The sequence below is a fragment of the Variovorax sp. UMC13 genome (genome assembly GCF_014170375.1).
Lineage (GTDB): Bacteria > Pseudomonadota > Gammaproteobacteria > Burkholderiales > Burkholderiaceae_C > Variovorax.
This window is the reverse complement of sequence record NZ_LZZW01000030.1, coordinates 53,475-166,211: the sequence shown is the minus strand read 5'-3', so window position 1 is coordinate 166,211 and position 112,737 is coordinate 53,475. Positions and strand designations below refer to the sequence as shown.

General features: G+C 70.1%; 102 protein-coding genes, 2 pseudogenes and 1 riboswitch (2 of these 105 running past the window's edge). Of the genes and pseudogenes, 60 read left to right on the top strand and 44 right to left on the bottom strand.

From position 1 onward, the window contains the following. The 7 genes from A9977_RS24325 to A9977_RS24295 all read left to right on the top strand — a co-directional run. A protein-coding gene (locus A9977_RS24325) for a glutathione S-transferase family protein (RefSeq protein ID WP_183027422.1) crosses the window boundary here: on the top strand, positions 1–637 show its 3' portion. 35 nt of this gene lie to the left of the window's left edge; 637 of the gene's 672 nt are visible here — the last part of the coding sequence; its start codon lies off the left edge, out of view; its stop codon occupies positions 635–637. A gap of 90 nt (positions 638–727) precedes the next feature. Then, positions 728–2,335, top strand: coding sequence for an MFS transporter (locus A9977_RS24320; RefSeq protein WP_183027421.1), 1,608 nt, complete (start codon positions 728–730; stop codon positions 2,333–2,335). A 59-nt stretch (positions 2,336–2,394) separates the two neighbouring features. Continuing rightward, positions 2,395–2,943, top strand: a complete 549-nt coding sequence (locus A9977_RS24315) for a DUF3304 domain-containing protein (protein ID WP_183027420.1) — start codon at positions 2,395–2,397, stop codon at positions 2,941–2,943. Positions 2,944–3,031: 88 nt separating this feature from the next. Beyond that, complete coding sequence (locus tag A9977_RS24310) at positions 3,032–4,252, top strand: MFS transporter (RefSeq protein WP_183027419.1); 1,221 nt, start codon at positions 3,032–3,034, stop codon at positions 4,250–4,252. 33 nt (positions 4,253–4,285) lie between these two features. Continuing rightward, the gene (locus A9977_RS24305) at positions 4,286–5,131 is read left to right on the top strand and encodes a PA4780 family RIO1-like protein kinase (protein WP_183027418.1); all 846 of its coding nucleotides are present in this window, start codon (positions 4,286–4,288) and stop codon (positions 5,129–5,131) included. Between the two features lie 111 nt (positions 5,132–5,242). Beyond that, positions 5,243–5,536: a CopG family ribbon-helix-helix protein gene (locus A9977_RS24300; protein WP_183027417.1), complete on the top strand. Its 294-nt coding sequence runs from the start codon at positions 5,243–5,245 to the stop codon at positions 5,534–5,536. After that, positions 5,533–5,823, top strand: a complete 291-nt coding sequence (locus A9977_RS24295) for a type II toxin-antitoxin system RelE/ParE family toxin (protein ID WP_183027416.1) — start codon at positions 5,533–5,535, stop codon at positions 5,821–5,823. The genes A9977_RS24300 and A9977_RS24295 overlap by 4 nt, the downstream gene beginning before the upstream one ends. A 67-nt stretch (positions 5,824–5,890) precedes the next feature. Here A9977_RS24295 and A9977_RS24290 read toward each other — a convergent pair whose 3' ends face one another. Then, the gene (locus A9977_RS24290; protein WP_183027415.1) at positions 5,891–6,919 is read right to left on the bottom strand and encodes an AraC family transcriptional regulator; all 1,029 of its coding nucleotides are present in this window, start codon (positions 6,917–6,919) and stop codon (positions 5,891–5,893) included. Positions 6,920–7,061: 142 nt separating this feature from the next. Between A9977_RS24290 and A9977_RS24285 the strand changes: the two genes are divergently transcribed. The 12 genes from A9977_RS24285 (at position 7,062) to A9977_RS24230 (ending at position 21,517) form a co-directional block, all read left to right on the top strand. Continuing rightward, positions 7,062–8,243, top strand: coding sequence for an isovaleryl-CoA dehydrogenase (locus A9977_RS24285; protein WP_183027414.1), 1,182 nt, complete (start codon positions 7,062–7,064; stop codon positions 8,241–8,243). A gap of 150 nt (positions 8,244–8,393) precedes the next feature. Beyond that, positions 8,394–10,058 (top strand): AMP-binding protein, encoded by a 1,665-nt coding sequence (locus tag A9977_RS24280; protein ID WP_220812049.1) that lies wholly within the window; start codon positions 8,394–8,396, stop codon positions 10,056–10,058. Positions 10,059–10,207: 149 nt separating this feature from the next. Beyond that, entirely contained in the window at positions 10,208–11,830 is a 1,623-nt protein-coding gene (locus A9977_RS24275; protein WP_183027412.1) for a carboxyl transferase domain-containing protein, read from the top strand. Between the two features lie 10 nt (positions 11,831–11,840). Continuing rightward, complete coding sequence (locus A9977_RS24270; protein ID WP_183027411.1) at positions 11,841–12,629, top strand: enoyl-CoA hydratase/isomerase family protein; 789 nt, start codon at positions 11,841–11,843, stop codon at positions 12,627–12,629. Position 12,630: 1 nt separating this feature from the next. Continuing rightward, positions 12,631–13,293 carry a DUF4126 domain-containing protein gene (locus tag A9977_RS24265; protein ID WP_183027410.1) on the top strand — a complete coding sequence of 221 codons (663 nt, stop codon included), beginning with the start codon at positions 12,631–12,633 and terminating at the stop codon, positions 13,291–13,293. A gap of 11 nt (positions 13,294–13,304) precedes the next feature. Next, a complete protein-coding gene (gene bioA / locus A9977_RS24260) occupies positions 13,305–14,687 on the top strand; it encodes an adenosylmethionine--8-amino-7-oxononanoate transaminase (RefSeq protein ID WP_183027543.1) in 1,383 nt (460 codons plus the stop codon). After that, entirely contained in the window at positions 14,671–15,897 is a 1,227-nt protein-coding gene (bioF, locus tag A9977_RS24255) for an 8-amino-7-oxononanoate synthase (protein WP_183027409.1), read from the top strand. The genes bioA and bioF overlap by 17 nt, the downstream gene beginning before the upstream one ends. Next, positions 15,894–16,568: a dethiobiotin synthase gene (bioD, locus tag A9977_RS24250; protein WP_183027408.1), complete on the top strand. Its 675-nt coding sequence runs from the start codon at positions 15,894–15,896 to the stop codon at positions 16,566–16,568. The genes bioF and bioD overlap by 4 nt, the downstream gene beginning before the upstream one ends. A 32-nt stretch (positions 16,569–16,600) precedes the next feature. Further along, positions 16,601–18,601, top strand: coding sequence for an acetyl/propionyl/methylcrotonyl-CoA carboxylase subunit alpha (locus tag A9977_RS24245; RefSeq protein ID WP_183027407.1), 2,001 nt, complete (start codon positions 16,601–16,603; stop codon positions 18,599–18,601). A 58-nt stretch (positions 18,602–18,659) separates the two neighbouring features. Continuing rightward, a complete protein-coding gene (locus A9977_RS24240; RefSeq protein ID WP_183027406.1) occupies positions 18,660–19,574 on the top strand; it encodes a DUF4349 domain-containing protein in 915 nt (304 codons plus the stop codon). Positions 19,575–19,610: 36 nt separating this feature from the next. Continuing rightward, positions 19,611–20,549, top strand: a complete 939-nt coding sequence (locus A9977_RS24235; RefSeq protein WP_183027405.1) for a glyoxylate/hydroxypyruvate reductase A — start codon at positions 19,611–19,613, stop codon at positions 20,547–20,549. A 47-nt stretch (positions 20,550–20,596) separates the two neighbouring features. Further along, complete coding sequence (locus A9977_RS24230; protein WP_183027404.1) at positions 20,597–21,517, top strand: hydroxymethylglutaryl-CoA lyase; 921 nt, start codon at positions 20,597–20,599, stop codon at positions 21,515–21,517. Positions 21,518–21,520: 3 nt separating this feature from the next. On the opposite strand, the gene A9977_RS24225 is transcribed toward A9977_RS24230, so the two are convergent. From A9977_RS24225 to nirB, 4 genes are read right to left on the bottom strand one after another with little or no spacing between them, the layout of a single operon-like run. After that, positions 21,521–23,260: a bifunctional protein-serine/threonine kinase/phosphatase gene (locus A9977_RS24225; protein WP_183027403.1), complete on the bottom strand. Its 1,740-nt coding sequence runs from the start codon at positions 23,258–23,260 to the stop codon at positions 21,521–21,523. Positions 23,261–23,267: 7 nt separating this feature from the next. Further along, complete coding sequence (locus A9977_RS24220; protein ID WP_183027402.1) at positions 23,268–24,080, bottom strand: formate/nitrite transporter family protein; 813 nt, start codon at positions 24,078–24,080, stop codon at positions 23,268–23,270. A gap of 35 nt (positions 24,081–24,115) precedes the next feature. Beyond that, a complete protein-coding gene (gene nirD / locus A9977_RS24215) occupies positions 24,116–24,460 on the bottom strand; it encodes a nitrite reductase small subunit NirD (RefSeq protein WP_183027401.1) in 345 nt (114 codons plus the stop codon). Positions 24,461–24,467: 7 nt separating this feature from the next. Then, the gene (gene nirB, locus A9977_RS24210) at positions 24,468–26,984 is read right to left on the bottom strand and encodes a nitrite reductase large subunit NirB (protein WP_183027400.1); all 2,517 of its coding nucleotides are present in this window, start codon (positions 26,982–26,984) and stop codon (positions 24,468–24,470) included. A gap of 404 nt (positions 26,985–27,388) precedes the next feature. On the opposite strand from nirB, the gene A9977_RS24205 reads away from it, so the two are divergent. The 5 genes from A9977_RS24205 (at position 27,389) to A9977_RS24185 (ending at position 30,917) form a co-directional block, all read left to right on the top strand. Continuing rightward, positions 27,389–27,877, top strand: coding sequence for a YbaK/EbsC family protein (locus A9977_RS24205; protein ID WP_183027399.1), 489 nt, complete (start codon positions 27,389–27,391; stop codon positions 27,875–27,877). Beyond that, the gene (locus tag A9977_RS24200; RefSeq protein WP_183027398.1) at positions 27,874–28,155 is read left to right on the top strand and encodes a DUF1289 domain-containing protein; all 282 of its coding nucleotides are present in this window, start codon (positions 27,874–27,876) and stop codon (positions 28,153–28,155) included. Before A9977_RS24205 ends, A9977_RS24200 begins: the two co-directional genes overlap by 4 nt. Further along, positions 28,152–28,796, top strand: a complete 645-nt coding sequence (locus tag A9977_RS24195) for a 2-hydroxychromene-2-carboxylate isomerase (RefSeq protein ID WP_183027397.1) — start codon at positions 28,152–28,154, stop codon at positions 28,794–28,796. Before A9977_RS24200 ends, A9977_RS24195 begins: the two co-directional genes overlap by 4 nt. A 150-nt stretch (positions 28,797–28,946) precedes the next feature. Next, positions 28,947–30,641: an MFS transporter gene (locus tag A9977_RS24190; protein WP_183027396.1), complete on the top strand. Its 1,695-nt coding sequence runs from the start codon at positions 28,947–28,949 to the stop codon at positions 30,639–30,641. Between the two features lie 129 nt (positions 30,642–30,770). Then, on the top strand, positions 30,771–30,917 hold the full coding sequence (locus tag A9977_RS24185) for a hypothetical protein (protein WP_183027395.1): 147 nt from the start codon (positions 30,771–30,773) through the stop codon (positions 30,915–30,917). A 3-nt stretch (positions 30,918–30,920) separates the two neighbouring features. Here A9977_RS24185 and A9977_RS24180 read toward each other — a convergent pair whose 3' ends face one another. Next, a complete protein-coding gene (locus tag A9977_RS24180; protein WP_183027394.1) occupies positions 30,921–32,033 on the bottom strand; it encodes an ABC transporter substrate-binding protein in 1,113 nt (370 codons plus the stop codon). Positions 32,034–32,213: 180 nt separating this feature from the next. Between A9977_RS24180 and uvrA the strand changes: the two genes are divergently transcribed. After that, positions 32,214–37,937: an excinuclease ABC subunit UvrA gene (gene uvrA, locus A9977_RS24175; RefSeq protein WP_183027542.1), complete on the top strand. Its 5,724-nt coding sequence runs from the start codon at positions 32,214–32,216 to the stop codon at positions 37,935–37,937. Positions 37,938–37,953: 16 nt separating this feature from the next. Here the strand turns inward: uvrA and A9977_RS24170 are convergent, their stop codons facing one another. Continuing rightward, complete coding sequence (locus A9977_RS24170; RefSeq protein WP_183027393.1) at positions 37,954–38,853, bottom strand: SMP-30/gluconolactonase/LRE family protein; 900 nt, start codon at positions 38,851–38,853, stop codon at positions 37,954–37,956. A 238-nt stretch (positions 38,854–39,091) separates the two neighbouring features. On the opposite strand from A9977_RS24170, the gene A9977_RS24165 reads away from it, so the two are divergent. The 3 genes from A9977_RS24165 (at position 39,092) to A9977_RS24155 (ending at position 41,868) form a co-directional block, all read left to right on the top strand. After that, entirely contained in the window at positions 39,092–39,592 is a 501-nt protein-coding gene (locus A9977_RS24165) for a hypothetical protein (protein WP_183027392.1), read from the top strand. Between the two features lie 112 nt (positions 39,593–39,704). Further along, positions 39,705–40,676, top strand: a complete 972-nt coding sequence (locus A9977_RS24160) for a tripartite tricarboxylate transporter substrate binding protein (protein WP_183027391.1) — start codon at positions 39,705–39,707, stop codon at positions 40,674–40,676. Positions 40,677–40,788: 112 nt separating this feature from the next. Continuing rightward, positions 40,789–41,868, top strand: a complete 1,080-nt coding sequence (locus A9977_RS24155; RefSeq protein WP_183027390.1) for a Fic family protein — start codon at positions 40,789–40,791, stop codon at positions 41,866–41,868. A 296-nt stretch (positions 41,869–42,164) separates the two neighbouring features. Here A9977_RS24155 and A9977_RS24150 read toward each other — a convergent pair whose 3' ends face one another. Next, positions 42,165–43,607 (bottom strand): NAD-dependent succinate-semialdehyde dehydrogenase, encoded by a 1,443-nt coding sequence (locus A9977_RS24150; RefSeq protein WP_183027389.1) that lies wholly within the window; start codon positions 43,605–43,607, stop codon positions 42,165–42,167. 128 nt (positions 43,608–43,735) lie between these two features. Further along, positions 43,736–44,308: a TetR/AcrR family transcriptional regulator gene (locus A9977_RS24145; protein ID WP_183027388.1), complete on the bottom strand. Its 573-nt coding sequence runs from the start codon at positions 44,306–44,308 to the stop codon at positions 43,736–43,738. Positions 44,309–44,396: 88 nt separating this feature from the next. Between A9977_RS24145 and A9977_RS24140 the strand changes: the two genes are divergently transcribed. After that, a complete protein-coding gene (locus tag A9977_RS24140) occupies positions 44,397–45,641 on the top strand; it encodes an MFS transporter (protein ID WP_183027387.1) in 1,245 nt (414 codons plus the stop codon). A gap of 10 nt (positions 45,642–45,651) precedes the next feature. On the opposite strand, the gene A9977_RS24135 is transcribed toward A9977_RS24140, so the two are convergent. Beyond that, positions 45,652–46,479 carry an HAD-IIB family hydrolase gene (locus A9977_RS24135; protein WP_183027386.1) on the bottom strand — a complete coding sequence of 276 codons (828 nt, stop codon included), beginning with the start codon at positions 46,477–46,479 and terminating at the stop codon, positions 45,652–45,654. Between the two features lie 103 nt (positions 46,480–46,582). Between A9977_RS24135 and A9977_RS24130 the strand changes: the two genes are divergently transcribed. From A9977_RS24130 to A9977_RS24120, 3 genes are read left to right on the top strand one after another with little or no spacing between them, the layout of a single operon-like run. After that, positions 46,583–47,578 carry an ATP-binding cassette domain-containing protein gene (locus tag A9977_RS24130; RefSeq protein WP_183027385.1) on the top strand — a complete coding sequence of 332 codons (996 nt, stop codon included), beginning with the start codon at positions 46,583–46,585 and terminating at the stop codon, positions 47,576–47,578. Beyond that, positions 47,575–48,423 (top strand): ABC-2 family transporter protein, encoded by an 849-nt coding sequence (locus tag A9977_RS24125; protein WP_183027384.1) that lies wholly within the window; start codon positions 47,575–47,577, stop codon positions 48,421–48,423. The genes A9977_RS24130 and A9977_RS24125 overlap by 4 nt, the downstream gene beginning before the upstream one ends. A gap of 1 nt (position 48,424) precedes the next feature. Continuing rightward, positions 48,425–49,228: an ABC transporter permease gene (locus tag A9977_RS24120; RefSeq protein WP_183027383.1), complete on the top strand. Its 804-nt coding sequence runs from the start codon at positions 48,425–48,427 to the stop codon at positions 49,226–49,228. 15 nt (positions 49,229–49,243) lie between these two features. On the opposite strand, the gene A9977_RS24115 is transcribed toward A9977_RS24120, so the two are convergent. Both A9977_RS24115 and A9977_RS24110 read right to left on the bottom strand, forming a co-directional pair. Then, positions 49,244–50,872 (bottom strand): peptide chain release factor 3, encoded by a 1,629-nt coding sequence (locus A9977_RS24115; RefSeq protein ID WP_183027382.1) that lies wholly within the window; start codon positions 50,870–50,872, stop codon positions 49,244–49,246. A gap of 115 nt (positions 50,873–50,987) precedes the next feature. Continuing rightward, a complete protein-coding gene (locus A9977_RS24110) occupies positions 50,988–51,653 on the bottom strand; it encodes a hypothetical protein (RefSeq protein WP_183027381.1) in 666 nt (221 codons plus the stop codon). A 141-nt stretch (positions 51,654–51,794) separates the two neighbouring features. Continuing rightward, positions 51,795–51,862, top strand: a riboswitch (S-adenosyl-L-homocysteine riboswitch). Positions 51,863–51,927: 65 nt separating this feature from the next. Between A9977_RS24110 and ahcY the strand changes: the two genes are divergently transcribed. Genes ahcY through A9977_RS24090 form a run of 4 tightly spaced genes read left to right on the top strand, consistent with a single transcriptional unit; the run spans position 51,928 to position 55,701 of the window. Further along, on the top strand, positions 51,928–53,367 hold the full coding sequence (gene ahcY / locus A9977_RS24105) for an adenosylhomocysteinase (protein WP_183027380.1): 1,440 nt from the start codon (positions 51,928–51,930) through the stop codon (positions 53,365–53,367). 15 nt (positions 53,368–53,382) lie between these two features. Then, positions 53,383–54,186 (top strand): TlyA family RNA methyltransferase, encoded by an 804-nt coding sequence (locus A9977_RS24100; RefSeq protein WP_183027379.1) that lies wholly within the window; start codon positions 53,383–53,385, stop codon positions 54,184–54,186. Next, positions 54,164–54,997 (top strand): methylenetetrahydrofolate reductase [NAD(P)H], encoded by an 834-nt coding sequence (gene metF, locus A9977_RS24095; RefSeq protein WP_183027378.1) that lies wholly within the window; start codon positions 54,164–54,166, stop codon positions 54,995–54,997. The genes A9977_RS24100 and metF overlap by 23 nt, the downstream gene beginning before the upstream one ends. Continuing rightward, positions 54,994–55,701, top strand: coding sequence for a septal ring lytic transglycosylase RlpA family protein (locus tag A9977_RS24090; RefSeq protein ID WP_259652123.1), 708 nt, complete (start codon positions 54,994–54,996; stop codon positions 55,699–55,701). The genes metF and A9977_RS24090 overlap by 4 nt, the downstream gene beginning before the upstream one ends. A 7-nt stretch (positions 55,702–55,708) precedes the next feature. Here A9977_RS24090 and A9977_RS24085 read toward each other — a convergent pair whose 3' ends face one another. Next, a complete protein-coding gene (locus A9977_RS24085) occupies positions 55,709–56,638 on the bottom strand; it encodes a 23S rRNA (adenine(2030)-N(6))-methyltransferase RlmJ (RefSeq protein WP_183027377.1) in 930 nt (309 codons plus the stop codon). Between the two features lie 212 nt (positions 56,639–56,850). Here A9977_RS24085 and rplM point away from each other — a divergent pair, with 212 nt between their 5' ends. The 4 genes from rplM to mdtD all read left to right on the top strand — a co-directional run bounded on the left by rplM (position 56,851) and on the right by mdtD (position 59,926). Beyond that, positions 56,851–57,282 (top strand): 50S ribosomal protein L13, encoded by a 432-nt coding sequence (gene rplM / locus A9977_RS24080; protein ID WP_062479213.1) that lies wholly within the window; start codon positions 56,851–56,853, stop codon positions 57,280–57,282. Positions 57,283–57,294: 12 nt separating this feature from the next. Next, positions 57,295–57,687, top strand: coding sequence for a 30S ribosomal protein S9 (gene rpsI / locus A9977_RS24075; RefSeq protein WP_183027376.1), 393 nt, complete (start codon positions 57,295–57,297; stop codon positions 57,685–57,687). A 342-nt stretch (positions 57,688–58,029) separates the two neighbouring features. Beyond that, the gene (gene erpA / locus A9977_RS24070; RefSeq protein ID WP_183027375.1) at positions 58,030–58,401 is read left to right on the top strand and encodes an iron-sulfur cluster insertion protein ErpA; all 372 of its coding nucleotides are present in this window, start codon (positions 58,030–58,032) and stop codon (positions 58,399–58,401) included. A 106-nt stretch (positions 58,402–58,507) separates the two neighbouring features. Then, positions 58,508–59,926 (top strand): multidrug transporter subunit MdtD, encoded by a 1,419-nt coding sequence (gene mdtD, locus A9977_RS24065; RefSeq protein ID WP_183027374.1) that lies wholly within the window; start codon positions 58,508–58,510, stop codon positions 59,924–59,926. Positions 59,927–59,930: 4 nt separating this feature from the next. Here the strand turns inward: mdtD and A9977_RS24060 are convergent, their stop codons facing one another. Together A9977_RS24060 and A9977_RS24055 are read right to left on the bottom strand one after the other, a co-directional pair. Next, positions 59,931–61,049 carry an anhydro-N-acetylmuramic acid kinase gene (locus A9977_RS24060; protein ID WP_183027373.1) on the bottom strand — a complete coding sequence of 373 codons (1,119 nt, stop codon included), beginning with the start codon at positions 61,047–61,049 and terminating at the stop codon, positions 59,931–59,933. A 21-nt stretch (positions 61,050–61,070) separates the two neighbouring features. Next, positions 61,071–62,420: a M23 family metallopeptidase gene (locus A9977_RS24055; protein WP_183027372.1), complete on the bottom strand. Its 1,350-nt coding sequence runs from the start codon at positions 62,418–62,420 to the stop codon at positions 61,071–61,073. Between the two features lie 159 nt (positions 62,421–62,579). Here A9977_RS24055 and tyrS point away from each other — a divergent pair, with 159 nt between their 5' ends. Next, positions 62,580–63,812, top strand: coding sequence for a tyrosine--tRNA ligase (gene tyrS, locus A9977_RS24050; protein ID WP_183027371.1), 1,233 nt, complete (start codon positions 62,580–62,582; stop codon positions 63,810–63,812). A 25-nt stretch (positions 63,813–63,837) separates the two neighbouring features. Here the strand turns inward: tyrS and A9977_RS24045 are convergent, their stop codons facing one another. Beyond that, positions 63,838–64,437: an OmpA family protein gene (locus A9977_RS24045; protein ID WP_183027370.1), complete on the bottom strand. Its 600-nt coding sequence runs from the start codon at positions 64,435–64,437 to the stop codon at positions 63,838–63,840. Continuing rightward, complete coding sequence (locus tag A9977_RS24040) at positions 64,437–64,904, bottom strand: FecR domain-containing protein (protein ID WP_183027369.1); 468 nt, start codon at positions 64,902–64,904, stop codon at positions 64,437–64,439. Before A9977_RS24040 ends, A9977_RS24045 begins: the two co-directional genes overlap by 1 nt. 100 nt (positions 64,905–65,004) lie before the next feature. Between A9977_RS24040 and A9977_RS24035 the strand changes: the two genes are divergently transcribed. Together A9977_RS24035 and dtd are read left to right on the top strand one after the other, a co-directional pair. Beyond that, complete coding sequence (locus A9977_RS24035) at positions 65,005–65,949, top strand: cation diffusion facilitator family transporter (RefSeq protein WP_310936186.1); 945 nt, start codon at positions 65,005–65,007, stop codon at positions 65,947–65,949. Continuing rightward, positions 65,946–66,386, top strand: a complete 441-nt coding sequence (gene dtd, locus A9977_RS24030; RefSeq protein ID WP_183027367.1) for a D-aminoacyl-tRNA deacylase — start codon at positions 65,946–65,948, stop codon at positions 66,384–66,386. Before A9977_RS24035 ends, dtd begins: the two co-directional genes overlap by 4 nt. Here dtd and ybeY read toward each other — a convergent pair. After that, the gene (gene ybeY, locus A9977_RS24025) at positions 66,383–66,835 is read right to left on the bottom strand and encodes an rRNA maturation RNase YbeY (protein ID WP_183027366.1); all 453 of its coding nucleotides are present in this window, start codon (positions 66,833–66,835) and stop codon (positions 66,383–66,385) included. The genes dtd and ybeY overlap by 4 nt on opposite strands. Position 66,836: 1 nt before the next feature. After that, positions 66,837–67,784 carry a PhoH family protein gene (locus A9977_RS24020; protein WP_183027365.1) on the bottom strand — a complete coding sequence of 316 codons (948 nt, stop codon included), beginning with the start codon at positions 67,782–67,784 and terminating at the stop codon, positions 66,837–66,839. 31 nt (positions 67,785–67,815) lie between these two features. Between A9977_RS24020 and ruvA the strand changes: the two genes are divergently transcribed. Further along, entirely contained in the window at positions 67,816–68,388 is a 573-nt protein-coding gene (ruvA, locus tag A9977_RS24015) for a Holliday junction branch migration protein RuvA (protein ID WP_183027364.1), read from the top strand. Beyond that, positions 68,385–69,374, top strand: coding sequence for a hypothetical protein (locus A9977_RS24010; RefSeq protein WP_183027363.1), 990 nt, complete (start codon positions 68,385–68,387; stop codon positions 69,372–69,374). Before ruvA ends, A9977_RS24010 begins: the two co-directional genes overlap by 4 nt. A gap of 12 nt (positions 69,375–69,386) precedes the next feature. Here the strand turns inward: A9977_RS24010 and A9977_RS24005 are convergent, their stop codons facing one another. From A9977_RS24005 to A9977_RS23970, 8 genes are all read right to left on the bottom strand, one after another. Further along, entirely contained in the window at positions 69,387–70,142 is a 756-nt protein-coding gene (locus A9977_RS24005) for a hypothetical protein (protein WP_259652122.1), read from the bottom strand. Positions 70,143–70,268: 126 nt separating this feature from the next. Next, positions 70,269–71,588: a ParB/Srx family N-terminal domain-containing protein gene (locus A9977_RS24000; protein WP_183027362.1), complete on the bottom strand. Its 1,320-nt coding sequence runs from the start codon at positions 71,586–71,588 to the stop codon at positions 70,269–70,271. A 136-nt stretch (positions 71,589–71,724) separates the two neighbouring features. Further along, a complete protein-coding gene (locus A9977_RS23995) occupies positions 71,725–72,678 on the bottom strand; it encodes a phosphatidate cytidylyltransferase (RefSeq protein ID WP_183027361.1) in 954 nt (317 codons plus the stop codon). Between the two features lie 4 nt (positions 72,679–72,682). Beyond that, entirely contained in the window at positions 72,683–73,357 is a 675-nt protein-coding gene (locus A9977_RS23990) for a lysophospholipid acyltransferase family protein (RefSeq protein ID WP_183027360.1), read from the bottom strand. A gap of 28 nt (positions 73,358–73,385) precedes the next feature. Next, positions 73,386–73,820: a hypothetical protein gene (locus A9977_RS23985; protein ID WP_183027359.1), complete on the bottom strand. Its 435-nt coding sequence runs from the start codon at positions 73,818–73,820 to the stop codon at positions 73,386–73,388. Continuing rightward, positions 73,817–75,136, bottom strand: coding sequence for a phosphatase PAP2/dual specificity phosphatase family protein (locus tag A9977_RS23980; protein WP_183027358.1), 1,320 nt, complete (start codon positions 75,134–75,136; stop codon positions 73,817–73,819). The genes A9977_RS23985 and A9977_RS23980 overlap by 4 nt, the downstream gene beginning before the upstream one ends. A gap of 129 nt (positions 75,137–75,265) precedes the next feature. Further along, on the bottom strand, positions 75,266–77,035 hold the full coding sequence (locus A9977_RS23975) for a bifunctional alpha/beta hydrolase/class I SAM-dependent methyltransferase (protein ID WP_183027357.1): 1,770 nt from the start codon (positions 77,033–77,035) through the stop codon (positions 75,266–75,268). 52 nt (positions 77,036–77,087) lie between these two features. After that, the gene (locus A9977_RS23970) at positions 77,088–77,699 is read right to left on the bottom strand and encodes a CDP-alcohol phosphatidyltransferase family protein (protein ID WP_183027356.1); all 612 of its coding nucleotides are present in this window, start codon (positions 77,697–77,699) and stop codon (positions 77,088–77,090) included. Between the two features lie 75 nt (positions 77,700–77,774). On the opposite strand from A9977_RS23970, the gene ruvB reads away from it, so the two are divergent. The 4 genes from ruvB to A9977_RS23950 all read left to right on the top strand — a co-directional run bounded on the left by ruvB (position 77,775) and on the right by A9977_RS23950 (position 82,066). Further along, the gene (ruvB, locus tag A9977_RS23965) at positions 77,775–78,830 is read left to right on the top strand and encodes a Holliday junction branch migration DNA helicase RuvB (protein ID WP_183027355.1); all 1,056 of its coding nucleotides are present in this window, start codon (positions 77,775–77,777) and stop codon (positions 78,828–78,830) included. Between the two features lie 162 nt (positions 78,831–78,992). Next, complete coding sequence (gene dmeF / locus A9977_RS23960; protein WP_183027354.1) at positions 78,993–79,964, top strand: CDF family Co(II)/Ni(II) efflux transporter DmeF; 972 nt, start codon at positions 78,993–78,995, stop codon at positions 79,962–79,964. Between the two features lie 54 nt (positions 79,965–80,018). Continuing rightward, positions 80,019–80,897, top strand: a complete 879-nt coding sequence (locus tag A9977_RS23955) for a UDP-2,3-diacylglucosamine diphosphatase (protein WP_183027353.1) — start codon at positions 80,019–80,021, stop codon at positions 80,895–80,897. Then, positions 80,894–82,066 carry a glycosyltransferase gene (locus A9977_RS23950; protein ID WP_183027352.1) on the top strand — a complete coding sequence of 391 codons (1,173 nt, stop codon included), beginning with the start codon at positions 80,894–80,896 and terminating at the stop codon, positions 82,064–82,066. The genes A9977_RS23955 and A9977_RS23950 overlap by 4 nt, the downstream gene beginning before the upstream one ends. Here the strand turns inward: A9977_RS23950 and A9977_RS23945 are convergent. From A9977_RS23945 to A9977_RS23925, 6 genes are all read right to left on the bottom strand, one after another. Beyond that, entirely contained in the window at positions 82,053–83,801 is a 1,749-nt protein-coding gene (locus A9977_RS23945) for a cytochrome c biogenesis protein DipZ (protein ID WP_183027351.1), read from the bottom strand. The two genes, A9977_RS23950 and A9977_RS23945, sit on opposite strands and share 14 nt — an antisense overlap. A gap of 94 nt (positions 83,802–83,895) precedes the next feature. After that, the gene (locus A9977_RS23940) at positions 83,896–85,251 is read right to left on the bottom strand and encodes an ATP-binding protein (RefSeq protein WP_183027350.1); all 1,356 of its coding nucleotides are present in this window, start codon (positions 85,249–85,251) and stop codon (positions 83,896–83,898) included. A 30-nt stretch (positions 85,252–85,281) separates the two neighbouring features. Beyond that, positions 85,282–85,704: an organic hydroperoxide resistance protein gene (locus tag A9977_RS23935; RefSeq protein ID WP_183027349.1), complete on the bottom strand. Its 423-nt coding sequence runs from the start codon at positions 85,702–85,704 to the stop codon at positions 85,282–85,284. A gap of 141 nt (positions 85,705–85,845) precedes the next feature. Next, complete coding sequence (locus A9977_RS34440; RefSeq protein ID WP_259652121.1) at positions 85,846–85,977, bottom strand: hypothetical protein; 132 nt, start codon at positions 85,975–85,977, stop codon at positions 85,846–85,848. 1 nt (position 85,978) lies between these two features. After that, entirely contained in the window at positions 85,979–86,542 is a 564-nt protein-coding gene (locus A9977_RS23930; protein ID WP_183027348.1) for a thioredoxin family protein, read from the bottom strand. A gap of 43 nt (positions 86,543–86,585) precedes the next feature. Beyond that, the gene (locus A9977_RS23925) at positions 86,586–86,948 is read right to left on the bottom strand and encodes a hypothetical protein (protein ID WP_183027347.1); all 363 of its coding nucleotides are present in this window, start codon (positions 86,946–86,948) and stop codon (positions 86,586–86,588) included. A gap of 269 nt (positions 86,949–87,217) precedes the next feature. On the opposite strand from A9977_RS23925, the gene A9977_RS23920 reads away from it, so the two are divergent. The 3 genes from A9977_RS23920 (at position 87,218) to A9977_RS23910 (ending at position 92,823) form a co-directional block, all read left to right on the top strand. Beyond that, a complete protein-coding gene (locus A9977_RS23920; RefSeq protein WP_183027346.1) occupies positions 87,218–87,958 on the top strand; it encodes a response regulator in 741 nt (246 codons plus the stop codon). Between the two features lie 134 nt (positions 87,959–88,092). Then, on the top strand, positions 88,093–89,346 hold the full coding sequence (locus A9977_RS23915) for a DNA repair exonuclease (protein ID WP_183027345.1): 1,254 nt from the start codon (positions 88,093–88,095) through the stop codon (positions 89,344–89,346). Between the two features lie 3 nt (positions 89,347–89,349). Beyond that, a complete protein-coding gene (locus A9977_RS23910) occupies positions 89,350–92,823 on the top strand; it encodes a YhaN family protein (RefSeq protein ID WP_183027344.1) in 3,474 nt (1,157 codons plus the stop codon). Here A9977_RS23910 and A9977_RS23905 read toward each other — a convergent pair. Then, positions 92,820–93,497 carry a helix-turn-helix domain-containing protein gene (locus A9977_RS23905; RefSeq protein WP_183027343.1) on the bottom strand — a complete coding sequence of 226 codons (678 nt, stop codon included), beginning with the start codon at positions 93,495–93,497 and terminating at the stop codon, positions 92,820–92,822. The genes A9977_RS23910 and A9977_RS23905 overlap by 4 nt on opposite strands. A gap of 98 nt (positions 93,498–93,595) precedes the next feature. Here A9977_RS23905 and A9977_RS23900 point away from each other — a divergent pair, with 98 nt between their 5' ends. After that, complete coding sequence (locus A9977_RS23900) at positions 93,596–94,750, top strand: FAD-binding oxidoreductase (protein ID WP_183027342.1); 1,155 nt, start codon at positions 93,596–93,598, stop codon at positions 94,748–94,750. Between the two features lie 33 nt (positions 94,751–94,783). Next, positions 94,784–96,229, top strand: a complete 1,446-nt coding sequence (locus A9977_RS23895) for a M81 family metallopeptidase (RefSeq protein ID WP_183027341.1) — start codon at positions 94,784–94,786, stop codon at positions 96,227–96,229. A 53-nt stretch (positions 96,230–96,282) separates the two neighbouring features. Here the strand turns inward: A9977_RS23895 and A9977_RS34670 are convergent, their stop codons facing one another. The 10 genes and pseudogenes from A9977_RS34670 to A9977_RS23850 form a co-directional block, all read right to left on the bottom strand. Further along, entirely contained in the window at positions 96,283–96,939 is a 657-nt protein-coding gene (locus A9977_RS34670) for an energy transducer TonB (protein ID WP_183027340.1), read from the bottom strand. Continuing rightward, a complete protein-coding gene (locus A9977_RS23885) occupies positions 96,936–97,370 on the bottom strand; it encodes a biopolymer transporter ExbD (RefSeq protein WP_183027339.1) in 435 nt (144 codons plus the stop codon). The genes A9977_RS34670 and A9977_RS23885 overlap by 4 nt, the downstream gene beginning before the upstream one ends. Before the next feature lie 12 nt (positions 97,371–97,382). Then, the gene (locus A9977_RS23880) at positions 97,383–97,811 is read right to left on the bottom strand and encodes a biopolymer transporter ExbD (protein ID WP_183027338.1); all 429 of its coding nucleotides are present in this window, start codon (positions 97,809–97,811) and stop codon (positions 97,383–97,385) included. 34 nt (positions 97,812–97,845) lie between these two features. After that, positions 97,846–98,724, bottom strand: coding sequence for a MotA/TolQ/ExbB proton channel family protein (locus A9977_RS23875; protein WP_183027337.1), 879 nt, complete (start codon positions 98,722–98,724; stop codon positions 97,846–97,848). Positions 98,725–98,758: 34 nt separating this feature from the next. After that, on the bottom strand, positions 98,759–99,940 hold the full coding sequence (locus A9977_RS23870; protein ID WP_220812047.1) for an alanine racemase: 1,182 nt from the start codon (positions 99,938–99,940) through the stop codon (positions 98,759–98,761). After that, positions 99,937–100,722 (bottom strand): annotated as a pseudogene (locus tag A9977_RS34430) (alpha/beta fold hydrolase); the annotation flags it as partial. The gene A9977_RS23870 and the pseudogene A9977_RS34430, both read right to left, overlap by 4 nt. Before the next feature lie 159 nt (positions 100,723–100,881). Then, a pseudogene (locus A9977_RS34425) lies at positions 100,882–102,321 on the bottom strand (M81 family metallopeptidase); the annotation flags it as partial. Further along, positions 102,318–103,988, bottom strand: coding sequence for a serine hydrolase (locus A9977_RS23860; protein ID WP_183027335.1), 1,671 nt, complete (start codon positions 103,986–103,988; stop codon positions 102,318–102,320). The pseudogene A9977_RS34425 and the gene A9977_RS23860, both read right to left, overlap by 4 nt. A gap of 34 nt (positions 103,989–104,022) precedes the next feature. Then, positions 104,023–105,417 carry an MFS transporter gene (locus A9977_RS23855; RefSeq protein WP_183027334.1) on the bottom strand — a complete coding sequence of 465 codons (1,395 nt, stop codon included), beginning with the start codon at positions 105,415–105,417 and terminating at the stop codon, positions 104,023–104,025. Positions 105,418–105,419: 2 nt separating this feature from the next. Then, positions 105,420–107,681: a TonB-dependent receptor gene (locus A9977_RS23850; protein ID WP_183027333.1), complete on the bottom strand. Its 2,262-nt coding sequence runs from the start codon at positions 107,679–107,681 to the stop codon at positions 105,420–105,422. Between the two features lie 186 nt (positions 107,682–107,867). Between A9977_RS23850 and A9977_RS23845 the strand changes: the two genes are divergently transcribed. The 6 genes from A9977_RS23845 to A9977_RS23820 all read left to right on the top strand — a co-directional run. Further along, on the top strand, positions 107,868–108,629 hold the full coding sequence (locus A9977_RS23845; protein ID WP_183027332.1) for a helix-turn-helix domain-containing protein: 762 nt from the start codon (positions 107,868–107,870) through the stop codon (positions 108,627–108,629). Positions 108,630–108,899: 270 nt separating this feature from the next. Then, complete coding sequence (locus tag A9977_RS23840) at positions 108,900–110,036, top strand: ABC transporter substrate-binding protein (RefSeq protein WP_183027331.1); 1,137 nt, start codon at positions 108,900–108,902, stop codon at positions 110,034–110,036. Positions 110,037–110,066: 30 nt separating this feature from the next. Beyond that, entirely contained in the window at positions 110,067–110,939 is an 873-nt protein-coding gene (locus A9977_RS23835; RefSeq protein WP_183027330.1) for a branched-chain amino acid ABC transporter permease, read from the top strand. Next, positions 110,936–111,925, top strand: a complete 990-nt coding sequence (locus A9977_RS23830; RefSeq protein ID WP_183027329.1) for a branched-chain amino acid ABC transporter permease — start codon at positions 110,936–110,938, stop codon at positions 111,923–111,925. Before A9977_RS23835 ends, A9977_RS23830 begins: the two co-directional genes overlap by 4 nt. Further along, entirely contained in the window at positions 111,922–112,719 is a 798-nt protein-coding gene (locus A9977_RS23825; protein ID WP_183027328.1) for an ABC transporter ATP-binding protein, read from the top strand. Before A9977_RS23830 ends, A9977_RS23825 begins: the two co-directional genes overlap by 4 nt. Next, positions 112,716–112,737: the beginning of an ABC transporter ATP-binding protein gene (locus A9977_RS23820; RefSeq protein WP_183027327.1), read on the top strand. Its footprint extends 740 nt past the window's final position; 22 of the gene's 762 nt are visible here — the first part of the coding sequence; its start codon is at positions 112,716–112,718; its stop codon lies beyond the right edge, outside the window. The genes A9977_RS23825 and A9977_RS23820 overlap by 4 nt, the downstream gene beginning before the upstream one ends.

Here is a 112,737-nt window from a genome sequence, read left to right as displayed (position 1 = left end):
CTTCCGTCCGCTCTGGATGCTCGAAGAGCTGGGCGCCGAGTACGAATTGCGCATGCTGCCCTTCCCGCCGCGCGCGCTGGCCCGTTCCTTTCTCGAACTCAATCCGCTGGGCACCGTGCCGCTGCTGGTCGATGGCGACACGCGCATGACCGAGTCGGCCGCCATGTGCCAGTACCTGGCCGAACGCTGCGATCCACAGGGCCGCACCGGCCTGGCGGTGCGGCGCGACGAACCGGCCTACGGCATGTGGCTCAACTGGCTGCACCACGGCGAGGCCACGCTGACCTTTCCCCAGACGCTGGTGCTGCGCTACGGTCGCTTCGAGCCGGCCGAACGCCGCCTGCCCCAGGCCGCGGAGGACTACACCAAGTGGTTCCTCGCGCGGCTGCGCGGCATCGATGCGGCACTGGCGGGCCACGACTGGCTCTGCGCCGATCGATTCACCGCGGCCGACGTGTCGGTGGGCTATGCGCTGATGCTGGCCAGCCATCTGGCACTGGAAGATCGCTTCCCGGCCAACGTCGCCGCCTACTGGCAGCGGCTGCAGCAACGCGAGGGCTTCGTGCGCGCACTGGCCGCACAGGTTCGGGCGGCTGAAGGGCAGGGCGTGCCGGCACGGGCGGCCACGGTCGGCTGACGCCCGGCCCCGCCCCCCGACGCCGATTGACGTCCGGGGCGCTTTCGCACCACAGTGCGCAGGCGCCATTCCCGGCGCGGCAGGAGCGCCATGACCCAGATCGGCAAACCCCCTTGTGACGACGCCGTCATCCACAGCGGCGTGGTCGCCGCGCCGTGCTCCGCGGCGGCCAAGCGCGGCATCCTGCTCGCCGCCATCCTTGGCTCCAGCATGGCCTTCATCGATGGCACGGTGGTCAACGTGGCGCTGCCCGCGATCCAGCGCGACCTGCACGCCGATGCCTTCCAGGCCCAATGGGTGGTCGAGTCTTATGCGCTGTTCCTCGCGGCGCTGCTGTTGGTGGGCGGCTCGCTGGGCGACCGCTTCGGCCGGCGCCGGATCTTCGCCATCGGCGTGGCGCTGTTCGCGCTCGCCTCGGCGGCCTGCGCGCTGTCGGCCACGGTGCAGCAACTGATCGCGGCGCGCGCGCTGCAGGGCATCGGCGCGGCCTTGCTGGTGCCGGGCAGCCTGGCGCTGATCAGCGCGTCCTTCCCCGAGGGCGAGCGCGGCAAGGCGATCGGCACCTGGTCGGGCGCGAGCGGCATCACCGCGGCCATCGGTCCGGTCATCGGCGGCTGGCTGGTCGACCAGTATTCGTGGACCTGGGCTTTTTTGATCAACGTGCCGCTGGCCGCGGTGGTGCTGTGGGTCGTGTGGCGCCGCGTGCCCGAGAGCCGCAACCCGGCAGCCGGCCGGCTCGACATCGCGGGTGCGGTGCTCGCGACGCTGGGCCTTGGCGGCATCGTCTACGCGTTCATCGAGGCGCCGGTGCAGCAATGGCGCGCGCCGGCCGTGATCGCCGCGTTGGTGCTGGGCCTCGCCGCCAGCGTGGCCTTCGTGGTGGTGGAGGCGCGCACGCGCGAACCGATGCTGCCGCTGGCGCTGTTCCGGCGCCGCAACTTCGGCGGCGCCAACCTGCTCACGCTGCTGCTCTACGCGGCGCTGGGCGGCAGCCTCTACTTCTTCCCGCTCAACCTGATCCAGGTGCAGGGCTACTCGGCCACGGTGGCGGGCGCGGCGCTGCTGCCCTTCATCCTGATCATGTTCGCCTTCTCGCGCCAGGCCGGGAAACTGGTCGACCGCTTCGGCCCGCGGCTGCCGCTGGTGGTCGGGCCGGTGATCGCGGGCCTGGGCTTCGCGCTGTTCACCGTGCCCGGCACGCAGGCGAACTACTGGACGGCTTTCTTCCCCGCGGTGGTGGTGCTGGGCATCGGCATGACGATCACCGTGGCGCCGCTCACCACCACCGTGATGAACGCGGTCGGGCCCGAGCAGGCGGGCATCGCCTCGGGCGTGAACAACGCGGTGTCGCGCACGGCCGCGGTGCTGGCGGTGGCGGTGTTCGGCCTGGTGATGGCCGGCGCCTTCGATGCCAGCCTGGCGGGCGCGCTGCGCGAGATGCACGCATCGCCCGAACTCGCGGCCCATCTGGCGGGCCAGCGCAGCCGGCTCGCCGCGGCCGCGCCGCCGCCGGGCCTCGATGCGGCCGCGGCGCAAGCCGTCACGGCGGCGGTGCAGCAGGCCTTCGTCGCGGGCTTCCGCTGGGTGATGGGCCTGGGCGCGGCGCTGGCCTGGCTGAGCGCGCTGAGCGCCTGGCTGTGGATCGGCGGCCGGGCCGACGGCGCCAGCGTCTCGGCCGGGGCTGTGCGGGCTCGTTAGACTGCCTGGACGACGCGCCGTGTCACCGGCAGCAGCGTCGCCAAAGGGAGAGAAGAATGATGAACGAAGGCAAGTGGAATGCCGTGGGGCATGGCTGTGCGCGGGGCGCCTGCGCGGCCGCGGCCGGCCTGCTGCTGTCGCTGATGGCGGCCTGTGGCGGCAGGACGGTGCAGCTGGGCGTGCGGGGCTACATGCACGACGAGGCCGACGATCCCGTGCGGTATTTCAAGGTCGACGGTGTCATGGGCGCGATGCCCGACGCCGACGGCGAGCCGGGCAGGATCGTCTGCTGCGTGAACCTCCCGATCGAATGGCGGCCCGGTCTCACGGCAACGGTCGAGTTCGGCCACGGCACGGCGAGCCCACCGGCGCGAAGGATCCTCACGGTGCCGGTGGAGGAATACCGGGGCCACGCGCGCGGCACCCTGCAGGCGCATTTCTATCCCGAGGGCCGGGTGCGCATCGTGGTCTCGCGCTTCGCGCCGGGCCATCCGCGCTACCCGCTGCTCGAGGGCGTGGCGCTCGACTGGGGCATGTACCGCAACTACTGTGCGCTGCGGCCCTCCGACGCGGTCTGCCAGGTGCTGCCCAGGGACGGGGCGCGCTGACCGGGCGGTTGCTCGCATGTCCGCAAACGGCCAGCGCCGCGGGGCGCCGTCGCCGATGCTCGGTGCCTCGCCATTTCCGCGCCCCGCCATGCACGCCCCGCTGCCCCGTTCCTTCGCCGCGCTGACCGGCGCCAACCTGGCGGCGCAATCGGCCGAGCAACTGAGCCTCGCGGCCGCGCCCCTGGTGGCGGTGCTGATGCTCGGCGCCGGCCCGGGCGAGATCGGGCTGCTCGCGGCGCTGCAGACCCTGCCCTTCCTGATCCTGTCGCTGCCCCTGGGCTGGATGGCCGACCGCCTGCCCCGGCGGCGGCTCATGGTGGCCGGCGAGGTGTTGCGCGCGCTGTCGCTGCTGGCCTTGCTCGCGGCCGTGCTGCGGGATCGGTTGTCGGTCGAAGGTCTGGCGCTGCTGGGTTTTCTGGGGGCGGTGGGCACGGTGGCCTTCAGCGTCGCGGCGCCCGCGCTGGTGCCGGCCCTGGTGCCGCGTGACGCATTGGCGCGTGCCAACGGACGGCTCGAGCTGGCGCGCAGCGCGGCCTTCGCGGGCGGGCCCGCACTGGGCGGCGCCCTGGTGGCCTGGGCCGGCGCACCGGCGGCGTTCGTACTGGCGGCGGTGCTGTCGCTGGCGGCGGTGGCGCTGTTGCTCCGGCTGGTCGAGCCGGCGCGTCCCGCGCGGCCACCGCGCCATCCGCTGCGCGAAGTGCAGGACGGCGCCTCCTTCGTCTGGCGCGACCCACTGCTGCGCCCGATGCTGCTGACCGGCGCGGCCTGGAACATCGCCTGGTTCGTGCTGCAGGCCGCGTACGTGCCCTATGCGGTCCGCGTGCTAGGCCTGGGCGCGGGCGCCGTCGGGGTCACGCTCGGCGCCTTCGGCGCCGGCATGGTGGTGGGCGCGCTGCTGGCGCCACGCGTGGTGGCGGCCCTGCCCTTCGGTCGCGCGATCCAGCTCGGCCCGCTGGTGTCGGTGCTGGCCGCCGCGGCCATGGTCGCCACGCTTTTTGTGCCCAGCGGCGTGCTTGCGGCATCGGCCTTCTTCCTGTTCGGCGCCGGTCCGATCGTCTGGACCATCACCTCGACCACGCTGCGCCAAAGCCTCACGCCGGCCGCAATGCTGGGGCGCGTGGGCGCGCTGTTCCTCACGGTCAACACCGGCGCCCGCCCGGTCGGCGCCGCGCTGGGCGGCCTGGTCGGCGCGGGCTGGGGCGAGGCCGCCTGCCTGTGGCTCGCGCTGGCGGGCTTCGGAGTGCAGGCGCTGCTGATCCTGGGCTCGCCGGTCGGCGGCTTGCGGCGGCTGCCAGCGGCGGCGGGATGAAGGGGCCGCCGCACGTCAGCGCAGAATGCCTGCATGAAAGCACCCCCCCGATTGCAGTCGCTGGTCGACGAAGGTCTGATCGACACCGTGGTGCGACAGCTGATGAGCGGCAAGGAAGCCATGGTCTACGTGGTGCGCTGCGGCGACGAGACGCGCTGCGCCAAGATCTACAAGGAAGCGACGAACCGCAGCTTCCGCCAGGCCGTCGACTACACCGAGAACCGCAAGGTCAAGAACACCCGGCTGCAGCGCGCGATGGCCAAGGGCACCAAGTTCGGTCGCCAGGCCACCGAGGCCGCCTGGCAGAGCGCCGAGGTCGACGCGCTCTACCGGCTGGCCGCGGCCGGCGTGCGCGTGCCCGAGCCCTACAACTTCTGCGACGGCGTGCTGCTGATGGAGCTGGTGACCGACGCCGAGGGCGATGCCGCCCCGCGCCTCAACGACGTGGTGTTCACGCCCGAGGACGCGCTGCGCCACCACGCGAGCCTGCTGGTCGAGGTGGTGCGCATGCTGTGCGCGGGCGTGGTGCACGGCGACCTGTCGGAATTCAACGTGCTGCTGGCGGCCGACGGGCCGGTCATCATCGACCTGCCGCAGGCCGTGGACGCGGCGGGCAACAACCACGCCAAGCGCATGCTGCTGCGCGACGTCGCCAACCTGAAGAACTTCTTCGGCCAGTTCGCGCCCGAGCTGCTGCAGACCCATTGCGGCGACGAGATCTGGGCGCTGTACGAAAGCGGCGAACTCGATCCGGGCACCCCGCTCACCGGCCGCTTCGCGCATGCGACCGGGCCGGTCGACCTGGGCAACGTGCTGCGCGAGGTCGACGATGCGCGCGCCGAAGAGGCGGCGCGGCTGGTGCGGATGGCGGCGCGTTAGCGGCCGGGGCATCGTGGACGGATCACAGTCGGCACCCCGCCGACGTGGTCGGCGTGGCGCCATGTGAAGTGCTACGATGCACTTTCCCTGTAACACAAGGAGCTTGGTGGCATGAGCGAATCCACTTTCACGTTCCGGGTCGAAGAGACTTTGAAGGCGGAGTTCTCCAGCGCCGCCAAGGCCAACGACCGCACCGGGGCGCAGCTTCTGCGCGACTTCATGCGGGACTTCGTCCAACGCCAGAACGATGCGACGGCGCATGACACCTGGCTTCGACAACAGGTGCAGGCCGGCCTGGACGCCGCCAATGCAGGTGATCTGGTGTCGGCAGAGGAGGTCGAAGCCGAGGCGGCCGCTTGGCGAGCCGAGACGCGGCGCGGGCTCGTTCGCGCTCCCAAGGCGTGAAACTGGTTTGGACACGGCTGGCACAGGAAGATCGACGCGCGATCCGTGAGCACATTGCAAGCGACGACCCCCGAGCGGCACTGGCCATCGACGAGCTTTTTTCGGCAAAGGCCGCGCGCCTGGTCCATGTCCCGGAGATGGGAAAACGAGGCCGTGTGCCGGAAACCCGAGAGCTGGTTGCGCACCGAAGCTATGTCCTGATCTACGCCATCAAGGCCGATCAGGTGCAGGTGCTGCGGGTGCTGCATACAGCGCGCCAGTGGCCGCCTGCAGGCGAAGGATATTAGGCAGGGTGCCGCGACGGCATCCGTCCCGTCCCTGCAGCAGGGATGGACGACGCGTGTTCATTGGCTGTCAAGACGCTCCCTGCCGGAACGCCCCCGGCGCCACCCCGGTCCAGCCGCGGAAGGCGCGCGAAAAACTCTTCTCGTTGCGAAAGCCCACGGCCAGCGCGATCTGCTTGATCGGCCGCGTGGTGCGCCGCAGCTGGTCGATGGCCTGCTCGCGCCGCACCTCGTCCTTGAGCGCCTGCAGCGAGGTGCCTTCCTCGCTGAGTTGGCGGTGCAGCGTGCGGCTCGACAGGTGCAGTTCCGCGGCCAGCGCCTCGCCGGTGCCCGGGCCGCCCGCGCGCGCGCTCAGCAGCTCGCGCACGCGCTGGCCCAGCAGCCGGTCGCGCCGGTACTGCAGCACGGTGAGCGGCAGCGCGCGCTTGAGCATGGTGCGCAGCGCCGGCTCGTCGCGCTGCATCGGCAGCGCGAGATAACGCTCGTCGAAGCTGTAGCTGGCGCGCGCCGCATCGAAATGCAGTTCACCGCTGAACATCAGCGGGTAGGCGTCGCGGTGCGGCGGGGGCGCAAAAGGAAAGCTGGCGGCGCGCAGCGAGATGCGCGAATCGATGGCCCAGCAGGCATAGCCGTGCAGGAAGCGCAAGGTCGAGACCAGGCAGAACTCGCGCAAGGCCGGATCGAGCGCGCGGTGCTCTGTGACCGCCACCGTCGCGATGCCGTCGGCCACCCGCAGGGCCAGCGTGATGTCTTCGGTCAGCAGCCGGTGGTGCCGGCACCAGCGCTTGATGGCCACGCCCAGGTCGGGCGAGCTCAGCGAGGCCCGGCACAGCATGCCGTGGCTGCCCCAGGGCAGCCGGCGCGAGAACCAGCCCAATGCCTCGTCGTCCAGTTCCTGCATCGCGTGGGCATTGAGCGCCTCGAACTGCGCGGCCGTGACGCGGGCGCCTTCGCGGGCCAGCTCTTGCGGCGCGATCTGTGCCTGCGCCAGGGCGGCCGCCGGGTCCACGCCGTAGTGCGTATAGCCCTGCACGATCGCTCGCACGAAGGCCATGGGCGTGGCCGCGCGGCCGGGTTTGAGGAAGGCGGGGGAGGGCATCGCGAAACCAAAAGGTGTGGCGTAATTTGCAACCATTGTGGCGGCAAATGCGAAGCCCGCGGGCGTAAGCTGCGGCTTTTGCGCGCGCAGCCGTCCTTGTGCCTGCGAGCGCACCGTGTGCACCCTAGAGGAGACAAGCCCCATGCCCGCCCCGACCCTTCCCGGCCTGAACTTCGACCTCGGCGACACCGTCGACGCGCTGCGCGACGCGATCGCCGATTTCGCGGACCACGAGATCACGCCCCGCGCCGCCCAGATCGACAGCGACAACCTGTTCCCGCACGACCTGTGGAAGAAGCTGGGTGACCTCGGCCTGCACGGCATGACGGTCAAGGAGGAATACGGCGGCACCGAGCTGGGCTACCTCGCCCACATGGTCGCGATGGAAGAAGTCTCGCGCGCCTCGGCCTCGGTGGGCCTGTCGTACGGCGCGCACTCCAACCTGTGCGTGAACCAGATCCACCGCAACGGCAGCGAAGCGCAGAAGAAGAAGTACCTGCCCAAGCTGGTGAGCGGCGAGCATGTGGGCGCGCTCGCGATGAGCGAACCCAACGCCGGCTCCGACGTGGTCAGCATGAAGCTGCGCGCCGAGAAGAAGGGCGACCGCTATGTGCTCAACGGCAGCAAGATGTGGATCACCAACGGCGGTGACGCCGACACGCTGGTGATCTACGCCAAGACCGAGCCCGAGATGGGCGCGCGCGGCATGACGGCCTTCATCGTCGAGAAGGGCTTCAAGGGCTTCTCGGCCGGCACCAAGCTCGACAAGCTGGGCATGCGCGGCAGCAACACCTTCCCGCTGTTCTTCGACAACTGCGAAGTGCCCGAAGAGAACGTGCTGGGCGGCGAAGGCATGGGCGCCAAGGTGCTGATGAGCGGCCTCGACTACGAGCGCGCGGTGCTGTCGGGCGGTCCGCTGGGCATCATGGCCGCCTGCATGGACGCGGTGATTCCCTTCGTGCACGAGCGCAAGCAATTCGGCCAGAGCATCGGCGAGTTCCAGCTGATGCAGGGCAAGATCGCCGACATGTACTCGACCTGGCAGGCCACGCGCGCCTACGTGTACGCGGTGGGCAAGGCCTGCGACCGCAACGACCACGCGCGCACCTTCCGCAAGGACGCGGCCGGCGCCATCCTGTACTCGGCCGAGAAGGCCACCTGGATGGCCGGCGAGGCGATCCAGGCGCTGGGCGGCGTGGGCTACACCAAGGACTTCCCGGTCGAGCGCCTGTGGCGCGACGCCAAGCTCTACGAGATCGGCGCGGGCACCAGCGAGATCCGGCGCATGCTGATCGGGCGCGAGCTGTTCTCGGAAACGGCCTGAAGGCGGACTTCCGGACGCAGAGGGCGCAAAGGTTTCGCGAAGAACGCAAAAGAGCAGCCGAATCTTCTGATTGAATCTTTCGCGCCTTCTGCGAAACCTTCGCGTCCTCTGCGTCCGGTTTCCGAATTTGTATTCGACATGGAGACAAGCATGACTCTGACCGAAAGCTATGCCCGAGGCGCCACCGACGTCCCCATCATCGAACAACCCATCGGCGCCTTCTTCGACGACATGGTCGAGCGCCAGCCCGAGCGCGAGGCGCTGGTCAGTCGCCACGAAGGCCAGCGCTTCACCTACCGCGAACTGCAGACCGCGTCGAACCGGCTCGCGAGCGCGCTGCTGAACCTGGGCCTGGTGCCTGGCGACCGCGTGGGCATCTGGTCGCACAACAACGTGCCCTGGGTGCTGCTGCAGATCGCGACCGCCAAGGTCGGCCTGATCCTGGTCAACATCAACCCGGCCTACCGCACCTCGGAACTCGAGTACGCGCTCAACAAGGTCGGTGCCAAGGCGCTGGTGACCATGGCGCAGTTCAAGACCAGCGATTACCTGGGCATGCTGCGCGAGCTGGGCCCGAAGCGGCTGCCGCTGCTGCAGCACACGGTGTGGATCGACAAGGCCGGCGATGCCGAGCAGCCCGGCATGCAGCGCTTCTCGGCCCTGCTCGCGAGCGGCGATCCGCAGGACGCGCGCATCGCGCAGATCGGCGCCACGCTCAAGGCCACCGACCCGATCAACCTGCAGTTCACCAGCGGCACGACGGGCTTCCCCAAGGGCGCCACGCTGACCCACCGCAACATCCTGAACAACGGCTTCTTCATCGGCGAGTGCATGAAGCTCACGCCGGAAGACCGGTTGTGCATCCCGGTGCCGCTCTACCACTGCTTCGGCATGGTGCTGGGCAACCTGGCGGTGATCACGCACGGCGCGACCATCGTCTACCCCAATGACGGCTTCGACCCGCTGACCGTGCTCGAGACGGTGCAGGCCGAGCGCTGCACCGGGCTGCACGGCGTGCCCACGATGTTCATCGCCGAGCTCGACCATCCGCGCTTCAAGGAATTCGACCTCTCGACGCTGCGCACCGGCATCATGGCCGGCTCGCCTTGCCCGACCGAGGTGATGAAGCGCGTGGTCGACCAGATGCACCTGGGCGAGATCACCATCGCCTACGGCATGACCGAGACCTCGCCGGTGAGCTGCCAGAGCAGCACCGACACGCCGCAGGACAAGCGCGTGTCGACCGTGGGCACGGTGCAGCCGCACCTCGAAATCAAGATCGTCGACCCCGAGACCGGCGCCACCGTGGCGCGCGGCCAGTCGGGCGAGTTCCTCACGCGCGGCTACTCGGTGATGCACGGCTACTGGCAGGACGAGGAAAAGACCCGCGAAGCCATCGACGCCGAGGGCTGGATGCACACCGGCGACCTGGCGGTGATGGACGCCGAGGGCTACGTCAACATCGTCGGCCGCATCAAGGACCTGGTGATCCGCGGCGGCGAGAACATCTACCCGCGCGAGATCGAGGAGTTCCTCTACCGCCATCCCAAGGTGCAGGACGTGCAGGTGGTCGGCCTGCCCGACAAGCGCTACGGCGAGGAGCTCTGCGCCTGGATCATCGTCAAGCCCGGCCAGACGGCCACCGAAGACGAGGTCCGCGATTTCTGCAAGGGACAGATCGCGCACTACAAGGTGCCCAGGTACATCCAGTTCGTGACCGAGTTCCCGATGACGGTGACCGGCAAGATTCAGAAATTCAAGATCCGTGACGAGATGAAGGCCCGACTGGGGCTGGAAGAAGCGAAGACGGCATGAAGCCAACCCGGACAGCCGAACGCAGAGGCCGCGAAGGTTTCGCAGAGGTCGCAAAAGGAAAACCAAACTTGAAGGATTTCTTCTGCGACTTCTGCGCCACTTTTGTCTTCCTTCCGCGTTCGGAAGTCCGCTCCCGAATTGGATAACCCATGAGCAAACTCGAAACCAAACTGAATGCGCGCAGCGCAGACTTCCAGGCCAACGCCGCCGCGATGCGCGCACTGGTCGACGACCTGCATGCGCAGTTCGCCAAGGTCGAGGCCGGCGGCGGCGAGGCCGCGCGCGCCAAGCACGTCGCGCGCGGCAAGCTGCTGCCGCGCGACCGCGTGGCCGAGCTGCTGGACCCGGGCACGCCCTTCCTCGAGATCGCGCCGCTCGCGGCCTACGGCATGTACCTCGACGCCAAGGGCGCCGAATCGGCACCTGGCGCGGGCCTGATCGCCGGCATCGGCCGCGTGAGCGGCGTCGACTGCATGATCGTGTGCAACGACGCCACCGTGAAGGGCGGCACCTACTACCCGCTGACGGTGAAGAAGCACCTGCGCGCGCAGGAGATCGCCGAGCAGAACCGCCTGCCCTGCATCTACCTGGTCGACTCCGGTGGCGCCAACCTGCCCAACCAGGACGAGGTCTTCCCCGACCGCGACCACTTCGGCCGCATCTTCTACAACCAGGCCAACATGAGCGCGCAGGGCATCGCGCAGATCGCGGTGGTCATGGGCTCGTGCACGGCGGGCGGCGCCTACGTGCCGGCGATGAGCGACGAATCGATCATCGTGAAGAACCAGGGCACCATCTTCCTGGGCGGCCCGCCGCTGGTGAAGGCCGCGACCGGCGAGGTCGTGACGGCCGAGGATCTGGGCGGCGGCGACGTGCACACGCGGCTGTCGGGCGTGGCCGACCACCTGGCGCAGAACGACCTGCACGCGCTCTCGCTTGCGCGTTCGGCCATCGCCAACATCAACCGCAAGGACGCGACCGAAGCGCCGCACCCCGACGTGCGCGCGCCGGAGTTCCCGCGCGAGGAGCTGTACGGCGTGATCCCCACCGACACGCGCAAGCCCTTCGACGTGCGCGAGATCATCGCGCGCATCGTCGACGGCAGCGAGTTCCACGAGTTCAAGTCGCGCTTCGGCGCCACGCTGGTCTGCGGCTTCGCCGAGATCGAGGGCATGCCCGTGGGCATCGTGGCCAACAACGGCATCCTGTTTTCCGAGTCGGCCCAGAAGGGCGCGCACTTCATCGAACTGTGCTGCCAGCGCAAGATCCCGCTGGTGTTCCTGCAGAACATCACCGGCTTCATGGTCGGGCGCAAGTACGAGAACGAAGGCATCGCGCGCCACGGCGCCAAGATGGTGACGGCCGTGGCCACGGCCAACGTGCCCAAGTTCACCATCATCATCGGCGGCAGCTTCGGCGCCGGCAACTACGGCATGTGCGGCCGGGCCTACAGCCCGCGCTTCCTCTGGATGTGGCCCAACGCGCGCATCAGCGTGATGGGCGGCGAGCAGGCCGCGAGCGTGCTGGCCACGGTCAAGCGCGACGGCATCGAGGGCAAGGGCGGCCAGTGGAGCGCCGACGAAGAAGAAGCCTTCAAGGCGCCGATCCGCCAGCAGTACGAAGACCAGGGCCACCCCTACTACGCCACCGCGCGGCTGTGGGACGACGGCATCATCGATCCGGCCGACACGCGCCGCGTGCTGGCGCTGGGCCTGGCAGCGGCACGCAATGCGCCGATCCCCGAGCCGAAGTTCGGCATCTTCCGGATGTAAGGGGCAGGGCATGAGCGACTTCACCAAGCTGAAACTCACCCTCGAAGGCCCGGTCGCCCGCATCTGGCTCGACCAGCCCGACACGCGCAACGCCTTCGACGACGTCGTGATCGCCGAGCTCACGCAGGCCTTCGTCGAGGCCGGTGCGGCGCCGCAGGTCAAGGCCATCGTGCTGGGCGCCAACGGCCCGGCCTTCTGCGCGGGTGCCAACCTGAACTGGATGCGCCGCATGGCCGACTACACGCGCGACGAGAACCTCGCCGACGCGGGCAAGCTGGCCGACATGCTGCGCACCATCGCCGAGTGCCCCAAGCCCACCATCGCGCGCGTGCAGGGCGACGTGTACGCGGGCGGCATGGGCCTGGTCGCGGCCTGCGACATGGCGGTGAGCGTGGATGCGGCCTGGTACTCCCTCAGCGAAGTGAAGATCGGCCTGGTGCCCGCGACCATCAGCCCCTACGTGATCCGCGCCATGGGCGCACGTGCATCCCAGCGCTACTTCCTCACGGCCGAACGCTTCGGCGCGGCCGAGGCGCACCGCATCGGCTTCGTGCACGAAGTGGTGGCGGCCGATGCGCTCGACGCCAAGGTCGACGAACTGCTCAAGGCCCTGACCGGCGCCAGCCCCGCGGCCGTGCGCGCCTGCAAGATGCTGCTGGCCGATGTCACGGGCCGCGAGATCGACGACGCGCTGATCGCCAAGACGGTCGAGGGCATCGCCGACATCCGCGCGAGCGAGGAAGGGCGCGAGGGCGTCCAGGCCTTCCTGCAGAAGCGCAAGCCCGCCTGGCTGGCCTGACATGCCCGAACTCGACCTGCCCCAGCTGCTCGCCCTGGCCGCCGCCATCGGCTGGGCCAGCGGCATCCGCCTGTACCTGGTGGTGCTGCTGGCCGGGCTGGTCGGCTACATGGGCTGGGTGCCGCTGCCCAGCGGCCTGCACCTGCTCGCGCATCCGGTGGTGCTGGCTGTGAGCGGCTTCATGGTCTTCGTCGAGTTCTTCGCCGACAAGATTCCCGGGCTCGATTCGCTCTGGGACATGGTCCACACGGTGATCCGCATTCCCGCGGGCGCCGCGCTCGCGGCCGGGGTGTTCGGTGCCGACCATGCGCTGATGGCGCTGGTCGCCGCGCTGCTGGGCGGCGGCTTCGCGGCCACCGCGCACGCGGCCAAGGCCACCACCCGCGCGGCCATCAACACCTCGCCCGAGCCTTTTTCCAACGTCGGCGCTTCGCTGGTCGAGGACACGGCGGTGCCGGCCGGGCTCTGGCTCGCGCTCGCGCATCCGGTCGTCTTCCTCGTGCTGTTCGTGCTGGTGCTGGCGCTGAGCGTGTGGCTCATCCGCAAGAGCTGGCGTTTCCTCAAGGCGCTGCTGGGCCGCGTGACCCGCATCTTCAGCGGCCGGCCCGACCCCGGCGTGGCGCCCGCGTTCCGCCGTCAACGCAGCGACGACGGCCCTGCCTGATCCCGCGCGACCTGGAGCTTCCCCTGACACCCGCAGATTCCTCCCGCAACGCCGACTGGCAGGCGCGCAGCCGACGCCATGTCTGGCACCCCTGCACCCAGAGCATCCGCCTCGAGGCGGTGCCGCCGCTGCCGATCGCGCGCGGCGAGGGTGTCTGGCTGGTCGACCACGACGGCCGCCGCTACCTCGACGCCACCAGTTCCTGGTGGGTCAACCTGTTCGGCCACGCCCATCCCTTCATCAACGCCGCGCTCAAGGACCAGCTCGATGCGCTGCCGCACGTGATGCTGGCCGGCTGCACCCATGCGCCCGCGGTCGAACTGTCCGAGCGCCTGGGCGCGCTGACCGGGGGCGTGCTGGGCCACTGCTTCTATGCCTCCGACGGCGCTTCGGCGGTCGAGATCGCGCTGAAGATGAGCTTCCACGCCTGGCGCAACGCGGGCCGCGCCGACAAGCGGCGCTTCGTGGCGCTGCGCCAGGGCTACCACGGCGAGACGCTGGGCGCGTTGCACGTGACCGACGTGGCGGTGTTCCGCGACGCCTACGCGCCGCTGCTGGGCGAGGCGCACCTGGTGCCCTCGCCCGACGCGCGTCTGGCACAGGACGGCGAGGACGCCGCCGCCGTGGCGCGGCGCGCGGCCGATGCGCTCGAGGCCCTGCTGGCCGCGGAGCACCACAGCATCGCCGCACTGATCGTCGAGCCGCTGGTGCAGTGCGCCGCCGGCATGGCGATGCACGACCCCGACTACCTGCGCCGGGTGCGCGCGCTGTGCGATCGCTACGAGGTGCACCTGATCGCCGACGAGATCGCGGTCGGCTGCGGGCGCACCGGCAGCTTCTTCGCCTGCGAGCAGGCCGGCATCTGGCCCGACTTCCTGTGCCTGTCGAAGGGCATCAGCGGCGGCTACCTGCCGCTGGCGCTGGTGATGACGCGCGACGCGATCTACCAGGGCTTCGTCGACGACGACGTGGCGCGCAGCTTCCTGCATTCGCACTCCTACACCGGCAATCCGCTGGCCTGCCGCGCGGCGCTGGCCACGCTCGACCTGTTCGAGCGCGAGCAGGTGCTGGAGCGCAACCGCCCGCGCGCGGCGCGCATCCTGCACACGCTGCGCGACGCGCTGGGCACGCGTGCGGTCACGCACCTGCGCCAGCGCGGCATGATCACCGCCTTCGACGTGAGCGCGCCGGGCGAACGCTTCGCCGAGCGCTTCCATCTGGCGGCGCGCGACCAGGGCCTGCTGATGCGGCCCATCGGCGCCACCGTGTACCTGATGCCGCCCTACGTGATCGGCGATGACGAGATCGACCACCTGGTCGCGGGCACCGTCGCCGTGCTGGACGCGATCGCACCGCATGCCAGGGAAGGAGGCCGCAATGTCGCGCTTGCTTGACGGCCTGCAGCAGCAGATGGCCGCGCTCGACGCGCAGGCCCTGCGCCGCCGCCGGCAGATCGCCGAGACGCCCTGCGCGCCCGCGCAGGTGCTGACCCAGGCAGGCCGCGCGGCGCCGCGCGAGCTGCTGGCCTTCAGCAGCAACGACTACCTGGGCCTGGCCGCGCACCCGGCGATCGCCGCGGCGCTGGCCGAAGGCGCGGCGCGCTACGGCGCGGGCAGCGGCGGTTCGCACCTGATCCTCGGCCACTCGCGCGCGCATGCGCAGCTCGAGGAGCGGCTCGCCGAATGGATGGCGCCCCACATCCCCGAAGCGCAGAGCCTGTTCTTCTGCACCGGCTACATGGCCAACCTCGCGGTGCTGTCCGCGCTGGGCGGCGCCGAGGCGGTGATCTTCTCCGAGGCGCTCAACCATGCGTCGCTGATCGACGGCGCGCGGCTGGCCAAGGCGCGCGTGGTGGTCTACCCGCATTGCGACCTGCAGGCCCTCGAGGCGCAGCTCGCGGCCAGCGACGCGCCGGTCAAGCTGATCGTGAGCGATGCGGTGTTCAGCATGGACGGCCGCATCGCGCCCGTGGCCGAGCTGCTGGCGCTGGCCGAGCGCCACGACGCCTGGCTGGTGCTCGACGATGCGCACGGCTTCGGCGTGCTGGGCGCGACCGGGCGCGGCGTGGTCGAGGCCCTGGGCCTGCGCGCCGAGCGGCTGGTGCTGATCGGCACGCTGGGCAAGGCGGCCGGCGTGGCCGGGGCCTTCGTCGCAGCCCACCGCACCGTGATCGACTACCTGGTGCAGCGCGCGCGGCCCTACATCTTCACCACGGCCGCGCCGCCCGCCATCGCGCATGCGCTGCTCACCAGCCTGACGCTGATCGAGGGCGAGGAGGGCGTGCACCGCCGCGCATTGCTGCGCGCCCGCATCGCCGAGTTCCGCGCTGGCGTGCAGGCCGTGCTGCCGGCCGACGGGCGTGCCCGGCTGGCCGATTCGTCGGTCGCGATCCAGCCGCTGATCGTGGGCGAGAACGCGCGCGCGATGCAGCTCATGGCGCAGCTCGATGCGCTGGGCCTGCATGTGGGCGCGATCCGCCCGCCCACCGTGCCGGTGGGCACGGCGCGGCTGCGCATCGCGCTGTCGGCCGCGCACACCGCGGACGAGGTCGCGCGCCTGGTCGAGGCCCTGGGACAGGCGTTGTCGACGGAGGCGAGCGCATGAGTTTCTTCATCACCGGCACCGACACGGGCGTCGGCAAGACCCTGGTGAGCAGCGCGCTGCTGTGGTCGCTGGCCGCATCGGGCCGGCGCGCGGTCGGCATGAAGCCCGTGGCCGCGGGCCTCGAGCAGATCGACGGCGGCTGGTGCAACGAGGACGTGGTGCAGCTGCAGGCCGCGGGCAACGTCGAGGCCCCGCTGGCCCTGCGCTGCCCCTACCTGCTGCGCGAACCGGTCTCGCCGCACCTGGCCGCGCGCGCCGAGGGCGTGCGCGTCGAACTGCCGCCGCTGCTGTCGGCCTTCGAGGCCTTGCGCGCGCTGGCCGACGTGGTGGTGGTCGAGGGCGTGGGCGGCTTCCGGGTGCCGCTGGGCGAGGACTTCGACAGCGCCGACCTGGCCGCCGCGCTGGGCCTGCCCGTGGTCCTCGTCGTGGGCCTGCGCCTGGGCTGCCTCAACCATGCGCTGCTCAGCGCCGAGGCCATCCGCGCGCGCGGCATGGTGCTCGCGGGCTGGGTCGGCAGCCACATCGACCCCGACATGCGCGCGCTCGAGGGCAACCTCGACACGCTGCGCCGCCACCTGAACGCGCCGCTGCTGGGCGTGGTGCCGCACCTCGCCGCACCCGACGCCGCCAGCGCGGCCCGCCACCTCGACCTGGGCGCGCTGCGCGCCTGAACCCCTCCATTCGACATCGACAAAGGTCCCCCATGTTCAAGAAGATCCTGATCGCCAACCGCGGTGAAATCGCCTGCCGCGTGGCCGCCACCGCCCGCCGCCTCGCCATCCGCACCGTCGCCGTCTACTCCGACGCCGATGCCAACGCCAACCATGTGCGGGCCTGCGACGAGTCGGTGCACATCGGCGGCAGCGCGCCCAAGGACAGCTACCTGCGCTGGGAGCGCATCCTCGAGGCCGCCAAGGCCACGGGGGCCGAAGCCATCCACCCGGGCTACGGCTTCCTGAGCGAGAACGAGGAGTTCGCGCAGGCCTGCGCCGACGCCGGCCTGGTCTTCATCGGCCCGCCGCCCTCGGCCATCAAGGACATGGGCCTCAAGGCCGAGTCCAAGCAGCTGATGGAAAAGGCCGGCGTGCCGCTGGTGCCCGGCTACCACGGCCACGACCAGGAGCCGGGCCTGCTGCAGCGCGAGGCCGACCGCATCGGCTACCCGGTGCTGATCAAGGCCAGCGCGGGCGGCGGCGGCAAGGGCATGCGTGCGGTCGAGAAGTCCGAAGACTTCGCGGCCGCGCTGGCCTCCTGCCAGCGCGAGGCCATCAACAGCTTCGGCGACGACGCGGTGCTGATCGAGAAGTACGTGCAGCGCCCGCGCCACATCGAGATCCAGGTCTTCGGCGACACGCACGGCGACTGCGTCTACCTGTTCGAGCGCGACTGCTCGGTGCAGCGGCGCCACCAGAAGGTGCTGGAAGAAGCGCCCGCGCCCGGCATGACCGAAGCCATGCGCGCACAGATGGGCGCGGCGGCGGTGGCGGCGGCCAAGGCGGTGAAGTACGTCGGTGCGGGCACCGTCGAATTCATCGTCGAGCAGCGCGACGGCGGCGAGATGAACTTCTTCTTCATGGAGATGAACACCCGCCTGCAGGTCGAGCACCCGGTGACCGAAGCCATCACCGGCCTGGACCTGGTCGAATGGCAACTGCGCGTGGCCTCGGGCGAACCGCTGCCGCTGAAGCAGGGCGAACTCCAGATCCACGGCCACGCGATCGAGGCCCGCATCTGCGCCGAGAACCCCGACAACAACTTCCTGCCCGCCACCGGCACGCTGCAGGTCTATCGCAAGCCGCAGGCCACGGCCTTCCAGCGCAGCCGTGTGCGCATCGACGACGGCGTGCGCGAAGGCGGCGAGATCTCTCCCTTCTACGACTCGATGATCGCCAAGCTGATCGTGCACGGCGCGACGCGCGACGAGGCGCTGGCCCGGCTCGATGCCGCGCTGGCGCAGGTGCACATCGTGGGCGTGTCGACCAACGTGCAGTTCCTGCGCGGCATCCTCGCCACCGCTTCGTTCTCGCAGGCCAACCTCGACACCGCGCTGATCGAGCGCGAGCGCGCGGTGCTGTTCGACCGTGAGCCGCTGGGCCTGCCGCTGGCGGCCGCCGCTTCGGTCGCGCGCACCCTGCTCGACGAACGTTCGACCGGCACGCCCGACCCCTTCAGCCAGCGCGACGGCTGGCGCTCGTTGGGCGTCACGGCGCGTATCTTCGCCTTCGAGTTCCGCGGCGAAGCGCAGACCGCCACGCTGCGCTACCTGCACGACGGCGCGCTGACGCTGGACGCGGGCGGCGTGTCGGGCCCGCTGGTGATCGGGCGCCTGCCCGAGGGCCAGATCGAGCTGTCCTTCAACGGCCAACGCCACACCCTCGACGTCTACGAGCGCCAGGCCACGACCCATGTGTTCGCGGCCAAGGGCGCGACGAAGATCACCGTCATCGACCGCCTCGCCCACGCGGGCGACACCCAGGCCGAAGGCGGCCGGCTGACCGCGCCCATGCCCGGCAAGGTGGTGTCCTTCGCGGTCAAGGCCGGCGACAAGGTCACGCGCGGCCAGCCGCTGGCGGTGATGGAGGCGATGAAAATGGAGCACACCATCGCCGCGCCGGCCGACGGCACGGTGGAAGAACTGCTCTATGCGCCGGGCGACCAGGTGACCGAGGGATCGGAATTGCTGCGCATCGCGGCCGCCGCTTAACCCCGTTCGCAAGGCTGGCACGTATCAGAGGCATCCACTGCTTTTTTCCAAGGACGCCATGACGCATCGCCAGCCCCTGTTCCTCGCCCGCGCGGTTTTGCTGACCCTTCTCGCGGCCCTCGCACTGACGGCCTGCGGTCGAAGAAACGCGGAGCTCGCCGAGCCCGCCGCCGCACCGCCCGCGCCGATGATGGCCGCGCCGGGCTTCGGCGGCGGCGCGGAGAAGCGGGCGCGCGTGCAGCAGGAGGCCGCATCGGCGGACCAGGCCGAAGCCTCGCCGCTGCAACGCTTCCTCGCGGTGCGCCAGGACCTGAACGTCGAGGTGCCGCCCGAACAGCTGGCCGATGCCTGGGCCAAGGTGCGCGACCTGTGCGGCACGCTGCAATGCGAACTGCTGTCCTCGTCGCTGCTGCGCGAGACGCCGCAGCAGCCCGGCAACGCGCAGCTCGAGATGCGCGTGCTGCCGGCCGACGTCGACAAGCTGCTGGGCGGCCTGACGTTGGTGGCCAACGTGGTCTCGCACACCACCACCAGCGAAGACAAGACCGCCGAGGTGATCGACGTCGAGGCCCGCATCCGCAATCGCACCGAGTTCCGCGACAGCCTGCGGGTGATGCTGCGCGACACCGTGACCAAGCGCACCATGAGCGACCTGCTCGCGATCCAGCGCACGCTGTCGGACACCCAGGCCGAACTCGACGCCATGGCCACGCAACGCAAGGTGCTGGGGCAGCAAACCAGCAAGCAGCACATCCAGATCCAGTTCATGCCGAAACGTGCCCTGGTGCGCGGCGGCGACAGCTACAACCCGATGATGAAAGCGCTGCGCAATGCGGGCGCGGTGCTCGCCGAGAGCGTGGGCGCGCTGATCACCTTTGCGGCGGCGGTGCTGCCGTGGTTCCTGCTGGTGGTGCTGCCCGTGGGGTGGCTGGCGCGTGTGCTGTGGCGCCGTCGCCGGGCCAAGGCCGCATGAAGGCGCGGCAAGGGCTGGCCCTCTAAGATTCGGTCCATGCGAATCACCGTCTGCCTCACCGACACCCGCCCCGAATCCTGGATCGAGGGCCTGCGCGCCGCCTTGCCCGATGCCGAAGTCTCGGCCTGGACGCCCGACGCGGCGCCCGCCGACCACGCGGTGGTCTGGGCCCCGCCCCAGGCCTTCATGGACCAGCAGCCCAGCCTGCGCGGCATCTTCAACATCGGCGCCGGCGTCGATGCGCTGACCAAGCTCAGGCTGCCGCCGGAAGCCCGCATCGTGCGGCTCGACGACGCCGGCATGTCGGTGCAGATGGCCGAGTACGTGTGCCATGCGCTGATCCGCCACTTCCGCGACTTCGACGGCTATGCCGCCGACGCGCGCGACGGCCGCTGGAGCTACCGCAAGCCCAACGTCCGCCAGGACTTCCCGGTCGGCGTGATGGGTCTGGGCGTGCTGGGCCAGCGCGTGGCGAAGGCGGTGGCGCAGTTCGACTTCCCGGTCAAGGGCTGGACCCGTTCGCCCAAGCAGATCGAGGGCGTGCAGTGCTTCGCGGGCCACGCACAGCTCGATGCCTTCCTGGCCGCGAGCCGGGTCGTGGTCTGCCTGCTGCCGCTCACGCCCGACACGCGCGGCATCCTGCGGCGCGAGACGCTGCAGAAGCTGCACGGCGGCCGGCCCGGCGGCTACGTGATCAACGTGGCGCGCGGCGGCCACCTGGTCGAGGCCGACCTGATCCCGCTGCTCGACGACGGCTCGCTGGCCGGCGCCACGCTCGACGTGTTCGAGACCGAGCCGCTGCCCGCCGACCACCCCTTCTGGCGCCACCCGAAGATCGACGTCACGCCGCACGCCTCGGCCCGGACCCAGCGCGAGGAGTCGATCGCCCAGATCGCCGGGAAGATCCGTGCCGTCGAAGCGGGTGGGGACTTCGACCGCATCGCCGGCGTCGTCGATCCCCAGCGCGGATACTGACGACCAGAACGATGGCCCGCTGAACCTGTAACGCCACGAGAACGCCCATGAACATCCCCACCAAAGTAAAGATCGTCGACGTCGGCCCGCGCGACGGCCTGCAGAACGAGAAGCAGCCCGTGCCCGCGGCGGTCAAGATCGAACTCGTGCACCGGCTGCAGGACGCCGGCCTGAGCGCGATCGAGGTCACGAGCTTCGTCAGCCCCAAGTGGGTGCCGCAGATGGCCGACAACGCCGAGGTGATGGCCGGCCTGCGGCGCAATCCGCGCGTGACCTACTCGGTGCTCACGCCCAACATGAAGGGCTTCGAGGCCGCCATCGCCGCGCCGCGCAGCCAGTGGCCCGACGAGATCGTGGTGTTCGGCGCCGCCAGCGAGGCCTTCAGCCAGAAGAACATCAACTGCTCGATCGCCGAGAGCATCGAGCGCTTCGCACCCGTGGTGGCGGCCGCGCGCGAACGCGGCATCCATGTGCGCGGCGCGATGTCGTGCACCGTGGGCTGCCCCTACGAAGGCGAGATCGATCCCTCGCGCGTCGACATGCTGGCCGGCCTGATGAAGGGCATCGGCGTGCAGCACGTGGGCGTGGCCGACACCATCGGCGTGGGCACGCCCCACAAGGTGCGGCGCGCGCTCGAGGCCACGCTCAGGCACTACGGCATCGACGATGTGTCGGGCCACTTCCACGACACCTACGGCCAGGCGCTCTCCAACACGCTGGCCAGCCTGGAGATGGGCGTGTGGCAGTACGACACCTCGTCCGCCGGCCTGGGCGGCTGCCCCTACGCCAAGGGCGCGACGGGCAATGTCGCGACCGAGGACGTGGTCTACATGCTGCACGGCATGGGCATCGAGACCGGCATCGATCTCGATGCGCTGATCGACGCCGGCGTCTACATCAGCGATGCGCTGGGCCGCGAGCCGAGCTCGCGGGTGTCGAAGGCGATCCGCACCAAGCGCGCGGGCTAGGGCTCAAGGCCCCAGGGCGCGCAGCGCGAGCAGGCCCACGACGGCCAGGCCCAGCAGCGCCGCCAGGCCCTGCCAGAAGCGCACCGGATGGCGCTCGATCAAGGGCGGCGTGCGCGTGCGCAGGAACTCCGCCCCCGGTGACTGCAGGTCGTGCGCCAGTTCCGACGCGGCCTGCTGGCGCCGGGCCGGGTTCGGCTGCAGCGCCTTGTGCAGCACCGCATCGACCCAGGCCGGCAGATCGGGCCGGAAATGGCGCACCGGCGTGTAGCGCAGCCGCTTCGCGTCGGCGGCCGAGCGCACGCGCGAGGCCTGCAGGCCGTAGGGCAGCTGGCCGGTGAGCATGCGGTAGGCGATCACCGCCAGCGAGAAGATGTCCGAGGGCGCGCTGCCGCCCTGGCCCGTGAAGTATTCGGGCGCGGTGTACTGCAGCGTGCCGGCGATGGCGAGCGCGCGGCGTTCTTCGGCGCTGTCGGCCAGGCCCGCGACATGGGCCGAGGCCAGGTCGATGATCTTCACCGTGCCGCTGCGGTCGATCATCACGTTCTCGGGCCGCAGGTCCTGGTGCAGCATCTCGCGGCCGTGCAGCGCCTGCAGGCCGCGCGCGAGCTGCGCGACGATGCCGCGCACGCTGTCGAGCGAGGGCCGCGGATGGTCGACCATCCATTGCGCGAGCGTCTGGCCCTCGACGTAGTCCATCGCCACGAAGAGGTGGCGGCGCGGCCGCTCGATGCGGGCCGCCCGCAGCACATGCGGGCTGTCGATGCGCCGCGCCACCCACTCCTCGCGCACGAAGCCGTCGAGGTGCGCGGCGTCCTCGCGCAGGTCGACCGATGGCAGCTTGAGCACCACGGGCTGCCCGGTGGCGTCGTCGGTCGCCAGGTGCACGTGGCTGCGCGCGCTCACGTGCAGCTCGCGCACCAGCGTGAAGCCCTCGAAGCGGTCGCGTGGCGCCAGCGGCGCGGCGATCGCCAGGCCTTCGCGCTGCGAGGCGAGCTGTGCCGCGCTGGCGTCGGGCAGAGCGTCGATGCGCAGCAGCTGCACGGTGCTGTCGTCGGCGCCGCCGCGTTCGTGCGCCGCGCGGGAGAGCAGGCCGGCGGCCGCATCGAAGTCGTCGCCGCAGCGCGCGAGCGCGCGGTGGACGGCGGCCGCCTCGAGCCCGCCGTAGGCGCCGTCGGTGGCCAGCAGGTAGACCTCGCCCACCTCGGCATTCCAGTGGCGGTAGTCGATCTCCACGTTGGGGCCCGCGCCCAGCGCGCGCCCGAGGCAGGACTCGGCCGCGGACAGGTGCACGCGGTGGTCCTCGGTGAGCTGTTCCAGCGCCTGCGCATGCAGGCGGTAGACGCGCGCATCGCCCACGTGCAGCAGGTGCAGTTCGCGGCCCTTGAGGATCAGCGCGCTGAAGGTGCAGACGTAGCCGCGGTCCTTGTCGAAGCGCGCGTCGCTGCGCATCGTCTGCGCGTGCAGCCAGGCGTTGGTGGCGGCAAGCACGCGCTGCGCCGCGCGGCGCACCGACCAGGCTTCGGAGGTCGCGTAGTAGTCGTCGAGGAAGCCGCGCACCGCGGCCGCGCTCGCGACCTGGCTCACGCGGCTGGAGCCGATGCCGTCGGCGATGGCCACCGCGATGCCCTTGGCCGCCAGCAGCGCGCCCTGCGGCAGCATCGCGCCGTGGAAGTCCTGGTTGGGCGCGTGCGGGCCGGCCAGCGAATGCTGGCCCAGCGTCACGCGCGGCGCGGGCTGCGGCAAGACCGGTTCAGCCGATGGCGCGCTTGGGCGCGGTCTTGTAGTGCGTCGCGTAGAGCGTCAGGCCGACGAAGCTCAGGCCGCCGACCAGGTTGCCCAGCACGGTCGGGATCTCGTTCCAGATCAGGTAGTCCATCAGCGTGAACTTGCCGCCCAGCAGCAGGCCGGTGGGGAACAGGAACATGTTGACGATCGAGTGCTCGAAGCCCATGTAGAAGAAGATCATCACCGGCATCCACATGCCGATGGCCTTGCCCGACACGGTGGTCGACATCATGGCCGCGACCACGCCGGTCGAGACCATCCAGTTGCACATCACGCCGCGGATGAACAGGGTCAGCATGCCGGCCGCGCCGTGCGCGGAGTAGCCCAGTGTGCGGCCTTCGCCGATGTGGCCCAGGCGTTCGCCGACCGCGTTGGGCGCTTCGCTGAAGCCGAAGGTGAAGATGATCGCCATGAACACCGCGACCGTGAGCGCTCCGGCGAAGTTGCCGCAGAACACCAGGCCCCAGTTGCGCAGCACGCCGGCCCAGGTCGCGCCCGGGCGCTTGTCGAACACCGCCAGCGGCGCCAGCGTGAACACGCCGGTCAGCAGGTCGAAGCCCATCAGGTACAGCATGATGAAACCGACCGGGAACAGCATCGCGCCGACCAGCGCATTGCCGGTGTTGACGGTGATGGTCACGGCGAAGGCCGCGGCCAGCGCGAGGATGGCGCCGGCCATGTAGGAGCGGATCAGCGTGTCGCGGGTCGACATCAGCAGCTTGGATTCGCCGGCGTCGACCATCTTGGTCACGAATTCGGCGGGTGCGAGGTAGGCCATGAAGGATCCTTGGAGAAAACGGATAAGAGGAGGTGTCAGTTCAGTGCGACCTGCACGCGGCCGGCCTCGACGCGCACCGCATGGGCGCGCACCGAGTGCTCGGGGAACTCGAGGCATTCGCCGCTCCGCAGGTCGAAGTGGTTCTTGTAGAGCGGCGAGGCGACCACGATGCGCTCGCCGATGCTGCCGACCAGTCCGCGCGACAGCACGCTGGCGCGCGACTTGGGGTCGACGTTGTCGATGGCGAAGAACTGCCGCGCCGCGGCGACATGGAAGATCGCGACGTGCACGCCGTCGACCAGCGCGCAGACGCCGGTGTCGGGCAGGATGTCGCTGGCCGCGCAGACGGCGGTCCAGTGGAGGGTGTCGGGATGGCTCATGGTTTCTTCAGGCCGTGGCCGTGTCGCGTTCTTCGGCGCGCGCGGGCCGGATCTGGCCGCGCTCCTCGACGAACACGATGTGCTCGTCGGGCTTCTCGCTGTTGACGAAGGAGCGGAAGCGCTGGCGCGTGACCGGGTCGTTGACCGCGGTCTTCCACTCGCACTGGTAGGTGTCGACCACGTGCTGCATCTGGGCCTCGAGCGTGGCGCCCAGGCCCAGCGAATCCTGCAGCAGCACGCCCTTGAGGTAGTCGAGGCCGCCCTCGAGGTTGTCGCGCCAGGTGCTGGTGCGCTGCAACCGGTCGGCCGTGTGCACATAGAACATCAGGAAGCGGTCGATCAGCCTGACCAGCGCGTCCTTGTCCAGGTCGGAGGCGATCAGCTCGGCGTGGCGCGGCTTCATGCCGCCGTTGCCGCAGACGTAGAGGTTCCAGCCCTTCTCGGTGGCGATGATGCCCACGTCCTTGCCTTGCGCCTCGGCGCATTCGCGGGTGCAGCCCGAGACGCCGAACTTGATCTTGTGCGGCGTGCGCAGGCCCTTGTAGCGGTTCTCGAGTTCGATCGCGAGCGCCATGCTGTCGTCCACGCCGTAGCGGCACCAGGTCGAGCCCACGCAGCTCTTCACCGTGCGCAGCGACTTGCCGTAGGCATGGCCGGACTCGAAGCCGGCCGCGATCAGCTCTTCCCAGATCGGCGGCAGCTGCTCCAGGCGCGCGCCGAACAGGTCGACCCGCGCGCCGCCGGTGATCTTGGTGTAGAGCCCGTACTTCTTCGCCACCTGGCCGACGGCGATCAGGCCGTCGGCCGTGACCTCGCCGCCGGGCATGCGCGGCACCACCGAGTAGGAGCCGTCCTTCTGGATGTTGCCCAGGAAGTAGTCGTTGCTGTCCTGCAGGCTGGCCAGGTCCTGCTTGAGCACGAAGTCGTTCCAGCACGAGGCGAAGATGCTGGCCGCGGTGGGCTTGCAGATGTCGCAGCCCAGGCCGTGGCCGTGGCGGGCGAGCAGGTCGGCGAAGGACTTGATCTCGCCCACGCGCACCAGGTGGTAGAGCGCCTGGCGCGAGTAGGGGAAGTGCTCGCACAGGTGGTCGTTCACCGCCATGCCGCGCTGGGCCATGGCCATCTTCATCACCTGGGTGACCAGCGGCACGCAGCCGCCGCAGGAGGCGCCGGCCTTGGTGCAGGCCTTCATGTCGGCGACGGTGCAGACGCCGTCGCCCACGGCCGCGCAGATCGCGCCCTTGCTCACGTCGTTGCACGAGCAGATCTGCGCGCTGTCGGGCAGGGCCTCGACGCCCAGGCCCGGCCTGGCCGCGCCGTCGCTCGCGGGCAGGATCAGGAACTCGGGCTCGGCCGGCAAGGCGATGCCGTTGAGCGCCAGCTGCAGCAGCGTGCCGTACTCGGCCGCATCGCCGACCAGCACCGCGCCCAGCAGCCGCGCGCCGTCCTCGCTGACCACGATCTTCTTGTAGACCTGCTTGTGCTCGTTGACGTACTGGTAGGCGCGCGACTTCGGCGTCTTGCCGTGCGCGTCGCCGATGCTCGCCACGTCCACGCCCATCAGCTTGAGCTTGGTGCTCATGTCGGCGCCGGTGAAGGCCGCGTCCTGCTGGCCCGCGATGTGCCGGGCCGCCACGCGGGCCATCTCGTAGCCGGGCGCGACCAGGCCGAAGGTCTGGTCGTTCCAGGCCGCGCATTCGCCGATCGCGTAGATGTCGCGGTCGCTGGTGCGGCAGTGGTCGTCGACCGCCACGCCGCCCCGCGCGCCCAGGGCCAGCACGCACTGGCGCGCCAGTTCGTCGCGCGGGCGGATGCCGGCCGAGAACACGATCATGTCGGTCTCGAGCCAGGTGCCGTCGGCGAACACCATGCGGTGCCGCGCGCTCGCGCCGTCGACGATCTCGACCGTGCTGCGGCTGGTGTGCACATGCAGGCCCAGCGCCTCGATGCCGTGGCGCAGCGCGCGCCCGCCGCCCTCGTCGACCTGCACCGCCATCAGCCGCGGCGCGAACTCGACCACGTGCGTCTCCAGGCCCATGTCGCGCAGCGCCTTCGCGCATTCCAGGCCCAGCAACCCACCGCCCACCACCACGCCGCGCTTCGAGCGCGCGCCGCAGGCCTTCATGGCTTCGAGATCCTCGATGGTGCGGTAGACGAAGCAGTTCGGCCGGTCGCGCCCGGGCAGCGGCGGCACGAAGGGCGAGGAACCGGTGGCCAGCACGAGCTTGTCGTAGTGCAGCACCTCGCCGTCGGCGGTGGTGAGGGTGCGCTCGCGGCGTTCGATGGCTACGGCCCGCGCGGCCAGGCGCAGGCGAAAGCCGCTCTGCTCGAAGAAGCCGGGCGCGACCAGGGAGAGTTCGTCGGCGCTCTTGCCGGCAAAGAATTCGGAGAGGTGCACCCGGTCGTAGGCGGGGCGTGGCTCTTCGCAGAGCACCGTGACTTCGGCGCGTTCGAGCCCCAGTTCGTGCAGCTGCTCGAGAAACTTGTGGCCCACCATGCCGTGGCCGATCACTGCGATTTTCATGTCGTGTCCTGCGGGCAACCGATCCCCGAGGGGGCAGGGCACGGGTCCGGTGGACAGACCGTGGCGCCTCCGCAGGGCATGGGTTGCGAATCGGGTTGGAACAGACGAAACGCCAGCCGTGTCGCTGTCGCTTCGCTCGGATCTCGCCGTCATTAGCGGAGGCACTGTCAAAAACCCGCGGCAGCGCTGCCAGCGGAACAGTGAAGGTTCTCATGCAATATGCGTGCCGTGTCCGGAGGGCCTGCGGCGTGCGCATTTCCAGGGATTCGCGGTGCGGCACGGCCGGCCATGCGCCACCCTGGCGCATGGGTGTCCGCCTTGGTGCACGACGGGCGCCCGGCTTTTTCGTATGCTCGACCCTGCCCCGCCTCGAAGGCGCCCCCACCCCGACAAAGAATCCAGCCATGTGCGGCTCCGAACTCCATTCCCTCCCCGACGGCGTCCAGCGCGTCGCCCGCCTGCTGCAGGACGCCGGCCACCCCCATGCGCCGCGCATGCTCGACGACGCCGCGCGCACCGCGCAGCAGGCCGCCGATGCGCTGGGCATCGCGGTCGGCCAGATCGCCAAGAGCATCGTGTTCCGGCGCAAGAGCGACGATGCCGCGGTGCTGGTCGTGACCTCGGGCGACAAGCGCGTCGACGAGAAGAAGGTCGATGCCCTGGTCGGCAAGACCGGCCGCGCCGACGCCGAATTCGTCAAGGCCCGCACCGGCTTCTCGATCGGCGGCGTCTCGCCCTTCGCGCACGGGACCGAACTGGTGATGCTGATCGACCGCGAGCTGTTCCGCTTCGACGAGGTCTGGGCCGCGGCCGGCCATCCGCATGCGGTGGTGAAGCTGCAGCCGCAGGACCTGGAGCGCCTGACCGGCGCGCCGGTGGCGGAGGTCGTATGACGGCCGCCCTCGACCGCGAAGCCACCGTGCGGCTGATCGAGCGCGCGGCCGGCATCGACGCCACGCCCGACGCCGAGATGCCCTCGCCCTGCGTCTCGGTCTGCCGCATGGACGACCACCGCGAGTTCTGCGTGGGCTGCCTGCGCACCATCCCCGAGATCGCGGGCTGGAGCCGCATGGACGGCGCGGGCAAGCGCGCGATCTGGGGCGCCATCACGCAGCGGCTGCAGGCCATGCCCGCGCCGGCCGACGACCTGCCGCAGGAGTGGGCGCCATGAAGCACATCACCTTTTATCTCGACTTCATCTCGCCCTTCGCCTACCTGGCCTTCGAGCAGCTGCCCGAAGCCCTCGAAGGCCTGAGCTACAGCGTCGACTACAAGCCGGTGCTGCTGGGCGCGATGCTCAAGCACCATGGACTGATCGGCCCGGCCGAGGTGCCGAGCAAGCGCACCTGGACCTACCGCCACGTGCTGTGGCTGGGCCATGCGCACGGCATTCCGATCGAGATGCCGGCCACCCATCCCTACAACCCACTGCCGCACCTGCGCCTGGCGCTGTCGACCACGCACGACGGCACGGTCAGCCGCCATGTGGCCGAAACCGTGTTCCGCGACATCTGGCGCGGCGGCGCCGAGGCCGGCGACGAGGGCCGGCGCGCGGCGCTGGCCGCGCAGCTGACGATCGTGCGCGATGGTGCCGGCGATGCGGCCAAGGCCGCGCTGCGCGCCAACACCGACGAGGCGCTGGCCCAGGGCGCCTTCGGCACGCCGGCCTTCGAGATCGACGGCCGCATGCTCTGGGGCTTCGACAGCCTGCCGATGCTGCGCGCCGCGGTGCAGGGCGATGCCTGGTTCGAGGGGCCCGGCTGGACCGCGGCGGACCAGCGTCCGGGTTTGCAGCGCCCGAACAAACCCTGACTTTTCTGCATCCCGAAACCCGGGGCACGGGTTTCACCTTAAATCGTCAGCAACGGTTCAGTTTGGCGAAAGGCTCGGGTCAGTCGTGACTCCAAGAATGCGGCACGGTCCAGGAAAAGGACCGCACCTACACAACAGGAGACGACAGCCATGGCAGCCACACTAGATTCGAGGGGAGTGCCGCATCCGGCCCCCCGGCCCATGTCCCAGGAGGAGAAGAAGGTCATCTTCGCCTCCTCGCTCGGGACCGTGTTCGAGTGGTACGACTTCTACCTCTACGGGTCGCTGGCGGCCATCATCGCCAAGCAGTTCTTCAGCGGCCTGGATGCGGGCGCGGCCTTCATCTTCGCGCTGCTGGCCTTCGCGGCCGGCTTCCTGGTGCGTCCTTTCGGCGCCATCGTGTTCGGCCGCCTGGGCGACATGATCGGCCGCAAATACACCTTCCTGGTCACGATCCTGATCATGGGCCTGTCGACCTTCATCGTCGGCCTCTTGCCCAGCTACGCGACCATCGGCGTCGCGGCGCCGGTGATCCTGATCGCGCTGCGCATGCTGCAGGGCCTGGCCCTCGGCGGCGAGTACGGCGGTGCCGCCACCTACGTGGCCGAGCACGCGCCGCACGGCAAGCGCGGTGCGTACACCTCCTGGATCCAGACCACGGCCACGCTGGGCCTGTTCCTGAGCCTGCTGGTGATCCTGGGCGTGCGGCTGGGCGTGGGCGAAGCGGCCTTTGCCGACTGGGGCTGGCGCATTCCCTTCCTGGTCTCGATCCTGCTGCTGGGCATCTCGGTGTGGATCCGACTGACGCTGTCGGAATCGCCGGCCTTCCAGAAGATGAAGGCCGAGGGCAAGACCTCGAAGGCACCGCTGTCCGAATCCTTCGGCCAGTGGAAGAACCTCAAGATCGTGATCCTGGCGCTGGTGGGCCTGACCGCCGGCCAGGCCGTGGTCTGGTACTCGGGCCAGTTCTACGCGCTGTTCTTCCTGACGGCCCAGCTCAAGGTCGATGCGACCGCGGCCAACCTGATGATCGCTGCCGCGCTGCTGCTGGGCACGCCCTTCTTCGTGGTCTTCGGCACGCTGTCGGACAAGATCGGCCGCAAGCCGATCATCATGGCCGGCTGCCTGCTGGCCGTGGTCACCTACTTCCCGGTCTTCAAGATGCTGACCGAAGCCGCCAACCCCGACCTGGCCAAGGCGCAGGCCACGGCCGGCGTGACGGTGACGGCCGACCCCGCGACCTGCTCCTTCCAGGGCAACCCGGTGGCCCGCGAGATCGACTTCAAGAGCTCCTGCGACATCGCCAAGCGCTACCTGGTGCAGAACTCGGTGAGCTACGAGAACGTGGCCGGCCCGGCCGGTTCGCCCGCGGTGGTGAAGATCGGTGACAAGACCGTGTCGGCGCCCGTCGGCAACGTGGTCAACCTGAAGTTCGACGAGGCCTCGGTCAAGTCGATCGCGGCCTTCAAGAAGGAAGTCGGCGACGACCTGAAGATCGCCGGCTACCCGGCCAAGGCCGACCCGGCCAAGGTCAACACGGTGCTGACCGTGGCGCTGCTGTTCTGGCTGGTGCTGCTGGTGACCATGGTCTACGGCCCGATCGCCGCGATGCTGGTGGAGATGTTCCCCACGCGCATCCGCTACACCTCGATGAGCCTGCCGTACCACATCGGCAACGGCTGGTTCGGCGGCCTGCTGCCCACCACCGCCTTCGCCATCGTGGCCTCGACCGGCAACATGTACAACGGCCTCTGGTACCCGATCATCATCGCGGGCGTCACGCTGGTCATCGGCACCTTGTTCGTGAAGGAAACGAAGGACGTTGACATCTACGCCAATGATTGATTGACCGACACAGGCCTCGACCGCGAGCGCGCGGCGAGGCTGTTCAGCACAGAGGCTTCATGCGGGCCAACCGGCCGCATGAAGCTTTTTTTCTGAGCACTGTCGCTCGTCCAGAAGGAGACTCAACCCATGTGGAAAATCGTCGTCGGCTTCGTCATCTTCGCCGCCATCGCGCTCTTCATCATCAGCAAGGCGGGCGACAAGATCGACATGTCCGGCGAGAAGCACAGCGGTGACGTGCACGCGCCGGAGCCTGCCGCCAGCGCACCCAAGTGAGCTTCAGCGCTTGAAGCGGCCTTCGCTGATGATCGCCAGGTCGGCGAAGTCGATGCCCGTGTGGTCGGTCGGCGAGTAGCTGACGTCCAGGCCGCCACCCAGGTCGAAGCCGCGGATGCTCTCGAGCGCCGCGAGCACGCGCGGCCGCGTGGGCTTGGGGCCGGCGCGGCGCAGCGCCTCGACCAGCACCTTGGCCGCGGCGAAGCCTTCGAGCATCTGCGGCGACAGCGCTTCCTGGCCCTGGGCCTTGGCCAGCCCCATCGCTTCCTTCACCATCGGCTGCCCGCTGGCGCGTTCCGAAGGGAAGACCTGCGTCACGATCACGCCCGCGCTGACCGGGCCCAGCTGCTTGATGAAGCCGGTGGAGGCATTGTTCGACAAGGTCACGACCTGGGCTGCCGAGCGCGCGGCGCGCAGGCCCTTCACGCCGTCGACCACCGCATCGCCCGAGGCGATCCAGAGCACCGCCTGCGGGTTGGCCTTGGCCAGGGCCGGCAGGATGACGCTGTAGTCGGGCTTCTCGCGGTCGGCCGGGATCACGGCCACCGGCGTGAGCCTGGCCTTGGTGAAGCCGGCGGTCGCGCCCTCGAGCCCGTCCTTGCCGAAGGAATCGGCCGCGTGCACCACCGCGATCCGGTCGATGCCCACGGTGTGCAGGTGCTGCACGGCCTTCTCGGCCTCGCGCTGGTAGGTCGAGCGCACGTTGAACACATGCTTCTGCAGCGGCTTGTGCAGCACCATCGCGCCCGTCGAGGGCCCGACCAGCGCCACGCCGTGCTTGTCCAGCCAGGGCAGGATGGCCTGCGTGTGCGGCGTGCCGCGGCTCAGGAACAGCGCCAGCACCTTGCGCTCCTCGATCAGCACGCGCGCGTTCTCGCCCGCGCGCTTGGGGTCGAAGCCGTCGTCCAGGCGCAGGATCTCGATGCGCTCGCCGTTCACGCCGCCCTGCGCGTTGACGCTGTCGATCACCAGCTGCGCGCCCGCGATGGTCTCGTTCACGCCCGAGGCCACCGGGCCGGTGGTGCCGGCCGTCTGGCCGATCACGATCTGCGCCGCGACCTGCAACGCGCTCAGCGTCAGCAGGCCGGCCGTGCAAAGCAGGCGAAGGGACTTCATGCGGTGTGTTCCGGTGAGGACAAGGGGGAGGACCGGGGCCCTCGGTGCTGACCGCATTTGTTACCAATTGTCTCAAGTGTTCCAGCGTGGAAACCCTTGCATCCCGTGCGCCATGTGGACGGGCCTCCGATGCCTTCTCCTGCGCTTCCTAGAATGTCTGCCCCACCCCCCAAGGCATTCATGACACAGGGCTCGATCCGGATCCGCGGCGCACGCCAGCACAATCTCCAGAACCTCGACCTCGACATCCGCACCGGCGAGATGACCGTGGTCACCGGCCCCAGCGGCTCGGGCAAGTCGAGCCTGGTGTTCGATACGCTCTATGCCGAAGGCCAGCGCCGCTACGTCGAGACCTTCTCGGCCTACGCCCGCCAGTTCCTCGACCGCATGGACAAGCCGGCGGTCGACAAGGTGGAGGGCGTGCCGCCCGCCATCGCCATCGACCAGACCAATCCGGTGCGCTCCTCGCGCTCCACGGTCGGCACGATGACCGAGCTCAACGACCACCTGAAGCTGCTGTTCGCGCGCGCCTCGCAGCTGTTCGACCGCGAGACCGCGCTGCCGGTGCGGCACGACACGCCCGACACCATCTACGCGGCGATGGCCGAACGCGCGGCGGCCGCGGGCGACCCGCGCATCGTCGTGACCTTCCCGGTCGAGCTGCCGGCGTCGACCACGCCCGACGAAGTCACGCAATGGCTGTCGGCCAGCGGCTTCACGCGCGTGCAGGCCGAGCGCGAGGTCGCCACGCCCACGGGCCCGCGCAAGGTGCTCGACGTGGTGGCCGACCGTTTCCGGCTCGCCGGTGCCGAGCGCGCCCGCGTGCTCGAGGCCATCGAGACCGGGCTCAAGCGCGGCGTGGGGCGGCTCACGGTGTATGCGGTGCCGGCCGACGAAGGCGCGGCGCCCGAGGTGTGGAAGTTCTCCACCGGCCTGCACTGCCCCGAGAGCGACATCCGCTACGGCGACCCGATCCCGTCGATGTTCTCCTTCAACTCGGCGGTGGGCGCCTGCGACACCTGTCGCGGCTTCGGCCGCGTGATCGGCGTCGACTTCGGCCTGGTCATCCCCAACGACAAGCTCACGCTGCGCGCGGGCGCGGTCAAGCCGATGCAGACGCCGGCCTGGAAGGAGGCGCAGGACGACCTCATGCGCCACGCGGAAGACGCCGGCATCCCGCGCGACACGCCCTGGGCCAAGCTCACGCAGGCGCAGAAGGACTGGGTCATCGACGGCTCGCCGAACTGGAACGGCAAGTGGAACCAGCAGTGGTTCGGCATCAAGCGCTTCTTCGGCTACCTGGAGAGCAAGGCCTACAAGATGCACATCCGCGTGCTGCTGTCGAAGTACCGCAGCTACACGCCGTGCCCCACCTGCGCCGGCGCGCGGCTCAAGCTCGACAGCCTCTTGTGGCGCATCGGCAGCAAGCAGGACGCCGACGCGGTGCTCGCACCGGCCAAGCGCTTCATGCCGGTGGGCGTGAAGTGGTCGCGCGAACAGCTCGAGGCGCTGCCGGGGCTGTGCCTGCATGATTTGATGCTGTTGCCGATCGAGCGGCTGCGGCGTTTCTTCGACGGCATCGAGAGCCACGGCAACAGCTCTACCGCCAACGAAGGCGACGTGCAGGCCCTCAAGCTGCTGTTCGAGGAAATCACCACCCGCCTGCGCTACCTGCACGACGTGGGCATCGGCTACCTCACGCTCGACCGCCAGAGCCGCACGCTGTCGGGCGGCGAGGTGCAGCGCATCAACCTCACGACCGCGCTCGGCACCTCGCTGGTCAACACCCTGTTCGTGCTCGACGAGCCCAGCATCGGCCTGCACCCGCGCGACATGAACCGCATCACCGAGGCCATGCTGCGCCTGCGCGATGCCGGCAACACGCTGGTGGTGGTCGAGCACGACCCGGCCGTGATGCTGGCGGCCGACCGCGTGATCGACATGGGCCCGGGCCCGGGCATCCGCGGCGGCCAGATCGTGTTCGACGGCACGACGGACGAACTGCGCAACGCCGCCACGCTGACCGGCGACTACCTCGGCGGCCGCAAGCAGATCGGCATGGGCTTCAAGCGCGCGGTGACCGACAGCACGCCGCGCCTGATCCTCGAAGGCGCGCGCGAGCACAACCTGCAGAACCTCACGGTCGACTTCCCGCTGCAGCGGCTGGTGGTGGTCACCGGCGTCAGCGGCTCGGGCAAGTCCACGCTGGTGCAGGACGTGCTGGCGCCGGCGCTGATGCGCCACTTCGGCAAGGCCACCGAGACGCCGGGCGCGCACGACCGCCTGCTGGGCGCCGACCACCTGAGCGAGGTCGTGTTCGTCGACCAGTCGCCCATCGGCAAGACCGCGCGCTCCAACCCGGCGAGCTATGTAGGCGCCTGGGACGCGGTGCGCGAGATCTTCGCCACCGCGGCGCTGTCGCGCCAGCGCGGCTACACCGCGAGCAAGTTCAGCTTCAACTCGGGCGACGGCCGCTGCCCGACCTGCGGCGGCTCGGGCTTCGAGCACGTCGAGATGCAGTTCCTGTCGGACGTGTACCTGCGCTGCCCCGACTGCGACGGCAAGCGCTACCGGCCCGAGATCCTCGAGGTGATGATCGAGCGCGGCGGCCGCCAGCTCAACGTGGCCGACGTGCTCGACCTCACGGTGGCCGAGGCGGCCGCGCTGTTCGCCATCGACCGCGAGGTGCTGCGCACGCTGCAGCCGATCTCCGACGTGGGCCTGGACTACGTGAAGCTGGGCCAGCCCGTGCCCACGCTGTCGGGTGGCGAAGCGCAGCGGCTCAAGCTCGCGGGCTTCCTGGCCGAGGCCGCGAAGAACGGCACCGCGAGCCGGCAGGCGGTGGCGCGCAAGGGCACGCTGTTCCTGTTCGACGAGCCCACCACCGGCCTGCACTTCGACGACATCGCGCGCCTCATGCGCGCGCTGCGCAAGCTGCTCGACGCCGGCCATTCGCTGGTCGTGATCGAGCACAACCTCGACGTGATCCGCGCCAGCGACTGGCTGATCGACCTGGGTCCCGAGGGCGGCGACGGCGGCGGCCAGATCGTGGCGGTCGGCACGCCCGAGCAGGTGCGCGAGATGAGTGGCACCGCGACCGGCGAGGCGCTGCGCGACTACGAGCTCGCGCTCGGCCCGTCGCGGCTGGCGGCGCGCGAGCGCGGCGGCGCGACCCTGGTACCGCGTGCACTGCCGGCCTTCGGCCGCGACGCGATCCAGATCGTCAACGCGCGCGAGCACAACCTCAAGCACCTGAGCGTGGACATCCCGCGCGGCAAGTTCAGCGTCGTCACGGGCGTGAGCGGCTCGGGCAAGTCGACGCTGGCCTTCGACATCCTGTTCAACGAAGGGCAGCGGCGGTACCTCGAGTCGCTCAATGCCTATGCGCGCAGCATCGTGCAGCCCGCGGGCCGGCCCGAGGTCGACGCGGTCTACGGCATCCCGCCCACGGTGGCGATCGAGCAGCGCCTGTCGCGCGGCGGCCGCAAGAGCACGGTGGGCACCACCACCGAGGTCTGGCATTTCCTGCGCCTGCTCTACGTCAAGCTCGGCACCCAGCACTGCATCCACGATGGCACGGCGGTGCAGCCGCAGACCCCGGACAGCATTGCTGCGCAGCTGCTGAAGAACTTCAAGGGCCAGCACATCGGCCTGCTGGCGCCGCTGGTGAGCAACCGCAAGGGGGTCTACACCGAGCTGGCCGACTGGGCGCGGCCGCGCGGCTACACCCACCTGCGGGTGGACGGCGGCTTCCTGCCGACGAATCCGTTCCCGCGGCTCGACCGCTTCAAGGAACACAGCATCGAACTGCCGGTGGGCAGCCTCGACGTGCTGCCGCAGAACGAGGCCGCGCTGCGCGCGCTGCTGACCAAGGCGCTGGAGCACGGCAAGGGCGTGGTCCATGTGATGAGCGAGCTCGACGGCCTGCGCGCCGCGATGATGGCCGGCGCGCCCACCGCGGGCATCGGCCGCACGCACGTGTTCTCCACGCTGCGCGCCTGCCCGGTCTGCAGCACCAGCTATGCGGAACTCGATCCGCGGCTGTTCAGCTACAACAGCAAGCACGGCTGGTGCCCCGACTGCGTGGGCACGGGCGTCAAGCTGACCAAGGACCAGCGCAAGGTCTACGACGACTCGGTGCTGGCCGACGACCAGAAGGGCCGTGAACAGACCTTCGCCGAACCCGAGGCCGAGGACGTGGGCGAGACCGCCTGCCCGACCTGCGAGGGCACGCGGCTCAACGCCACGGCGCGCGCCGTGAGCTTCGGCGCGGCCAGCATCGGCATCACCGAGATCGCACGCATGAGCGTGACCGACATCCGAAAGTGGTTCGAAGGCCTGGTGCTGAGCGGCCGCGAGGCCGAGATCGCCCGCGACCTGGTGCCCGAGATCAAGAGCCGGCTCGAGTTCCTCGAGGAGGTGGGCCTGGGCTATCTCACGCTGGACCGCGGCGCGCCGACCCTCTCCGGCGGCGAGGCGCAGCGCATCCGCCTGGCGGCACAGCTGGGCAGCAATCTGCAGGGCGTGTGCTACGTGCTCGACGAGCCGACCATCGGCCTGCATGCGCGCGACAACCAGATCCTGCTCAACGCGCTGCACAAGCTGGGCGACAAGGGCAACACGCTGGTGGTGGTGGAGCACGACGAGGACACCATCCGTCGCGCCGACCACATCATCGACATCGGCCCGAGCGCGGGCAAGCGCGGCGGCCGGCTGGTGGCCGAGGGCTCGGTGGCCGACATCGAGGCCGCGGGCGACTCGCAGACCGGGCGCTACCTGCGCGATGCGATCAGGCATCCGCTGGCGGCGCGCCGGCCGGTGCCGCTGCCCGAGCCGGGCGCCCCCGACTGGCTCACGGTGCATGGCGCCGACCTGCACAACCTGCAGGACCTGACCTCCACCGTGCCGCTGCACCGGCTGGTGGCCATCACCGGCGTCAGCGGTTCCGGCAAGTCGACATTGGCGCGCGACGTGCTGCTGGCCAACGTGCAGGCCATCGTGGTCCAGCGCATGACCAAGGCCGGCCGCGACAACGACGCCGCGGGCAAGCGGCCCGCCTGGTCGGGCTGCCGCTCGGTCGACGGCTACGAGACCATCGACCGCGTGCTCGAGGTCGACCAGACGCCGATCGGCAAGACGCCGCGCAGTTGCCCCGCGACCTACATCGGTTTCTGGGACACCATCCGCAAGCTCTTCGCCGACACGCTGGAAGCCAAGGCGCGTGGCTACGGCCCGGCGCGCTTCAGCTTCAACACCGGCGAGGGCCGCTGCCCGGCCTGCGACGGCGCGGGCGTGCGCACCATCGGCATGAGCTTCCTGCCCGACGTGAAGGTGCCTTGCGAGGTCTGCCACGGCACGCGCTTCAACCCCGAGACGCAGGCCGTGACCTGGCGCGGCAAGAACATCGGCGACGTGCTGCAGATGGAGGTCGACGAGGCGGTCGACTTCTTCGCCGCCATGCCCAACATCAGCCATCCGCTGCAGCTGCTCAAGGACGTGGGCCTGGGCTATCTCACGCTGGGCCAGCCCTCGCCCACGCTCTCGGGCGGCGAAGCGCAGCGCATCAAGCTGGTGACGGAGCTGAGCAAGGTGCGCGACGACATCACGCGCCGCGGCCAGAAGGCGCCGCACACGCTGTACGTGCTCGACGAGCCGACCGTGGGCCTGCACATGGCCGACGTCGAGAAGCTGATCCACGTGCTGCACCGGCTGGTGAACGGCGGCCACAGCGTGGTGGTGATCGAGCACGACCTCGACGTGATCGCCGAGGCCGACTGGCTGATCGACCTGGGCCCCGAAGGCGGCAACGGCGGCGGCCGCATCGTGGCCGCGGCACCGCCCGAGGAAGTGGTGCGCCTGGGCACGCACACCGGCGTGGCCCTGGCCGGCGTGCTGGCGCGCTGAGGCAGCGGGCGGCCGTTCAGCAGGGCCAGCCCGCGCCCGGCACCGCCACCGGGACGGCCAGCAGCTGGGCCTCGCGCGCGGCCGTGCGGTGGTGCTCGAGGAAGTCCGGCGCGACGCACAGGTAGAGCGTGCGGCGTGCCGGGCCGCCCAGCGTGCAGGCGAAGGTGCCCAGCGCGCCGGTCGAGATCTCCTGCAGGATGCGGCCGCCCTCGGCCACGCGCAGCGCGCGGTTGTGCGTGGCATCGGCCAGCCACACCGCGCCCTCGGCATCGAGCACGGCACCGTCGGGTGCCACGGCCACGCTGCCGATGAGCTCGCCCACGTCGGTGCTGGTGGGCAAGGGGCCGAACACGGCCCAGTCGCGGCGCGGCCCCAGGTCGCCGTCGGCGCGGATGTCGAAGGCCGAGATCCGGTTGCCCATGGTCTCGACCACGATCAGCGTCTTGCCGTCGGGCGTGATCATCGCGCCGTTGGGGAAGTACAGGTCCTCGGCCACCACGCGCGCGCTGCCGTCGGGCGCCACGCAGGCCAGCTTCGCGGTCGACGCGGCGCCGCCGCCCATCAGGTCGAAGCCGAAGTTGCCCACATAGGCACGGCCTTGCCCATCGACCACCATGTCGTTCAAGTGACCGCCCGCGATGCCCGACAGGTCCGCATGCACGGCCAGCGTGCCATCGGCTTCACGGCGCAGCACACGGCGATCGCGCATCGAGCTGATCAGCAGGCGCCCGTCCGGCAGCCAGCCCAGGCCCGAGGGCTGCTGCGGCACTTCGGCCTCGGTCTTCGCCTGGCCCTGGGCGTCGACCGAGACCACGCGGTGCGTGTAGAAGTCCGACAGCCACAGCCGGCCGTCGTGCCAGCGCGGACCTTCGAGAAAGCTGAAGCCCGACAGGACTTCGGTGAATGCTGGGGTCATGGAAAGGCTTCCGTTGCGTCTGTTGAGCGGGCCATGCTGCCGCAGCGGGCCCCGTGCGTCGACCGGGCGCACTAGGCGCTGCAACGCAGGGCGTGAACGCGCACCTCGAGCGTCGGCCTGCTCCTACCGGCAACGGCTAGAAACACTCACGTGCGGATTCGGGGAACTTTTGAAGATGACACCGGTGGCCCAGCGGGCCGCGACCTTCTTCTTTCATCACTCTCTGGGAACCCCGTCCATGAACACTCTGCTCAAGACCTGTGCCGTCACCTTTGCCGCCGCGGCGCTGCTGTCCGCTTGCGGCGGTGGCAATGACGACGATCCAAGCCCCAGCGACCGCACGGGCGTACTGACCATCACCGAGGCCAGCGTGAGCGGCCTGGACGGCGTGTACGGCAACGGATCGCTGAACCTGACCGACGTCGACAAGATCAACCCCATCGGTTCCAGTCCCCAGGTCTGCAGCTTCAAGTTTGACGGCGCGAACCGCGTGCTGGGCGACGGCACGGCCTTCGGTGACATCCGCTACCAGCCCGATGCCAACGTGCTCTATGTCGCGTTCATCACCGTCAACGGCCGCGAGTTCAGCAGCGGCGAGGGCGTCGACACCGCGGTGCAGCGCGACCGCGATCGCATCCAGTTCAGCGGCAAGAAGCTCACGGCCACCGACAACAGCGGCGCCACCTTGCGCGTGACCGGCCTGGTGCCGATGCGCGGCAGCCGCCCCACGGGCTGCTGAGCGTGCGCGCGCAGGCGCGATCGCCTGCGCGACAGCACCGGGGGTGAGCCCCGATTGCCGGGTGGAAGGGCGGCGGGCCCAATGCAGGTCTTATTCGATTTCAGGAGAGACCATGTCCCGCCGTTCCTTTTCACGCTGCGCCATCGCGATGGCCGCCGCCGTGCTGGTGTCCCCCCTGACAGCCCTGGCCCAGGGCTTTCCGCAGAAACCGGTCAAGCTGGTGATCGCCTTCCCGGCCGGTGGCCCGACCGACATCACCATGCGCCAGCTGGCCGACAACGCCGGCAAGATCCTCGGCCAGCCGGTCATCATCGACAACAAGCCCGGCGCCGGCGGCACGCTGCCCGCGCAGGCGCTGCAGACCTCGCAGCCCGACGGCTACACGGTGGCGCAGATTCCGCTCGGCGTGTTCCGCCTGGGCTACACCACCAAGATCAACTGGGACCCGCTCAAGGACATCACCTACGTCCTGAACGTGACCGGCTATGCCTTCGGCATCGTGGTGCCGGCCGACAGCCCGTTCAAGACCTGGGCCGATTTCGTCGCCTACGCGAAGGCCAATCCCGGCAAGCTGACCTACGGCTCCACCGGCAACCTGACCAGTCCGCACCTCACCACCGAGATCGTCGCGCAGAAGGCCGGCATCCAGCTGCAGCACGTGCCCTACAAGGGGAGCGCCGACCTGATGCTGGCGGTGGTCAGCGGCCAGCTGATGGCGGCCGCCGACAGCACCGGCTTCGCACCGCAGGTCGAGGCCGGCAAGCTGCGCGTGCTCAACACCTGGGGCGAGAAGCGCCTGGCCAAGTTCCCCGACGCGCCCACGCTCAAGGAACTGGGCTACGACGTGGTGCAGAACTCGCCCTTCGGCATCGGCGCCCCCAAGGGCACGCCGCCCGAGGTGGTGAAGAAGTTGCACGACGCCTTCAAGCAGGCCATGGAGGAACCGAGCTACGTGGCCTCGCTGGGGCGCTACGACATGCTGCCGAACTACATGAGCTCGGCGACCTACACCAAGTTCGCGCAGGACACGGTGGTGAAGGAGAAGGTGGTGATCGAGAAGCTGGGGTTGGCGAAGGGGCAGTAGAGCCTCGCGCATGGATTTCGTGTTTTTCTATACATCTCGGCTTCGATATGTATAGAAAATCCGTTTTTATATACATGGGCGGGGCTACCATGCAAAAAAACTTTCATTGCCCATGGTCGCCATCGCTTCTCTTCATCAGCTCGATCCCGCACGCTTCGACACGCCCGCGATCCTGAAGAAGCTCGCCAGTGCGAGCCGCCAACTCGCTGAGCTCAAGGGCATTGCCGCAGCGATCCCGAACCAGGGCATTCTGATCAACACCCTTGGGTTGCAGGAAGCGAAGGCCAGTTCGGAGATCGAGAACATCGTGACAACGCACGATGAGCTCTTCAAGGACGACGTGCTTCCCGAGGCCTTCGCCAATCCTGCCGCCAAGGAGGTTTTGCGCTACCGCCAAGCGCTGCGCGTCGGATTTGCCCAAGTGCAGGCCAGCGGGTTGATCACGGCGAATCACATCGTGGACATCCAGTCGGAGCTGGAGCGCAACAACGCGGGTTTTCGCAAGCTGCCGGGCACGGCGTTGAAGGACGGTGCCGGACGGACGGTCTACACACCGCCACAGGACCCGGCCGAGATCGTGGCGTTGATGCGAGGACTGGAGCAGTTCATCAACGACAGCGAGCTGCTTTCTGTCGACCCGCTGATCAAGATGGCCCTCATTCACCACCAGTTCGAGAGCATCCATCCCTTCTATGCCGGCAACGGACGCACGGGTCGCATCCTCAATGTGCTGTATCTGGTCAAGGAAGGGCTGCTCGACATTCCGGTGCTGTACCTGAGCAGCTACATCGTTCAAACCAAGTCCAACTACTACCGCTTGCTGCAGATGGTGCGTGAGGACGATCGCTGGGAGGAATGGGTGATCTACCTGCTGGAGGCCGTGGAGGAAACCGCACAACGAACGGTGGCGACCATCCATGCCATCAAAGTTGCACTGGCCGATTACAAGCATCGCATCCGCGAGGGCTACAAGTTCTACAGCCAAGACCTGATCAACAACCTCTTCACCCACCCGTATACGAAGATCGATTTCGTTCAGCGAGATCTCAAGGTGTCGCGTCTCACGGCGACCAAGTACCTGGAGGCCTTGGTCGATGGGGGCTTCGTGCAGAAGCAGAAGGTCGGGCGCAGCAACTACTACGTCAACCTGGTGCTGACCGAGATCCTGCAGCGCGAGTCGTCAAGCCGGTGAGCGCGACCGCGAGAAGGCCGGTGCCGTGAACGAAAAAAGCCGCCACCGTTCGCCAGTCGCGGCTTTTCAAGAAGAAAAGCATCGCCCCTCTTCTTCGTGAAACACCGCGGAACCGGCTTTGCCGGGCCGCTGGTGTTGCCCCCGGAGGGGGAAGGCGAAGCGACACGCAGTGCGCGAGCCCTCGGGGGAGGGCCCAGTGCTACCGCGGAACCGGCTTTGCCGGGCCGCCGGTGTTGCCCCCGGAGGGGGAAGGCGAAGCGACACGCAGTGCGCGCCGCCCTCGGGGGCGAACCCAATCACCCGGCCATGATCGACACCGCCTTGGTGTTCAGATAGGCCTCGACCGCCTCCGGTCCGCCTTCCGAGCCGTAGCCCGAATCCTTCACGCCGCCGAAAGGCATTTCCGGCGAGGGTGTGGCGGGCTGGTTGATCCACAGCATGCCGACCTCGACGCGGCGCGCGAGCAGCTGCGCGTTGCGGATCGACGCGGTGAAGGCGTAGCCGGCCAGGCCGAAGGGCAGGCGGTTCGATTCGGCGATCGCTTCTTCGATGGTGTCAAAGCCGCGGATGGCGGCGATCGGGCCGAAGGGCTCGTTGTTGAACACGTCGGCGTCGAGCGACACGTCGGTCAGCACGGTCGGCGCGAAGAAGTTGCCGCTGCTGCCCACGCGTTCGCCGCCGGTCGCGACCGTGGCGCCCGTGGCTTGTGCATCGGCGACCACCTTGGCCATCGCCGTCAGGCGGCGGTCGTTGGCGAGCGGGCCGATGGTCGTGCCCTCGGCCAGGCCATCGCCCAGCTTGAGGCCCTGCGCGTGCTTGACCAGCAGCTGCGCGAACTCGGCCTTGAGGCTGTTGTGCACCAGGAAGCGGGTCGGCGAGATGCAGACCTGGCCGGCGTTGCGGAACTTGGCGGCACCGGCCGCCTTGACGGCCAGCGCCACGTCGGCGTCCTCGGCCACGATCACCGGTGCGTGGCCGCCCAGTTCCATCGTTGCGCGCTTCATGTGGGCGCCGGCCAGCGCGGCCAGTTGCTTGCCCACGGGCGTGGAGCCGGTGAAGGTGATCTTGCGGATGATCGGGTGCGGGATCAGGTAGTTCGAGATCTCGGCCGGGTCGCCGAACACCAGGCCCACGGTGCCCGACGGAATGCCCGCATCGACAAACGCCTTGATCAGCGCGGCGGGTGCGGCGGGCGTTTCTTCCGGTGCCTTGACCAGGAAGGAGCAGCCGGCGGCCAGCGCGGCGCCGAGCTTGCGCACCACCTGGTTGATCGGGAAGTTCCAGGGCGTGAAGGCCGCGACCGGGCCCACGGGCTCCTTCATCACCAGCTGCTGCGACGCCAGGTTGCGCGAAGGCACGATGCGGCCGTAGACGCGGCGGCCTTCGTCGGCGAACCATTCGATGATGTCGGCCGAGGCCAGCGTCTCGCCCTTGGCTTCGGCCAGCGGCTTGCCCTGCTCCTGCGTGAGCACCTGCGCGATCTCGCCGGCGCGCTCGCGGATCAGGCCGGCGGCGCGGCGCATGATCGCGGCGCGTTCGTTGGCCGGCACGTCGCGCCAGGCTTCGAAGCCCTTCTGCGCGGCGGCCAGCGCCCGGTCGAGGTCGGCGATGCCGGCGTGCGCGACCTGGCCGATCACCTGGCCGTTGGCGGGGTTGCGCACGTCGAGCGTCTTGCCGCTCACGGCGTCGACCCATTCGTTGGCGATCAGCAACTGGGTCGAGGGATAGGAAGTGGTCATGAGGCGTCTTTCGTCGGACAACAGATGGAGGAAGGGGGGTGGACGGGGACCGGGGTGAGGCGCCGCCGTCGCGGGCATCGGCGCGGGGCCGAGCGCACGATGCTACGCCACCCGCGCGTCTTTTCTCTTCAGCGGGTCGGAGTGCCCACGATGGCGAAAAGCTCATCGACCAGCTGCGTGGCCGTGGCTGGCGCCAGGGGCGCCTTGCCGAAGATCAGCCGGTAGACGATGGGCGCGACCACATGGTCGATCACCTGGCGCAGTTCGGGCGCGCGGTCGCCGCGGGCCAGGGCCTGGTCGATCAGCGTCCTGGCTTCGGCGCGCCGGTTGCGCAGGCAGTCGGTGTCGTCGTCGTTGTGGAGCGCAGCGGCCGCCTTGAGCAGCGAGGTGCTGCGCGGCTGGCCCAGGTGCTCGATCAGTTCCTTGGCCCAGGCGGTCATGTCGCGCTGCAGGTCGCCGGTGTCGGGCAGCGGCCGCTTGGGATCGAGGCGTTTCGTGGCGGTCTCGGCCAGCAGCCCGGCCATGTCGCCCCAGCGGCGGTAGATGCTGGAGGCACTGACGCCCGCGCGCTCGGCCACGGCCGGCACCGTGACCTTCTCGCGGCCGTGCTCGGCCACCAGTTCCTCCAGCGCCTTGCGCACCACGGTCTGCACCTGGGCGCTGCGGCCGCCGGGGCGGCGAAGGATGGGAGAAGAGTCCATGGCGCCACTTTAACGCAAAGATCGTTGCATTAAAAATCCAGCCTGCCTACAATACGCAAAAGCAAATTTATTTGCGTTAAAGGATCCCATGCCTTCCTCCTCTTCTCCCGCCTCGAGGGCGCCGCTGGCCAGCGGCGCGGCCACGCCCTGGCGCCTGCCGGCGGGCGCGGCCTTCGCGCTGCTGGCCGCCGTGCTGTTCACCTTCTTCCTCGCCGCCGCGGCACCGTCGCCGCTGTTCGTGCTGTTCCAGCAGCGCTGGGGCTTTTCCTCGGCGCTGCTGACGGTCGCGTTCGCGGTCTATGCGCTGGCGCTGCTGGCCTCGCTGCTGGTGGGCGGCTCGCTGTCTGACCATGTGGGGCGGCGCCCGGTGATCGTGGTGGCGCTGGTGCTGCAGGCGGCGGCCATGGTGATGTTCCTGATGGCCCGCAGCATCGGCGGCATCGTCGCTGCGCGCATCGTGCAGGGCCTGGCCACGGGCGTGGCCAGCGGCACGCTCAGCGCGGCGGTGGTGGAGGCCGCGCCTTCTGCGCGCAAGCGCCTGGGCATGCTGATCACCAGCGTCTCGCCGCTGGCCGGCCTGGCCGTGGGCGCGCTGCTGACCGGGCTGACGGTGTCGATGACGCGCGACCCGGTGCCGCTGGTCTTCGGCGTGCTCGCGCTGCTGCTGTCGCTGGCCGCCGTGGCCGCCTTCTTCCTGCCCGAGAGCGTGACGCCGCGGCCTGGCGCCTGGGCCTCGCTGGTGCCGCGCATGGCGGTGCCGAAGGCCGCGCGCGCGGTCTTCATGCGCAGCCTGCCGGTGCTGGTCACCAGCTGGGCGCTGGGCGGGCTGTTCCTGTCGCTCGTGCCCTCGCTGCTGCGCCAGGTGTTCGGCATCGACAGCGGCATCGTCAACGGGCTGGCCATCGCGGTGCTGTTCGGCATGGGCGCGGCCTCGCCGACGCTCATGAGCCGCTTCGGCGCACGGGTGTCCCTGCTCGGCATGCTGTGCATCGCGGCGGGCTCGGCGCTGCTGATCGGCGCCTTCGCGATCGGCTCGGTGGCGCTGTTCTTCGTCGGCGCGGTGGTCGCCGGCCTGGGCTTCGGCTCGTCCTTCTCGTCGCAGGTGCAGGCCCTGGCGCCGCTGGCCCAGCCGCACGAACGGGCCGAGCTGTTCGCAGCCATCTTCTTCGTCAGCTACCTGGCGTTCAGCGTGCCGGCGATGGGCGCCGGGCTGCTGATCGCGACCCTGGGGCTGCGCACCACGGTCGAGGGCTATGCGGCGGCCCTGATCGCGATGGCGCTGGTCGGCGCCTGGACGCAGTGGCGCGCGCCGCGCCCGGTGGCCGTCGCCTGAACGCGGGCGCTCAGCGCGCGCCGAGGATCGCGGCCGCGGCCTCGGCGAAGCCCGCGCCGCGCTCGCCCGCCGTCACGTAGTGCGGCAGGTCGGCGAGCTGCGGCACGAAGCGCACCACGTTGGCCACGCCGATGCTGTGGTCGAAGGTCTTGAACATCAGCTGGTCGTTGGTCGAGTCGCCGACATAGGCCCAGCGGTCCATCTCGCGGTCGAGGTCGCGGTCCCAGAGTTCACGCACGATCCAGCGTGCGCCCACCAGCTTGTTGTGCTCGCCGTACCAGCCGTTGATGTGGATGCTGCTCACGGTCGCGCGCATGCCTTCGCTCTGCATCAGCGCCACCACGGCCGCGATCTGCGCTTCGCTCAGGTGCTGGAACTCGCTGTGGTCGATCGCGATGTCGGTCTCGCGGCCCGGCGAGTCGGTGGCGCGCACCGCCCCCGGGATCTCGCGCTCGATGCGTTGCAGCACCGCCTGCATGCGCTCGACGTTGGCGGCGCGTGTGGCGGCGTCCTGCAGGTAGCGCTTCTCGATGCGCCCGTCGGCCAGCGGCAGCAGCGCCACCGCGCCGTTCTCCGCCACGATGGCATCGACCGGCCAGGCCGTGACGAAGGGCACGCTCCAGCCCACGGGGCGGCCGGTGATGGCCGCGACCCGCAGGCCCGCCTGCTTCAGCGCGGCCAGGGCGGCCAGTGCATCGGGCGTGATGGCGCCGTCGGTGGTCAGCGTGTCGTCGATGTCGGTGAACACACCGACGAGCGCACCGCGCGTCTCTGCGCCCCAACAGGTCAGCGGCAGCAGGTGGTTGGGCGAGGAGGGCAGGGAAGAAGACACGGGCATGGCAAGGAATCTCTGAAGGGGCCGTGATCGTACCGGGTGGCGTTTCGGCTTTCGTGTAGCATCCCGCCCCCGCCGCGCCTCCAGGGCCGGCGCGGCCCTCTCCATGCCCCACATCCTCGTCGACCAGCTCCTCAAGACCTACCGCATCTCCGAGCGCGACCCGGGCGTGATGGGCGCGCTGCGCGGGCTCGTGCACCGCCGCCACCGCACGGTGGCGGCGCTGTCGGGCGTGTCCTTCTCGCTCGAGCGCGGCGAGCTGCTGGGCTTCATCGGGCCCAACGGCGCGGGCAAGTCCACCACCATCAAGATCCTTGCGGGCATCCTGCGGCCCGACGGCGGCCGGGTGGAGATCGACGGCCACGACCCGTTCCAGGACCGCGAGCGGCACGTGGCGCGCATCGGCGTGGTCTTCGGCCAGCGCACGCAGCTGTGGTGGGACCTGCCGGTGGGCGACGGCTTCGACCTGCTGCGCGACATCTACCGCGTCGACCCGCAGCGCTACCGCCGCACGCGCGACGAACTGGTGGCGCTGCTGAACCTGGAGCGGGTGCTCGACCAACCCGTGCGGCAGCTCTCGCTGGGCCAGCGCATGCGCGCCGAGATCGCGGCGGCGCTGCTGCACGAACCCGAGATCCTGTTCCTCGACGAGCCGACCATCGGCCTCGATGCGCCCTCGAAGCTGGCGGTGCGCGACTTCGTGCGGCGCGCCAACCGCGAGCGCGGCACCACCGTGCTGTTGACCACCCACGACATGCACGACATCGAGGCGCTGGCGCGGCGCGTGATCGTGATCGGCCACGGCCGCGTGCTGGCCGACAGCCCGGTCGAAGCCTTGCGTGCGCAGGTGATGGCCGAGCGCCGGCTGGTGGTCGATTTCGCGCAGGGCGCCGCGCTGCCGACGCAGGTGCTGGGCGCGACCGTGCATGCGCGCGACGGCCAGACGCTGGTGCTCGATTTCGATCCTGCCGTGACCACGGCCCCGGCCCTGATCGCACGCATCGCGGCCGCGCATCCGGTGGAAGACCTGCGGCTCGAAGGCCTGGCGATCGAGGCCGTGATCGCGCGCTTCTACGCCATGCATGGCGCGGCCGAGGCATGAGCCGCGGCCTGCGCGCGGCGACGCGCCCCTACGTCGCCGCCTTCGCCTCGCGCTTCCTGCAGATGCTGCAGTACCGCACCGCCGCGCTCGCGGGCTTCGCCACGCAGTGCTGGTGGGGCGGCATCAAGGTGATGGTGTTCGCCGCCTTCTACGGCGGCACGGCCATCGCGGGCGCCAGCTCGCCGATGTCGCTCGCACAGGCCATCACCTACACCTGGCTGGCCCAGGGCATGCTGGTGCTGATGCCCTGGATGGGCGACCCGGAGGTGGGGCAGGCGGTGCGCACCGGTGCGGTCGCCTACGACCGGCTGCGCCCGGTGGACGCCTATGCGCTGTGGTTCGCGCGCAGCGCCGGCTGGATTGCCGCGCGCCTGCTGCCGCGCGTGGCGCTCATGGCCGCCTTCGCCGCGGTCGCGCTGCCGCTGGCGGGCCTGGGCGACTGGGCCTGGCAACTGCCGGCGAGCGTGGCGGCGGGCGCCGCCTTCCTGCTGTCGGCGGGGCTCGCGCTGCTGCTCTCGACCGCGATGGTGATGCTGCTCAACGTGGCGGCCACGGCGGCGCTCAACGAGCGCGGCATCAATGCGGTGGCGACGCCGGTGGTCATCGTGCTGTCGGGCAACCTGCTGCCGCTCGCACTGCTGCCGGACGCCTGGCAGGCCGCGCTGCTGGTCCAGCCCCTGGCCGGCCTGATGGACATTCCGGCACGGCTCTACTTCGGGCAGCTGAGCGGCTGGCAGGCGGCGGGCGGCCTGGGGCTGCAGTGCTTCTGGATCGCGGTGCTGGTCGCGCTGGGCCGCTTCGCGATGGGGCGCACGATGCGCAACCTGCAGGTGCAGGGCGGCTGAGATGGGCGCGCTTCCCCTGTTCCTCCGCCTGGTGCGCGCCTCCGTGGGCGGCCAGGCGCGCTATCCCGCGTCCGCACTGCTGCTGACCGTGGGCCAGTTCCTGGGCACGGGCATCGAGATGGTCGCCGTCTGGGCCCTGTTCCATCGCTTCGGCAGCGTGCAGGGCTGGCACATCGGCGAGGTGGCGCTGTTCTACGGGCTGGTGAACTGCATGTTCGCGATCGCCGATGCGCTGGGGCGCGGCTTCGACGTGCTCGGCACCGAATTCCTGCGCACCGGCGCCTTCGACCGGCTGCTGCTGCGCCCGCGCCCGCTGGCGCTGCAACTCATGGGGCACGACTTCCGCATCAGCCGCCTGGGCCGGCTGCTGCAGGGCGTGGCGGTGCTGGTGTTCGCCACCCACCAGGCGCCCATCGCCTGGACGCCGGCCACGGTGGCCGTGGCGCTGTTCGCGCTGGCCGGCGGCATCGCGCTGTTCCTCGGCATCCTGGTGCTGCAGGGCACGCTGGCCTTCTGGACCGTCGAGAGCCTGGAGGTCGCCAACGTGCTGACCTACGGTGGCGTGCAGGCGGCGCAGTACCCGCTGGCGCTCTATGCGAACTGGTTCCGCCGCGTGCTGACCTTCGTCGTGCCGCTGGCCTGCGTGGCCTACTACCCGGCGCTGGCGATCCTGGGCAAGGCCGATCCGCTGGGCGCACCGGCCTGGATGGGCGCGCTGTCGCCGCTCGCGGGCTTCGTCTTCCTGGCCGCGGCCTTCGGCGCGTGGCGGCTGGGGCTGCGGCGCTATGCGTCGACGGGCAGTTAGCCCGCCGGTGGCCTGTCAGCCGGCGCTCTGCAGTGCCAGCCCCGCATGCTCGCGCAGCGGATGGAAGTGGATCTTGGGGAAGCGTTCCTGCGCCAGCCGCACGTCGTAGGGCGAGGTGCAGAGGAAGGCCAGGGTGTCGGCCGCGTCCTTGGCCATGCGCACCGGGTAGGCGTGGACGAACTCGCGCAGCTCGGCCGGGGTGTCGGCCGTGATCCAGCGCGCGCCGGTGTACTGGCAGCCCTCGAGCCGCACGTCGGCGTCGTACTCGGCCTTCAGGCGGTGCTGCACCACTTCGAACTGCAGCTGCCCGACAGCGCCCAGCAGCATCGGGCCGCCGACCTCGGGCCGGAAGACCTGGATCGCGCCCTCTTCACCCAGCTGGGCCAGGCCCTGCTGCAGCTGCTTGGTGCGCAGCGGGTTCTTCAGGATCACGGTCATGAAGAGCTCGGGCGCGAAGAAGGGCAGGCCGGTGAACATCAGGCTCGCGCCGTCGGTGATGGTGTCGCCCAGCTGCACGCCGCCGTGGGTGGTGAAGCCCACGATGTCGCCTGCGTAGGCTTCCTCGACGGCCTCGCGGCGCTGGCTCATGAAGGTCACGACGCTGGTGGGGCGCAGTTCTTTCGAGGTGCGCTGCACCTTGAGCTTCATGCCCGGCGTGTACTTGCCCGAGGCCATGCGCACGAAGGCGATGCGGTCGCGGTGCGAGGGGTCCATGTTGGCCTGCACCTTGAACACCACGCCGGCGAAGTCCTTGTCCGCGGGCTGGATCTCCTTGACCACCGGCTGGCGGTTGACGATGGTGGTGCTGGTGCGCGACTGCGGCGCCGGCGCCAGGTCGACCAGCGCGTCGAGCACTTCCATCACGCCGAAGTTGTTCACGCCCGAGCCGAAGAACACCGGCGTCTGCTTGCCGGCCAGGAAGGCCTCGCGGTCCCAGGCGGGCGAGGCGCCCGCGGCGAGCTCCATGCTCTGCTCGGCGTTCTCGAACTCGGCGCCGAAGCGCTTGATCAGCTCGGCGCGGTTGTCCAGCGCGATGGTCTCGAAGTCCTGCGGCAGGCGTTCCTTGCCCGAGTCGAACACCGTCATGGTCTGCGTGCGCAGGTTCATGATGCCGCCGAAGCTCTTGCCCTGGCCCACGGGCCAGGTCATGGGCACGCAGGGCATGCCCAACTCGCGCTCGATCTCGTCGAGGATGTCCAGCGGCTCGCGCACTTCGCGGTCCATCTTGTTGACGAAGGTGATGATGGGCGTGTCGCGCTGGCGGCAGACTTCGATCAGCCGGCGCGTCTGCGCTTCCACGCCGTTGGCCGCGTCGATCACCATCAGCGCCGAGTCGACGGCGGTGAGCACGCGGTAGGTGTCTTCCGAGAAGTCCTTGTGGCCGGGCGTGTCGAGCAGGTTGATCACGTGGTCGCGGTACAGCATCTGCATGACCGAGGAGGCCACCGAGATGCCGCGCTGCTTCTCGATCTCCATCCAGTCGGAGGTCGCGTGGCGCGAGGCCTTGCGCGCCTTGACCGAGCCGGCGATCTGGATCGCGCCCGAGAACAGCAGCAGCTTCTCGGTCAGCGTGGTCTTGCCCGCGTCGGGGTGGGAAATGATCGCGAAGGTGCGACGGCGGCGGGTTTCGGATTCGAAGGTCATGGCGTGAACGCGGGGCGCGCGAAGGACGGTAAGCGCGAGGCGCTCACGGCGCGGCGGCTACGCAAAGCCGTCGATTTTAGCGAGCCGCCCCCGGGCTGCGGGGCGGCCGGGCTTGTTACATCGGCGGCGTGAAGCCGTGGCGCCCCGCGATCACGCGCATGGCGGTCGGCGTGCCGTTGCGTTCCTGGGCGTTGACCAGCACCTTGGCACCGGGCGTGAGCAGGGCGTCGGTGCCGGGCCTGAAGGTCACGACGGGCACGTTCGGCGGCACGATCACCGTCTTCTCGCCGCCCTTGTAGCTGAGCTTGAGCTGCTGGCCGCCGCGCGCGGACGAGGGCGCGGCGGCGAGGTCGGCCACCGTGGCGTTGGTCATGGTGCTCTGGGGCTGCAGGTCCCAGGGGAAGTGGCCTTCGCCGGTGCCGCGCGCGGCCTCGGGGAACACCAGCACCTCGAGCGCCTTCTGGGTGCCGTTGGGCTGCGGCATCGCGGCCGTGCCGACGAAGCTGCCCTGCTTGATGTCGGCCAGCTTGATCCGGTAGACCTCCGACACCGGCAGGTCGGCCGCGCGCGCGAGCGTGACCACCTCGCCGCCGCGGTCCTTGACGATCAGTTGCTTCGTGTCGTTGTAGACCACCGTGCCGCGGATGCGGACCAGCGGGGCCGCCGCGGGCGCGCTCGCGGAAGCGTTCTGGGCCGACGCCGAAAGCGGCAAGGCGATACCGGCCGCGAGCACGGCGCCGGCCAGGGCGGCCGAAGGGAGTTTGGCAAAGAGGGAATGCATGGAACCTCGGGCGACCACGCCAGACGCCAGCGGCGCTGTCACGCGATCGAAGCGACATGGTGGACTTCGGCGGCGGGCGCATCTGTCGGCCGGGGCCCCGACTCGCGGCGCACGGCCCACGGCGCAGTGGGCTAAAATCCGCGCTCCGAGGAGCGTTGCAGCGCCGCCAGGCGTGAGGCTCGGACCCATCGCAACGACGCTCATCCGCTGTTCTCGCGCGGTGAGTTTTTCCGTCGACCACAGTGGCCTCGTTCAAACAAGTTTTGGAGTTTCCATGAGCGCTGTTCTCAAGCCCACCCCCCTCTCCACCGCCGACCAGGCGATCGCCGACCTGTCCCTCGCCGCCTGGGGCCGCAAGGAAATCCGCATCGCGGAAACCGAGATGCCCGGCCTGATGGCCATCCGTGAAGAGTTCTCGAAGGGCCAGGCGCTCAAGGGCGCGCGCATCACGGGCTCGCTGCACATGACCATCCAGACGGCCGTGCTGATCGAGACGCTGCAAGCCCTGGGCGCCGAAGTGCGCTGGGCCTCCTGCAACATCTTCTCCACGCAGGACCACGCCGCCGCCGCCATCGCCGAAAAGGGCACGCCGGTGTTCGCCATCAAGGGCGAGTCGCTGAAGGACTACTGGGACTACACCCACGCCATCTTCGACTTCGGCCCCAAGGGTTCGAAGGGCGAAGGCCCGAACATGATCCTGGACGACGGCGGCGACGCCACGCTGCTGATGCACCTGGGCCAGCGCGCCGAGAAGGATCTGGGCGTGCTCGCCAACCCGACGAGCGAAGAAGAACGCATCCTGTACGCCGCCATCAAGGCCAAGCTGGCCGTGGACAGCACCTGGTACACCCGCAAGTCGGCCGAGATCATCGGCGTGACCGAGGAAACGACCACCGGCGTGCACCGCCTCAACGAGATGTCGGCCAAGGGCACGCTGCTGTTCCGCGCGATCAACGTCAACGACTCGGTCACCAAGAGCAAGTTCGACAACCTCTACGGCTGCCGCGAATCGCTGGTCGACGGCATCAAGCGCGCGACCGACGTGATGATCGCCGGCAAGGTGGCCTGCGTGGCCGGCTACGGCGACGTGGGCAAGGGCTCGGCCCAGGCGCTGCGCGCACTGTCGGCGCAGGTCTGGGTCACCGAGATCGACCCCATCAACGCGCTGCAGGCCGCGATGGAAGGCTACAAGGTCGTGACCATGGAATACGCCGCCGACAAGGCCGACATCTTCGTGACCACCACCGGCAACAAGGACGTGATCACGCACGACATCATGGCCAAGATGAAGGACCAGGCCATCGTCTGCAACATCGGCCACTTCGACAACGAGATCGACGTCGCGTCGATCGAGAAGTACGAATGGGAAGAGATCAAGCCGCAGGTCGACCACATCACCTTCCCCGATGGCAAGAAGATCATCCTGCTGGCCAAGGGCCGCCTGGTGAACCTGGGCTGCGGCACGGGCCACCCGAGCTTCGTGATGTCCTCGTCCTTCGCCAACCAGACCATCGCCCAGATCGAGCTGTTCACCAAGCCCGACGCCTACCAGGCCGGCAAGGTCTACGTGCTGCCCAAGCACCTGGACGAGAAGGTCGCGCGCCTGCACCTGAAGAAGGTCGGCGCCATGCTGACCGAACTGACCGACGCACAAGCCGCCTACATCGGCGTCGACAAGGCGGGTCCGTACAAGGCGGACACCTACCGTTATTGATGGCGCACCCAAGCTTTGCGCGCTGATCAATTGTTGGTGGAGCGGGGCCTCGCGGCCTCGCGTTCACAGGCCGTCCGCCTGATCGCGGGCGGATTGCGCTGGCGCGATGCCGGCAGCGGCGCCGAATGGCGCAGCGTGGGCAAGAACCGCGACGAGATCCCCGCCTCGGCCGAGCTCGAGCTCGCCGATGCCGCGGAGTCGCGCTATGTCTCGCGTGGCGGGCTCAAGCTGGAAGGCGCCTTGCGCGCCACCGGCGTCGACCCCACGGGCAAGCACTGCCTCGACGTGGGCCAGTCGACCGGCGGTTTCACCGACTGCCTGCTGCAGCATGGCGCGGCGCAGGTGGTGGGCATCGACGTCGGCCATGGCCAGCTGCATGCGCGCATCCGCGAGGACGAGCGCGTGACGGCCATCGAGAAGGTCAATGCGCGCGCGCTGGTCATCGACGACCTGCAGGACGAGGTCGAGCGCACTGATTTCGACCTGGTCGTGGCCGACCTGTCCTTCATCTCGCTCACGCTGGTGCTGCCCGCGGTCGTGCCTTTTCTGGCGGCCGAAGGCGAGCTGCTGCTGCTGGTCAAGCCTCAGTTCGAACTGCAGCCGGGCCAGGTGGGCAAGGGCGGCATCGTGCGCGACGACGCGATGTACCCGATCGTCGAACAGCGGCTGCGCGAGAGCTGCGCCGCGCTGGGCCTGCGCGTGCTGCGCTGGATCGACAGCCCGATCGCCGGCGGCGACGGCAACCGCGAGTTCTTCATTCATGCCGTCCACGCGGACGGCGACCCAGGAGCCGCACGTGCGCCTTCCGCTGAGCTTTGAGTTCTTCCCGACCAAGACGCCCGAGGGCGCGGTCAAGCTGCGCGCCGTGCGCCAGCAGCTCTACGAGATGAAGCCCGAGTTCTGCTCCGTGACCTACGGCGCGGGCGGCTCGACCCATGCGGGCACCTTCGCCGCGGTGGGCGAGATCCTGGCCGAGGGCGTGGACGCGGCCAGCCACTTCTCCTGCATCGGCGCCACCCGCGCGACGGTGCGCGAGCAGCTGGCCGAACTCAAGGCCATGGGCGTGAAGCGGCTGGTGGCGCTGCGCGGCGACCTGCCCAGCGGCTACGGCGTGGGCGGCGAGTTCCAGTACGCGAGCGACCTGGTCGGCTTCATCCGCGCCGAGACGGGCCGCGATTTCCATATCGAGGTCGCCTGCTACCCCGAGGTCCATCCCCAGGCGCGTTCGCCCGAGGCCGACTTGCAGGCCTTCGCCGCCAAGGCCAGGGCCGGCGCCGACTCGGCCATCACGCAGTACTTCTTCAACGCCGACGCGTATTTCCGTTTCGTCGACGACGCCCGGCGGCTGGGCATCGACACCCCGGTCGTGCCCGGCGTGATGCCCATCACCAGCTCGACCCAGCTGATGCGCTTCTCCGATGCCTGCGGCGCCGAGATCCCGCGCTGGATACGGCTGCGGCTGCAGAGCTACGGCGACGACACGGCCTCGATCAAGGCCTTCGGCCTCGATGCGGTGGCGCAGATGTGCGAGCGCCTGTGCGCGGGCGGGGCCCCGGCGCTGCACTTCTACACCATGAACCAGGCCACGGCCACGCTCGCGCTGCTGGAGCGACTCGGGCTGGACGCATGAGTTGTCGCGCGCGCCATGGACCCTGGCGCGCGGCGCTGCTGAGCCTGGCAGCGGGCGTCCTGATGACGGCCTGCGCGCTGCCGCCGGCCCCCGATGCGCCCACCGAGCCCGTGGCTGGCGCCATCTCGCCCGACCTCGCCCTGAAGCCCCTTCCCACCGGCCTGGCCGTGCCACCCGGCGTGGCCCCGCGTTCCGACGTGCCTTCGGTGCGCTACGACCTGGCGGTCTCAGGACCGGACGAGCTCACACCCGACGACGGCGTGCCAGGCGACGACGGCCCGCGCACGATCTTCCAGCGCGGCGGCGCCTCCTGGTACGGCATCGGCTTCCACATGCGCAGGACCGCCAACGGCGAACGCTTCGACATGGGCGCCATGACCGCCGCGCACCGCACCTTGCCCTTCGGCACCGTGGTCTGCGTGCGCAGCCTGGTCAACGGGCGCGAGGTGCTGGTGCGCATCAACGACCGCGGCCCCTTCGGGCCCGGCCGCATCATCGACCTGAGCCGTGCCGCCGCCGAGGCGCTCGACATGCTGAGCATGGGCATCAAGCAGGTGGCGCTGCATGTGGTCGACCAGCCGGGCATGCGCTGCAACGGCGAGGTGGCCGATGTGGAGGCGCTGCAGCAGTCGGCGCCCGAGGTGCAGGCGGCCGCGCCGGTGGCCCGGCCGGCGCGCAAGGCGCCGGTGCGGCGCCGACGCTAGGGCCTGTTCAGCCGCCCGCGTCGAGCGAGAAGGTCGCGTTGCGGTCCTGGCCCAGGCGTTCGGCCAGCTGGGGCAACGCGGCCGCCATCTGCGCCTTGAGCGTGTAGGGCGGGTTGATCAGGAACATGCCGCTGGCCGGCAGGCCGGGGCGGCGCGTCTCGCCCGCGGGCGTGGTCGTGATCTTGCTCGACTTGACCGTCAGCGTGGCGTGCAGCCAGGACTTGCCGGCCTTGGTCGCCATGGTCTTGAGCCGGCGCGGCAGGTCGTGCGCCTCGGGCCGCGGGATGATCGGGTACCAGACCGCGTAGGTGCCGGTGGCGAAGCGCTTGAGCGCACCTTCGACGAAATCGAGCACCCGCGCGTAGTCGCTCTTGATCTCGTAGCTCGGGTCGCACAGCACCAGCGCGCGGCGCGAGGGCGGCGGCAGGAACTTGGTGGCGCTGCCGAAGCCGTCCTCGGTGAGCACCGAGATCTGGCGCCCGGCATCGAGCTGCGCGATGTTCGCCGTGAGCGTGCGGCCGTCGGTCGGGTGCAGCTCGAACAGCTTGAGCCGGTCGTGGTCGCGCAGCAAGTGCTGCGTGATGAAGGGCGAACCCGGGTAGATCCGGGCGCCGCCCTTGGGGTTGAAGTCGCCGATCACCTCGAGGTAGCGTGTGATCGCGTCGGCCTGTGGCACCTCGGCCTTGGGCGGGGCGCCCTTCTTGGGCGGGGCCGCGGGCGGCGGCGGCGCCAGCAGGCGCAGCACGCCCTGGCTGGCTTCGCCGCTGGTGTCGGCGTAGTCGCCGTCCAGCCGGTACAGGCCGGCGCCGGCGTGGGTGTCGACAACGGTGAGCGCCGCGTCTTTTTCCAGCATGTGGTCGAGCGTGGCAATCAGCACCGTGTGCTTGAGCACGTCGGCGTGGTTGCCGGCGTGGAAGGCGTGGCGGTAACTGAACATAGGGGTCGATCGTACCCGCACCGGGCGGGTCAGGTTGCTCCAAGTCCTTGATTCTTCGTATAATCGAGGGCTTCGCAGCGTTTTGTGACCCCGCGGCGAAGCGCGCAACCACCGTTTCGGCGGTGTTGCGGATCCCACCTAAGAGATTCCCACCAGAGGAACGCCGACCGTGGAAAAGGGCCCGCCAAACCCTCTTTTGAAGAGAAAAACTCATGACCAAAACGTTCAGCGCCAAGCCCGCTGACGTGACGCACGAGTGGTTTGTGATTGACGCGACCGACAAGGTCCTCGGACGAGTAGCCAGCGAAGTTGCTCTCCGTTTGCGCGGCAAACACAAGGCCATTTACACGCCTCACGTCGATACCGGTGACTACATCGTCATCATCAACGCCGCGCAACTGCGCGTCACCGGCGCCAAGTCGATCGACAAGGTGTACTACCGTCACTCGGGCTACCCGGGCGGTATCACGGCGACGAACTTCCGCGACATGCAGAACAAGCACCCGGGCCGCGCCCTGGAAAAGGCTGTCAAGGGCATGCTGCCCAAGGGCCCGCTCGGTTACGCGATGATCAAGAAACTCAAGGTGTACGGTGGCGCTGAGCACCCGCATACCGCCCAACAGCCCAAAGTGCTGGAACTGTAAGGAGCCTTGAGAATGATTGGTGAATGGAACAATGGCACCGGCCGTCGCAAATCCAGCGTCGCTCGTGTGTTCATCAAAAAAGGCACCGGCAAGATCACGGTCAATGGCAAGGACATCCAGGCCTATTTCGGCCGCGAGACCTCCATCATGATCGCGAAGCAACCGCTGTTCCTGACGAACAACGTCGAAACCTTCGACATCATGATCAACGTGGCCGGTGGCGGCGAATCGGGTCAAGCCGGCGCTGCGCGCCACGGCATCACCCGCGCCCTGATCGACTACGACGCGACGCTGAAGCCGGTGCTGAGCCAGGCTGGCTTCGTGACGCGCGATGCGCGTGAAGTCGAGCGGAAGAAGGTCGGTTTGCACTCCGCCCGTCGCCGCAAGCAATTCTCGAAGCGCTGATTCGCTACTGCGGACCTGCATGGCCGCGTTGCAATCCTCGCCGGACGTCAGTCCGGCTCCGGGTTGCGCCTTGCCCTGCAGGCCCTCGCTACGCGAATACATGCACTTCGTTTGTGCCGAAAGCCGCCTCCGGGCGGCTTTTTGTCGCCTGCTTTCCGCAGGCGAGGTTGCGAGCCGTCGCCAGACTCGGTTCCGGTTCGCGCCTTGCGCTGCAGGCCCTCGCGACGCGAATATCCGCACTTCGTGCATTGCCGAAAGCCGCCCTCCGGGCGGCTTTTGCTTTGTTGAAGTAGCATCCTCCCATTGGCCGCTTGTTCGGCCCACCCCACAGGAGTCCCGCACATGAGCGCTGTTGCCGAAACCATCCAGACCCCCACCCAGATGCCCGAGCCGATCGTCTTCACCGACAGCGCGGCGGCCAAGGTGGCCGATCTGATCGCCGAAGAGGGCAATCCCGAGCTCAAGCTGCGGGTGTTCGTGCAGGGCGGCGGCTGCTCCGGCTTCCAGTACGGCTTCACCTTCGACGAGATCACCAACGAAGACGACACGACCATGACCAAGAACGGCGTGTCGCTCTTGATCGATGCCATGAGCTACCAATACCTGGTCGGCGCCGAGATCGACTACAAGGAAGACCTGCAGGGCGCCCAGTTCGTGATCAAGAACCCGAACGCCACCAGCACCTGCGGCTGCGGCTCGAGCTTCTCGGCCTGAACCGCGGATCCAGAGGGTGCCGGTCTTGCGTCTGACCCCCTCGATCTCCCGACAAACCGCCCCAGGGCGGTTTTTTGTTGCCTGTCGCTGACCCCTTCCCCTCTCCATGGCTTCTGAGATCTCGGCCCGCAAGAGCCTCCTGTGGCTGGTCGCCGTCGGCTTCTTCATGCAGACGCTGGACGCGACCATCATCAACACCGCGCTGCCGGCCATGGCCGCGAGCCTGGGCGAGAGCCCGCTGCGCATGCAGTCGGTGGTGGTGGCCTATTCGCTGACGATGGCGATGTTGATCCCGGCCTCGGGCTGGATCGCCGACCGCTTCGGCACCCGACGGATCTTCTTCTCGGCCATCGTGCTCTTCGTGCTGGGCTCGGTGGCCTGCGCGCTGTCGCAGAGCCTGGGGCAACTGGTCGCATCGCGCGTGGTACAGGGGCTGGGCGGCGCGCTGTTGCTGCCCGTGGGGCGGCTGTCGCTGCTGCGCACCGTGCCGCGCAGCGAGTTCCTGCAGGCCATGAGCTTCGTCGCCATCCCGGGCCTGATCGGGCCGCTGCTGGGGCCGACGCTGGGCGGCTGGCTGGTGCAATACGCGTCCTGGCACTGGATCTTCCTGATCAACGTGCCGGTGGGGCTGCTGGGCTGCATCGCCACGCTGCGCTTCATGCCCGACCTGCGCGGCGCGGTGCAGCAGCGCTTCGATGCAGCCGGCTACGCGATGCTGGCCCTGGGCATGGTGAGCATCTCGCTGGCCCTCGACGGCGTGGCCGAGCTCGGCCTGCGCCAGGTCAGCGTCTTCGTGCTGCTGGTGTTCGGCTTCGCCAGCCTCACGGCCTACTGGCTGCGCGCCGCGCGCGAGCCGGCGCCGCTGTTCTCGCCCCTGCTGTTCAAGGTGCCCACGCTGAGCATCGGGTTGCTGGGCAACCTGTTCTCGCGCCTGGGCAGCAGCTGCATGCCCTTCCTGGTGCCCCTGCTGCTGCAGGTGTCGATGGGCTACTCCCCGGTGCAGGCGGGGCTGATGATGCTGCCCATCGCGCTGGCGGGGATGGCGATGAAGCGCTTCACCACGCCGCTGATCACGAACTTCGGCTACCGCCGCGTGCTGGTCGTGAACACCGCCCTGGTCGGCGTCGCGATGGCCACTTTCGCCTTCGCCGCGCCGGGGCAGCCGCTGGTGGTGCACCTGCTGCAGCTGCTGTTCTTCGGCGCGGTCAACTCGCTGCAGTTCACCGCGATGAACACCGTGACGCTGCGCGACCTCGACGGCAGCATGGCCAGCAGCGGCAACAGCCTGCTGTCGATGGTGCAGATGCTGGCCATGAGCCTGGGCGTGGCGGCCGCGAGCTCGGTGCTGGGCGGCTACACCGGCATGTTCGGCACCCAGGCCTCGGTGGACACGCTGCATGCCTTCCAGGCCACCTTCGCCACCATGGGGCTGATCACGCTGGCCTCGGCCATGATCTTCTGGCATCTGCCGCCGCAGGCGCGTGCGGTGCAGCCGGCGCAGCCCGAGGTCTCGGGCCAGGGCTGATCGCTCAGGCGGGGTAGAGCGCGCCCAGCACGCGTTCGCCCCGGGCGCCGGTCGCGCTGGCCAGGTTGCCGGGCTCGCGGCGCACCGTGGCCCGCGCCAGCCAGGCAAAGGCCGCAGCCTCGACCTGCTGGGGCGGCAGGCCGCGTTCGGCCGAGGACATGACCTGCACGCCCGGCAGCAGGGCCGCCAGCCGCTGCATCAGGTGCGTGTTGAGCGCGCCACCGCCACAGACCACCAGTTCCTGCGCCGCCGCGCCGTAGCGGCGCAGGTCGTCGGCGCAGGCGGCGGCCGTGAGTTCGCAGAGCGTGGCCTGCACGTCGGCCGGCGCGCTGGCGTCGTCGCCCAGCCGCGCCGCCAGCCAGGTCGGGTGGAACAGGTCGCGGCCGGTGCTCTTGGGCGGGGCCTTGGCGAAGAAGGGGTCGGCACGCATCCGGGCCAGCAGCGCGGGCCGCACCTGGCCGCTCGCGGCCCAGCGGCCGCCCGCGTCGAAGGGCTGGCCGGTGTGGGTCTGGCACCAGTGGTCCATGAGCGCGTTGGCGGGGCCGCAATCGAAGCCCAGCACCGGGCCTTGCGCGCCCGCGGCGGGCAGCACGCTGAGGTTGGCGATGCCGCCGAGGTTGAGCACGCCGACCGTGTGGTCGGCACGTCCGAACACCGCGCGGTGGAAGGCCGGCACCAGCGGCGCGCCCTGGCCGCCGGCGGCGACGTCGCGGCGCCGGAAATCGGCCACCACGTCGATGCCGGCGAGTTCGGCCAGCAGCGCGGGGTTGTCGAGCTGCAGCGTGTAGCCCAGGCCGTCGAACTCGCCCGGCCGGTGGCGCACGGTCTGGCCGTGGGCGCCGATGGCGGTGATGTCCGCGGCGACCAGGCCGGCATCGGCCAGCAGCTGGCGGATCACGCCGGCATAGACGCCGACCAGGCCGTTGGCCGCCAGGGCGGCGCGATGGAGTTCGTTGTCGCCGGCGGTGTTGAGGGCCAGCAGCTCCGCGCGCAGCGCGGGCGGGAAATCGGCCGTGGCATGGCCGACGACCGTGGGCCGGCCGGCGTCGGAGAACGCAGCCAGCACGCCGTCGACCCCGTCGAGCGAGGTGCCCGACATCAGGCCGATGAAGCGCTCAGCCATGCGCGATGTCCGGGGAGTGCCTTATTCGGCGCTGGCCTGCACCACCGAGAAGGCGGCCGACAGCTCCATGCGGGTGGCGATCGCCAGCCGGTTGAAGGCCGGGCGTGCCGCGGCGGTGATCGGCGTGCCGCCGTCCTGCTGGGCGATGTTGGCCGGATTGGTGTACTGGCCGTTGACGCGGAATTCGAAGTGCAGGTGCGGGCCGGTGGCCCAGCCGGTCGAGCCGACCGCGCCGATGAACTGGCTCTGGTTCACGCTCTGGCCGACCTTGACGTCGATGCGGCTCAGGTGGGCGTAGACCGTCTGCTGGTTGTTCCGGTGCTTCAGGATGATGATGTTGCCGTAGCCGTTCTGGCGGCCGGCGAACTCCACCGTGCCGTCGCCGACCGCGCGCACCGCGGTGCCCGTGGGCGCCGCGAAGTCGATGCCGTTGTGCTGGCGCCAGCTGTTCATGATCGGGTGCATGCGCATCGCGAAGCCGCTGGAGATGCGCGAGAACTCGACCGGCGAGGCCAGGAAGGCGCGCACCAGGCTGTCGCCGTTCGGGCGGTAGTAGCCGCCCTTCTTGCCGGGCTCCTGGAACCAGAGCGCCTGGTGGGTCTTGCCGTTGCTCTCGAATTCCGCCGACAGCACGCGGCCGCTGCGCAGCGACTGGCCGTCGGCCTCGAAGGTCTCGTACACCACGGCGAAACGGTCGCCCTTGCGCAGCGAGCGGAAGTCGACGTCGTTCGAGAAGATGTCGGCCAGCTGGCTGGCGACGGCGTCGGGAATGCGGGCCTCGTCGGTGGCGGCGAACAGCGAGCTGCGCACCACGCCGCTGGCCAGGCGGCTGGCGGCCGTGAGTTGGTCGACCTCGGTGCGCACGCTGAAGCCCTTGGCGCCGCGCACCACCACCAGGCGCTTGAAGGCGCCGTCGCCGTCGGGAATCCAGCGGGCGCTCAGGCGCTGCAGCGTGTTGTCACGGGCGGCTTCGGCGGTGACAGTGCGGCCGGTGCGGTTGAGCAGCGCGGCGCGCGCCTCGGCATTGCCGCGCACGAAGGCGGCGGCCGCCGGGTCGGCGATGCCCAGGCGCTTGAGCAGCGCCTCGATGGTGTCGCTCGAACGCGTGAGTTCGGTGCGGAAGAGGGTGAAGTCGTGGTTGTCGAGCGCTTCGACCTGGTCGTCGGCGACCAGCGGCTTGACCGCCTCCAGCACTTGCTGGACCGGCAGATCGGCCACGTCGGGGCCCAGCGAAGCGACGGCGAAGGCACCGCCGCCCGCGCACAGCAGCAGCGCGCCGATGGCGCCGGCGATGTGCTTCGGGTACGTGCGGAACGTGTGGGCCACGCGGGAAGCGAGCAACTCCTCGGCGGCGAGAATGGCGTGGATCAACGTCTAGGGCCCTGTGTCGGTTCAGCGGGTCCTCGGTGCACCGCTTGCAGTGCACGTCTGTAGGACGGTGCTGAAGAAAGCGCCGCTTAGAATCCGACGCTTGTGAAAAGTCGGGCTGAGTATAGCTTCGGCGCCGCCTGAAACTGCCAAAAAGTCCCAATGAAGCCCGAGCTTGTTACATCCCAACCCCTCTCTGATACTGTAGGACACGCGCTTGAAGTGTCGCTGCGCGGCACCGACGAGCTGCTGCCCCAGGACGAGTGGGTGCGCAAGCTGCAGCGCGCCGAGGCCAGTGGCACGCCGCTGCGCATCAAGCTGGGGCTGGATCCGACGGCGCCGGACATTCACATCGGTCATACGGTGGTCCTGAACAAGATGCGCCAGTTGCAGGATCTGGGCCACACCGTGATCTTCCTGATCGGCGACTTCACCACCACCATCGGCGACCCTTCCGGCCGCAACAGCACCCGCCCGCCGCTGACCCGCGAGCAGATCGAGGCCAACGCCCAGACCTACTACCGCCAGGCCAGCCTGGTGCTGGACCCCTCGAAGACCGAGATCCGCTACAACTCCGAATGGAGCGACCCGCTGGGCGCGCGCGGCATGATCCAGCTGGCCGCCAAGTACACGGTGGCCCGGATGATGGAGCGCGACGATTTCACCAAGCGTTTCAAGGCCGGCCAGTCCATTTCGGTGCACGAGTTCCTCTACCCGCTGATGCAGGGCTACGACTCGGTGGCGCTCAAGAGCGACCTGGAACTGGGCGGCACCGACCAGAAGTTCAATCTCCTGGTCGGACGCCATCTTCAGCAGGAATACGGCCAGGAACCGCAGTGCATACTCACTATGCCGCTGCTGGAGGGGCTCGACGGCATCGAGAAGATGTCCAAGAGCAAGAACAACTACATCGGCCTGACCGAGCCGGCCAACACCATGTTCGCGAAGGTGCTGTCGATCTCCGACGACCTGATGTGGCGCTGGTACACGCTGCTGAGCTTCCGCTCGCTGGCCGAGATCGAGGCGCTCAAGGCCGAGATCGCGGGCGGGCGCAATCCCAAGGACGCCAAGGTCGCGCTGGCCAAGGAAATCACCGCGCGCTTCCACGACGCGGCGGCCGCCGATGCGGCCGAGCAGGATTTCGTCAACCGCAGCAAGGGCGGCGTGCCGGACGAGATCCCCGAGGTGAGCCTGTCGGGCGCGCCGCTGGGCATCGCCCAGCTGCTCAAGCAGGCCGGGCTGGCGGCGTCGACTTCCGAGGGCAACCGGCTGATCGACGGCGGCGGCGTGCGCGTCGACTCGGCGGTGGTCTCCGACAAGGGCCTCAAGCTCGAGGCCGGCAACTACGTGGTGCAGGTCGGCAAGCGCAAGTTCGCGCGCGTGCTGCTGGGCTGAGGCGCCAGCCTCTTCTCGCGCCTCATCAGCGCACTTCGATCGTCACGCGCCGGTTGCGCGGTTCCACGGTCTCGTCGGGGGTCTGCACCGCCAGTTCGCGTTCGCCGCGGCCGATGGCCAGGATCCTGGCCACGGGGAAGCCGCGGTCCGTGAACATCTGTCGCACCTGCTGGGCACGCCGGCGCGACAGGTCGTCGTTCTGCTCGACCGAGCCGACCGTGTCGGTGTGGCCGGTGACCACGATTTCGCCGCCGCTGCGGGCCAGCGCCGCGGCCAGGGCCTCGGTCAAGGTGGACTGGGAGTCGCCGGCCAGCGCCGTCCCGCCCAGGTCGAAGAACACGGTGTAGCGCTGCGGGGGCGGCGGCCGGAGCTCGAACAGGCTGCGGTTCTCGGCCGCGACCTTGGCCGGGTCGGCCTGGTCGACGACCGGGGCGCCGGTGGCGCCGCGGGCCGCGGTGGCGCGTGCGTAGGGCTTGCTGAGCGTTTCCTGGCCACCGTTGGCGCTGACCACCACCGCGGAGGCGGAGCCGTCGTCCTGCGGCAGCAGCACGACGCGGGTGGCGGGCGCTGCACAGGCGGCGAGCAGGGCGCTCAGGGCGAGCGCGGCGAGAAGGCGGAGGGACATCACGGTTGGGGATCGGCCTGCACGATGAAGTCTGTGCCGCGGATGCCGATGGTCGCGGTCTGGGTCTCGATGCGGATGGCATCGGGATGGGCCTTGCCGATCAGGCCGGTGATCATGCGCATCGAACCGCGCAGCAGCGAGACCAGCAGGCCGCCGTCGTGGGTGGTGGCATCGAAATGGAACTCCTTGACGTCCAGCCGCGACGAGGGGCCGAGCACCATGGTGGTCCCGTCGCGCAGCACCACGCTGGCGGCGGAGTCCGGGCCGGTCACGACGCGGTCGATGGGCGACAGCGCGTCGCCGGGCGTGGCGGGGCGCGCCACGCCGCCGGAACCGAGCAGCTGCACGTCGCCGCGCACGGACTTGACCGTGCCGGCGGGCTGTTCGGCGGGGGCGGCGCTCTGCGCGAACGCTGCGCCGCAGAGCACGGTCAGGGCGCAAAGAAGGGGCAGGTATCGGGTTTTCATGGTGGGGCGGGGGAGGGTCCGCCATGGTAAGCGACCGACCGCCGCGTTCCCTCACACCGCGATAATTCACGCCTCAACCGTGTGGCAGTACCGATCTACCGTGGCTTCAACCCTCGCCGACTCCTCTCGCAAACCTCGCTGGGGCCCCGCGGCGCTGCTGCGGCTGTCGATCGCGGTGGCGCTGCTGACCATCGTGCTCAAGGGCGGCGCGGGCTACATCACCAACTCGATGGGCCTGATCTCGGACGCGATGGAGTCCTTCGTCAACCTGGCCAGCGCGATGTTCGCCCTGGCGATGGTGACCATCGCCGAGCGGCCGGCCGACGAGAACCACCCCTACGGCCACCACAAGGCCGAGTACTTCTCCTCGGGCTTCGAAGGCATCCTGATCATCGGTGCGGCGCTGGCGATCGGCTGGGTCGCGGTGCTGCGGCTGCTGTCGCCGCAGCCGCTGGAGCAGCTGGGCTGGGGCCTGGCGCTGTCGATCCTGAGCTCGGCCTTCAACGCCGGCCTGGCCGTGATGCTGTTCCGCGCGGCGCGCGCGCACCGCTCGATCGCGCTGGAGGCCGACGGCCGCCACCTGGTCACCGACGTCTGGACCTCGGCCGCGGTGGTGGTGGGCATCGTCGCGGTGCATTTCACCGGCTGGCTGTGGCTCGATCCGCTGCTGGCCATCGGCGTGGCGCTCAACATCGTGCGCGAGGGGGCCAAGCTGGTCTGGCGCTCGTCGCAGGGGCTGATGGACCAGGCGCTCGATGCCGAATCGCTGGCCGCGCTGCAGGCCGCGCTGGCCCGCTTCACGGCCGAGCGGCCCGAGGGACCGCGGCTGCGCTTCGACGACCTCGTCACCCGCAGCGCCGGCCAGCGCCGCTTCGCCGACCTGCACATGCACGTGCCGGGCGACTGGTCGCTGCAGCGCGCCGCCGGCCTGCGCGATGCGGTGGAGCAGGCGCTGATGGACGCGGTGCCGGGCCTGCGCGTGACCATCCAGCTGCTGCCGCTGGACATGGAGGCGCGCGCGGTGCAGATGGCGGCGCACGAATGAAGGCCGTGCTGCAGCGGGTGCGCGAAGCCCGCGTCGAGATCGCCGGCGAGACGGTGGGCGCGATCGGCCCGGGCCTGCTGGTGCTGCTGTGCGCCGAGCGCGGCGACAGCGACGCCGTGGGCGACCGGCTGCTGGCCAAGATCCTCAAGCTGCGCATCTTCTCCGACGCGGCCGGCAAGATGAACCTCAGCCTGCAGGACGTCGGCGGCGGCCTGCTGCTGGTGAGCCAGTTCACGCTGGCGGCCGACGCGAGCGGCGGCAACCGCCCGAGCTTCACCGGCGCAGCGGCGCCCGACGAGGGCCGGCGCCTCTATGACCGCTTCGTGGCGCAGGCCCGCGCCGCGCACCCGGTGGTCGCCACCGGCGTGTTCGCGGCCGACATGCAGGTGCACCTGGTCAACGACGGGCCGGTGACGATCCCGCTGCAGATGAGCTAGTAGGGATTGGCGATGCCGAGTTCCGCCAGGATCTCGATCTCGTAGGCCTCCATCTCCTCGGCGTCGGCCTCGCCGGTCTCGTGGTCCCAGCCCTGCGCATGCAGCGCGCCGTGCACCAGCAGGTGGGCGTAGTGCGCGGCCAGCGTCTTGCGCTGTTCTTTCGCCTCGCGCGCCACCACCGGCGCGCACAGCACCAGGTCGGCCATCACGACCGGTTCCTGCGCATAGTCGAAGGTCAGCACGTTGGTCGCGTAGTCCTTGCCGCGGAATTCGCGGTTGAGCTTCTGGCCTTCGTCGGCATCGACGATGCGCACGGTGATCTCGCCATCGATCGCGAGCGCATGGCGTAGCCAGCGCGTGACGCTGTGGCGCGGCAGCGCGAGCCGGTGGCGTTCAACGTCCTTGAAGCGCGCGAACTGCAGGGACAGGGAGAGTGCGGGCAGTGCCATCTCAGTGCGCCTCGGCGCGCTTGCGCTGGCCGTCGTAGGCGTCGACGATGCGCGCCACCAGCGGATGGCGCACCACGTCGGCGCTGCTGAAGCGCGTGATCGCGATGCCCTTGACCCGCTTGAGCACCCGCTCGGCATCGATCAGGCCGCTGAGCTGCGACTTGGGCAGGTCGATCTGGCTCACGTCGCCGGTGACCACGGCCTTGGCGCCGAAGCCGATGCGCGTGAGGAACATCTTCATCTGCTCGGGCGTGGTGTTCTGCGCCTCGTCGAGGATCACGAAGGCGTTGTTCAGCGTGCGCCCGCGCATGAAGGCCAGCGGCGCGATCTCCAGCGCATTGCGCTCGAAGGCCTTCTGCACCTTGTCGTAGCCCATCAGGTCATAGAGCGCGTCGTACAGCGGGCGCAGGTAGGGGTCGACCTTCTGCGACAGGTCGCCTGGCAGGAAGCCCAGCCGCTCGCCGGCCTCGACCGCGGGCCGCGTGAGCACGATGCGCTGCACCGCGCTGCGTTCCAGCGCATCGACCGCGCAGGCCACGGCCAGGTAGGTCTTGCCGGTGCCGGCCGGGCCGATGCCGAAGGTGATGTCGTGGCGCGCGATGTTCTCGAGGTAGCTGGCCTGCGTCGGCGTGCGCGCGCGCAGGTCGGCGCGGCGCGTGACCAGCATCGGGCCGGCCTCGCCGTCGGCCGTCATGCCCGAGTCGCTGGCCAGCGTGAGCTGCACCACCGCGGGGTCGATCGGCCGCTCGGCGATCTCGTAGAGCGCCTGCAGCACCTCGAGCGCCTGGTCGGCGATGGCCTTGGGGCCCTCGACCTTGAACTGCTCGTGGCGGTGCGCGATCGTCACGCCCAGCGTGTCCTCGATGCGGCGCAGGTGCTCGTCGAGGGGGCCGCACAAGTGCCCGAGGCGCACGTTGTTGAGGGGCTTGAAGGTGTGGCGAACGATCAAAGGATAATTCCGGCTCTAGAGAAGGGCACCCATGATAGGCAAATTGACCGGCACGCTGGCCGAACGCAACCCACCGCAGGTGGTGGTGGACTGCAACGGGGTCGGCTACGAGGTCGACGTGCCGATGAGCACCTTCTACAACCTGCCGCCGACCGGCGAGCGTGTGTCGCTGCTCACGCACTTCGTGGTGCGCGAGGACGCGCAGATTCTCTACGGCTTCGGCACCCCGGCCGAACGCGCGGCCTTTCGCCAACTGATCAAGATCTCCGGCGTCGGCCCGCGCATGGCGCTGGGCGTGCTCTCGGGGCTCAGCGTGGCCGAGCTGGCGCAGATCGTCACGCTGCAGGACGCGGGCCGGCTGGTGAAGATCCCGGGCATCGGCAAGAAGACCGCCGAGCGCTTGCTGCTCGAGCTCAAGGGCAAGCTCGGCGCCGACATCGCGCTGCCGCAGCACGCGGCATCGGACTCGCAGACCGACATCCTGCAGGCGCTGGTCGCGCTGGGCTACAGCGACAAGGAGGCGGCCGCCTCGCTCAAGGCCCTGCCCAAGGACGTGGGCGTGAGCGAGGGCATCAAGCTGGCCCTGAGGGCGCTGGCCAAATGAGCTGGCGCGGCGGGTGGCAACGCACCGCCGCGAAGGCCGGCAAGGTCTATCCGCGCGGCGAGGCCCCGGGCTGGGTGGCGCTGTGGCAGCGGCTCGATCCGCGCCAGGAATCGCCCGAGGGCGATGCGATGCTGGGCCGGCTGGCGCTGATCTGCTGCGTGCCGATCCTGATCGCCTACGGCAGCGCCGGGCTGCTCTACGGCCACCTTGCCCTGCTCACGCCGGGTGGTTTCATCGACATGCCGGGCGCCTGCGCCTGGCTCACGGCCACGGCGAGCTTCGCGCTGGCGGTGGCCTTGCTCGATGTGCTCGTGGCCGGCGACGCACCCCCGCCACCGCCCGCGCAGCCGCGCAGCATCACCACCACGCACACCATCTGGCAGGCGCCCGGCCGTCCCTTGCGCCAGGTCCAACTCAAGACCGCACTGCCGCCGGTGCCGCCGACCGCGGCGCGCACGCGCCGGCTGCGCGCCGCGGGCTTCATCGTCGCGGCCATCGCCTGCGCCTCGGCGCTGGTCGGGCGCGGCCTGCTGGCGCTGGGCCTCGAGGCCTTCGCCCGGCCGGTGATCGCGCTGGCGCCGCGCGCCGAATGGCCGCTGTGGCCCTTGTCCTCGGTGTGGTCGTGGCTGCTGCCTTTCGCGCGCGACGATTTCGTGCTCGGGCTGATCGTCATCGGGGTGGGGCTGTTCTTCTTCACCCAGTTCCTGGCCTGGCGCAAGGTGCGGCGCGCGTGGCTGCCGCTGGCGGTGATCGTTCCGCTGCTGGTGGCGCTGGCCTACCTGGGCTCGGCGGCCTACGACTTCGCGGCGGCGCGCCGGCTCGGAGGACTGCGCGACGCCGACCTGGTGTTCGCGCTGGCACGCGACCCGGGCCGCCACAACGCCTATACCTTCCTCAGCCTCTGGATGGCGATCGGCTGTGCCAGCGTCGGGCTGCTGCTGGGCTACCTGATGGGCCGCTCGGGCAGTCTGGACGACGAGGACTGACGTCCGAGCGGCTCAGACCGCGTAGCGCGCGATGCCCTTGAGGTCGCCGACGAAGCGGTGGGTGCCGCTGTGGGTCACGGTCAGCCAGGGGCAGCCCCAGACCGTGCCGCCATGGCGGTTGACCAGGTCGCAGAAGTGGTAGTCCTCGCCCTGCAGCCGGCCGCCCACGGCGGTCGAGCGGAAGAACTGGTAGATCGGGTAGTCGACCTCGTCGTCGGCGGACGCCGGCAGTTCGGCCGCGTCGATCAGGTGCACCAGGCAGTCGCGCGAGATCAGCATGATGCCGGTGCCGATGGCATCGACGCGCAGCGGCTGGGCGCCGATCGTCATGGCCTGCGCTTCGCCGGCCAGCTTGAACATGCCGCTGTAGTCGCCGGCCAGGTTGGCCAGCGCCGCGGGCGCGATGTCGGGGTGCGCCTGGACGATGGTCTTGATCCGCGTCCAGTCGATGCGCCGCTTGGGGCACATCGCCGCCACCACCTCGCGGTGTCGCCAGTCGAACATCGCGGCCAGCTCCGGCACGTTGAAGCCCATGTCGTCGTCGATGAACAGCAGGTGGCTGGCGCGGGTCTCGTGGAGGAAGCGGTTGGCCAGGAAGTTGCGTGCATGGTCGATGGCGCTGACGCCTTCCTGCAGCAGCAGCTGGAACCCGATGTTGTGCCGGAAGCAGTGCGTTTGCAGCGCGGACAGTGCGACGACGTACGGCGATGCCATCGCACCGTAGTGCGTGGGCGTGGCGATGGCCAGGGAGAAGGATTCGGGGTGCATGGATCGGCTTGCGCGGGGTGTGACGGCAAGGGGCGATCTGATCGCCGCCCCGCCACCCCGTCAACCGACGTTCGCGCACGCCGCTATGAAATACGCGCGCGGGCCCCGCGGCCCGCGCCCCGGCTCCTACTCGCTCTGCAGCCAGCAGGCCGGCGCCGTCGAGGCCGCGCCGCCGCACTGGCGGAAGCGCTTGGCGTACCAGGCCTTGCCGGCGGAGCGGTAGCGGCTGGAGCTGTTGAGGTCGGTGCGCCAGATCTCTTCTTCCATCAGGTCGTTCCAGCTGCCGGCGGCCGTCGGGGGCGCGAGCTTGCCCAGGTCGGCCGCGGTGCGGCCGCCGTCGACCGGGTCGGTGCCGGCCAGCGCCACCATGCGCAGGGCCGCATCGCGGGCCGCGGCCACGTAGCTGGTCATGCTGTCCGAGCTGCGCGGCACAGCCTTGCCGGCCGTGATCTCGATGCGCGCGCGGGCCAGGTCGGGGCGGGTGTAGGCCGCCAGGTCGAAGCCGTTCTTGCGCAGCCACGAAGCCCAGTAGAACTCGGCGAACTCCGACACGTTGCTGTTGTCGTAGCCCAGGCCGCGCGTGAAGTAGACCAGCGAGCGGTACGGGTCGTCCTGCATCGTCGCCAGGCCGACCTTGGCGGGCAGCTGCTCGGGCGTGATCGGCCGCTGCTGCGCATCGAAGAGCCAGGTGTACTGGTGGGCCTTCATCTGGTCCCAGAAGGCGCTGTCGCTGCCGGCGCTGCTGAAGTTGGCGGCCACGCGCACCCACACCGGCAGTTCGGCGCCGCCGTCGGCCAGTTCGTTGAGCGCGGTCATCGTGTGGTGGCCGTCGGTCAGGTAGAGCGTGCCGCCGCGGCCCACCACCACGGTCTTCAGCACCTGCGCGGCGCTCGAGCCCGCGGTGGGCACCGGATCCTTGCAGGCGAAGGTCTTGGGATCGATCAGCCGCACCGTCATCGGCAGGTAGTGCGCATCGTCGACGCCGCCCTGGCCGTTGTCGGCGCAGTAGTCGTCGACCCGCTTGCGTTCGGTGCGGTAGAGGTAGCGCGAGTAGTTGTCGTTGGCGTCGTCGCCCAGGTAGCCGGCCGGGGTCGGCGCGAAGCGCGTCAGGTCCGGCTGCTTGCGGCCCAGGTGGTAGTAGATCTGGTCGTAGCCGACCGAGGGCTGGGTCGGGTGCAGGTCCTTGATCGCGACCTTCAGCACGTCGCCCGCCACCGCGCTCAGCAGGGGGTTGGGCGGCGTCGGCTCGGTCACGACCGGCGGCGGCGCGGCCGGGTCCGGGTTGACGGCCACCGGCGGCGTCTCGGCCGCGGGCGGCGCGCCCCCGTCGCTGCCGCCACCGCAGCCCGCGAGCAGCAAGGCGCAGAGGACGCTCAGGGAAGACAAGGTGCGGAGGACGGGAACCGGGCCGGCGTGCGGGCGCCCGAAGCGGGAGGCGAGGGACATGGGGCGGGAGTGCGGGCCGCACGGCGCGCAGCACCGCAAGGGCCCTTCAGGGAGAGGAAAAGTTCATTCTGCGAAGCGAATGTGACAGTTCCATGGCGAAGCCCGTGGCCGCGGACGGCCTTTGGCCGGCCGGCGTTCAGGGCGTCCACCAGTAGCGCAGCGCGTGGAAGAACACCGGCGCCGCGAACACCACCGAATCGAGCCGGTCGAGCATGCCGCCGTGGCCTTCGATCATCGTGCCCCAGTCCTTGACGCCGCGGTCGCGCTTGATGGCCGACATCACGAGGCCGCCGAAGAAGCCCATGAGGCAGATGGTCAGGGCCATCAGCGCGGCCTGCCAGGGCGTGAAGGGCGTGGCCCAGGACAGGGCCGCGCCCAGCGCGGTGGCGCTCGCCACGCCGCCGATCAGCCCTTCCCAGGTCTTCGAGGGCGAGAGTTCGGGCGCGACCTTGTGCCGGCCGAAGAGCTTGCCCCAGACGTACTGCAGCACGTCGCTGCCCTGCACCACGATCACCAGGAAGGCGATCAGCAGCAGGTTGCGGCCCTCGAAGCCGGGAATCTGCAGCGTGAGCAGCGCCGGCACATGGCTGATGCAGAACACGCAGACCATCAGGCCCCACTGGATCTTCGAGGTGCGCTCGAGGAAGCGCTGGGTGTCGCCGCCCACCGCGGCCAGGATCGGCAGCACCAGGAAGGCGTAGACCGGGATGAAGATCGCGTAGAGCCCGTACCAGTCGATCCAGATCAGGAAGTACTGCACCGGCAGCGCGATGAAGAAGGCCACCGCGATCGCATGGTGGTCGCCGCGCCGGGTGTAGGCCAGGCTCATGAACTCGCGCAGCGCATAGAACGAGATCAGGTAGAACAGCACGATCACGCCGCCCTTGCCGAAGGCGAAGGCCAGGCCGATCACCGCCACCATCACCCACCAGGCGTTGACGCGCGAATTGAGGTTGTCGATCACCGGGTGCGGCTGGCCGTGGGCCACGCGCCACTTGAGCAGCGCGCCGATTGCCGAGGCCAGCACCAGCACGCCGAACACGCCGCCGAACAGCGTCAGCGTGGTCTGGGTCGAAGCGGAAAGGTTCATGGCTTCAGTCTTCCGCCTTGTCGTATTCGGGGCGCAGCGCGAGCATCGCGGCGCGCGCGCGTGCGATGAAGGCGGTCTTGTCCTCGCCCTCGGCCAGCACCAGCGGCGCGCCGTAGCGCACCGTGCAGGCCAGCGGGATCGGCACCAGCATGCCCTTGGGCAGCACGCGCTTGAGGTTCTCGATCCACACCGGCACCAGCCGCACGTTGGGGCAGGCGCGCGCGAGGTGGAACAGGCCGCTCTTGAGCGGCAGCAGGGTCTCGTCGCCGGTGTTGCGCGTGCCTTCGGGGAACATGATCAGCGAGTCGCCCGACTGCAGCGCCTGCGTCATCTGTTCGACCGGGTTGGGCGCGCCGGCCGCGGTGCCACCGTCGCGCCGGATCATCAGTGCGTTGAACACGTCCTCGCCGATGAAGCGGCGCAGCGCCGAGGCCTCCCAATAGTCCTGGCCCGCGACCGGCCGGGTGAGCGCGCGCAGGTCGGGCGGCAGCGTGGCCCACAGCAGCACGAAGTCGCCGTGGCTGGTGTGGTTGGCGAAGTAGAGCGTCTGCTCGGCCTTGGGCCCGGTGCCCGACCAGAGGCCGCGCACGCCGGTCAGCAGCTTGGCCGCGCCCACGATCAGCCAGGAGGAGACGACGGCGGCGGCCTTGCGCAGGCCGCTGCGTGGAGAAGGGTTCATGGTGTCCAAGGGAAGAAGGGGGCGGCGCTCACCGCAGGTCCTGGGTCAGCAGCGCCAGCAGGAACATCGCGCTCTGGCAGGCCACGGTGATGGCATGGCGCTGCATCAGCTGGCGCGCGCCCAACGCGCGCGCCGTCAGGTCGCGCGGCGTATCGGGCGCGAAGCGCAGGCCCAGCTTCTGCAGCGCGAGGTCGAGCGTGCCCAGCGAGGCGATGGCGCCGCTGGCCAGGTCCTGGAACAGGCCCACGTCGAGGCGGATGCGCAGCGCCAGGTAGCGCTCGAGCACGCCGATCACGGCCACGGCGCCGAAGCCCATGCAGGACAGCAGCGACAGCGAGCGCCCGGTCAGGGCCAGCACCGAGACCGCGACCAGGCTCAGGCCGAAGCCCCAGGCGGCGACGGTGCCGGCGGCCTGCAGCAGGCGCGCGGTGGCGGAACACAGCGAACGTTCGTGGTCGGTCATGGCGTGCGAGTGTGCCGTGTCGCGAGGTCGAGCGCGCGCTGCCAGGCATCGCGCAGCACGATCTGTGGCCGGGCGCGGCGCACCTGGGCCTCGGCATCGCGCGTGCCGTCGTGCAGCCGCAGCCAGGCGATGCTCGCCGCCGCGCTGCGCGAGAAGCCCAGCGCGCAGCAGACCCAGACGGCCTGGCCGGCCTGGCGCCGGGCCTCGATGAGCTGGGCCGCGCGGCGCAGCCGGTCGGGCGGCGGCACCACCAGGTCGAGCATCGGCAGGCAGTGCGCGCCCGCGACGGCGGGCAGCTGCAGTTCGGCGCACAGGCTCACCAGCTGCGGCCGGCCCGCGGCCTGCCATTCGGCCGCGCTCGGGATGCGCCCGAGCCGCAGCCCCGGCGCGACCTCGACCGAGGCCGGCAGGCGCCGCGTCCAGGCCCGCGCGTTGAGCGCCGCGCCCAGCCGGTAGGGCGCGAACAGCCAGCGCGCGGCCCAGCGCATGCGGCCATGGCGGTCCATCTGGAAGCCGCGCGCGCCCAGGCCCGCGTAGTTGAGTGCCACCAGCGCCAGCGAGGCGGCCGGCCAGCCGAGCCACAGGCCCCACCCGCCGATCCCCAGCGCGGCACCGAGAAAAACCGCCGCGCCGACGCCGTACAGCGCCGCGAGCTTCCAGCGCTGCGGATCGCGCGCCAGCCGCCAGCCCTGGCGCAGCGAGGCCACGCGTTCCAGCGGCCAGAGCCAGACGCAGACCAGGCCCAGCAGGGCGCCGGTCGGGATGTCGATGAAGTGGTGCTGCCAGGTCGTGAGCACCGAGGCGCAGATCGCGAAGGCCCAGAGGTGCAGCACCAGCCGCGCCCACAACGGGCGGATGAACTGCCGGTACCAGTCCCAGAGGATCACGGCCAGCGCGATGTGCAGCGAGGGCGCCTGGTTGAAGGGCTGGTCGAAGCCGCGCAGCGCGTCGAACAGGAAGGCCGGCGCGCCGCTGACCGCGGGCTGGCCGAAGCTGAAGCGCAGCGGCCAGAGCAGGAAGCAGCTCACCGCGATGACGGTGGCCGTGACCAGCCGCAGCGCATGCCGGTCCATCGTGTGCCGGTCGCGCGCGAGGAACGGCGACAGCGCGTAGAAGACGTTGATGGTCCAGTAGGGAAAGATGGTCCAGGGCCAGAAGGGCAGGCCATGTTCCCAGTCGAAGGCCAGCGTCGGCACCACGGCGCGCGAGGCGGCCCACCAATTGGCGAGGCCGTAGGTCGAATAGAACAGCGGCCCGAGCAGCACCAGCCAGGCGATGGCGCGCTTCCACAAGCCCTTGGCGAACCACAGCTTCATCGGCACCCTCCTTTTCGGTGTTCAGCGCGGGACACCGCGGAACCGGCTTTGCCGGGCCGCCGGTGTCGCCCCCGGAGAGGGGGAGGGATAAGCGACACGCAGTGCGCGAAGCCTGGGGGAGAGCCCATCTCAATGGCCGGTGCGGATGGCCAATGAGACCGTGAAGATCCCCCACTCGTCGACCCGCTGCGCGATCTTGCGGAAGCCCGCCTCCTCCACCAACTGGTCCATCTCGGCCTGCGTGCGGCGGCGCATCACCCAGGCTTCGCCCTCGCGGTGGCTGGTGAGCGCGCGCGCGATCATCTCCAGCTGCGGATGCCAGGGCTGGCCGGTGTAGACCAGGTAGCCGCGGTCTTCCACGGCATCGCCCACACCGGCCAGCGAGCGGCGCACCATCTCGTTGTCGGGGAACAGCTCGTACAGGCCCGACACCACGGCCAGCGTGGGCCGCGGCGTCACGCTGGCCAGGCTGATGCGGTTGAAGGCATCGGCCTGCACGAAGCTGGCGATGTGCTGCAGCTCCTTCTCGGCGATCAGGGCCGTGCCGTCGCGCACGTTGATGTCGCTGTAGTCGCGCAGCAGGATCGAACTGGCCTTGACCGGGCTGGCGGCGACCGCGTCGAGCACGTAGCGGCCGTGGCCCGCGGCGATGTCCATCACGCGCACCTCGCGGTGCTGCGCGGCCAGCCGCTCCATCGCCTCGCGGATCAGTTCCTCGACGTGCACCTTGCGCTGGCGGATGCCGCGCCAGCCGATGGAATTCAGGTAGGTCCGGTCGATGGCGCGGCCCAGCGCGCCCTGGCCCTCGGGCGCATTGCGGTAGACGTAGTCGAGCGTGCTGCCCGAGTCGAAGCCGGTGTCGTGGCCCAGCTTCACGCCGCGCGAGAACTTCCCGCCGAAGCGCAGGCCGGCGCGCGTGAGCGCCCAGTAGGCACCGCGCGGCGACCAGGGCGACTGCGGCTCGGCCAGCGCGCGCGATTCGTCGGCGGTGGCGCCGCGCAGGTGCGCCTCGCGCAGGTCGACCGCGGGCACGGGCGCGTCGAAGCGCTCGAGGATGAAGGCGCGGACCGCGGCCACGGCCGGCGCGCGGTCGCGTTCGCCCAGGGTGTCGTGGAAGAAGCCGGGCAGTTCCAGCTTGGTCTTGACCGCGCTGCCCAGGCGTTCGAAGAACTGGTGCTGCGGCTTGTGGTGCACCACCCAGTCGGACCCGGAGATCAGCAGCTGCACCGGCAGCGTGATCGCGTTGGCATCGGCCACCACGCGGTCGGCCGCGGCGTACAGGTCGAGCAGGATGTTGACCGCGATCGGGCGCGAGATCAGCGGGTCGCGCTCGTAGCTGGCGATGCGCCGCGGGTCGTGGGTGAGGAACTTGGGCTTGACATAGCTGTTGACGAAGAACAGGCCGCGCAGCTTGTGCATCAACCCCAGGCCGGCGCGCGCGAAGGGCACGTAGAGCTTGACCTGGAAGGCCGGCGAGGCGAGCGTGAGGCCGCGCACCTTGGGCGCGTAGTCGTGGGCCCAGGTCGAGATCAGCACCGCGCCCACGCTCTGCGCGATCACGTGCAGGTCGCGCTCGGGCACGCCGTGCGCCGCACCGATGTGGTCGACGAAGGTCTGGACGTCGCGCACCGAGGTCGCGAAGCTGGGGCTGTGGCCGCGCGGGCCGGGCGAGTGGCCGTGGCCGCGCGCGTCCCAGGCGAAGAAGTCGAAGTCGGGCAGGTCGAGTTCGTCGACCAGGTGCGCCATGCGCGCGCCATGCTCGTGGCCGCGGTGGAACAGCACGATCGCGCCGCGGCGCACCGAGCCGGTGGCGGGCCAATGGCGGTAGAACAGCGAGACGCCGTCGTGGGTGTTGAAGTGCTGTTCGGTGAAGCTGCGTGAAGTGATCTTGTCGGTCATGGCGTCCCTGGGGTTTGCGGGTTGGTCTTGTTGGTCTTGGAGAGAGGCGTGTTCAGGGCTGCATCGCGGCCTCGGCCAGCGCGCGGCGGATGCGGTTGACGATGGTCCAGGCCACCCCCGCCGCCAGCAGCGGCATCAGCCAGGCGGCGCCGGCCGGCAGCGGCCAGCCCAGCGCGACATAGAGCCCGAGCGCGCCGAACACGAAGGCGCGGTCGCTCTTGCCCAGCGGCCCGTCGTAGCGGCGCGAGGCGCCCACCGTGGGGCCGAGGGCGCCGGTGAATTCGCTCAGGCCGGCCAGCACGATCACCGTGCCGACCCAGAAGGGGCTGAAGGGCGCGACCAGGGCGAAGGGCAGGTAGAGCGCCGCGTCGGACAGCACGTCGGTCAGTTCGTTGAGGAAGGCGCCCAGGGCGCTCTGCTGGCCGTGCTCGCGCGCCAGCATGCCGTCGATGGCGTTGAAGGCCATGCGCAGGAACATCCAGAGCGGGATCAGGGCGAAGAAGCCGGCCCGCGGCGCGGCGAAGAAGAGCCACAGGCCCAGCGCCACCGAGATCGCGCAGGCCGCCAGCGTGACCTGATTGGCGGTCACGCCGAGCGCATGCAGGCGCACCACGAGTGGCCGCAACAGGGCCTGGAACCGGGGCTTCAGCTCATAGATGGACACGCGCTCCCCCTCATTGTTGGACGCATCATTCTGCGACCGGGCGGCCGACTAAACTGTCCGACAAATACCCGAATCATGACCATTCAGACCGACGATTTCGCCCCCGCACCGCCCCGCGTGGTGTCGGCCGCCCCGGCCTCGCCCAACGAGGAGGCGATCGAGCGCGCGCTGCGGCCCAAGCTGCTCGACGAGTACGTGGGCCAGGCCAAGGTGCGCGAGCAGCTCGAGATCTTCATCGGCGCGGCGCGCCAGCGCGGCGAGGCGCTCGACCATGTGCTGCTGTTCGGCCCGCCCGGCCTGGGCAAGACCACGCTGAGCCACATCATCGCGGCCGAGCTGGGCGTGAACCTGCGCCAGACCTCGGGCCCGGTGCTCGAGAAGCCCAAGGACCTGGCCGCGCTGTTGACCAACCTCGAGCGCAACGACGTGCTCTTCATCGACGAGATCCATCGGCTGAGCCCGGTGGTCGAGGAAATCCTCTACCCCGCGCTGGAGGACTACCAGATCGACATCATGATCGGCGAGGGCCCGGCCGCGCGCAGCATCAAGCTCGACCTGCAGCCCTTCACGCTGGTCGGCGCCACCACCCGCGCCGGCATGCTGACCAACCCGCTGCGCGACCGCTTCGGCATCGTCTCGCGGCTGGAGTTCTACACGCCCGAGGAGCTGGCGCGCATCGTCACGCGCAGCGCCGGCCTGCTCAAGGTGCCGATGGACCCGAGCGGCGGCTTCGAGATCGCGCGCCGTTCGCGCGGCACGCCGCGCATCGCCAACCGGCTGCTGCGCCGGGTGCGCGACTATGCGCAGGTCAAGGGCGAGGGCCGGATCACCGAGGACATCGCGCACAAGGCGCTGGCCATGCTCGACGTCGACCCGCAGGGCTTCGACCTGATGGACCGCAAGCTGCTCGAGGCCGTGATCCACCGCTTCGACGGCGGCCCGGTCGGGCTGGACAACATCGCGGCCAGCATCGGCGAGGAGCGCGACACCATCGAGGACGTGATCGAGCCCTACCTGATCCAGCAGGGCTACCTGCAGCGCACGCCGCGCGGGCGGATCGCCACGCTGGCGGCGTACCGTCACCTGGGCGTTGCCCCGCCGACCCGCGACGGCGACATGTTCGGCGCCTGAAAAGGCCCACCCCCGAAGGCTTGCCCACTTCGTGTGGCTGCGCCTTCCCCCTCAAGGGGGCGACGCCAGTGGCCCGGCGAAGCCGGTTCCACGGCGCCCTGGCCCTTCTCGCGTATCGGGCAAGCGGCTGCAGGCATAGTGCGCCGCAAAGGAATCCCGCCCATGCACACCCATGACCTGAGCGCCTGGCAGCACAGCCACCGCTTCGACACCGACAGCCACGCGGCCGAGCGCAGCACCCGCCTCGTGATGTGGATCACCGCCGCCACCATGCTGGTGGAGATCGGGGCCGGCTGGTGGTTCAACTCGATGGCGCTGCTGGCCGACGGCTGGCACATGAGCTCGCATGCCTTCGCGCTGGGACTCAGCGCCTTCGCCTATGCGGCGGTGCGGCGCTATGCGGCCGATCCGCGCTTTGCCTTCGGCACCTGGAAGATCGAGGTGCTGGCGGGCTTCGCGAGCGCCCTGCTGCTGCTGGGCATCGCGGCGCTGATGGTGATCGGCTCGCTGCAGCGGCTGTGGTCGCCCGAGCCGATCCATTACCGCGAAGCCATCGTCATCGCGGTGGCCGGGCTGCTGGTGAACCTGGTCTGCGCGCGGCTGTTGGGCGGCGCGCACCACGCGCACGACGAGCACCATGGCCACGGCCATGGGCACGACCACGCACACGACCATGGCCAGGACCTCAACCTGCAATCCGCCTACCTGCACGTGCTGGCCGACGCCGCCACCTCGGTGCTCGCCATCGCCGCCCTGGTCGGCGGCTGGCTCTACGGCTGGGCCTGGCTGGACCCGGTGATGGGCATCGTCGGCGCGGTGCTGGTGGCGGTCTGGGCCAAGAGCCTGCTGCTGCAGACCGGCCGCGTGCTGCTCGACCGCGAGATGGACCACCCCGTGGTCGACGAGATCCGCGAAGGCGTCGAGCAGGGCCTGGCCGACTCGCACACCCGCGTGGCCGACCTGCACGTCTGGCGCGTGGGCCGCAACGCCTACGCCTGCGCGCTCAGCGTGGTCACGCATTCGCCCACGCTCGGCGCCGACGAGGTGCGCGCGCAGTTCTCGATGCACGAGGAGATCGTGCATTCGACGGTCGAAGTGCAGCGCTGCAGCGACAGCCACCACCCCTGTCACTGAAAATTCACGCCGCCGCCGCGCGGCGGACATGCGCGGGGCCGACGCTGCGGTCCCATGCAACGCGACGATGCCTTCCTTCGCGCATGGCGCGACACTGCGGCCCCCTCTCCCGAGACGGCCGACGATCCACCGACGCGGCCACCGCTGCGCTACCGCACGCTGTGGATCTCCGACCTGCACCTGGGCACGCCGGGCTGCCAGGCGCATGCGCTGCTCGATTTCCTCAAGCACACCGAGTGCGAGACGCTCTACCTGGTCGGCGACATCATCGACGGCTGGCAGCTGCGGCGGCAGTGGTACTGGCCGCAGGCGCACAACGACGTGATCCAGAAGCTGCTGCGCAAGGCGCGCAAGGGCACGCGCGTGATCTTCGTGCCGGGCAACCACGACGAGTTCGCGCGCAAGTACGTCAACCACGACTTCGGCGGCATCGAGGTGGTGGAGGACTGGGTGCACGAGACCGCCGACGGCCGCGCGCTGTGGGTGATGCACGGCGACCTGTTCGACGGCGTGATCCAGTGCGCCAAGTGGCTGGCCCACGTGGGCGACTCGCTCTACGAGTTCACGCTGCGGCTCAACCGCCACCTCAACTCGCTGCGCGCGCGCATGGGCCTGCCCTACTGGTCGCTGTCGCAGTACCTCAAGCTCAAGGTCAAGCGCGCGGTCAGCTACGTGGGCGACTTCGAGAACGCGGTGGCGCGAGAGGCGCGCAAACGCGGCGTGCAGGGCGTGGTCTGCGGCCACATCCACCATGCCGAGATGCGCGACATCGACGGCATCCTCTACTGCAACGACGGCGACTGGGTCGAGAGCCTCACGGCCCTGGCCGAGCAGGCCGACGGCACGCTGGAGATCCTGCGCTGGGCCGAGCACATGCCGGTGGCCGCGCGCGCGCGCCGGGCCGCGCCCAAGCGGCAGCCGGTGTCGGCATGAGCCGCGCGCGCACGGTCGACCTGGTCTATCTCGATGCCGGCGGCGGCCACCGCGCCTCGGCGCTGGCGCTGCGGGCCGCGATCGCGCGCGCGGGCCTGCCCTGGACCGTGCGCCTGCTGAACCTGCGCGAGGTGCTGGACCCGACGCAGAAGTTCCGCCGCATGACCGGCATGGAGCCCGAGGACTACTACAACAAGCGCATCGCGCGCGGCTGGACCGCCGGGCTCGCGCAGGAGCTCAAGCTGCTGCAGGCCATGATCCGCTGGTGGCACGGGCCTACCGTGCGCCTGCTGCAGCAGCACTGGCTGGCCACCGAGCCCGACCTGGTGGTGTCGATGATCCCCAACTTCAACCGCGGCCTGCGCGAGTCGCTGGCCTCGGCCCTGCCCGGCGTGCCCTTCGCGACCGTGCTGACCGACCTGGCCGACCACCCTCCGCGCTTCTGGATCGACAAGGGGTTGGACCAGCACGTGGTCTGCGGCTCGGCCCATGCGCTGCAGCAGGCGCGCGACGCCGGCCTGCCCGCCAGCCACATCCACGCCAGCTCGGGCATGCTGCTGCGCGACGATTTCTATGCGTCGCCGCCGGCCGACCGCGCGGCCGAGCGCGTGCGCCTGGGGCTCGACCCGGACCGCGCCACCGGCATCGTGCTGTTCGGCGGCCAGGGCGCGAAGGCCATGCTCGACATCGCCAAGCGGCTGCCGGACACGCAGCTGATCCTGGTCTGCGGCCACAACGCCGCGCTGGCCAAGGCGCTCGAAGCTTTGCCCGCGCGGGCGCCGCGGCGGGTGCTGGGCTTCACGCCCGAGGTCGCGCGCACCATGCAGCTGGCCGACTTCTTCATCGGCAAGCCCGGACCGGGCAGCCTCAGCGAGGCGGTGCAGATGCGGCTGCCGGTGATCGTGGTGCGCAACCGCTGGACCCTGCCGCAGGAGCGCTACAACACGCAGTGGGTGCGCGAGCACGAGGTCGGGCTGGTGCTGCCCAGCTTCGCCCGCATCGACGCCGCGGTGGCGCAGCTGGTGCGCGAACTGCCGCGCTACCGCGCCGCCACCCGGCGCCTGGACAACCGCGCGGTGTTCGAGCTGCCGGCCATCCTCGAGCGCATCGTGGCCCAGGCCGACCTGCCGGCGCCCGACTTCCGCACCCCGGGCCTCAGCCGAAGGTGAAGGCGTAGGCCTGCGCGCCGGCGTCGAGGAACTCGATCTCGAACAGCCGGTCCGGGCCGGGCGCGGCCTGGCGCACCAGCTGGTAGAGCTTCTGCGCATCGACCACGCCTTCGCCCTGCGCGTCGGTGTCGGCGCCGTGGTCGGCCAGCGGCGGCTGGCCGTCCACGCGCACCCGGAAGCGCACCGGCCGGCCGTCGGCCGCCGGGCCCAGCACCAGGTGCAGGTCGCGCGCGTGGAAGCGGTAGGCGATGCGGCCGTTCGCGCCGCGGGCCACGATGCGCTCGGGCTCCGCGGTCCATTCGCCGGCCAGTGCCCACTGGTTGGTGCGCAGCGTGGCGGCGCCCGGGTAGGCCTGCGCGCGGTCGCGCACCAGGCCGCCGGGCACGGCGAAGCCCTGCGCCTGCGCGTAGCCCAGGTAGGTCTCGCCCGACAGCACCGGCGCCGAGCCGGGCGCGGCCTGCACGCCCTGGCCCTGCGGCGCCACCAGCGTCGACGGCAGGTTCGCCTGGCCCGCCTCGGCGAGCAGCTGCTGCAGCACCTGTTCCGCCTGCGCGTAGTCGCCCTCGCCGAACTGGTGGTGGCGGATCCGGCCCTGCGCATCGACGAAGTAGAAGGCCGGCCAGTAGCGGTTGCCGAAGCCGCGCCAGAGCGCGAAGTCGTTGTCGACCGCCACCGGGAAGCCGACGCCCAACTCGCGCACCGCCCGGTGCACGTTGGCCGAACGCTTCTCGAAGGCGAACTCCGGCGCGTGCACGCCCAGCACCACCAGGCCCGCGTCCCGGTACTTCTCGGCCCAGGCGCGCAGGTAGGGCAGGGTGCGCAGGCAGTTGATGCAGGAGTAGGTCCAGAAGTCGACCAGCACCACCTTGCCGCGCAGGCCTTCGGCCGTGAGCGGCGGCGAGTTGATCCACTCGGTCGCGCCCGCGAGCGAAGGCAGGCTGCCTTCGATGCCCAGGGTGCGCGCGGGGGAGGGTTCGCGCAGCGCGGTCGGCACCAGGCCGCCGGCGTCGATGGCCGGTACGGGCGCCGGCATGCGGACCTTTTCCACCAGCGCCTGTTCCAGTTCCGAGGTGGTGCCGACCGACAGGCGCGCGAGCAGCCCCGTGTCCAGCCCCAGCGCGATCGCGCCCACGCCCACCAGCACCGCGGCGCCGGCCGCGCGCCGCAGCCATTCGCCGGTGTGCAGCGAATGCTTCATCAGCGCGAACAGCCGGCCGCCGAACAGCAGTGCCGCGGCCAGCGAGGTGCAGGCGCCCGCGGCATAGGCCAGCAGCAGCAGGGACGTGCCGACGCTGGCGCCGTTGAGCGCAGCGCCCGTGAGGATCAGGCCCAGGATCGGCCCCGCGCAGGGCGCCCAGAGCAGCCCGGTGCCCACGCCCAGCAGCAGCGGCGAGCCGACAGCCGCGGGCGCGTCGGACAGCCGCAGTCCCAGCGCGACCAGCGGCCGGCTCAACCGGTCGGCGAGGGCCGGGAACAGCAGCGTGAGGCCGAAGCCCGCCAGCAGTGCGATCGCGGCGTAGCGGCCGTACTGGTTGAGCGTGACCACCCAGCCGCCGCCCACCGCGGCCAGCGTGGCGATGGCGGCGAAGGCCAGCGCCATGCCCGCCAGCATCGGCAGGCCGTGCGAGCGGAAGGGCCGGTCGGCGCGTGCGAACACGAAGGGCAGTACCGGCAGGATGCAGGGGCTCAGGATCGTGAGCACCCCGCCCAGGTAGGCGATGAAGAGGATGAGCATGGCAAGGCTCCTGGTGTGGAAGGGGCGTGCGGGCTCCCGGCGGCCTCGCGCGTTGCGAGCCGCGGCGGGAGAAGAGGCGTGGGGGCGGCGGGCGTCAGCCCGGTGTGGCGGTGCGGGTGCTCATCGTGAGGCGTGCCTCCAGTCCGCCTTCGGCGCGGTTGTGCAGCGTGAGTTCGGCCCCCATCGCCATCGCGAGCTGGTGCGCGATGGCCAGGCCCAGGCCGGTGCCGCCGGTGCCGCGGTTGCGCGAGCCCTCGACGCGGTAGAAGGGCTGGAGCACGGCCTCCAGCTCGGTCGGCGGGATGCCCGGGCCGTTGTCCAGCACGCTGACCGTCAGCCGGTCCGCTTCGGCGTGCACGCGCAGGCGCACGTCGGAGCCGAACTTCAGCGCGTTGTCGATCAGGTTCGTCAGGATGCGGCGCAGCGCGTTGGGCCGCGTCACGATGGGCGCGCCGGCGCGGCCTTCGATCGGCACCGGCTGCCCCACGTCCTCGTAGTCGGCGGTCATGCTCTCGAACAGCGCATCGGCGTCGATGCGGCAGGGCGGTTCGGTGGCGCCGTGCAAGGTGCGCGCATAGGTCACGCCCTCGCGCACCAGCGTGTGCATCGCGTCGAGGTCCTGGCGGAACTTGGCCTGGTCGCGTTCGTTGTCCATCAGCTCGGTGCGCAGCCGCATGCGGGTGATGGGCGTCTGCAGGTCGTGCGAGATCGCGGCCAGGATCTCCACCCGTTCGGCCATGTAGCCGCCGATGCGCCGCTGCATGGCGTTGAAGGCGCGCGCGGCGTGCGCCACCTCGGTCGGGCCTTCCTCGGCCAGCGGCTGGGTCTTGAGCTCGGGCCCGAGCCCGTCGGCCGCCGCGGCGAGCTGCGCGAGCGGCCGCGTGACCAGTCGCATCGCGTGCCAGGCGCAGGCCGCCAGCACCGCGAGCTGCCCCAGCAGCATCCACAGCACCCAGCCCGAGACCGGCATCCCGACGCGCCGCGCATGCACCGTCACCTCGCTGCCGTCCGTGAGCCGCACCGCGATCTGCAGGCTCTCGCGCGGCGACGGCACCTCGACCACCTGGCGCACCGCGAAGGGATGCAGCGCATCGACGATGGCGTCGGCGAACTGCTGCAGCGCCAGTGAGTCGGGCGCGGTGCCCGCGACAGGCTCGCTGCCCAGTACGAAGCGGTAGTTGCGCCGCTCGAGGCGGTCGAGCCAGCCCGCGCGCTCGTCGGCCGGCAGGCGGTCGAGGATCGCGACCGAGCTCGCGATGTCGCGCTCGATGCCGATCATCATCAGTTCGCGCAGCGCCGTGTCGCGCTCGTAGCGGATCGCGGTGAAGGTCAGCAGCTGCGCGATCGCGAGGCCGATCACGATGATCAGCGTCGCGCGGGCGAACAGCGAACGCGGCACGAACCGCCGCCATGCCGCGGGCGTCTGCGAAAGGGCGGGGGGCGTGTCCATGGCTCGTTTATAGGCGCTGCGCGCTCAGGCTCAGACCAGGGTGATCACGACATCGACGTTGCCGCGGATCGCCTTGGAGTAGGGGCAGGTCTGGTGCGCGGCATCGACCAGCGACTGCGCGAGCTCGCGCTCGAGGCCCGGCAGGCTGACGTGGAGCCGGGCGCGCAGGAAGTAGGCGCCGTCGGCGTTGGCGAGGTCGACCTCGGCGTCGATGGCCGTGTCGGCCGGCACCTTGACCTGGAGCTTGTTCGCCGCCAGGCCCATCGCGCCGATGAAGCAGGCCGACCAGCCGGCCGCGAACAGCTGCTCGGGGTTGGTGCCGGTGCCCTTGCCGCCGGGCGACGAGAGCTGGATGGCCAGCCGGCCGTCGTCGCTGCGGGCGTCGCCGTCGCGGCCGCCGGAGGAGGTGCGGGTCTTGCCGGTGTAGAGGATCTTGGGGGTCGATGCGGTCATGGGATGTCCTTGAACGAGGATGAAAAAAGAGGATTTCTGAAGGGAACGAAGGAATTGTTTTCCGTGTTCACGGGTGTCGGGCCGGGTTCTGTATGCCTCTGTATCCGTGCCGGAAATCCACACACTACGTTTCCCGTCGGCTCAGCGCCGGGGGCGCTTCTTCTCGGCGCCCGTGGCCGCGCGGGCCGTGATGCATTGGCAGCTGACCGGGTTGCGGAGCTCGTGCGCGATGCCACCGGCCATGAAGAGCAGGGCGAACCAGAGCGTCTTCATGTCAGGAGCCCGGAGCCGGGGCCGGCTCCGCGAGCAGCGCCTGGATCTTCTGCTCGGTCTCGCGGTAGCGGCCCTCGCCGAAGTGCGAGTAGACGACCTTGCCCTGCTTGTCGATCAGGTACACCGCGGGCCAGTACTGGTTGCGGAAGGACTTCCAGGTCGCGTAGCCGTTGTCCTGCGCCACCGCATGTTCGATCTTCAGCCGCGCGATCGCGTCCTTCACGTTCTGCTGCGATTTCTCGAAGGCGAATTCCGGCGTGTGCACGCCCACCACGACCAGGCCCTGGTCCTTGTACTTCGCGTGCCAGTCCTTCACGGAGGGCAGGTGGTTGAGGCAGTTGATGCAGGTGTAGGTCCAGAAGTCGACCAGCACCACCTTGCCGCGCAGCGCCTCGAGCTGCAGCGGCGGCGAGTTGTGCCAGGCCTCGATGTTCTGGAAGGCCGGCGTGAGGGGCGTGGCGCCCGCGGCCAGGTCGCCGCCGGACGGCGAAGCGGCGAAGGTGAGGACCGCGGCCGAGGCCGCGAGGCCCGCGACGAGCAGGAGGATGCTGGATCGGATGCGCATGGTGGGCTCCAGGAAGTGGGTTTGGGGGCGCGCGGCGGCCGCTTCAGCGCAGGTCCACGCTCGCGCTGCGCGTCGTCGGCGCGACGGCGTCGTAGAAGGCCGGCACGCGGCTGCCGGCGAAGGCTTCGGCGCGCAGGTTCTGGTGCGGCGCGTGGGCGCGGGCATAGGCTTCGGCCTGCACCGTGGCGCGGTCGCGCGGTGCGTTCGGCGCCGTGGCGACCAGCGACGAGGCGGCGTCGGCGTTCTGGTTCGACACATGCGCGGCCGCAATGGCCTTGGCACGGACCGCGTCGCGGGCCACGGTCGAGCGTGCCTGCAGCACGCCCTGGTATTCCTCGGCCTGGGCGGTGCCGAGTGCGAGCAGGGCGAACGAAGCGGAGAGGGCGATGCGGGAGAGCGTCTTCATGGGGAGGTCCTTCGAGGAGTGGAGGGGGTGTTTCGAATCAACGACCGGATTTTTGGCCGCCTCCCACCCCTTGGCCGCGCTCTGTGTATGCCTGTGTATCGGCATCGGAAATCCACACATTACGTTTCTCGGTGGCGCGTGAATGTCCTGCCGTCCGCGCAACAGACGGTGTCCGCCTTCGCGCGGGATACACAGGCATACAAAGCCCGGCCCGGCGCCCGGCGGCGGCGCTACATTGCGGCTACTTCCCGCCCTTTCCCATTGCCGCCATGACGCCCAAGACCTCCGACCACATCCTCATCGTCGACGACGACCGGGAGATCCGCGAGCTGCTCAGCACCTACCTGGTGAAGAATGGCCTGCGCGTGGTCGCGGTGCCCACGGGCCGGCACATGCGTGCGGCGCTGGAGGCCTCGGGCCCCTTCGACCTGATCATCCTGGACCTGATGCTGCCCGGCGAGGACGGCCTGACCCTGTGCCGCGACCTGCGCACCGGCAAGTACAAGGCCACGCCGATCCTGATGCTCACCGCGCGCAGCGAGGAGGCCGACCGCATCCTGGGCCTCGAGATGGGCGCCGACGACTACCTGGCCAAGCCCTTCTCGGCACGCGAGCTGCTCGCGCGCATCCGCGCCGTGATGCGCCGCACGCGCATGCTGCCGCCCAACATGGGCGCGGTCGAGCCCTCGCAGAAACTGGCCTTCGGCGACTGGCAGGTCGACACCGTGGCGCGCCACCTGCTCGACGACAGCGGCGTGATGGTGGCGCTCAGCGGCGCCGAGTACCGGCTGCTGCGGGTGTTCCTCGACCACCCGCAGAAGGTGCTGAGCCGCGACCAGCTGCTGAGTCTCACGCAGGGCCGCGAGGCCGAGCTCTTCGAGCGCTCGATCGACCTGCTGGTGAGCCGGCTGCGCCAGCGCCTGCGCGACGACGCGCGCGAGCCGCGTTACATCAAGACGGTGCGCAGCGAGGGCTATGTGTTCGCCTCGAGCGTGCAGGGGCTGGATTGAGGCGCGTCGCGCGTTCGCAGCGGTCATACTGACGCCGTTCGAACGCGGCCCACGGGCTGGACCGGCGACCCTGCGATGGCTTGGGCAGGCTGCCGGAAACATCATCATCAGCCGACCCCACCCAGCGAGGACGCATGAAATTCATTCATGCCGCAGACATCCATCTCGACAGCCCCCTGCATGGCCTGAGCGCGTACCCCGACGCACCGGCCGCGCAGCTGCGCAACGCCTCGCGTGAAGCGTTCTCGCAGCTGGTCGAACGGGCCATCGAGGAGGCCGTGGCTTTCATGGTGATCGCCGGCGACCTCTACGACGGCGACTGGCGCGACCACAACACCGGCATCTTCTTCAGCAAGGAAATGGGCCGGCTGCAGCGCGCGGGCATCCCGGTGTTCCTGCTGTTCGGCAACCACGATGCCGAGAGCGAGATGACCCGGAAGCTCACCCTGCCCGACAACGTGAAGACCTTCTCGTCGCGCAAGCCCGAGGTGCACAGGCTCGACGGCCTGAAGGTCGCGTTGCACGGCCAGAGCTTCCGCGACAAGGCCGTCACCGACAACCTCGCGCTGGGCTACCCCGCGCCCGTGCCCGGCCACTACAACATCGGCGTGCTGCACACCGCGCTCGAAGGCAGCGCCGCGCATGCCAACTACGCGCCCTGCTCGCGCGCCGAGCTGCATGCGCGCGGCTACGACTACTGGGCGCTGGGCCATGTGCACGAGTTCCAGCACTGGGCCGAGGCCTCGCACATCGTGTTCCCGGGCAACCTGCAGGGCCGCCAGATCCGCGAGACCGGCCGCCGCGGCGCGGTGCTGGTCACGGTGGAAGACGGGCAGACGACGGTCGAGCGTCTCTACCTCGATGTGCTGCGCTGGGAGAGCGTGGAGGTCGACGCTTCGGCGTGCGCGTCGATGGGCGATGTGGCGCGCCAGGTGGGCCAGCAGCTCCATGCGCTGCTGGCGGTCGATGCCCAGGTGCCGCGCGCGGTGCGCGTCACGCTGCGCGGCCGCACGCCCGCGCATGGCGCGCTGTTCGGCAAGGCGCATGAACTGCGCGCCGAGGTGCTGGGGCAGATCGCCGCCATCGGCAACGAGCGCCTGTGGCTCGAGAAGGTCAAGCTCGCGACCGAGCCCGTGGCCGAGCGCGCCGACATCGGCGCGCGCAGGGACGCGATCGCCGACCTGCAGGAGATCCTCGATGAGGCGAGCAGCGACCCCGAGTTCCTGCAGAAGCTGCGCACCGAGCTGCAGCCCTTCTTCGCCAAGGTGCCGGCCGACGTGAAGGAAGAGGTGCCGCTGCTCGCCATGGCGCGCGAGGGCGACTTCGGCCGGCTGCTGCAGCAGGTCTCGCCCGCGCTGCTGGCCAGCCTGATGGACGGGGAGAAATAAGGCATGCGCATCCGGCAACTGCAACTGCTCAAGTACGGCAAGTTCGACGGCACCAGCCTCGACTTTCCATCGAACGCCGCGGCCGACTTCCATGTGGTGGTCGGGCCCAACGAGGCCGGCAAGTCGACCGTGCGCAAGGCCATTACTGAGCTTCTTTTCAACATGGAGCTGCGCACGTCACTGAACTTTAGGCATGCGCTGACCGAGATGCGGCTCGGCGGGATACTCGAAGGTGGACCGGGCGAGCTCGCCTTCCATCGGGTGCGCGGCCGCACGCCGCTGCGCACGCCGGCCGACGCCGTGATGCCCGACGCACAGCTCGCCCCCTTCCTCGGCACCGCCGACAAGGACTTCTTCAAGCAGATGTTCTGCATGGACCACGACCGGCTGGTCGAAGGCGGCCGCAGCATCCTCGACAGTTCGAAGGACGTGGGCCGTGTGCTGTTCCAGTCGGCCGCCGGCATCGCCAGCCTCGGGCCGGTGCGCGAGGCGCTGGAGAAGCAGGCCGGCAACCTCTGGGCGCCGCGCAAGGGCAGCAGCGACTACGCGCAGGCCGCGCAGCGCTTCGACGAGGCGCAGGCGGAACTCAGGAACGCGCAGGTCAAGACCAAGGTCTGGACCGAGGCCAAGGCCGCGCTCGACACGGTGCTGGCCGGCATCGCCACCGAAGAAGGGCGGCGCCTGGCGCTCGAGGCCCGGCGTTCGCGCCTCGAGCGCGTGCGCCGGCTCGGGCCCAGGCTGCTCGAGATCCGCGGCTTCGAAGCCGCCTGGGCCGAGCCCGGCGAGGTGATCGATTTCCCCGCGACTGCGCTGGCCGAACTGCGCACGGGCGCCGAGGCGCTGTCGCGCGCCGAGGCCACCTGCCAGGCGCGCGCCAAGGACGTCGAGGCGCGCCGCGGCGAGCACGGCGAGGTGGCGTACGACGCGGGCGTGCTCGCCCTGAGCGCCGACATCGAGGCGCTCGACCGGATGCGCAACCTGTGCGCCAACCATCCGCGCGAGCTGCCGCTGCGCGAGGCCGAGGTCGGGCGCCTGCTCGCGGAGGCCCGCGACGCCGCCATGCAACTGGGCTGGCCCGCGGGCGAGGCCGAGATCCGCGCGGGCCGGCCCAGCGCGCTGGCGCTGCAGGCCGTGGTCAACCTGCTGCGCGACCGCGGCGGCCTGCACCAGGCGGTGCGCGGCGCGCGGGAGGCGGTGCACCAGAAGACGCAGGAACTCGAAAACCATCGCGAAGACCTGCAGGCGCTGCCTGCATCGGAAGTCTCGCCGGCCTTGCGACAGGCACTGGCCGATGCGCTGGCGCTGGGCCACAGCGCCGCGCGCCAGCGCAGCCTGGCATCGGCGCTCGAGGCCGCGCAGGCCCGGCGCGCGCAGGCGCTGGCGGCGCTGGGCCCCTGGCAGGCGCCGGTCGACGCGCTGCGCGCCATGGCCTTGCCCTCGCCCGCGCGCCTCGGCGCGCTGCAGCGCCAGCGCCACGATGCCGCGACGGCCCTGGCCCATGCGCGCGGCAAGCGCGACGATCTGCAGGCCGTGGCGGAACGCCTCGCACTGGCGCTGCAGCAGTTCGAGCAGGCCCATGCCGTGGTCACGGCCGAGCAGGTGCGCGCGGCGCGGGACGGCCGCGATGCGGCCTGGCTCGCGGTCAAGGACGGCGAGATCGGCCTGGCCGAGGGCGCGCCGAGGCTCGACGCCGCGATCCGCCGCGCCGACGAACTGGTCGATGCCCAGCTCGGCACGGCCACTGAGGCCGCGACCCTGCAGGGCACGCGGCAGAACCTGGCGCTGGCCCAGGCCGACGTGGCGCGCCAGGACACGGTGCTGGCCGAACGCGCGGCCGAACTGGCGGCGCTCGACGCCGACTGGGCCGCGCTGGCTCGCGGTGTGGGCTGGGCCGGCATGCCGCTCGACGACGCGACCCAGGGCCTGGCGCAGCGCGACGAGGCGCTGGCGGCCCACGACGAAGCGGCGCAGCGGCAGCGCGAGTTCGACGAAGAGGCCCGCGCCGGCCGCGAGGCGCAGGCGACGCTGGTCGCCGCGCTGCAGGAAGCAGGCGTGGAAGTGCCGGCGGGCATCGCCTTGTCGGCGCTGTGCGCGCAAGCCAGCCTGCAGGTGCGCCAGGCCGACAGCACCCAGGCCAGCCGCGACGCCCTGGTGCAGCAGTGCGCCCAGGCACAGCGGGCGCTCGAGGGCCTGCGCGCCCTGGCCGATGCGGCGGACGCGCAGTACCGCCAATGGGAGGCCCAATGGGCGGCGGCCCTGCGCAGCGCCCGGCTCGAAGCCGCTTCTTCGACCTTTGCCGAAGCCGAGGGCGCGGTCGCGCTGGCGCAGCGGGTCACCGAACGGCTGGAGCGCGCCGACCAGATCCGGCGCGAGTACATCGACACCATGCGCGCCGACCTGGACCGGCTCGAGGCCGAGGCCCGGCGGCTCGGCGCCGCGGTCGAGCCGCCATGGCTGGCGCTGGGCGACTGGCCCGAGGTGGCGCGGCGGCTGGCGCAGCGGCTGCGCGACAGCAGCGCGGCGCGGCAGCAGGCGGAGCTCGCCGAGCAGGCCCTGGGCCGGGCCGTGTCGTCGCTGGCGGAGGCCGAACTGGCTTTGGCCACGGTGCAGGCGCAGCTCCGGCCGCTGCTGGCGCTGGCCGGCGTGGCGTCGGTGGCCGAGGCGATCCCGCTGGTCGAGCGATCCGACCGCCGCCGCGCATTGCGCCAGACGCTCGAGGACGCGCGCGAAGCCCTGATCCGCGATGGCGACGGCCTGACGCGCGAAGCCATCGAAGCCGAGGTCGCGGCGCTCGACCCGACCCAGGTGGCCGGGCTCGGCGAGCAGACGAAAAGCGAGCTGGCGGCACTGGCCGAGCGCCTCGAGGCGCTGGTGCGCCAGCGCGTGACCGCCGAGCAGGCGCTGGCCGCGATCGCGGGCCAGGCCAATGCCGCGATCGCCGAGGCCAAGCGGCAGGAGGCGCTGGCCGCGATGGGCGACGTGGCCGAGCAGTACCTCGAGGTCGCGACCGCGGGCAAGCTGCTCAAGTGGGCCATCGATCGCTACCGCGACCGCCAGCAGGGGCCGATGCTGCAGCGCGCGAGCGCGGTGTTCGCCGAACTCACGCTGGGCGATTTCGTCAAGCTGGGCGTCGACTACGAGAAGGACACGCCGGCCCTCTACGCCAAGCGCCGCGGCGGGGCGGTGGTCGAGGTCGCGGGCCTGAGCGAAGGCACGCGCGACCAGCTCTACCTGGCGCTGCGCATCGCGGCGCTGGAACTGCACCTGGTGAGCGCGCCGCCACTGCCCTTCGTGGCCGACGACCTGTTCGTCAACTTCGACGATGCGCGGGCCCAGGCCGGCCTGCGCGTGCTGCGCGCGCTGTCGGCGCACACGCAGGTGATCTTCCTGACCCACCATGCGCACCTGCTGCCGCTGGTGCGCGAGGTGTTCCCGGAAGGCGCGAACGTGGTCGCGCTGGAGCGCGAGCCGGCCTAGGCGCGCGGCGCGCGCTTCTTTGCCGCCGGCTCGGCCGGGACCGGCAGCGAAACGCTCTCGCCCCAGGTCATGCCCAGGATCTTCGCCAGTTGCCGGCTCACGCTCACGTAGGCGTGGCCGATGCGGCTGTCGAAGTAGAGCGAGTCGCCGCGGCCCAGGCGCAGCACCTCGCCATGGTCGAAGTGCACCTCGATCTCGCCCGAGAGCACATACACGAACTCCTCGCCCGTGTGGCGCACGAAGTCCTCGGGGCCGTGCACGCGGCGCGCATGCACCGTGCCGACGATCGGGCTCATCTGCTTGCCCGCGGCCGTGGTGCCCAGGAACTCGTAGGCGATGGCCTGGCCGCGGTACACCACGCCCTGGCCCGCGCGCGTGACCACCGGGCCCGCCAGCGGCGCGGGCTTGACGCCGGCGCCCGCGAACATCGCATTCATGTCCATCTCGAGCGCGCGGCCCAGCGCGGTGAAGTTCTCGTAGCCCAGTGCGAGCTGGCCGCGCTCGGCGCGCGAGATGGTGGTGATCGACACACCCGAGCGTTCGGCCAGATGGGCCAGCGTCCAGCCGAAGCGCTTGCGCGCGGCGCGCAGGCGCAGGCCGAAGGCGGCGGGGTCCAGCGTGGGCGGCGCCTGTTTCGGCCGGGCGCCCTTGGGGGTCGCGGTGTGTGGATTCACGCGGATTCTTCTCGTCGGTAGTGCGCGGCCATTCTGCCAGCCGGTCCCGTGCGCGAATTGATTTGCGTATCCGCAAATTTGTTCCTACACTTTTCCCCATGAACACCCCCACCACCGCGCCCCTCGTGGCCGACTACCTCGTGATCGGCGGCGGCATCGCCGGCGCTTCCGTTGCCCACTGGCTGGCGCCGCATGGCCGCGTCGTGCTGCTCGAACGCGAATCCCAGCCGGGCTACCACTCCACCGGCCGCTCGGCCGCGCTGTTCATGGAAAGCTACGGCACGCCGCAGGTGCGCGCCCTCACGCTGGCCAGCCGCGCCTTCTTCGACCATCCGCCCGAAGGCTTCAGTGAGCACCCGCTGCTCACGCCGCGCGGCGCGATGATGGTCGCGAGCGAAGAACATCTGCCCACGCTCGAGGCCCACTGGGCGGTGCTGCGCGCCATGGACACCGGCGCCGAGCGCCTGAGCCGCGAGGAAGCCCTGGCGCGCGTGCCCGCGCTGCGCCCCGAGCAGGTGGCGGCCGCGCTCTATGAGCCCGACGCGGCCGACATGGACGTGCATGCGATCCACCAGGGCTACCTGCGCGGCATGCGCCGGGCCGGCGGCCTGCTGGCCTGCGATGCCGAGGTCACGGCCGTCGAGCGCACCGGCGAGCGCTGGCGCGTGACGGCCGGCGGCAAGGTCTACGAGGCGGCGGTGCTGCTCAACGCCGCCGGTGCCTGGGTCGACACCATCGCGCGGATGGCGGGCGTGCCGCCCATCGGCATCGAGCCGCGCCGCCGCTCGGCCCTGATCTTCGCGCCCACCGAAGGCGCCGACACCGCGCACTGGCCGATGGTCTACAGCGCCGACGAGGGCTGGTACCTCAAGCCCGACGCCGGCATGCTGCTGGGCTCGCCGGCCAACGCCGACCCGGTCGATCCGCACGACGTGCAGCCCGAGGAGCTGGACATCGCCTTCGCCATCCACCGCATCGAGGAAGCGACCACGCTGGCCATCCGCCGCCCCACGCGCACCTGGGCCGGCCTGCGTTCCTTCGTGGCCGACGGCGACCTGGTGGGCGGTTTCGAACCCTCGGCACCGGGCTTCTTCTGGGTCGCGGCCCAGGGCGGCTACGGCATCCAGACCTCGGCCGCGATGGGCGAGGCCTGCGCCGCGCTGGCCCGCGGCCTGCCGCTGCCCGAGCGCATCGCGGCCTTCGGCCTCACGGAAGCGATGCTGGGCCCGCAACGGCTGCGCGACGCGGCCTGACGACACATTCCCCCCCCCTCCTCGAGATCCCCCATGCGAGTCTTCAGCGCCACCCTTGCGACCGAAACCAACACCTTCGCCCCGATGCCGACGGCCCTGTCCTCGTTCGAGGAGGCCGGCCACTACCCGGCCGGCCAGCATCCGGACCGGATGAGCATCTACGCGGGTCCGCTGTGGGCCGCACGGGTGCGCGGCGCCGAACGCGGCTGGCACCTGCAGGAAGGCGTGGTGGCGGGCGCGCAGCCCGGCGGCATCACCACGCGCCATGCCTACGAGACGCTGCGCGAGGAGCTGCTCGCCGACCTGCGCGCGGCCATGCCGGTCGACATGGTGCTGCTGGGCCTGCACGGCGCGATGGTGGCCGACGGCTACGACGACTGCGAGGGCGACCTGCTCCAACGCGTGCGCGCGATCGCCGGCCCCGACCGGGTGATCGGCGTGGAGATCGATCCGCACTGCCACCTGACAGAGGCCATGACCGCCAACGCCGACCTGATCATCGCGTTCAAGGAGTACCCGCACACCGACATCCTCGAACGCGGCCTGGAGCTGGTCGACCTCTGCGCCGCGATGGTCGAGGGCAAGGTCCAGCCCGTGGCCGCGGTGGTCGACTGCGAGATGATCGTCACGGTCCACACCTCGCGCGAGCCGGCGCGCGGCTTCGTCGACCGCATCCAGGCGCTGGAAGGCAAGGACGGCGTGCTGTCGATCTCGATCGCGCACGGTTTTTCCTGGGGCGACGTGCCCGGCATGGGCACCAAGCTGCTGGTCTACACCGACGACGACGCGGCCCAGGCCCAGGCGCTGGCACGCCAGCTGGCCGACGAGTTCATCGCGCTGCGCGAAGGCCTCGGCGTGCCCTATCCCGACATCGACAGCGCGCTCGACCAGGCCCTGGCCTTCGACGGCGGCCCGGTGGTGGTCTCCGACGGCGCCGACAACCCCGGCGGCGGCGCGGCCAGCGACGCCACCTTCATGCTGCGCCGGATGATCGAGCGCGGCATCGGCGATGCGGCGCTGGGCCCGATGTGGGACCCGATCGCGGTGCGCATCGCCTTCGATGCGGGCCTGGGTGCGCGGCTGCCGCTGCGCATCGGCGGCAAGATCAGCCCGCTGTCGGGCAATCCGCTGGACCTGCTCTGCACGGTCAAGGCGTTGCATCACGACCTGGTGATGAGCGGCCTGTCGGGCACGCCGGTGCCGATGGGCGACTGCGCGCTGGTCGAGGCGAACGGCATCGAGATCGTGCTGGTCACGCGGCGCAACCAGGCCATGGGCACCGACCTGTTCACGCAACTGGGCTGCGACCTGGCGGCGAAGAAGGTCGTGGTGGTGAAGTCCTCGCAGCACTTCTACGCCTCCTTCTCCCAGGTGGCGAAGCAGGTGATCTATGCGGGCGCGCCGGGCAGCGTGACGCTGGACCTGCGGACCTTGCCCTACCAAAAAATACAGCGGCCGAAGTGGCCGCTGGATGTGTAGAAGCCGAGCGTCCCGCAGACCGGGGCGCGCAGCCGCTTCGTTCGCACGCGTTCTCAGTCGAACTTGAAGATGAACTCCTGCGTGGCGGTCAGTTCCGCATCGCCGGTGGTCTGGCACTCGTACTTCATCATCGCCAGGCGCACCGCGCCGTGGTAGACCCGCGGACCCGAGAGCACGCGCACTTCCGTCACGCGGCCGCCCTTGATGTGGGCCTCGGCCGTCACCACGCCGCTGATGCCGTCGTCCAGCGCCTTGCGCGGCATCTGCGGCGCGACCTGCTTCGGGCAGGCCACGGCGATGTCGGTGGCGGTCGCCTTCGGTGGCGCGGGCGGTGCCGGTGGCGTGGGCGGCGCGGCCGGCGGCGGGGGCACGGCCTGCGTGCTCTGCACCGCGGTGATCGCGGGTGCCGAACTCACGGGCGGTGTCACGGCCGGCGGCGGCACATAGGCCGGCCGCGGTGGCGGCGGCACCTTGGCCACTTCCTGGCGCACGATCTTCTTCGGAGGAGGTGGCGGTGGCAGAGGGGGCGGCGGTGGCAGCTTGACCTCGGTGATGATGGTCGCTTCCATCGGCTTCTTGATCAGCTCGAGCGCATGCCCGCCCAGGCCCGAGACCAGGCCGTAGCCGATCAGGCCGTGGGCCAGCACCATCACGCCGATGCTCACCGGGCCGAAGCGGGACTTGGGGTTGAAGTCTTGGGCGCGCGTCATGGGATGAACTGCTCCGAGCCGACGATGCCCAGCTTGGTCAGGCCGGTGCGCTGGGCCGCGGCCATCAGGCCGGCCACGGTCTCGTACCTGGCGCGCTTGTCGGGGCGCAGGTGCACCTCGGGCTGCACGGCCTGCGCGGCCACCACCTCGAAGCGGCGCTCGACCTCGGCGCGGTCGGCGATGACCTCGCCGTTCCACAGCACGTTGCTGCGCTCGTCCACGTCGATGCGCAGCACCTCGGGCTTGAAGTCGCTGGGCGGCGGGTTGCCCGTGGGCATGTTCAGGTTCACGGCGTGCAGCTGGATCGGGATCGTGATGATCAGCATGATCAGGAGCACCAGCATCACGTCGATCAGCGGCGTGGTGTTGATGTCCATCATGGGCTCGTCGGAGGGCGCGCTGCGGCGGCGCCCCGGCTTTTCTTTTCGCATGGGCTTGCCTTGTCAGTTGCGCGCGGGCGGCTCGGTGATGAAGCCGACCTTGGCGATGCCCGCGGCCTGGCAGGCATAGATGATCTTGCCCACCGGTTCGTAGTCGGACTGCCAGTCGCCGCGGATGTGCACCTCGGGCTGCGGGTTGAGCGCGGCCACCTTGGTCAGCTTGTCGGTCAGGCTCTTGGTGTCGCGCACCGGGGTGTCGTACCAGTAGATGCGGCCGGCCGCGTCGACCGACAGGACCACGGTCTCCGGCTTGCTCTCGCGCACCTCGTTGCGTTCCTTGGGCACCTGCACCGGAACCGAGTAATTGACCACCGGGATGGTGATGAGGAAGATGATCAGCAGCACCAGCATCACGTCGACCAGCGGCGTGGTGTTGATGGCCGCGATGACCTGTTCCTCGTCGCCGCCGGCGGAGGGGATGTTCATGGCCATGGTGCGCCTCGCATGTCTTGCAGCGGCAGCCGCATCAGGCGTGGGTGCTGCCGCTGCCGGCCAGGATCACCGAGTGCAACTCGCCGCTGAACTCGCGCACGTCGTCCATCACCGCGACGTTGCGGCGCAGCAGCCAGTTGTAGCCCAGCACCGCGGGCACGGCCACGGCCAGGCCGATGGCGGTCATGATCAGCGCCTCGCCCACCGGGCCGGCGACCTTGTCGATCGAGGCCTGGCCCGCGACGCCGATGGCGGTGAGCGCGTGGTAGATGCCCCAGACGGTGCCGAACAGGCCCACGAAGGGCGAGGTCGAGCCGACGGTCGCGAGCAGCGACATGCCGTTGCTCAGGCGGCGCTGCACCCGCTCGGTGGCGCGGTGGATGCACAGGTCCACGAAGTCCGCGAAGTCGACCTTGCCGCGCAGGCCGTCGTGCTTCTTGGTGGCATGCACGCCGGCGTCGGCGATGAAGCGGAAGGGGCTGGTGGTGGCGAGCTGCTCGGCGCCGCTCTTGACGCTGTTGGCGTTCCAGAAGGCATCGTCGACCTGCTTGGCCTGGCGGCCCATGCGCGACTGCTCGAAGAGCTTCATCACGATCACGTACCAGCTGCTCATCGACATGATCACGAGGATCGCGAGCACGGCCTTGGTCACCGCATCGCTCTGGGCCCAGAGGGCGCCGATGCCGTAGGGGTTGTCGACCTTCACCGCGGCGGCGTGGGTGGTGGCCGGAACCTGGGCCGGGGCCGCTGCCGCAGCGGGTGCCGGTGCCGCAGGGGCCGCGGCGGGAGCGCTGGCTTCGCTCGTCGGTGCAGCGGTGTTCTGAGCGTGGGCGGCGGGCAGCACGCCGGCAAGGCAGAGGGCCAGGGCCATCGCGGCGGCCGGCGCGAAGCGGGCGAGAAGCGTCTTGATCATGAATGTCTCCAGGGAAATGAAAGAAGGGTTGCGCTCACGCATCCAGCGTGCCGGCCTGCCATCCGCGGGTCTTGCCCCAGATGGCATGCACGTCGGCACCCGCGGCGCGCACCACGTGGTAGCGGTCGTAGGGGGCGGCGGTCATGCAGGCGTGGTGCGGCAGGATGCGCACGCGGCTGCCCACGGGCAGTGCTGCGAACAGCGCCTGCAGGTCGCCGTTGCCGGCCACCAGGCCGTGCTCCTGGTGCAGCTCGGCCACATGCAGGCCGGCCAGCGGCGCACCGCCTTCGGCCGGGCACACCAGGCCGTAGCCGAGGTCGTCGCGGAACTGCGCGCCCGAGCTGTCCTTCGACAGCGCGAGCGCGCCGGCGTCGATCAGCACGCGGCCCGAACGCGGGTTGTGGCCGATCACGGTGGCCAGCACCGACATCGCGATGTCGTCGACGCCGCAGATGCCGCGCGCGACCTGGTCGAGGTCGAAGAAGGTGTAGACGCCGGGGCGCATCTCGGTCACGCCGGCCAGGCTTTCGGCGCACACCGCGGTGGGCGTGGCGCCGACGCTCACCACGCTGACGGGGAAGCCGGCCGCGCGCAGGCGTTCGGCCGCATGCACCGCTCCGGCGCGCTCGACCTCGGCGATCGCGCGGATCGTCTCCCGGTTGTCGGCGCCGTAGCTGTGGCCTGCGTGGGTCAGCACGCCGGCCAGCGTGAAGGCTTCGCTCTGCTGCACCGCATCGGCGACGGTCAGCAGCTCGGCATCGTCGGGCGCCAGGCCGCCGCGGCCGCCGCCGGTGTCGATCTCGATCAGCAGCGGGAAGCTGGCGTCGAGGGCGCGCGCCTGTTCGGCTGCGGACAGCACGGCCTCGACGCGATCTGCCAGCAGCGTGATGCGCGCGCCGTGGGTGCGCTGGATGCGGTCGAGCGCCTCGATCTTGCTGGCGCTGATGCCCACCGCATAGGTCAAGTCCAGGAAGCCGTGGGCCGCGAAGTAGTCGGCCTCGGCCACGGTCGAGACCGTGATGCCGCCGGCCTGACCACGGGTGGCCAGACGCGCCACCTCGGCCGACTTGGAGGTCTTCAGGTGCGGGCGCAGCGCCACGCCGTGGTGCGCGGCGCGCTGCGCCATCGCTTCGCAGTTGCGTGCGAGGATCGTGCTGTCGAGCAGCAGCGCCGGCGTGGCGAGTTCGGCCAGCGCCATGTCTGCGAAGGCGGTCATTGCGAAGCCCCGATCCGTGCCACCACCTGGTCGACGGCGGCCGCCACCTGGTTCACGAAGGGCGGCAGCAGCACCAGCGTCATGTGCTCCGCGCCTTCGATCAGCTGCAGGCTGCTCTGCGTGGACAGCGTGGTGTGCGCTTCCTGGAACTCGGGCCAGCGCTGCTGCACCGCGTTGGCGCTCTCGGCGCCTTGCGGGAGCTTCTGCAGCGCGGCCCACAGCACGGCCAGCGGACGCGCGCCGTAGTCGGGCGAGGCGCCGGCCTGGCGTGCGACTTGCTGCAGCGCGACCAGTTCGGCCTTGGTCGTGTCGACGGCTTCGGGCGTGTAGGTCGCGATCAGCTGTTCGATGACCTGCGGCATGTCGGCGAAGAGGGCCTGGATCGGCGCGAACTCCGGCGGCGGCGGGCCGCCGGCCTGGAACTTGACGCGCTTGTCGCGCTCCGCGGCCAGCACGGCTTCGGGCACCTCGGAGAACGCGTCGAACTGCGTGGGATGGCTCGCGTCGAGCATCACGATGCCGGCCACCTGTGCCGGGTACAGGCCGGTGTAGATGCGGTTGAGCAGGCCGCCCAGCGAGTGGCCGATCAGCACGATCGGGCCGGTCACGCCGGCGGCCGCGAGCAGCGCATGCAGGCGGTGCGCGGTGCGCACGCCGTCGAAGCCTTGGCCGTCGGACTCGCTCCAGCCGGTGCCGGCACGGTCGTAGCTCACGACCGGGTGCCTGGCGGCCAGGGCCTGCTGCAGGCGGCCGTAGATCGGCGAGGCGCAGCCACCGCCGGCTTCGATCACCAGCGTGGGTTGGGCGGCGCTGGCGGGTGCGGGGCCGCTGCGCTGCAGGTGCATCGTGCGTCCCTCGATGGTGTAGAGCTCGCCGGGTGCTTTCATCTTCAGTTTTTCTTTCATTGGGGAGGGCGCGACGCGCGTCGGTTCTTCCACGCGTGGCCAGTAGTCGAGGTCGCGCACGCGGTAGGGCAGGTTGGCGAAGTCGTTGCTCAACGCGGCTGGCGTCGAGACATAGAGCACGGCCTTGGCGATGGGGCCGAACTGCGCGTGGAAGTGCTGCGCGGACTTGACCACGATCAGCTTCTTGTTCGCGAGCGCGATGCCCAGGCCGGTGAACAGGTCGGTCGACATGACCTGGTTGCGCTTGCTGATCAGCACGATGTCCAGGCCGTTCGCGGCCTGCACCCAGACGGTGGTGCCCAGCAGCGTGCGGGTGCCGGCCGTGAGGCCGCCCTGGGAATAGTCTTCGGCCACGGCCTTGACCGTGACGCGCAGGTCGACCGGGTCGCCCGAGGCGATGCCGCACTTGCCGCCCAGGCGCAGGTCGAAGCTGGCGCCGACGCCCGCGTCGCGGCACAGGTGGATCGCGCCCAGGTCCCAGAAGGCACCCATGGCCACGTCGGCGATGTTGCGCTCGAGGATGGCGCGCAGGATGAAGGTGGCATCGCTGGTGGCGCCGCCGCCCGCGTTGTCGGCCATGTCGGCGATCACCACCGGGCCGCCTTCGACGGCCATGGCGGCGTCCAGCGTCTCCTCGACCGAGGGCGCGTGGGCGCCGATGCGGTGGCGCAGGTCCCAGAATTCGCGGCCCAGTTCGTCGGCCAGCCTGGCCGCCAGGGCGGGGTCGTTGTCGGTCACGACCCAGAGCTTGGCGCCGGCCTCGGGCACGTCGGCCCAGGGGAAGCCGTGGCCCAGCGAGACCGAGAGCACGCCCGGCTGCTTCTCGGCCGCTTCCATGCGGCGCACGAAGCTGGCCATCGGCTCGCGCGTGGTGTGCCACAGGCCCACCATGCGGCAGTCGTGCACGGCGGTGGTGGGCTTGACGCGTCCTTGCGCGGTGTCGACCACGATGCGCGTGAGTTCCTGCATGCGCACCACGGCATCGGTGTGCGGGTATTCCTTGTAGCCGACGATCACGTCCGCGCCGCTCACCATCTGCTGCGTGAAGTGGCAGTGCAGGTCGAGTTCGACACCGATCGGCACGTTCGGGCCGACGATGGCGCGCACGCGCGAGATCAGGTCGCCTTCGCAATCGTCATAACCGTCGGCGACCATCGCGCCGTGCAGGATCAGGATCACGCCGTCGACCGGGCCGGCATCGCGCAGGTCGGCCAGGATCTCGTCGCGCAGGCTCTCGTAGACCGTGCGCACGGTGCGGCCCAGCGGCTGGGCGAAGGCCAGCAGGCTCTCGACCATGTCGTGGCCTTCGGCCGCGAGCAGCCGGCGCAGCTCGACCGCGAACATGCCGTAGCCGTCCGCGTCGCGCGTGCTGGAGTCGCCGTGGAAGACGCCGTATTCGTTGAAGCTTCCCCAGCCGGTGGGGGCCGAGACGAAGGTGTTGGTCTCGGTGGCGAGCAGGGCGGCGAAGAACTTCATGCGCGGGACTCCTCGCGGACCAGGTGGATGTTGTGGGTGCGCAGCGTGTCCATGCGCAGGCCGACGACCTTGTCGCCCTGGCGCTCCACGTTGAGGATCGAGTGGCCCATGCGCGCCAGCAGCGGATCGGTCGAGGTCAGCACCATCACGTCGGCCGACAGGATGTCGAGCACGACGGTGTGATGGCCGTAACGGCCCCGCACCGTGAGCAGCAGCCGGCCGTCGGCCAGTTCCATGCGCGCGCTGGCGTCGAGGTCGGGGCTGCGGTAGTCGCCGCACAGCTGCGGCGCCAGCGTGGCGGCAGCGGGCGCGGCCTCGGCCAGGCGTTCGAAGCGGCGCGGCTCGCCGCCTTCGAACAGCGTCAGGGACTCGTTTGTCTTCGCTGCATCGAGGTCGGAGACCTGGAGCACCAGGTCGTTGACCGGCAGGTCCTGCAGGCCCAGCCAGAGCTTGCCCTCGCTGTGGTGCATCGGCAGTGCGGCATTGCCCTGCCACGACATGGCGAGCTTGCCCGCCACGTCGGCGAAGGAGATCAGCTTGCCGGTGGCCGGCGCGTGGTAGCGCTGGCCGACCAGGCCGGGGAAGTCGGCGGCCTGCGGGCGCGTCTCGTGCGGCGCGAGCTGGTCCTCGAGCAGCAGGTCGACCACCTTGCAGGCGAAGCTGCTCGGCGCGATCGGTGCACCGTTGACCATGATGACGATGTCCAGCCCGTGGCTGGGCACGCTCAGCATCTGCGAGGTGGCGCCCAGCACCGCGCCGGCGTGGTGCAGGATCTCGACGCCGCGGTAGGGATGGCGCGCCAGCCCATAGCCGTAGGTCACGGTCGAGCCCGAGGCCAGCGTGGTCGGCGCCGACAGCGCGTCCCAGCTGGGCGGGGTGCCCACGGTCTTGGCGGGCGCGCGCAGGTGCGCGAGCCAGCGCAGCATGTCGTCCACGGTCGACACCAGCGAGCCGCCGCCGTCGAGTTCGCAGGGATAGAGGCCGCGCTGCCAGCCGCCTTCGGCCGCCGGCATGTAGAGGCCGGCCAGGCCCGGATGCACGTCGAGGTCGGTCGCCACCGAGGCGGTGTCGGGCATGGCCAGCGGGCCGAACAGGCGGGCCTTGAGGAAGGCGTCGTAGCTCAGGCCGCTGACGCGCTCGATGATCTTGGCCAGCAGGTGGTAGCCACCGTTGCTGTAGACCATCTGCGTTCCGGGCTCGAAATTGAGTTCGCCCTGGCGCGCCATCGCGGGCAGGCCCGGTCCGGGGTGGCAGAAGGTCATGCCGTGCGCCATGACCCAGAGCTCGTCGTGGCCGCGCCAGCCGCTGGTGTGGGCGAGCAGCTGGGCCACGGTGGGGCCCTTGTCGCTCAGCGTCGGCAGCTCGGGCAGGTAGGTCTGCGCCATCGCGTCGAGTTCGACCAGGCCGTCCTCGACCAGCAGCAGGATGCCCATCGCGGTGAAGTGCTTGCTGGTCGAGGCGATGCGCATGCGGCTGGTCGGTGTGAGGGCCACGCCCATCTCCAGGCTGGCCATGCCGAAGGCGCGGCGGTACAGCAGCCGGCCCTGCTGGGCGATGCCGATCACCAGGCCGGGCGCGTCGCTGCGCTGGAAAGGGGCCAGCAGCGCATCGATCGCGGCCAGCGCGGCCGTCACTTTGTCGGCCGGAAGGGGAACAGGTTCAGACATGAAGAGGCTCTGCGGGAGAAGACATGGAAGGGACTCAGGCGGTGGTCTGCGCCGCCTGCATCAGGCGTGCGAAGCGGCCTTCGGTGGCGCGCAGCACCATCGCGCCGAGCACGCCGCCGACCAGCGTGGTGATCACGACGGCGGTGGCCAGGCTGTTGCCGCTGACCGAGCCCTTGAGGCTGTCGGACAGCAGGCCCACCGTGAGCGGGCCCATCACGCCGAAGGGCAGGCTGGCCATGGTGAGCAGCGCGATGGTCCGCGCGCGCAGGTGCGCCGGGGCCGCGTCCTGCAGCACGTTGGGCAGCAGTACCGCACCGCTGATGAGTGGCACGACCAGCAGCGCGAGCAGCATGAAGACGTCGGTCGACGAGCGCATGAACAGCATCAGCACCGACAGCAGCGCCGCGCTGAGGTTGCCCAGCATGATGATGCGCAGAGCCGCGGCCGGGCCCATGCGACGCTGCGCGAAGCGCATCACCAGCACGCCCAGCGCACCGCCGACCAGCGTGCCGGTGAGGAAGGCCAGGCCGATGCCGCGGCCCACCTCGGCCGGCGTGGCGCCGAACTCGCGCGCCGCGACCACCGGCAGCCAGGTGCCGATCGAGCTCAGGCCCACGGCGCCCAGGCCGAAGCCGATCACCAGGCCGGCGAAGGTGCGCCAGTTGCCCACCAGGTGCTCGCGGAAGCCGATGGCGTTGGCGGGCGTCACGGTGTCGAAGCTCACGCTGGCGGCCTTGCCCTTGCCGCCGCGGCCGCCGCGTATCGACAGCACCAGCAGGGCCACGGGGATGCCCGCCGCGGCCATCACGAAGAAGGTCAGGCGCCAGGCCTCGTAGCCCTGCATCGACACCGGCAGCAGGTGCCGCAGTTCGTCGGTCAGGTTCACCACGCTGCCGCCCAGCAGGGCGCCGAGCGCGCTGCCGAAGATGATCGACAGCGCGAACACCGCGTTGGCGAACACCCGCTGCGCGCGCGGGAACAGGTCGGGGATCATGCTGTTGGTGATGGGCGTGAGGCCGGCTTCGCCGACGCCCAGCCCGATCGAGGCGATGAACAGCACGCCGTAGCCTTCGGCGGTGCCGCGCAGGCCGGTGGCCGCGCTCCACAGCACCACGCAGGCGGCGAGCACCACGCGGCGGTCGTAGCGGTCGCTGAGCCAGCCCAGCGGCAGGGTGGCGATGCCAGTGAACAGCACCAGGCCGGCGCCCTGCAGCAGGCCGATCTGGGTGTCGGACAGCGACAGCGACAGGCGCACCGGCTCGGTCAGCAGCGTGAGCACGACCTTGTCGACCGCCCCCAGCACCGTGGCGATGATCAGCACGACCAGTGCGTACCAGGCGCTGGGCGGGGCCTTGACGACCCCTTCGGACACCCCGGCCGACGACCCTTCGGTCGCCAGCGGGGGCGCGATCGGCGTGAACAGCGCCATCGTCAGAACGGCACGGTCATGGTCACGCCGATGGTGCGCGCGGGCGCCAGGGCCACCAGGGCCTGGGTGGGTGCGGTCACGCCCACTTCCGCCGACACCAGGCCGCGCTTGTCGGCCAGGTTGCGCACGTAGGCGGCGATGCTGAAGCGCGGGAACTCGATGCCGGCCTGCAGGTCGACCATCGTGTAGGCCGGCAGGTTGATGCTGGGCGCGACCGTGCTGCCTTCGTAGCCCGCATTGCGCTTGCCGGTGTAGCGCGCGGCGACGCCGACGTAGGCATCGCGGCCGGCCAGGTTGAAGTTGCGCGTGATGCCGGCGGAAGCCGCGACGCGCGGCGTCGAGGGCAGGCGGGTGCCGGCCTTGGCCTGGAGGCCGGCGGCATCGGTCTGCAGGCGCGCATCGATCAGCGACAGCGAGCTGCTCAGGTTCCAGTCGCGGTTGGGCTTCCAGCCCAGCATCAGCTCGGCACCCTTGATGCGCGCATCGCCGGCGTTGGTGAAGAAGCTGAAGCCGCCGTCGCGGATCGGCTGCTGGATGTTCTTCCACTCGATGTCGTAGAGCGCGGCCTCGACCGACACGGTGCGGTTCAGCAGGTCGGCCTTGTAGCCGAGCTCGTAGCTCCACAGCGAGTCCGACTCGTACATCGGCTTGACGACGTTGCGGTTGGTGTTGGGCTTCAGGCCGTTGGGGCCGCCCGGGCGGTAGCCGCTGGCAGCGCGGAAGTAGACGTTGCTGGTCTTGTCGAGCGCGTACTTGGCCGTGGCCAGGTAGGTGGTCGGGCTTTCCGACGAGTTGCCGCCGTTGGTCATCGGCGCGCCCGGCACCAGCAGGCCGGTGCTGCGGTCGCTGTACGACTGCTTGTTGTGGGCCAGGCGCACGCCGCCGGTGAAGGACAGCGCGGAGGTGGCGTTCCAGGTGAGGTCGCCATAGGCCGCCGCTTCCTGGTAGCGGTTGGGCTTGCCCGTGACCAGCAGGTTCGTGCTGGGCAGTCCGCCGGCCAGGTTGGCGTCGATGCTGCCCGCGACGTTGCCGCGCTCGCGGTTGAAGTAGAGCCCGGCCAGCCATTCGAAGGTCTGGCCCGAGCGCGAGGTCAGGCGGAACTCCTGGCTGGTGCGGTGCTGGTCGACGTTGCTGCCCAGCGGGACCGAGACCACGGGGTAGCCCAGCGAGCGCAGCGGCGGCGCATAGATGGGGCTGATGTCGGCGGCGTTGCTGATCTTCACGTCCTGCACGGAGGTGATCGAGTTCAGGCGGGCCCAGCCGAAGTCGTACTCGACGTCCAGGCCCCACAGCGTGGTGCGGTTCTTGTAGGGTTCGCCGGTGGACAGGAAACGCGTGCGTTCGCCGTAGACCGGCCGGCCGGTGGCGATGGTCATGTCCTCGAAGCCCAGGCCCCGGCGGTTCACTTCCTGCGCGGTCGCGGTCATGCGGATGGTCAGGTCGCGGGTCGGCGTGAGCAGCAGCGAGAGGCGCCCGCCCTCGGTGTGGCCGCGGTCGACGTTGGTGCCACCGGCCGGGCCGACGGCGTTGTAGTTGCCGCCGACGCGGTCGCTGAAGGCCGACAGGCGCACCGCGGCCGTCTCTTCCTTGATCGGGATGTTGAGCATCAGGCCGGTGTTGAAGCCGCTGCCGCCGCCCTTGGTCGACGAGGCGCCGAACTTCACCGCGCCCGAGAACTCGGTGGTGTCGGGCTGGTTGGTCACGTACTTGAGCACGCCGCCCATGGCGCCCGCGCCGTACAGCGTGCCCTGCGGGCCGCGCAGGATTTCGATGTGGTGCAGGTCCAGCATGCCCATGTCCAGCGGCGTGAAGCCGCCCAGCGCATAGGCCGAGCTCATGCCCGTGGCCACGTCGTCGATGTAGACGCCCACGGTGGCGATGGTCTGCGACGGGCCGGTGGTCAGCCCGCGCATGCTCAGCGAACCGCCGACGGTGCCGCTGCTGGTGAGGTTCACGCCCGGCTGGTCGGCGATGTAGTCGGCCAGCTTCTTCGCGCCTTCGCGTTCCAGCTTCTCGCTGGGCACCACGTTGACCTGCATCGGCACTTCACGCACCGGCTCGCGGCGGCGCGTGGCCGTGACGGTCACGCTGTCGAGCGCGTTCGTCGCCTTGCTCTCGGCCTCGGCCGCGGGGGCGGCGGTCTGCGCGTGCGCAGCCTGGCCCATCAGGACGGCGGCCGAAGCCACCAGCAGAGCGAGCGGCGTGGCGCGCAGGAAAGAGGGACGGGGGAGCCGGCTGAAGCCGGTGTTGTCGAGACGAATCATTTGGGTGAGGCACTCCATCGAGGGGGTTGTGACGGCGATCGATCCGGACGGCATCCTACAAATGAATTTCCATATTGGCAATTTATTTTCCTATTTGTATAAATTCACCAAATGGACAAAAGTTGCCATAGCGTTTAGATTCGAAGCCGCCATCCGTGTCGGCCCTAGGACCTCTAAAAAAAGCCCATGATCGAAGTCCCCTCTGCCCATGCCCCCGCATCCAATGCACCGGGAGAAACCATCCGCGCGTTGCGCAAGCGGCTCGGCCTCACGCTCGGCGAGGTCAGCGCGCGGACCGGACTAGGGGTTTCTACTTTGTCCAAATTGGAAAAAGGACATGCCTCGCTGTCGTACGAGAAGCTGCACCTGATCAGCCGCGGGCTGGGCGTCGACATGGCGCAGGTGCTCGAGCCCTCGGGCAGCGCGGCCGTGGTCGGTGCGCGCGGCGTGCCCTCCACGCCCGCGGGCTACAGCGCGGGGCGGCGCATCGTGCAGCGGCGCGGCGAAGGCATGGCGGTGGGCAACCGCACCTACAGCCAGACCTACCTCGCCACCGAGCTGCTGAACAAGCGGCTCACGCCCATGGTCACCGAGGTGCGCGCGCGCAGCCTCGACGAGTTCTTCGCCGAGTTCGGCGGCTTCATCCACCACCCCGGCGAGGAGTTCAGCTACGCGCTCGAAGGGCGCATCGAATTCCACACCGAGCTCTATGCGCCGGTGGTGCTCAACCCCGGCGATTCGGTCTACTTCGACAGCGCGATGGGGCACGCCTACCTGGCCGTGGGCGAGGGGCCGTGCCGGCTGCTCTCGGTGTGCGAGTCGGTGGGCGATGCGCATCCGTCGATGCGCGCTCCGCCCGAGATGCCACCCGCGGTGCAGCGCGCCGATGCGGGCGCCGCCAAGGCGCCGCAGGCCGCGCCGGCCGAGCGGCGCAAGCGGCATCCCTGACCGACGCCGCCGCCGGCCCGCCGACGCCCCGATGGCGGGCGCGGCGCCGCGTGCTGGTGCGGCCCGCACCTTCCAGCCTGTCCGCAGCGTCCGCCGGAGCCGGAAAAGCGGCGCCGTGCCTGGCATGCAGATTGCTAACTAACCGATCAATTAATTGTCAGGGTTAGTCCTGTGGCGTGGCGCGGTGCACGCCTTAAACTTCGCTTGAAATTAATTGATCGATTAATTATGTAAGTCCTGCCTCGGCAGACGCTCTTTCAGGAGAACCTCATGAACTTCCAATGGAAATCCCTTGCAGCGGCGTGGGTGCTGCCGACTTTCTGCCTCGGCGCCTGGGCGCAGGACACGGTCAAGATCGGCGTGATCCAGCCCCTGACCGGATCGGTGGCCTACAACGGCCAGGCCTTCGTGGCGGGCGCCAAGCTGGCGGTCGAACAGCGCAACGCGGCCGGCGGCGTGGGCGGAAAGAAGATCGAACTGGTGATCGAGGACGGCCAGTGCCGCCCCGCCAACTCGGTGAACGCGGCCGAGAAGCTGATCCAGCGCGACAAGGTGGTGGCCGTGACCGGCGCCTTCTGCAGCTCGGCCACGGCCGCGGTCATGCCGGTGGCCGAGAAGTACAAGGTGCCGCTGCTCAGCGGCGTGTCCTCCAAGGCCGACCTGACCGAGAAGGGCATGCAGTACTTCTTCCGTTCGGCCGAGACCGACCGGCTGATGTCCAAGACCTTCAGCAAGATCCTCGCGGACAAGCTGCAGCTCAAGAACGTGGCCTACATCGGCGTCAACGACGACTGGGGCCGCGGCGGTGTCGAGGACTTCTCCAAGGACCTCTCCGGCATGGGCGTGAAGACCGTGATGAAGGAGTACTTCGACCACGGCGCGACCGACTTCTACACGCTGCTGACCAAGCTGCGCGCGGCCAAGGCCGACGGCGTGTTCGTGGCCGCCGAGACGCAGGACGGCTCGATCCTGGTCAAGCAGTTCAAGGAGTTCGGCCTCAACACCAAGATCTTCGGCGTCGGCTCCTGGGCCACCGCCGACTTCATCGGCCTCACGGGCGCGGCCTCCGAAGGCGTCTACGCCGCCGTGCCCTATGCGTCGAGCATGCCGGGCGAGCGCAACAAGGCCTTCGTCGACCAGTACGCGGCCGCCTACAAGGAGAAGCCGGGCAAGTACGGCGCGGCCGGCTTCAACGCGCTGAACATCCTGATGGAAGCGGCCGCCCGCGCAGGCAAGGCCGAGCCCGAGGCAATCCGCGACGCGCTGCGCAAGACCGACTACCAGGCGCCCAACGGCCGCTACCGCTTCACCGAGAAGGGCGAGGGCTACGGCTTCGACGTGGTGCTGGTGCAGATCGTCGGCAAGGAGCCGAAGGTCGTGGCCGAGTCCCCCACCGAGAAGCCCTGAGCCGCGGCGCGCCCGCTGATCGGAACGCAGATGGAACTGCTCCTGCAATACCTCGCCAACGGCCTCGTGACCGGTTCGTTCTATGCGCTGTCGGCGCTGGGCCTGACCCTGATCCTCGGCCTCATGCGGGTGGTGAACTTCGCCCACGGCGAGCTCTACATGCTCGGCGGCGTGATGGGCTGGTGGGCCACCACGCGGCTCGGCCTCGACTTCTTCACCGGGCTGCTGCTGGTGGCCGTGGCGATGGGCGCCTTCGGCTGGCTCATCGACCGCTTCCTGATCGAACGCATCCGCGACCAGGGCGAGGAGGCCGGCATCCTGCTGACCATCGGCCTGTCGATCTTCCTGGCCAACACCGCGCTGCTCGCGGTCGGCACCGCGCCGCTCAAGGTCGAGGCGCCGATCTCCGCCGGCCCGGCTTTCCTCGGCCCGATCGTGCTGACCAAGCTGCGCCTGTTCGCGGTGGCGGTGTGCGCGCTGCTGATCGTCGCGGCCTGGCTCACCATCCACAAGACCCGCCTGGGCCGCTCGATGCGCGCCACCTTCCAGGACCCGATGGCCGCGCGGCTGGTGGGCATCCGCACCGCCAACGTCTACGCCGCGACCTTCGCGATGGGCACCGTGATCGCCTCGATGGCCGGCATGCTGCTGGGCTCGATCTATTCGGCCCAGGTGTCGGTGGGCGGGCTGGTGAGCATGAAGGCCTTCGTGGTGGTGATCCTCGGCGGCATGGGCAGCTTCGCCGGCGCGATCGCGGGCGGCCTGCTGCTGGGCGTGGCCGAGGCCCTCTGGGGCGGCTACGTCGCGACCGGCTGGGTCGACATCATCGGCTTCGCGCTGGTGATCCTGACCCTCGTCTTCAGGCCCTACGGCCTGTTCTCCAAGCGCGCGGAGCGAGCATGAAATTCGAACGCAACTTCCTCTTCGGCTTCCTGGCGCTGGCCGCGCTGGTGCCTTTCGTGGTGCGGGACCAGTACCTGCTGCACATCGCCATCATCGTGCTGTTCTACGCGGTGCTGGCCACCAGCCTGAACCTGGTGGTCGGCTACGTCGGCGAGTTCTCGCTGGGCCACACCGCCTTCCTGGGCACCGGCGCCTATGCCGCGGCCATCCTCTCGACGCAGCACGGCTGGCCGATGTGGGCCACCGTGCCGGTGGCCGGCGCGCTGGCCGCGGCGATGGGCGTGGTGATCGGCGCCATCACGCTGCGCCTGCAGGGCCCGTTCTTCGTGATCGTGACGCTGTCCTTCGCCGAGGTGCTGCGGCTGGTCGCCGACAACTGGATCGGCCTGACCAACGGCCCGATGGGCATCGCGGGCATCCCGCAGCCCGCGATGCTGGCCGAGGCCGGCAACCTCGGCGCCAAGCAGTTCTACTACGCCGTGGCCTGGGGCGTGCTGGCCATCGCGCTGTACCTGTCGTACCGCTTCGTGCATTCCAACGCCGGACGCGCGGCCGTGGCGATCCGCGAGAACCGCTTCGTCGCGCAGTCGATCGGCGTGCGTCCGCTGACCTACTCGATGCTGGCGCTGGTGCTCGGCGCCTTCCTGTCGGGCATGGCCGGCGGCTTCTATGCGCACTACATCTCCTTCGTCGGGCCGGAGATGTTCCGCTTCGCCTTCATGATCAGCATGATCATCATGGTGCTGATCGGCGGCAAGGGCACGTTGGTCGGTCCGCTGATCGGCGCGCTGCTGGTGACGCTGCTCGAGGAGTACCTGCGCGAGACCAAGGAGCTGCGGCTGTCGATCTTCGGCCTGGCCGTGATCGCCATCGTGCTGTTCCTGCCGCAGGGCCTGATGGGCTTCGCGCAGCGGCGGCGCGAGCGGCGCCTGCCGACAGCCGCATCGACCAAGCTGGCGACGCCGGCCACCGGGAGAGCCGCATGAACGCCGCCCTGAGCCTGCCGGCCGGCGCGACGCTCGAAGTGCGCGGCCTGGGCAAGTCCTTCGGCGGCATCAAGGCCGTCAAGGACATCAGCTTCGACGTGCGCCCGGGCGAGATCGTGGGCCTGATCGGCCCCAACGGCGCCGGCAAGACCACCTGCTTCAACCTGATCACCGGCTTCTACACGCCGAGCACCGGCCAGGTCCGCTATGGCGGTGCCGACGTCACCGGCGAGAAGCCCTTCCGCATGGCGCGCCGCGGCATCGTGCGCAGCTTCCAGAAGACCAACATCCTGAAGTCGCTGACGGTGTTCGAGAACGTGCTCACCGGCCACTACCTGGAAGCGCGCCAGTCGCTGTGGCAGACCTTCTTTCCGGGCCGCCGGGTGCGCGAGACCGAGCAGGCGGTGCGCGACAGCGCCGCGCGCATCGTCGAGACCATGGGCCTGTCGCAGCGCATGGACACCGCCGCCTCGGTGCTGTCCTGCGGCGAGCTGCGCCTGCTGGAGGTCGCGCTCGCGCTGGCCGCCAAGCCGCAGGTGCTGATGCTCGACGAACCCGCGGCCGGGCTCAACAGCCAGGAGGCGCGCGTCTTCGGCGACATCCTCAAGACCCTTCCGGGCCGGCTGGTGCAGTCGGTCCTCATCGTGGAGCACAACATGGGACTGGTGATGGCCGTGTCCGACCGCGTGGTCGTGATGCATTTCGGAGAGAAGCTGGCCGAGGGCACGCCGGCCCAGGTGCAGGGCGACCCGCGCGTGGTCGAGGCCTACCTGGGCGGAGGGAAGAAGGCATGAGCGCCGTCCTCGAACGCT

Bases quoted from the DNA above. Each gene is read 5' to 3' on its own strand.
- A9977_RS24320 (WP_183027421.1), top strand. From the start codon at position 728: ATGACCCAGATCGGCAAACCCCCTTGTGACGACGCCGTCATCCACAGC.
- A9977_RS24315 (WP_183027420.1), top strand. From the start codon at position 2,395: ATGAACGAAGGCAAGTGGAATGCCGTGGGGCATGGCTGTGCGCGGGGC.
- A9977_RS24310 (WP_183027419.1), top strand. From the start codon at position 3,032: ATGCACGCCCCGCTGCCCCGTTCCTTCGCCGCGCTGACCGGCGCCAAC.
- A9977_RS24305 (WP_183027418.1), top strand. From the start codon at position 4,286: ATGAAAGCACCCCCCCGATTGCAGTCGCTGGTCGACGAAGGTCTGATC.
- A9977_RS24300 (WP_183027417.1), top strand. From the start codon at position 5,243: ATGAGCGAATCCACTTTCACGTTCCGGGTCGAAGAGACTTTGAAGGCG.
- A9977_RS24290 (WP_183027415.1), bottom strand. From the start codon at position 6,919: ATGCCCTCCCCCGCCTTCCTCAAACCCGGCCGCGCGGCCACGCCCATG.
- A9977_RS24285 (WP_183027414.1), top strand. From the start codon at position 7,062: ATGCCCGCCCCGACCCTTCCCGGCCTGAACTTCGACCTCGGCGACACC.
- A9977_RS24280 (WP_220812049.1), top strand. From the start codon at position 8,394: ATGACTCTGACCGAAAGCTATGCCCGAGGCGCCACCGACGTCCCCATC.
- A9977_RS24275 (WP_183027412.1), top strand. From the start codon at position 10,208: ATGAGCAAACTCGAAACCAAACTGAATGCGCGCAGCGCAGACTTCCAG.
- A9977_RS24270 (WP_183027411.1), top strand. From the start codon at position 11,841: ATGAGCGACTTCACCAAGCTGAAACTCACCCTCGAAGGCCCGGTCGCC.
- A9977_RS24265 (WP_183027410.1), top strand. From the start codon at position 12,631: ATGCCCGAACTCGACCTGCCCCAGCTGCTCGCCCTGGCCGCCGCCATC.
- bioF (WP_183027409.1), top strand. From the start codon at position 14,671: ATGTCGCGCTTGCTTGACGGCCTGCAGCAGCAGATGGCCGCGCTCGAC.
- bioD (WP_183027408.1), top strand. From the start codon at position 15,894: ATGAGTTTCTTCATCACCGGCACCGACACGGGCGTCGGCAAGACCCTG.
- A9977_RS24245 (WP_183027407.1), top strand. From the start codon at position 16,601: ATGTTCAAGAAGATCCTGATCGCCAACCGCGGTGAAATCGCCTGCCGC.
- A9977_RS24240 (WP_183027406.1), top strand. From the start codon at position 18,660: ATGACGCATCGCCAGCCCCTGTTCCTCGCCCGCGCGGTTTTGCTGACC.
- A9977_RS24235 (WP_183027405.1), top strand. From the start codon at position 19,611: ATGCGAATCACCGTCTGCCTCACCGACACCCGCCCCGAATCCTGGATC.
- A9977_RS24230 (WP_183027404.1), top strand. From the start codon at position 20,597: ATGAACATCCCCACCAAAGTAAAGATCGTCGACGTCGGCCCGCGCGAC.
- A9977_RS24220 (WP_183027402.1), bottom strand. From the start codon at position 24,080: ATGGCCTACCTCGCACCCGCCGAATTCGTGACCAAGATGGTCGACGCC.
- nirD (WP_183027401.1), bottom strand. From the start codon at position 24,460: ATGAGCCATCCCGACACCCTCCACTGGACCGCCGTCTGCGCGGCCAGC.
- nirB (WP_183027400.1), bottom strand. From the start codon at position 26,984: ATGAAAATCGCAGTGATCGGCCACGGCATGGTGGGCCACAAGTTTCTC.
- A9977_RS24205 (WP_183027399.1), top strand. From the start codon at position 27,389: ATGTGCGGCTCCGAACTCCATTCCCTCCCCGACGGCGTCCAGCGCGTC.
- A9977_RS24200 (WP_183027398.1), top strand. From the start codon at position 27,874: ATGACGGCCGCCCTCGACCGCGAAGCCACCGTGCGGCTGATCGAGCGC.
- A9977_RS24195 (WP_183027397.1), top strand. From the start codon at position 28,152: ATGAAGCACATCACCTTTTATCTCGACTTCATCTCGCCCTTCGCCTAC.
- A9977_RS24190 (WP_183027396.1), top strand. From the start codon at position 28,947: ATGGCAGCCACACTAGATTCGAGGGGAGTGCCGCATCCGGCCCCCCGG.
- A9977_RS24185 (WP_183027395.1), top strand. From the start codon at position 30,771: ATGTGGAAAATCGTCGTCGGCTTCGTCATCTTCGCCGCCATCGCGCTC.
- A9977_RS24180 (WP_183027394.1), bottom strand. From the start codon at position 32,033: ATGAAGTCCCTTCGCCTGCTTTGCACGGCCGGCCTGCTGACGCTGAGC.
- uvrA (WP_183027542.1), top strand. From the start codon at position 32,214: ATGACACAGGGCTCGATCCGGATCCGCGGCGCACGCCAGCACAATCTC.
- A9977_RS24170 (WP_183027393.1), bottom strand. From the start codon at position 38,853: ATGACCCCAGCATTCACCGAAGTCCTGTCGGGCTTCAGCTTTCTCGAA.
- A9977_RS24165 (WP_183027392.1), top strand. From the start codon at position 39,092: ATGAACACTCTGCTCAAGACCTGTGCCGTCACCTTTGCCGCCGCGGCG.
- A9977_RS24160 (WP_183027391.1), top strand. From the start codon at position 39,705: ATGTCCCGCCGTTCCTTTTCACGCTGCGCCATCGCGATGGCCGCCGCC.
- A9977_RS24155 (WP_183027390.1), top strand. From the start codon at position 40,789: ATGGTCGCCATCGCTTCTCTTCATCAGCTCGATCCCGCACGCTTCGAC.
- A9977_RS24150 (WP_183027389.1), bottom strand. From the start codon at position 43,607: ATGACCACTTCCTATCCCTCGACCCAGTTGCTGATCGCCAACGAATGG.
- A9977_RS24145 (WP_183027388.1), bottom strand. From the start codon at position 44,308: ATGGACTCTTCTCCCATCCTTCGCCGCCCCGGCGGCCGCAGCGCCCAG.
- A9977_RS24140 (WP_183027387.1), top strand. From the start codon at position 44,397: ATGCCTTCCTCCTCTTCTCCCGCCTCGAGGGCGCCGCTGGCCAGCGGC.
- A9977_RS24135 (WP_183027386.1), bottom strand. From the start codon at position 46,479: ATGCCCGTGTCTTCTTCCCTGCCCTCCTCGCCCAACCACCTGCTGCCG.
- A9977_RS24130 (WP_183027385.1), top strand. From the start codon at position 46,583: ATGCCCCACATCCTCGTCGACCAGCTCCTCAAGACCTACCGCATCTCC.
- A9977_RS24125 (WP_183027384.1), top strand. From the start codon at position 47,575: ATGAGCCGCGGCCTGCGCGCGGCGACGCGCCCCTACGTCGCCGCCTTC.
- A9977_RS24120 (WP_183027383.1), top strand. From the start codon at position 48,425: ATGGGCGCGCTTCCCCTGTTCCTCCGCCTGGTGCGCGCCTCCGTGGGC.
- A9977_RS24115 (WP_183027382.1), bottom strand. From the start codon at position 50,872: ATGACCTTCGAATCCGAAACCCGCCGCCGTCGCACCTTCGCGATCATT.
- A9977_RS24110 (WP_183027381.1), bottom strand. From the start codon at position 51,653: ATGCATTCCCTCTTTGCCAAACTCCCTTCGGCCGCCCTGGCCGGCGCC.
- ahcY (WP_183027380.1), top strand. From the start codon at position 51,928: ATGAGCGCTGTTCTCAAGCCCACCCCCCTCTCCACCGCCGACCAGGCG.
- A9977_RS24090 (WP_259652123.1), top strand. From the start codon at position 54,994: ATGAGTTGTCGCGCGCGCCATGGACCCTGGCGCGCGGCGCTGCTGAGC.
- A9977_RS24085 (WP_183027377.1), bottom strand. From the start codon at position 56,638: ATGTTCAGTTACCGCCACGCCTTCCACGCCGGCAACCACGCCGACGTG.
- rplM (WP_062479213.1), top strand. From the start codon at position 56,851: ATGACCAAAACGTTCAGCGCCAAGCCCGCTGACGTGACGCACGAGTGG.
- rpsI (WP_183027376.1), top strand. From the start codon at position 57,295: ATGATTGGTGAATGGAACAATGGCACCGGCCGTCGCAAATCCAGCGTC.
- erpA (WP_183027375.1), top strand. From the start codon at position 58,030: ATGAGCGCTGTTGCCGAAACCATCCAGACCCCCACCCAGATGCCCGAG.
- mdtD (WP_183027374.1), top strand. From the start codon at position 58,508: ATGGCTTCTGAGATCTCGGCCCGCAAGAGCCTCCTGTGGCTGGTCGCC.
- A9977_RS24060 (WP_183027373.1), bottom strand. From the start codon at position 61,049: ATGGCTGAGCGCTTCATCGGCCTGATGTCGGGCACCTCGCTCGACGGG.
- tyrS (WP_183027371.1), top strand. From the start codon at position 62,580: ATGAAGCCCGAGCTTGTTACATCCCAACCCCTCTCTGATACTGTAGGA.
- A9977_RS24045 (WP_183027370.1), bottom strand. From the start codon at position 64,437: ATGTCCCTCCGCCTTCTCGCCGCGCTCGCCCTGAGCGCCCTGCTCGCC.
- A9977_RS24040 (WP_183027369.1), bottom strand. From the start codon at position 64,904: ATGAAAACCCGATACCTGCCCCTTCTTTGCGCCCTGACCGTGCTCTGC.
- dtd (WP_183027367.1), top strand. From the start codon at position 65,946: ATGAAGGCCGTGCTGCAGCGGGTGCGCGAAGCCCGCGTCGAGATCGCC.
- ybeY (WP_183027366.1), bottom strand. From the start codon at position 66,835: ATGGCACTGCCCGCACTCTCCCTGTCCCTGCAGTTCGCGCGCTTCAAG.
- ruvA (WP_183027364.1), top strand. From the start codon at position 67,816: ATGATAGGCAAATTGACCGGCACGCTGGCCGAACGCAACCCACCGCAG.
- A9977_RS24010 (WP_183027363.1), top strand. From the start codon at position 68,385: ATGAGCTGGCGCGGCGGGTGGCAACGCACCGCCGCGAAGGCCGGCAAG.
- A9977_RS24005 (WP_259652122.1), bottom strand. From the start codon at position 70,142: ATGCACCCCGAATCCTTCTCCCTGGCCATCGCCACGCCCACGCACTAC.
- A9977_RS24000 (WP_183027362.1), bottom strand. From the start codon at position 71,588: ATGTCCCTCGCCTCCCGCTTCGGGCGCCCGCACGCCGGCCCGGTTCCC.
- A9977_RS23995 (WP_183027361.1), bottom strand. From the start codon at position 72,678: ATGAACCTTTCCGCTTCGACCCAGACCACGCTGACGCTGTTCGGCGGC.
- A9977_RS23990 (WP_183027360.1), bottom strand. From the start codon at position 73,357: ATGAACCCTTCTCCACGCAGCGGCCTGCGCAAGGCCGCCGCCGTCGTC.
- A9977_RS23985 (WP_183027359.1), bottom strand. From the start codon at position 73,820: ATGACCGACCACGAACGTTCGCTGTGTTCCGCCACCGCGCGCCTGCTG.
- A9977_RS23980 (WP_183027358.1), bottom strand. From the start codon at position 75,136: ATGAAGCTGTGGTTCGCCAAGGGCTTGTGGAAGCGCGCCATCGCCTGG.
- A9977_RS23975 (WP_183027357.1), bottom strand. From the start codon at position 77,035: ATGACCGACAAGATCACTTCACGCAGCTTCACCGAACAGCACTTCAAC.
- ruvB (WP_183027355.1), top strand. From the start codon at position 77,775: ATGACCATTCAGACCGACGATTTCGCCCCCGCACCGCCCCGCGTGGTG.
- dmeF (WP_183027354.1), top strand. From the start codon at position 78,993: ATGCACACCCATGACCTGAGCGCCTGGCAGCACAGCCACCGCTTCGAC.
- A9977_RS23955 (WP_183027353.1), top strand. From the start codon at position 80,019: ATGCAACGCGACGATGCCTTCCTTCGCGCATGGCGCGACACTGCGGCC.
- A9977_RS23950 (WP_183027352.1), top strand. From the start codon at position 80,894: ATGAGCCGCGCGCGCACGGTCGACCTGGTCTATCTCGATGCCGGCGGC.
- A9977_RS23945 (WP_183027351.1), bottom strand. From the start codon at position 83,801: ATGCTCATCCTCTTCATCGCCTACCTGGGCGGGGTGCTCACGATCCTG.
- A9977_RS23940 (WP_183027350.1), bottom strand. From the start codon at position 85,251: ATGGACACGCCCCCCGCCCTTTCGCAGACGCCCGCGGCATGGCGGCGG.
- A9977_RS23935 (WP_183027349.1), bottom strand. From the start codon at position 85,704: ATGACCGCATCGACCCCCAAGATCCTCTACACCGGCAAGACCCGCACC.
- A9977_RS34440 (WP_259652121.1), bottom strand. From the start codon at position 85,977: ATGAAGACGCTCTGGTTCGCCCTGCTCTTCATGGCCGGTGGCATCGCG.
- A9977_RS23930 (WP_183027348.1), bottom strand. From the start codon at position 86,542: ATGCGCATCCGATCCAGCATCCTCCTGCTCGTCGCGGGCCTCGCGGCC.
- A9977_RS23925 (WP_183027347.1), bottom strand. From the start codon at position 86,948: ATGAAGACGCTCTCCCGCATCGCCCTCTCCGCTTCGTTCGCCCTGCTC.
- A9977_RS23920 (WP_183027346.1), top strand. From the start codon at position 87,218: ATGACGCCCAAGACCTCCGACCACATCCTCATCGTCGACGACGACCGG.
- A9977_RS23915 (WP_183027345.1), top strand. From the start codon at position 88,093: ATGAAATTCATTCATGCCGCAGACATCCATCTCGACAGCCCCCTGCAT.
- A9977_RS23910 (WP_183027344.1), top strand. From the start codon at position 89,350: ATGCGCATCCGGCAACTGCAACTGCTCAAGTACGGCAAGTTCGACGGC.
- A9977_RS23900 (WP_183027342.1), top strand. From the start codon at position 93,596: ATGAACACCCCCACCACCGCGCCCCTCGTGGCCGACTACCTCGTGATC.
- A9977_RS23895 (WP_183027341.1), top strand. From the start codon at position 94,784: ATGCGAGTCTTCAGCGCCACCCTTGCGACCGAAACCAACACCTTCGCC.
- A9977_RS34670 (WP_183027340.1), bottom strand. From the start codon at position 96,939: ATGACGCGCGCCCAAGACTTCAACCCCAAGTCCCGCTTCGGCCCGGTG.
- A9977_RS23885 (WP_183027339.1), bottom strand. From the start codon at position 97,370: ATGCGAAAAGAAAAGCCGGGGCGCCGCCGCAGCGCGCCCTCCGACGAG.
- A9977_RS23880 (WP_183027338.1), bottom strand. From the start codon at position 97,811: ATGGCCATGAACATCCCCTCCGCCGGCGGCGACGAGGAACAGGTCATC.
- A9977_RS23875 (WP_183027337.1), bottom strand. From the start codon at position 98,724: ATGATCAAGACGCTTCTCGCCCGCTTCGCGCCGGCCGCCGCGATGGCC.
- A9977_RS23870 (WP_220812047.1), bottom strand. From the start codon at position 99,940: ATGACCGCCTTCGCAGACATGGCGCTGGCCGAACTCGCCACGCCGGCG.
- A9977_RS23860 (WP_183027335.1), bottom strand. From the start codon at position 103,988: ATGTCTGAACCTGTTCCCCTTCCGGCCGACAAAGTGACGGCCGCGCTG.
- A9977_RS23855 (WP_183027334.1), bottom strand. From the start codon at position 105,417: ATGGCGCTGTTCACGCCGATCGCGCCCCCGCTGGCGACCGAAGGGTCG.
- A9977_RS23850 (WP_183027333.1), bottom strand. From the start codon at position 107,681: ATGATTCGTCTCGACAACACCGGCTTCAGCCGGCTCCCCCGTCCCTCT.
- A9977_RS23845 (WP_183027332.1), top strand. From the start codon at position 107,868: ATGATCGAAGTCCCCTCTGCCCATGCCCCCGCATCCAATGCACCGGGA.
- A9977_RS23840 (WP_183027331.1), top strand. From the start codon at position 108,900: ATGAACTTCCAATGGAAATCCCTTGCAGCGGCGTGGGTGCTGCCGACT.
- A9977_RS23835 (WP_183027330.1), top strand. From the start codon at position 110,067: ATGGAACTGCTCCTGCAATACCTCGCCAACGGCCTCGTGACCGGTTCG.
- A9977_RS23830 (WP_183027329.1), top strand. From the start codon at position 110,936: ATGAAATTCGAACGCAACTTCCTCTTCGGCTTCCTGGCGCTGGCCGCG.
- A9977_RS23825 (WP_183027328.1), top strand. From the start codon at position 111,922: ATGAACGCCGCCCTGAGCCTGCCGGCCGGCGCGACGCTCGAAGTGCGC.